Annotated in this window: 99 protein-coding genes (1 of these 99 running past the window's edge); 42 read left to right on the top strand and 57 right to left on the bottom strand. The window is 52.6% G+C overall.

The genetic code is table 11. The annotated features are described in order from the left end of the window. Window positions 1–668: 668 nt before the first annotated feature. Window positions 669–1,577 carry a DUF3667 domain-containing protein gene (locus H8K43_RS14920; protein ID WP_186904572.1) on the top strand — a complete coding sequence of 303 codons (909 nt, stop codon included), beginning with the start codon at window positions 669–671 and terminating at the stop codon, window positions 1,575–1,577. A gap of 101 nt (window positions 1,578–1,678) precedes the next feature. On the opposite strand, the gene H8K43_RS14925 is transcribed toward H8K43_RS14920, so the two are convergent. Together H8K43_RS14925 and H8K43_RS14930 are read right to left on the bottom strand one after the other, a co-directional pair. Next, a complete protein-coding gene (locus H8K43_RS14925; RefSeq protein WP_186904573.1) occupies window positions 1,679–2,056 on the bottom strand; it encodes a TraR/DksA family transcriptional regulator in 378 nt (125 codons plus the stop codon). Between the two features lie 73 nt (window positions 2,057–2,129). Then, window positions 2,130–3,386: a sensor domain-containing diguanylate cyclase gene (locus H8K43_RS14930; protein WP_186904574.1), complete on the bottom strand. Its 1,257-nt coding sequence runs from the start codon at window positions 3,384–3,386 to the stop codon at window positions 2,130–2,132. 279 nt (window positions 3,387–3,665) lie between these two features. Between H8K43_RS14930 and H8K43_RS14935 the strand changes: the two genes are divergently transcribed. After that, on the top strand, window positions 3,666–5,339 hold the full coding sequence (locus tag H8K43_RS14935; protein ID WP_186904575.1) for an alkaline phosphatase family protein: 1,674 nt from the start codon (window positions 3,666–3,668) through the stop codon (window positions 5,337–5,339). A 169-nt stretch (window positions 5,340–5,508) separates the two neighbouring features. Here H8K43_RS14935 and H8K43_RS14940 read toward each other — a convergent pair whose 3' ends face one another. The 3 genes from H8K43_RS14940 to H8K43_RS14950 all read right to left on the bottom strand — a co-directional run bounded on the left by H8K43_RS14940 (window position 5,509) and on the right by H8K43_RS14950 (window position 11,709). Further along, window positions 5,509–7,065 carry a POT-type proton-dependent oligopeptide transporter gene (locus H8K43_RS14940; protein ID WP_186904576.1) on the bottom strand — a complete coding sequence of 519 codons (1,557 nt, stop codon included), beginning with the start codon at window positions 7,063–7,065 and terminating at the stop codon, window positions 5,509–5,511. Between the two features lie 258 nt (window positions 7,066–7,323). Further along, on the bottom strand, window positions 7,324–10,512 hold the full coding sequence (locus H8K43_RS14945; RefSeq protein ID WP_186904577.1) for an efflux RND transporter permease subunit: 3,189 nt from the start codon (window positions 10,510–10,512) through the stop codon (window positions 7,324–7,326). Window positions 10,513–10,515: 3 nt separating this feature from the next. Further along, window positions 10,516–11,709, bottom strand: a complete 1,194-nt coding sequence (locus H8K43_RS14950) for an efflux RND transporter periplasmic adaptor subunit (RefSeq protein WP_230404008.1) — start codon at window positions 11,707–11,709, stop codon at window positions 10,516–10,518. Between the two features lie 334 nt (window positions 11,710–12,043). On the opposite strand from H8K43_RS14950, the gene H8K43_RS14955 reads away from it, so the two are divergent. From H8K43_RS14955 to H8K43_RS14965, 3 genes are all read left to right on the top strand, one after another. After that, entirely contained in the window at window positions 12,044–12,649 is a 606-nt protein-coding gene (locus H8K43_RS14955; RefSeq protein ID WP_186904578.1) for a dienelactone hydrolase family protein, read from the top strand. Window positions 12,650–13,000: 351 nt separating this feature from the next. Continuing rightward, complete coding sequence (locus H8K43_RS14960) at window positions 13,001–14,032, top strand: Glu/Leu/Phe/Val family dehydrogenase (protein WP_186904579.1); 1,032 nt, start codon at window positions 13,001–13,003, stop codon at window positions 14,030–14,032. Between the two features lie 257 nt (window positions 14,033–14,289). After that, a complete protein-coding gene (locus H8K43_RS14965) occupies window positions 14,290–14,811 on the top strand; it encodes a GNAT family N-acetyltransferase (protein ID WP_186904580.1) in 522 nt (173 codons plus the stop codon). Between the two features lies 1 nt (window position 14,812). Here the strand turns inward: H8K43_RS14965 and H8K43_RS14970 are convergent, their stop codons facing one another. From H8K43_RS14970 to H8K43_RS14995, 6 genes are all read right to left on the bottom strand, one after another. Next, on the bottom strand, window positions 14,813–15,445 hold the full coding sequence (locus tag H8K43_RS14970) for a YkgJ family cysteine cluster protein (protein WP_186904581.1): 633 nt from the start codon (window positions 15,443–15,445) through the stop codon (window positions 14,813–14,815). Window positions 15,446–15,516: 71 nt separating this feature from the next. Continuing rightward, window positions 15,517–18,723, bottom strand: a complete 3,207-nt coding sequence (locus H8K43_RS14975) for an alpha/beta hydrolase family protein (RefSeq protein WP_186904582.1) — start codon at window positions 18,721–18,723, stop codon at window positions 15,517–15,519. Between the two features lie 54 nt (window positions 18,724–18,777). Then, window positions 18,778–19,548, bottom strand: coding sequence for a hypothetical protein (locus H8K43_RS14980; RefSeq protein WP_230404010.1), 771 nt, complete (start codon window positions 19,546–19,548; stop codon window positions 18,778–18,780). Between the two features lie 49 nt (window positions 19,549–19,597). Then, the gene (locus H8K43_RS14985) at window positions 19,598–20,233 is read right to left on the bottom strand and encodes a 3'-5' exonuclease (RefSeq protein WP_186904583.1); all 636 of its coding nucleotides are present in this window, start codon (window positions 20,231–20,233) and stop codon (window positions 19,598–19,600) included. A 91-nt stretch (window positions 20,234–20,324) separates the two neighbouring features. Then, complete coding sequence (locus H8K43_RS14990; protein WP_186904584.1) at window positions 20,325–20,582, bottom strand: hypothetical protein; 258 nt, start codon at window positions 20,580–20,582, stop codon at window positions 20,325–20,327. Further along, complete coding sequence (locus H8K43_RS14995; protein ID WP_186904585.1) at window positions 20,575–23,064, bottom strand: putative bifunctional diguanylate cyclase/phosphodiesterase; 2,490 nt, start codon at window positions 23,062–23,064, stop codon at window positions 20,575–20,577. The genes H8K43_RS14990 and H8K43_RS14995 overlap by 8 nt, the downstream gene beginning before the upstream one ends. 442 nt (window positions 23,065–23,506) lie before the next feature. Here H8K43_RS14995 and glyQ point away from each other — a divergent pair, with 442 nt between their 5' ends. The 7 genes from glyQ to H8K43_RS15030 all read left to right on the top strand — a co-directional run bounded on the left by glyQ (window position 23,507) and on the right by H8K43_RS15030 (window position 30,482). Further along, on the top strand, window positions 23,507–24,481 hold the full coding sequence (gene glyQ / locus H8K43_RS15000) for a glycine--tRNA ligase subunit alpha (protein ID WP_186904586.1): 975 nt from the start codon (window positions 23,507–23,509) through the stop codon (window positions 24,479–24,481). Window positions 24,482–24,516: 35 nt separating this feature from the next. Then, complete coding sequence (glyS, locus tag H8K43_RS15005) at window positions 24,517–26,601, top strand: glycine--tRNA ligase subunit beta (RefSeq protein ID WP_186904587.1); 2,085 nt, start codon at window positions 24,517–24,519, stop codon at window positions 26,599–26,601. A gap of 22 nt (window positions 26,602–26,623) precedes the next feature. Continuing rightward, window positions 26,624–27,184 (top strand): D-glycero-beta-D-manno-heptose 1,7-bisphosphate 7-phosphatase, encoded by a 561-nt coding sequence (gene gmhB / locus H8K43_RS15010; protein ID WP_186904588.1) that lies wholly within the window; start codon window positions 26,624–26,626, stop codon window positions 27,182–27,184. Between the two features lie 25 nt (window positions 27,185–27,209). Further along, window positions 27,210–27,947 (top strand): lysophospholipid acyltransferase family protein, encoded by a 738-nt coding sequence (locus H8K43_RS15015; protein ID WP_186904589.1) that lies wholly within the window; start codon window positions 27,210–27,212, stop codon window positions 27,945–27,947. A 162-nt stretch (window positions 27,948–28,109) separates the two neighbouring features. Beyond that, complete coding sequence (locus H8K43_RS15020; protein WP_186904590.1) at window positions 28,110–28,991, top strand: M48 family metallopeptidase; 882 nt, start codon at window positions 28,110–28,112, stop codon at window positions 28,989–28,991. Window positions 28,992–29,061: 70 nt separating this feature from the next. Continuing rightward, a complete protein-coding gene (gene gloA, locus H8K43_RS15025) occupies window positions 29,062–29,460 on the top strand; it encodes a lactoylglutathione lyase (RefSeq protein WP_186904591.1) in 399 nt (132 codons plus the stop codon). Between the two features lie 413 nt (window positions 29,461–29,873). Then, window positions 29,874–30,482, top strand: a complete 609-nt coding sequence (locus H8K43_RS15030; RefSeq protein ID WP_186904592.1) for a hypothetical protein — start codon at window positions 29,874–29,876, stop codon at window positions 30,480–30,482. Window positions 30,483–30,624: 142 nt separating this feature from the next. Here H8K43_RS15030 and H8K43_RS15035 read toward each other — a convergent pair whose 3' ends face one another. From H8K43_RS15035 to H8K43_RS15090, 12 genes are all read right to left on the bottom strand, one after another. Beyond that, on the bottom strand, window positions 30,625–31,155 hold the full coding sequence (locus tag H8K43_RS15035) for a DUF2846 domain-containing protein (RefSeq protein WP_186904593.1): 531 nt from the start codon (window positions 31,153–31,155) through the stop codon (window positions 30,625–30,627). Between the two features lies 1 nt (window position 31,156). Further along, the gene (locus tag H8K43_RS15040) at window positions 31,157–34,240 is read right to left on the bottom strand and encodes an efflux RND transporter permease subunit (RefSeq protein ID WP_186904594.1); all 3,084 of its coding nucleotides are present in this window, start codon (window positions 34,238–34,240) and stop codon (window positions 31,157–31,159) included. Beyond that, on the bottom strand, window positions 34,230–35,378 hold the full coding sequence (locus H8K43_RS15045; protein ID WP_186904595.1) for an efflux RND transporter periplasmic adaptor subunit: 1,149 nt from the start codon (window positions 35,376–35,378) through the stop codon (window positions 34,230–34,232). Before H8K43_RS15045 ends, H8K43_RS15040 begins: the two co-directional genes overlap by 11 nt. Further along, entirely contained in the window at window positions 35,375–36,757 is a 1,383-nt protein-coding gene (locus H8K43_RS15050) for a TolC family protein (protein WP_186904596.1), read from the bottom strand. Before H8K43_RS15050 ends, H8K43_RS15045 begins: the two co-directional genes overlap by 4 nt. A gap of 97 nt (window positions 36,758–36,854) precedes the next feature. Continuing rightward, window positions 36,855–38,255, bottom strand: a complete 1,401-nt coding sequence (locus H8K43_RS15055) for a sensor histidine kinase (protein WP_186882389.1) — start codon at window positions 38,253–38,255, stop codon at window positions 36,855–36,857. Then, window positions 38,255–38,926: a response regulator transcription factor gene (locus tag H8K43_RS15060; protein WP_186882390.1), complete on the bottom strand. Its 672-nt coding sequence runs from the start codon at window positions 38,924–38,926 to the stop codon at window positions 38,255–38,257. The genes H8K43_RS15055 and H8K43_RS15060 overlap by 1 nt, the downstream gene beginning before the upstream one ends. 184 nt (window positions 38,927–39,110) lie before the next feature. Continuing rightward, a complete protein-coding gene (locus H8K43_RS15065) occupies window positions 39,111–39,827 on the bottom strand; it encodes an MgtC/SapB family protein (RefSeq protein ID WP_186904597.1) in 717 nt (238 codons plus the stop codon). Window positions 39,828–41,387: 1,560 nt separating this feature from the next. Next, on the bottom strand, window positions 41,388–43,034 hold the full coding sequence (pgi, locus tag H8K43_RS15070) for a glucose-6-phosphate isomerase (RefSeq protein ID WP_186904598.1): 1,647 nt from the start codon (window positions 43,032–43,034) through the stop codon (window positions 41,388–41,390). A 23-nt stretch (window positions 43,035–43,057) separates the two neighbouring features. Then, entirely contained in the window at window positions 43,058–43,852 is a 795-nt protein-coding gene (gene rsmA, locus H8K43_RS15075; RefSeq protein ID WP_186904599.1) for a 16S rRNA (adenine(1518)-N(6)/adenine(1519)-N(6))-dimethyltransferase RsmA, read from the bottom strand. Beyond that, window positions 43,849–44,892, bottom strand: coding sequence for a 4-hydroxythreonine-4-phosphate dehydrogenase PdxA (pdxA, locus tag H8K43_RS15080; protein WP_186904600.1), 1,044 nt, complete (start codon window positions 44,890–44,892; stop codon window positions 43,849–43,851). The genes rsmA and pdxA overlap by 4 nt, the downstream gene beginning before the upstream one ends. Then, window positions 44,892–46,250 (bottom strand): peptidylprolyl isomerase, encoded by a 1,359-nt coding sequence (locus tag H8K43_RS15085; protein ID WP_230404012.1) that lies wholly within the window; start codon window positions 46,248–46,250, stop codon window positions 44,892–44,894. Before H8K43_RS15085 ends, pdxA begins: the two co-directional genes overlap by 1 nt. A 158-nt stretch (window positions 46,251–46,408) precedes the next feature. After that, on the bottom strand, window positions 46,409–48,715 hold the full coding sequence (locus tag H8K43_RS15090; protein ID WP_186904602.1) for an LPS-assembly protein LptD: 2,307 nt from the start codon (window positions 48,713–48,715) through the stop codon (window positions 46,409–46,411). Between the two features lie 147 nt (window positions 48,716–48,862). Here H8K43_RS15090 and H8K43_RS15095 point away from each other — a divergent pair, with 147 nt between their 5' ends. The 8 genes from H8K43_RS15095 to H8K43_RS15130 all read left to right on the top strand — a co-directional run bounded on the left by H8K43_RS15095 (window position 48,863) and on the right by H8K43_RS15130 (window position 56,518). Further along, the gene (locus H8K43_RS15095) at window positions 48,863–49,915 is read left to right on the top strand and encodes an aminoglycoside phosphotransferase family protein (RefSeq protein ID WP_186904603.1); all 1,053 of its coding nucleotides are present in this window, start codon (window positions 48,863–48,865) and stop codon (window positions 49,913–49,915) included. A gap of 10 nt (window positions 49,916–49,925) precedes the next feature. Beyond that, window positions 49,926–50,648 carry an N-acetylmuramate alpha-1-phosphate uridylyltransferase MurU gene (gene murU, locus H8K43_RS15100; RefSeq protein WP_186904604.1) on the top strand — a complete coding sequence of 241 codons (723 nt, stop codon included), beginning with the start codon at window positions 49,926–49,928 and terminating at the stop codon, window positions 50,646–50,648. Then, complete coding sequence (locus H8K43_RS15105) at window positions 50,645–52,009, top strand: aminopeptidase P N-terminal domain-containing protein (RefSeq protein WP_186904605.1); 1,365 nt, start codon at window positions 50,645–50,647, stop codon at window positions 52,007–52,009. The genes murU and H8K43_RS15105 overlap by 4 nt, the downstream gene beginning before the upstream one ends. Before the next feature lie 8 nt (window positions 52,010–52,017). Then, window positions 52,018–53,196, top strand: coding sequence for an FAD-dependent monooxygenase (locus tag H8K43_RS15110; protein WP_186904606.1), 1,179 nt, complete (start codon window positions 52,018–52,020; stop codon window positions 53,194–53,196). 74 nt (window positions 53,197–53,270) lie between these two features. Continuing rightward, entirely contained in the window at window positions 53,271–53,483 is a 213-nt protein-coding gene (locus tag H8K43_RS15115) for a hypothetical protein (RefSeq protein ID WP_186904607.1), read from the top strand. A gap of 135 nt (window positions 53,484–53,618) precedes the next feature. Then, window positions 53,619–54,308 (top strand): DNA alkylation repair protein, encoded by a 690-nt coding sequence (locus tag H8K43_RS15120; protein ID WP_186904608.1) that lies wholly within the window; start codon window positions 53,619–53,621, stop codon window positions 54,306–54,308. Window positions 54,309–54,439: 131 nt separating this feature from the next. Next, window positions 54,440–55,222, top strand: a complete 783-nt coding sequence (locus H8K43_RS15125) for a substrate-binding periplasmic protein (protein ID WP_186904609.1) — start codon at window positions 54,440–54,442, stop codon at window positions 55,220–55,222. Window positions 55,223–55,414: 192 nt separating this feature from the next. After that, window positions 55,415–56,518: a metallophosphoesterase gene (locus H8K43_RS15130; protein ID WP_186904610.1), complete on the top strand. Its 1,104-nt coding sequence runs from the start codon at window positions 55,415–55,417 to the stop codon at window positions 56,516–56,518. Between the two features lie 21 nt (window positions 56,519–56,539). Here H8K43_RS15130 and H8K43_RS15135 read toward each other — a convergent pair whose 3' ends face one another. The 10 genes from H8K43_RS15135 to mpl all read right to left on the bottom strand — a co-directional run bounded on the left by H8K43_RS15135 (window position 56,540) and on the right by mpl (window position 65,825). Beyond that, window positions 56,540–56,932, bottom strand: a complete 393-nt coding sequence (locus tag H8K43_RS15135) for a VOC family protein (protein ID WP_186904611.1) — start codon at window positions 56,930–56,932, stop codon at window positions 56,540–56,542. Continuing rightward, window positions 56,932–57,906 (bottom strand): magnesium/cobalt transporter CorA, encoded by a 975-nt coding sequence (corA, locus tag H8K43_RS15140; RefSeq protein WP_162020791.1) that lies wholly within the window; start codon window positions 57,904–57,906, stop codon window positions 56,932–56,934. Before corA ends, H8K43_RS15135 begins: the two co-directional genes overlap by 1 nt. Window positions 57,907–58,044: 138 nt before the next feature. Beyond that, window positions 58,045–58,515 carry a hypothetical protein gene (locus H8K43_RS15145; RefSeq protein WP_186904612.1) on the bottom strand — a complete coding sequence of 157 codons (471 nt, stop codon included), beginning with the start codon at window positions 58,513–58,515 and terminating at the stop codon, window positions 58,045–58,047. After that, window positions 58,512–59,207, bottom strand: coding sequence for a monofunctional biosynthetic peptidoglycan transglycosylase (gene mtgA / locus H8K43_RS15150; RefSeq protein ID WP_162020789.1), 696 nt, complete (start codon window positions 59,205–59,207; stop codon window positions 58,512–58,514). The genes H8K43_RS15145 and mtgA overlap by 4 nt, the downstream gene beginning before the upstream one ends. Continuing rightward, entirely contained in the window at window positions 59,204–60,082 is an 879-nt protein-coding gene (gene aroE, locus H8K43_RS15155; protein ID WP_230404013.1) for a shikimate dehydrogenase, read from the bottom strand. The genes mtgA and aroE overlap by 4 nt, the downstream gene beginning before the upstream one ends. Then, on the bottom strand, window positions 60,082–60,984 hold the full coding sequence (locus H8K43_RS15160; protein ID WP_186904613.1) for a TonB family protein: 903 nt from the start codon (window positions 60,982–60,984) through the stop codon (window positions 60,082–60,084). Before H8K43_RS15160 ends, aroE begins: the two co-directional genes overlap by 1 nt. 17 nt (window positions 60,985–61,001) lie before the next feature. After that, window positions 61,002–63,113 carry a ribonuclease catalytic domain-containing protein gene (locus H8K43_RS15165; RefSeq protein WP_186904614.1) on the bottom strand — a complete coding sequence of 704 codons (2,112 nt, stop codon included), beginning with the start codon at window positions 63,111–63,113 and terminating at the stop codon, window positions 61,002–61,004. Between the two features lie 141 nt (window positions 63,114–63,254). Beyond that, complete coding sequence (locus H8K43_RS15170) at window positions 63,255–63,884, bottom strand: chorismate--pyruvate lyase family protein (protein ID WP_230404014.1); 630 nt, start codon at window positions 63,882–63,884, stop codon at window positions 63,255–63,257. After that, the gene (locus H8K43_RS15175) at window positions 63,868–64,443 is read right to left on the bottom strand and encodes a YqiA/YcfP family alpha/beta fold hydrolase (RefSeq protein ID WP_186904615.1); all 576 of its coding nucleotides are present in this window, start codon (window positions 64,441–64,443) and stop codon (window positions 63,868–63,870) included. The genes H8K43_RS15170 and H8K43_RS15175 overlap by 17 nt, the downstream gene beginning before the upstream one ends. After that, window positions 64,440–65,825: a UDP-N-acetylmuramate:L-alanyl-gamma-D-glutamyl-meso-diaminopimelate ligase gene (gene mpl, locus H8K43_RS15180; RefSeq protein WP_186904616.1), complete on the bottom strand. Its 1,386-nt coding sequence runs from the start codon at window positions 65,823–65,825 to the stop codon at window positions 64,440–64,442. Before mpl ends, H8K43_RS15175 begins: the two co-directional genes overlap by 4 nt. A gap of 168 nt (window positions 65,826–65,993) precedes the next feature. Here mpl and H8K43_RS15185 point away from each other — a divergent pair, with 168 nt between their 5' ends. Then, window positions 65,994–66,590, top strand: a complete 597-nt coding sequence (locus H8K43_RS15185; protein ID WP_186904617.1) for a hypothetical protein — start codon at window positions 65,994–65,996, stop codon at window positions 66,588–66,590. 68 nt (window positions 66,591–66,658) lie between these two features. On the opposite strand, the gene H8K43_RS15190 is transcribed toward H8K43_RS15185, so the two are convergent. Beyond that, window positions 66,659–67,708, bottom strand: coding sequence for a M48 family metallopeptidase (locus tag H8K43_RS15190; RefSeq protein WP_186904618.1), 1,050 nt, complete (start codon window positions 67,706–67,708; stop codon window positions 66,659–66,661). Window positions 67,709–67,718: 10 nt separating this feature from the next. Then, window positions 67,719–68,903 carry a YjgN family protein gene (locus tag H8K43_RS15195; RefSeq protein ID WP_186904619.1) on the bottom strand — a complete coding sequence of 395 codons (1,185 nt, stop codon included), beginning with the start codon at window positions 68,901–68,903 and terminating at the stop codon, window positions 67,719–67,721. Window positions 68,904–69,221: 318 nt separating this feature from the next. On the opposite strand from H8K43_RS15195, the gene H8K43_RS15200 reads away from it, so the two are divergent. The 6 genes from H8K43_RS15200 to H8K43_RS15225 all read left to right on the top strand — a co-directional run bounded on the left by H8K43_RS15200 (window position 69,222) and on the right by H8K43_RS15225 (window position 74,934). Next, entirely contained in the window at window positions 69,222–69,767 is a 546-nt protein-coding gene (locus tag H8K43_RS15200) for a TlpA disulfide reductase family protein (protein WP_186904620.1), read from the top strand. Window positions 69,768–69,839: 72 nt separating this feature from the next. Then, window positions 69,840–70,277, top strand: a complete 438-nt coding sequence (aroQ, locus tag H8K43_RS15205) for a type II 3-dehydroquinate dehydratase (protein WP_186904621.1) — start codon at window positions 69,840–69,842, stop codon at window positions 70,275–70,277. A gap of 144 nt (window positions 70,278–70,421) precedes the next feature. Continuing rightward, complete coding sequence (gene accB / locus H8K43_RS15210; protein ID WP_186904622.1) at window positions 70,422–70,880, top strand: acetyl-CoA carboxylase biotin carboxyl carrier protein; 459 nt, start codon at window positions 70,422–70,424, stop codon at window positions 70,878–70,880. 61 nt (window positions 70,881–70,941) lie between these two features. Further along, window positions 70,942–72,309 carry an acetyl-CoA carboxylase biotin carboxylase subunit gene (accC, locus tag H8K43_RS15215; RefSeq protein ID WP_162020779.1) on the top strand — a complete coding sequence of 456 codons (1,368 nt, stop codon included), beginning with the start codon at window positions 70,942–70,944 and terminating at the stop codon, window positions 72,307–72,309. A gap of 225 nt (window positions 72,310–72,534) precedes the next feature. Next, window positions 72,535–73,446, top strand: a complete 912-nt coding sequence (prmA, locus tag H8K43_RS15220; RefSeq protein ID WP_186904623.1) for a 50S ribosomal protein L11 methyltransferase — start codon at window positions 72,535–72,537, stop codon at window positions 73,444–73,446. A gap of 3 nt (window positions 73,447–73,449) precedes the next feature. Then, window positions 73,450–74,934 (top strand): DUF3426 domain-containing protein, encoded by a 1,485-nt coding sequence (locus H8K43_RS15225; protein WP_186904624.1) that lies wholly within the window; start codon window positions 73,450–73,452, stop codon window positions 74,932–74,934. A gap of 148 nt (window positions 74,935–75,082) precedes the next feature. Here H8K43_RS15225 and H8K43_RS15230 read toward each other — a convergent pair whose 3' ends face one another. Together H8K43_RS15230 and H8K43_RS15235 are read right to left on the bottom strand one after the other, a co-directional pair. Continuing rightward, window positions 75,083–75,997: a pseudouridine-5'-phosphate glycosidase gene (locus H8K43_RS15230; protein ID WP_186904625.1), complete on the bottom strand. Its 915-nt coding sequence runs from the start codon at window positions 75,995–75,997 to the stop codon at window positions 75,083–75,085. Continuing rightward, window positions 75,990–77,111 carry a carbohydrate kinase gene (locus H8K43_RS15235; RefSeq protein WP_186904626.1) on the bottom strand — a complete coding sequence of 374 codons (1,122 nt, stop codon included), beginning with the start codon at window positions 77,109–77,111 and terminating at the stop codon, window positions 75,990–75,992. Before H8K43_RS15235 ends, H8K43_RS15230 begins: the two co-directional genes overlap by 8 nt. 672 nt (window positions 77,112–77,783) lie before the next feature. On the opposite strand from H8K43_RS15235, the gene rbsK reads away from it, so the two are divergent. The 8 genes from rbsK to H8K43_RS15275 all read left to right on the top strand — a co-directional run bounded on the left by rbsK (window position 77,784) and on the right by H8K43_RS15275 (window position 86,234). Beyond that, a complete protein-coding gene (rbsK, locus tag H8K43_RS15240) occupies window positions 77,784–78,710 on the top strand; it encodes a ribokinase (protein WP_186904627.1) in 927 nt (308 codons plus the stop codon). A 154-nt stretch (window positions 78,711–78,864) separates the two neighbouring features. Next, on the top strand, window positions 78,865–79,860 hold the full coding sequence (locus H8K43_RS15245) for a BMP family lipoprotein (RefSeq protein WP_186904628.1): 996 nt from the start codon (window positions 78,865–78,867) through the stop codon (window positions 79,858–79,860). Between the two features lie 108 nt (window positions 79,861–79,968). Next, window positions 79,969–81,498, top strand: coding sequence for an ABC transporter ATP-binding protein (locus H8K43_RS15250; RefSeq protein ID WP_186904629.1), 1,530 nt, complete (start codon window positions 79,969–79,971; stop codon window positions 81,496–81,498). Window positions 81,499–81,557: 59 nt separating this feature from the next. Beyond that, window positions 81,558–82,640, top strand: coding sequence for an ABC transporter permease (locus H8K43_RS15255; RefSeq protein ID WP_186904630.1), 1,083 nt, complete (start codon window positions 81,558–81,560; stop codon window positions 82,638–82,640). A 6-nt stretch (window positions 82,641–82,646) separates the two neighbouring features. Then, entirely contained in the window at window positions 82,647–83,618 is a 972-nt protein-coding gene (locus H8K43_RS15260) for an ABC transporter permease (protein WP_186880335.1), read from the top strand. Window positions 83,619–83,793: 175 nt separating this feature from the next. Continuing rightward, the gene (locus H8K43_RS15265; protein WP_186904631.1) at window positions 83,794–84,783 is read left to right on the top strand and encodes a nucleoside hydrolase; all 990 of its coding nucleotides are present in this window, start codon (window positions 83,794–83,796) and stop codon (window positions 84,781–84,783) included. 16 nt (window positions 84,784–84,799) lie between these two features. Then, window positions 84,800–85,642: an isopenicillin N synthase family oxygenase gene (locus H8K43_RS15270; RefSeq protein ID WP_186904632.1), complete on the top strand. Its 843-nt coding sequence runs from the start codon at window positions 84,800–84,802 to the stop codon at window positions 85,640–85,642. Between the two features lie 109 nt (window positions 85,643–85,751). Continuing rightward, on the top strand, window positions 85,752–86,234 hold the full coding sequence (locus tag H8K43_RS15275) for a cytidine deaminase (RefSeq protein WP_186904766.1): 483 nt from the start codon (window positions 85,752–85,754) through the stop codon (window positions 86,232–86,234). A 47-nt stretch (window positions 86,235–86,281) separates the two neighbouring features. Here the strand turns inward: H8K43_RS15275 and H8K43_RS15280 are convergent, their stop codons facing one another. The 3 genes from H8K43_RS15280 to H8K43_RS15290 are packed head-to-tail and all read right to left on the bottom strand — an operon-like array spanning window position 86,282 to window position 87,441. Then, the gene (locus tag H8K43_RS15280) at window positions 86,282–86,716 is read right to left on the bottom strand and encodes a hypothetical protein (protein WP_186904633.1); all 435 of its coding nucleotides are present in this window, start codon (window positions 86,714–86,716) and stop codon (window positions 86,282–86,284) included. 26 nt (window positions 86,717–86,742) lie between these two features. Then, window positions 86,743–86,973: a hypothetical protein gene (locus H8K43_RS15285; RefSeq protein WP_186904634.1), complete on the bottom strand. Its 231-nt coding sequence runs from the start codon at window positions 86,971–86,973 to the stop codon at window positions 86,743–86,745. 51 nt (window positions 86,974–87,024) lie between these two features. Continuing rightward, complete coding sequence (locus tag H8K43_RS15290) at window positions 87,025–87,441, bottom strand: hypothetical protein (protein WP_186904635.1); 417 nt, start codon at window positions 87,439–87,441, stop codon at window positions 87,025–87,027. Between the two features lie 164 nt (window positions 87,442–87,605). Here H8K43_RS15290 and H8K43_RS15295 point away from each other — a divergent pair, with 164 nt between their 5' ends. Further along, window positions 87,606–88,526 carry a dienelactone hydrolase family protein gene (locus H8K43_RS15295; protein WP_186904636.1) on the top strand — a complete coding sequence of 307 codons (921 nt, stop codon included), beginning with the start codon at window positions 87,606–87,608 and terminating at the stop codon, window positions 88,524–88,526. A 209-nt stretch (window positions 88,527–88,735) separates the two neighbouring features. Beyond that, on the top strand, window positions 88,736–89,461 hold the full coding sequence (locus H8K43_RS15300; RefSeq protein WP_329604535.1) for a ZIP family metal transporter: 726 nt from the start codon (window positions 88,736–88,738) through the stop codon (window positions 89,459–89,461). Window positions 89,462–89,546: 85 nt separating this feature from the next. On the opposite strand, the gene H8K43_RS15305 is transcribed toward H8K43_RS15300, so the two are convergent. The 3 genes from H8K43_RS15305 to H8K43_RS15315 form a co-directional block, all read right to left on the bottom strand. Then, complete coding sequence (locus tag H8K43_RS15305; RefSeq protein WP_186904768.1) at window positions 89,547–90,401, bottom strand: sulfurtransferase; 855 nt, start codon at window positions 90,399–90,401, stop codon at window positions 89,547–89,549. 54 nt (window positions 90,402–90,455) lie between these two features. After that, window positions 90,456–91,364 (bottom strand): DMT family transporter, encoded by a 909-nt coding sequence (locus tag H8K43_RS15310; protein WP_186904637.1) that lies wholly within the window; start codon window positions 91,362–91,364, stop codon window positions 90,456–90,458. 177 nt (window positions 91,365–91,541) lie between these two features. Next, a complete protein-coding gene (locus H8K43_RS15315; RefSeq protein ID WP_186904638.1) occupies window positions 91,542–92,642 on the bottom strand; it encodes an aromatic ring-hydroxylating oxygenase subunit alpha in 1,101 nt (366 codons plus the stop codon). A 614-nt stretch (window positions 92,643–93,256) separates the two neighbouring features. Here H8K43_RS15315 and H8K43_RS15320 point away from each other — a divergent pair. Then, window positions 93,257–94,189, top strand: a complete 933-nt coding sequence (locus H8K43_RS15320) for a lipase family alpha/beta hydrolase (protein ID WP_186904639.1) — start codon at window positions 93,257–93,259, stop codon at window positions 94,187–94,189. Between the two features lie 28 nt (window positions 94,190–94,217). Beyond that, window positions 94,218–95,168 carry a lipase secretion chaperone gene (locus tag H8K43_RS15325; protein WP_186904640.1) on the top strand — a complete coding sequence of 317 codons (951 nt, stop codon included), beginning with the start codon at window positions 94,218–94,220 and terminating at the stop codon, window positions 95,166–95,168. Between the two features lie 83 nt (window positions 95,169–95,251). On the opposite strand, the gene H8K43_RS15330 is transcribed toward H8K43_RS15325, so the two are convergent. After that, complete coding sequence (locus H8K43_RS15330) at window positions 95,252–97,495, bottom strand: DUF1631 family protein (RefSeq protein WP_186904641.1); 2,244 nt, start codon at window positions 97,493–97,495, stop codon at window positions 95,252–95,254. Between the two features lie 410 nt (window positions 97,496–97,905). Here H8K43_RS15330 and H8K43_RS15335 point away from each other — a divergent pair, with 410 nt between their 5' ends. The 3 genes from H8K43_RS15335 to dxs are packed head-to-tail and all read left to right on the top strand — an operon-like array spanning window position 97,906 to window position 100,932. Beyond that, the gene (locus H8K43_RS15335; RefSeq protein WP_186904642.1) at window positions 97,906–98,172 is read left to right on the top strand and encodes an exodeoxyribonuclease VII small subunit; all 267 of its coding nucleotides are present in this window, start codon (window positions 97,906–97,908) and stop codon (window positions 98,170–98,172) included. Then, window positions 98,169–99,056, top strand: a complete 888-nt coding sequence (locus tag H8K43_RS15340; RefSeq protein WP_186904643.1) for a polyprenyl synthetase family protein — start codon at window positions 98,169–98,171, stop codon at window positions 99,054–99,056. The genes H8K43_RS15335 and H8K43_RS15340 overlap by 4 nt, the downstream gene beginning before the upstream one ends. Before the next feature lie 13 nt (window positions 99,057–99,069). After that, window positions 99,070–100,932, top strand: coding sequence for a 1-deoxy-D-xylulose-5-phosphate synthase (gene dxs, locus H8K43_RS15345; protein ID WP_186904644.1), 1,863 nt, complete (start codon window positions 99,070–99,072; stop codon window positions 100,930–100,932). A 124-nt stretch (window positions 100,933–101,056) separates the two neighbouring features. Here the strand turns inward: dxs and lpxC are convergent, their stop codons facing one another. The 13 genes from lpxC to H8K43_RS15410 all read right to left on the bottom strand — a co-directional run. Further along, a complete protein-coding gene (gene lpxC / locus H8K43_RS15350) occupies window positions 101,057–101,992 on the bottom strand; it encodes a UDP-3-O-acyl-N-acetylglucosamine deacetylase (protein WP_186904769.1) in 936 nt (311 codons plus the stop codon). 178 nt (window positions 101,993–102,170) lie between these two features. After that, window positions 102,171–102,677 (bottom strand): peroxiredoxin, encoded by a 507-nt coding sequence (locus tag H8K43_RS15355; protein ID WP_186904645.1) that lies wholly within the window; start codon window positions 102,675–102,677, stop codon window positions 102,171–102,173. Between the two features lie 199 nt (window positions 102,678–102,876). Further along, window positions 102,877–104,076 carry a cell division protein FtsZ gene (ftsZ, locus tag H8K43_RS15360; RefSeq protein ID WP_186904770.1) on the bottom strand — a complete coding sequence of 400 codons (1,200 nt, stop codon included), beginning with the start codon at window positions 104,074–104,076 and terminating at the stop codon, window positions 102,877–102,879. Window positions 104,077–104,198: 122 nt separating this feature from the next. Further along, the gene (ftsA, locus tag H8K43_RS15365) at window positions 104,199–105,431 is read right to left on the bottom strand and encodes a cell division protein FtsA (protein ID WP_186904646.1); all 1,233 of its coding nucleotides are present in this window, start codon (window positions 105,429–105,431) and stop codon (window positions 104,199–104,201) included. Beyond that, window positions 105,428–106,210 (bottom strand): cell division protein FtsQ/DivIB, encoded by a 783-nt coding sequence (locus H8K43_RS15370; protein WP_186904647.1) that lies wholly within the window; start codon window positions 106,208–106,210, stop codon window positions 105,428–105,430. Before H8K43_RS15370 ends, ftsA begins: the two co-directional genes overlap by 4 nt. Window positions 106,211–106,239: 29 nt before the next feature. Continuing rightward, the gene (locus tag H8K43_RS15375) at window positions 106,240–107,199 is read right to left on the bottom strand and encodes a D-alanine--D-alanine ligase (RefSeq protein WP_230404015.1); all 960 of its coding nucleotides are present in this window, start codon (window positions 107,197–107,199) and stop codon (window positions 106,240–106,242) included. 72 nt (window positions 107,200–107,271) lie between these two features. Continuing rightward, entirely contained in the window at window positions 107,272–108,657 is a 1,386-nt protein-coding gene (murC, locus tag H8K43_RS15380) for a UDP-N-acetylmuramate--L-alanine ligase (protein ID WP_162020747.1), read from the bottom strand. Further along, the gene (gene murG, locus H8K43_RS15385) at window positions 108,654–109,760 is read right to left on the bottom strand and encodes an undecaprenyldiphospho-muramoylpentapeptide beta-N-acetylglucosaminyltransferase (protein ID WP_230404016.1); all 1,107 of its coding nucleotides are present in this window, start codon (window positions 109,758–109,760) and stop codon (window positions 108,654–108,656) included. Before murG ends, murC begins: the two co-directional genes overlap by 4 nt. After that, complete coding sequence (ftsW, locus tag H8K43_RS15390) at window positions 109,757–110,890, bottom strand: putative lipid II flippase FtsW (RefSeq protein ID WP_230404043.1); 1,134 nt, start codon at window positions 110,888–110,890, stop codon at window positions 109,757–109,759. Before ftsW ends, murG begins: the two co-directional genes overlap by 4 nt. Before the next feature lie 83 nt (window positions 110,891–110,973). Beyond that, a complete protein-coding gene (gene murD, locus H8K43_RS15395) occupies window positions 110,974–112,476 on the bottom strand; it encodes a UDP-N-acetylmuramoyl-L-alanine--D-glutamate ligase (protein ID WP_186904649.1) in 1,503 nt (500 codons plus the stop codon). 64 nt (window positions 112,477–112,540) lie between these two features. After that, window positions 112,541–113,710, bottom strand: a complete 1,170-nt coding sequence (gene mraY / locus H8K43_RS15400) for a phospho-N-acetylmuramoyl-pentapeptide-transferase (RefSeq protein ID WP_186904650.1) — start codon at window positions 113,708–113,710, stop codon at window positions 112,541–112,543. Window positions 113,711–113,728: 18 nt separating this feature from the next. Further along, the gene (locus tag H8K43_RS15405) at window positions 113,729–115,123 is read right to left on the bottom strand and encodes a UDP-N-acetylmuramoyl-tripeptide--D-alanyl-D-alanine ligase (protein WP_186904651.1); all 1,395 of its coding nucleotides are present in this window, start codon (window positions 115,121–115,123) and stop codon (window positions 113,729–113,731) included. Continuing rightward, window positions 115,123–115,343 carry the final stretch of a UDP-N-acetylmuramoyl-L-alanyl-D-glutamate--2,6-diaminopimelate ligase gene (locus H8K43_RS15410; protein ID WP_186904652.1) on the bottom strand. Its footprint extends 1,300 nt past the window's final position, so only the last 221 of its 1,521 coding nucleotides appear in the window; its start codon lies beyond the right edge, outside the window; it ends in the stop codon at window positions 115,123–115,125. The genes H8K43_RS15405 and H8K43_RS15410 overlap by 1 nt, the downstream gene beginning before the upstream one ends.

The raw sequence follows: 115,343 nt of genomic DNA on the forward strand, positions 1-115,343 counted from the left end.
CGTTCAATCTGAGCCAGGATCAAACTCTTCAGTTTAATCTCTGTTTAAAGACATTTCTGTCTGTCGCTCACTCAAAATACTGACAGTTCGATTCTCTGAATTGTTACCAACTCTGAAAATCGTCTTGCTTTATTTCTTGTGAAGCATTTGATATTTTTTAAGCTTGCCGCCCGGTTTAAAAACCAAGCGGTGCGCTTTCATCAAGTGCTCACATTTATTGACTGTTAATTGTTAAAGATCACAGAATATTGAATTCTTTTCCCGCTTACCTTGCGGCGTTTGCTTCGAATCGTTTTGTTCGTCAGCAGCAGAGAAACGAGATTATGAAGCTTAGCCCGCTTTGTGTCAACACCCTTCGATGATTTATGCGATTACCTGTGGTTTTTCAAGGAAATTCATCTGCACTTAGCTGAAAGATTGAGGATGCAGATTGCTTGATGCAAAATCACTATTATTCAAATCAGGAATTCAGCATGACCCCGGAAACAACCCCAGATACAGATATTGCTGCGGCAGCGACCATCGCTTCAGGCCTTTCCCTAGATAAGCAGGCGGAAGCTGAGCATGGCAATTGCGCCAATTGCCACCAGCCTGTGATAGGTGCTTACTGCCATCACTGTGGACAATCCACCCATATCCATCGTTCGCTGCTACATATGGCAGAAGAATTGCTGCATGGCTTATTCCATTTTGAAACCAAGGCCTGGCGCACCATTCCGGCACTGATCATTCACCCCGGAAGACTAACCCGCGACTATATAGAGGGGAAAAGGACGCGCTTTGTGTCGCCGCTGGCCCTGTATTTATTTTTGCTGTTCCTGATGTTTTTCATTTTCTCTTTAAACAGTGCTGGCCTGGGTGGATTTGAAGTCAAAGAAGACAGCAAGCCAATGTCGGCAGAGCAAAAAGCCTCTATTCAAAAGGAAATCGCCGAATTACGCCAAAAAGAGAAGCAGCTCAAAGCTGACAGTGAAGGAGCAAAGGAATTAAAAAAAGACATTATTGAGCTTGAAAAAAGCTTAGCCACTGTCCCGGCAAGCCAAGCCAAGGCGACGGCAAAACAAATCAACGAAAAGCAGGAAAAAGATCAATCTGCGGCTGAAGGCTTAAAAGATCTGGCGATCGAACTGGAAAAAAGCACAGAAAAAAACACCCCGCCCTGGCTGACCAGCCGACTGCGCCATGCATCTGACAATCCTGAACTGGTCATTTATAAAATGAAAAGTGGCGCATCCAAGTTTGCACTGCTATTGCCGCCTTTAGCCTTGCCTTTTTTGTGGCTGATGTTTGTTTTTCGCAAAAAATTTGTGATGTTTGATCACGCCGTCTTTTCTTTGTATTCGCTGTGCTTTATGGTTTGCCTGATGATAGTCTGTTCGTTGCTAAGCGCAATCAATTTAAGCGGTCTGGCAATCACTCTGCTCATTTGCGTTCCACCTGCCCATATGTATGCACAAGTAAAAGGCACTTATCAGCTTACCCATATTGAAACCATCTGGCGGGTTATTTTACTGATTGTTGTCGCCGTGATTTCTATCGGGGTCTACGTCCTGTCTTTACTGGCAGCCAGCATGTAAGATCTCAAGCGAGGTTCTGTTAAAAATAGACAGGAAGTATGGTGACAAAAAAGGCTTGCTGACATCTATATCCAGCAAGCCTTTTTAAATGCATCGATGCACTACATACTGGAATGCGTATGTAAATGCAGTCGCTTCTCATCAGCTTCTAAGGCACCTTGACAATGAATGCAACGCTCAGCAGTTGGTTCAGCCTCAAGGCGGGCGAAGGGAATAGCAGCGCCACACTCCTTGCAAACATCGGCAATATTTTCGCTGAGTCTGGCCTGAGCGCGCTGCAAGGCCTCCCATTCCGCATGCTGGTGCAAATACTGCGACATCGCTTCATGATTCAGTGTATCGCCTGTTGCGCTGTCGCCAGCTTCAGCAGCAAGGCTGTGGGTCGCCGGGTTATGTTGGCGTAAGTCTTGCTGAATACGCAACTTTAAAGCGTCCAGTTTCTGTTTCAGGCTCTCGATTTGGGAACTGCTCAGACTCATTTTATCTCCGGATTGAAGTGATATGAGTCAGATTACTCCGCTACCCCCTGATGACTTTGATGCAGCGCAATACCTATGCGGGCAAAATTTCTACTCTGCTTTGATTACGGCCAGAGTGTTTAGCCTGATACAAAGCTTTATCAGCGCGCTCAAGCAAACGTTCCAGTTGCTGGTCTTGCGGATGGTTAGAAGCGATGCCGAGACTGACGGTCACACCAAACTGGGCGCCATCATTATCAAAAAAGCGCAATTCTTCAACACGCTTGCGGATACGCTCAGCGACAATCATCGCTTGCTGATCTGTAGTCTGTTGCAACAAGACGCAAAACTCTTCCCCGCCAAGGCGACCAAACAAATCAATCTCTCTGAGTTCAATCTTGACGGCTTCTGCAAATCTGACCAAGACCTGATCACCCACCAAATGTCCATGCGCATCGTTGATGGTCTTAAACAAGTCCAGATCCAGCATTAACAAGCTCACACGCGTGTTGTAACGCTGCGCGCTTTTAAACACATGTTCGGTATGTTCAAGAAAAGCACGCCGGTTTTCTATGTTCGTCAACGCGTCAGTCGTCGCCAGACGCTTGAGCTCCAGCTCCATCGCATTACGTTGCGTGACATCACGGAACACGCCTTCTATACCTGCAAAATTGCCCTGTTCGTCCTGCAGCGCCTGACTATTGAGAGAAATATCGATCACACGTCCGGATTTACAGCGCATTTTTCCAGGAAAATCCGTCACTCGCCCCTTGGACAAGATAGCCTGACGGTAGGACTCGCTCTCTTCCACATCCAGATAAAAAGACTTCGCGTCTTTACCTTCCACTTCTTCGGGTTCATAACCCAGCATATTAACCACTGAGGGGCTGATTTTTCTGATATATCCGGCAGCATCGGTGCGGTAATACACGTCCTGCATATTTTCAAACAAACGGCGGAAATCCAGCTCACTTTGCCGCAAATGCGCATCCATTTCATCATGCTCAGTCATGTCAAGTGCACTGATGAGTACCGCATCCTGTTGCTGGTATTGAATGGAACGGCTCGCCACCAGCAAAATACGGAAATGGTTTCTCAGCGTGCGGATACGCATTTTTGCAGCTGGATTTTCCCAACTGCCACCATCTTTCTGAATTCTGACCTGTGAACGGGTCTGATCCAGGGTATGTACCAGATCTGCAATTTTCTGCCCCTGCAATTGCGACAACTCCTCGGCCTCCAGCAAGCGTAATGCTGCCGGATTAGCATCAACCAATACGCCGTTGAGCGCGATAAAGACCGCGTTGGGAAGAACGTCAATCAGGGAAATGGAAGAATGTAAGGAATTCAAAAAGAGACCTTTGGAAAGTGAAGTGCATCAGGACAGCTTTTATTTTACTCTGCGATCTGATAAAAGCACGCACAAAATTACTGTGCAACATGAATTTCTATAAGGCAATATCAATCATAAACCTTTTTCAAGACACCTGATCGCAAGCACATCATAAGCATGAAATAATAGCTGGATAAACTAGGTATGTAGCCAAGGCTATCGCACTCAGTGCATGATAGTCCGCTCCGCCAACAACGGATTAATTCTGCTTCCCCCATCAACCAGGATACTATTTCCATGAAATTGCAACTTACCCCATCCGCCAACTTGCTGCGACGTTTGCTCATCACCAGCCTGCTCAGCACACCTGTTATCGCCCTCGCTGCACAAGCTGGCGAAAAACCGGCACAACCGAAACTGATGGTCGTACTGGTAGTGGATGGCCTGCCGCAAGAGCAGGTTGTGCGTTACCGCGAACAATTTGCCGCTAACGGTGGTTTCCGCCGCCTGCTAGACAAAGGTGCCTGGTTCAGCAACGCGCACCAGGCCCATGGTGTAACGCTGACTGCAGTTGGCCACACTGCGATCCTGACTGGCGCCTATCCATATCAGCACGGCATTATCGCTAACGAATGGACCGATCGTAAAACACTGGAACAGATGTATTGCACTCAAGATAATGCATATAGCTATATCGGAGAAGAAACCAAGGCAGGTGCAGGCACTTCCCCAGCCAATCTGAAAGTCAGCACAGTTGGTGACGAACTCAAGTACGCGACTGGCAATCAGGCCAAAGTCATTACCGTGTCCGGCAAAGACCGTGGAGCAATTCTCTTAGGCGGCAAAGCAGGCACCGCCTATATGTACATGAGCAAATCTGGTCACTTCGCGAGCAGCACTTACTACATGCAAAGTCATCCGGCCTGGGTGCAGCAATATCACCAGGGCAATCCACAAGATCGCTTCTACGGCCAGGAGTGGAAACCTCTGCTGGCTGATAAGGCATATATCAATGATGCCAGCGATGATCTGGTTGCCGATCCCAAAGAACGTTTCCCTTACCAATATGTGAGCAAGTCCGGTAAACCGGATGCCGAGTATTACAACAAGCTGCTCACCGGCCCGTTTGTCGATGAAATGACACTGGACTTCGCACGTGCCGCAATTGAGGGTGAAAATCTGGGTAAAAATCCAGCAGGCGTGACTGATGTACTGGGCGTGAGCCTTTCCAGCCACGACTATGTGAATCATGCGTATGGCCCGGAAAGCCGCATGTCACATGATCATTTGCAGCGACTGGACAGACTGCTGGGTAACTTCTTCAGCTATCTCGATAAACGTGTCGGCCTGGATAACACCATCGTCGTACTGACCGCTGACCATGGTTTCCCGAATGTGCCTGAGTTTTCACAATCCATCAAACGTGAAGCGCAACGCATCAACAGCAAAGACATGATGGCAGCCTTGAATAAAGCACTCAGTGCCAAATTCGGCAGCGAACAACTGGCTGAAAAATGGTCCAGCCCGACTATTTTGCTCAATACTAAGCTGATCGCTGAAAAGAATTTGAAGCAAAGTGAAATCGAAGCAGCGGCAGCAGAATTTTTGCTTGGCTATTCGGGTATCGCCAATGTCTACACCCGTCACCAGCTGGAGCAAGGCATGGTACCGGACACACGTCAGGCAAAACTGATACAGCGCGCCTGGAACCGTCAATTATCCGGCGACTTGTTATTAGTCACTCAGCCTTACACCTACTTCAGCTACGGTGCCAAAGGGACTTCACATGGTTCTCCGTATAGCTATGATACCAATGTGCCATTGATGATCATGGGTAAGCCATGGTTCCGCGCTGGTCACTACAGTCAATATGCAGAAGTCGTTGATATCGCACCTACGTTGTCTCATCTCTTACGCATACGTCCACCATCCGGTGCGGAAGGCCGCGTGCTGAGCGAAATTATGCATTGATACGATACGGTGCAATCGTGATGTGATGAAGCTGAGTCGCACGTATCACCAGGCTTTGCCCTGAATACACTGCAAAAAAAAACCGCATGTTCAACACATGCGGTTTTTTTTTATTGCAGCCTGCCAGCAATCAGCAGATACAGAATCAGTATCAGTATCAGAATCAGAATCAAGACTTACGATAATTATTCAGCATCTGGTAACTACGTGCATACAGTGCAAATAACAAGGCAGCGACCAGCGCAAAACCGGCGAAGAAGAACATTTGGAAAGCCGTCACGCTGATACCGGTCGTTTTTATGTACTCAGTCACAGCCGGGCTTTTCACGCTGGAATTGGCCAGCAACACCCACAAGTTACCGATAGTCACAGACAGATTCCAGAAGCTCATGATCACGCCCTTCATCGCCAGTGGTGCCTGACTGTAAGCGAATTCCAGACCAGTCGCAGATACCAGCACTTCACCAAAAGTCAGCAAAGCATACGGCAGGATTTGCCAGGTAATCGACAAGGCATCACCACCATCCATCGCGAGCTGCATAAATCCAACCACGATCCAGGCCAGACCGGAAAAGGCGATGCCCAAACCCATACGGCGCAAGGCCGTCAGCTCTACACCCATGCGTTTGAGCATAGGATACAGAACCAGATTATTAAACGGGATCAGCAACATCACCAGCATAGGGTTCAATGCCTGCATCTGAGCCGCCTGAAACCATTCCGGCTTAGTCATATCGTTGGCCTGCAAGACCCAGGTCGATGCTTTTTGATCGAACAGTGACCAGAAAGGCGTGACCAGCGCGAAGACAACCAAGACGCGCAGCACAGCACGCACACCATCCACAGCTTCATCCGGATGCACGCCGCGTGCACGCTCTAATTGCAGCCACGCACCCATACCACCAAAACCCAGGACCAGCACCAGTGCCAGACAGAACGCTGCCACCACACCGACACTTGGGATCAGGGTTAAGGACGCAAGCGCCAGCAAACCGCCCAATACCGCAATGAAATAACCAGTGCGGCCCTGACCTGGCTGATGTGCATTCAGCGCAGTTTTCACCACGTTCAGGAAAGAGTGAGGATTGTTTGGGAATGGCGGCACATGGACATATTTAGTGCGGCCCGACCAGAAAATCACGGTCGCAATAAACATCAGGATACCCGGAATACCGAAGGCGACACTTGGACCGTATTGTTTCAGGAAAATAGGCATCAGCAGCGATGCAAAGAAGGAACCAAAGTTAATGATCCAATAAAAACCATCAAATACTTTCTGGGCCAGACTGCGGTTACTCTGATCAAACTGATCACCGACAAACGAGGTGACCAGCGGCTTAATCCCGCCAGAACCCAGCGCAATCAGGAATAAGCCGGTATAAAAGCCTTCCTTATTATTTTCAAACACAGCCAGGCAGGCATGGCCAGCGCAGTACACCAGGCTGAGCCAGAACACCGTATTGTATTTACCAAAGAAACGGTCAGCCAGCCAGCCACCGAGCAAAGGGAAGAAGTAAACGCCGATCACGAAGGTATGGAATACCTCTTTTGCCATGCCAGCGCGCATGCTTTCCGGCATAGATAACAGCAGACTGGTAATCAGGAACGGGGTCAGGATATTACGCATGCCATAAAAGCTGAAGCGTTCACATCCTTCGTTTGCGATGATGTAGGGGATCTGCCCTGGCATCTTCGGCTTATCCAATTGAGCAGTTTGCTGCGTCATCGGTTTCTCCAATTCAGTTATTGTAAGTTGTGGTAAATCATGTCAGTGCATGATGAGCGCAGCCCTTATTGCAAGCTGCGCTAAGCCCAGACACAAGCACATCCGGTCAGGCATAGCGCAGTGAGGACGGCTACCCAATCCGCTATAAAACAGTGCGCGCAGTATCCCGATTTGCCCCCGTCAAGTCAAGCAAGAAGCACTTGCGCAGCGCATCATTGCTGATCAGTTGCGCAACAGGCCTTAACGGCCTTAACGGCGTTAACGGCGCTGGCGCATCCAGCGCAGCGGCCACATCAGCATACGGAACACGAAGCGCACTAACAGTAAAGTCAGCAGGGCTTCGACGAACGTCATCACGAAGGCGACGAAAGTATTCCAGCGTTGATCACGTCGTAAAAACTTGGCGATCATGCTGTCGCGCTTGATTTCTATACTGTCATAGAAAGTCGGCACCACCAGCAAAGTCAGCAAGGTCGAGGTAATCGTACCGCCAATAATCGCAATGGCCAGCGGGCGATAGAATTCGCCGCCCTCACCCAGACCTATCGCGACCGGCAGCATACCGGCGATCAGCGCAAAGGTCGTCATCAGGATAGGACGCAGACGTTTACGCCCGGCTGTCATCAGCGCTTCTTCGCGCTCTAAGCCTTCGCGCTCCAGTTCGCGTGCACAATCAAGTAAGAGAATCGCATTTTTTGCGACCAGTCCCATCAGCATAATAATGCCGATAAAACTCATCAGATTCAGCGTTCCCTTAGTCATCAACAGCGCCAGCACCACACCGATCAGACTTAAAGGCAGCGACAACATCACCGCAATCGGCGCCGTGAATGAGCCAAACTGCATCACCAGTATCAGGTACATCAGGCCTATACCCATGACCAGTGCAATCGCCATTTCGCTGAACAATTCTTTTTGCGAGCGCGCCGCACCACCCAGTTCCAGCGCATAACCAGATGGGAAATTCATCGCCTTGGCGATCTTCAATGCATCTGCAGTCACCTCACCCGGCGAACGACCCTGCGCATTCGCAGAAACCGAAATCATGCGCTTGCCATCAAAATGCTGAATCTTGGCCGGACCTTTCGCCATGCTGATTTTAGCGATCTGTTCGAGCGGAACCATCTTGTCGCTGCCACTCACCGCGATAGGCAGGCGTTCAATATTCTCCAGATTAATTCGGTCAGCCGGATGTAGCCTGACCGCCACATCACGTGCCTCGCCGGTAGGATCGACCCAGTCACCGACCTCTACACCTGCGAAGGCAACCCGCAGAGCCTGCGCCGCATCGTTGACCGAAATACCCAGCGAATTCGCCAGGCCGCGATCCATCTCTATCTGCAGCTCATCCTTAGGCTCCTGCTCAGACAGGCCAACATCCACCGCCCCCTCTACCTTACGCAGCTTATCCATGAATTCATTGGCAATCGCCAGCAATTTGCGCGCATCCGGGCCAGAGAACTGGATCTGCACTGGCTTACCACCGCCATTGTTCAGATCGTCCTGCACCACATATTCGGCACCGACCAGACTGCCGACCAGGCCGCGTAACTCGACCGCGATTTGCGCCGCAGAGCGCTGACGCTCGGTACTCTTGCCGATATCCACATACACGCGGCCACCTGTTGCATTCACATTGCTGTTGGTGGCCTTGGTTTCCTTGATGGTGCGCGCGAGCTCGGCCGCCTTCTCTACTTTCAAGCGAGCATAATCCAGACTGGCGCTGGAAGGCGTCCTGACTTCAACAAAAATCGTACCATTATCGGCAGAAGGTAAAAAGCTGGAGCCACCAAACTTCGCATGCAGGCCTAGCGCCAGCACAAACGACATGGCAGCGATCACTGCCATTGAAGTACGGTGATGCAAAGCCCAGGCAATCACATTGCCGTAACGGTCAGACTGATGATCAAACCAGGCATTGAATTTCGCCAGCAGCAGACTCAGACCAGTCTTAGGCTGCTCATGATGGCCAGGCGGATCACCCCAGTAAGCCGACAGCATAGGGTCGAGTGTGAACGAGATAAACAGACTCACCAGCACAGAACTGGCGACAGTCAGCGCAAACGGACGGAACCATTCACCGGATACCCCGGGCATAAACGCGACCGGAATAAAAACCGCAATAATCGAAAACGTGGTGGCGGCCACTGCCAGCCCGATTTCCTTGGTACCGTTGCTGGCAGCCGTGCGTCGGTCTTCACCCATCTCCATATGGCGCACGATGTTTTCACGTACCACAATCGCATCATCAATCAAAACCCCGATCGCAAGCGATAAGCCCAGCAAGGTCATAAAGTTGAGGGTAAAACCGCACAGCCAGATGGCGATAAAGGCAGCGATCACCGAGGTCGGTAAACTAAGTGCAGTAATCAGCGTAGAGCGCCATGAATTAAGGAAGACATAGACCACAAAAATGGTCAGAACCGCGCCGAAAATCAGAGATTCGATCACATTATTCAGACTGCTTTCGGCATCCTTACCACCATCCTGCGTGACTTCCAGGCGCGTGCCTGCAGGCAGCGTCTTATTAATTTCAGCCACCAATTGGCGCACTCTGGCAGCGACCGACACGGTACTCGCATCACGCGAACGGGTAATTGAGATACCCACATTCGGATTACCATTGCGTACACTGAAACCGCTGATCTCGGCAAAACCATCCGCGATGTCAGCCACTTGCGCCAGGCGCACGACTTCCGTACCACGGCGCTTAATCACGATAGACTGAAATTCCTGCGGCGACTCAATGCGGCCGATCAGACGGATACTCTGTTCTTTCAAATCACCTTTGACCTTGCCTACCGGCGCAGTGGTGTTCTGATTTTTAAGCGCCGTCACAACTTCAGCCACCGAGACATTGTATTCACGTAGCTTCTGCGCATGTAGCAAGACACTCAGTTCTCGCTTAAGAGAACCATTCACCGACACGGTGGCAACACCATCAATGCCACGGAATTTATCCGAAAATTCATCCTCAGCCTTGCGTGAAATTTCGGCATGACTCAAGGTGGTCGATGACAAAGCCAGCTGCATGATGGGCTGAGCCGATGGATCTATGCGCTGCAAGACCGGTTCACGCATTTCTACCGGCAGCTTATAGCGCACCGCCGCGATAGAATTCCTGACCTCGTCCGAGGCTTCTATCATGTTCTTATTAAAATTAAAGAAGATGACGATGCTGGCATTGCCCTCTGCTGCCGTGGAAGTCAGTCTGTCTACACCTGAAATACTTTGCAGGGATTTCTCTATGCGGTTGATAATCTCGCGCTCTACGGTTTCCGGCGACGCGCCCGGATAGGGAACGCTGACCACCAACACCGGTTGCTCAACATCGGGAATCTGATTGACTTTGAGTTTTTTCAAAGCCAGCAGCCCCAGCGCCATCAAGGCGATGATGATGACTATCATCGCGATGGGGCGCTTAATACTGAAATCGGATAAGAACATGGCTTATTTCCCCGCAGCGGAAGAAGCAGCGACTGGCGCACTGACAGCTTTAGGTGGCATGGCCGATGCCACCAGTTGCGCCTTTTGTCCATCCTTCAGGGTGGATAAAGGATTGCGTATCACCTGATCGCCATTGTTGAGTCCGGCACGGACCGCAAAATCACCACGGCGCTGGTCGCGCTCACCGAGCTGTATCGCGACTTTGGACAAAATGCCGTCTTTCACGCGCCAGACGTAAGCCTTATCACCATCGCGCACCACAGCAGAGTTTTCCACCATCAGTGTTTCTGAGGTACTTGCCTCTATCATGCCTTCCGCATATAAACCGGCGACTCTGGGTTGATTGGCATCGGCAAACGCAATCAAGACTTCGACCTGACGGGTCGTGGCATTCGCAGCCGGGTCCACCCGTTTGACCTTACCTGCAAAATTCTGACCGGCATAACCATTGATGCGGAAGCTCACATTCTGGCCCACACGCACCGCGGTCACCTTATCGGCGGAAATCAGACCATCAAAACGCATACTGGCCGGGTCTATCACTTTCAGTAACTCTTTACCCAATTGCGCCGTGTCACCCGGGGAGACTTTACGTTCACTGACGACGCCATCGAACGGTGCACGTACTTCGGTGCGGGTAATCTGCTGCCTGGCCTGCGCAGTCCGTGCTTTGGCGGCGACCAGATCGCTCTGGCTGTTATTGCGCCGGATTTCTGCATCTTCCAGTTGTTGGGTCGACGCCATGCCAGAAGCACGCAGGGTTTTTAAGCGCTGGAACTGGCGCTCGGCCTGCTCAAACGACTGACTGGAAGCACGTTCCGCTTCCTGCGCAGAATGCAGGCTGTCGCGAATGGCGGTGTCGTCCAGCCTGACCAGTAAGTCACCACGCTTGACCGCTTCCCCGTTTTCTTTCAGTACCTGCAAAACGACCGAGGAAATTTCAGAGCGTAAATCCGCCTTACGTTCTGGCTGTATTGAGCCAGTCACCACTGGCCCCGAGCTCAGTGCGCTGCTCTGTACCAAAGTTAAGTCCTCACGTGTCACCATGAGGGCTTTGTCCAGGCTGGCAGGCACAGAAGCGGAAGCGGACGCAGAACCAGCCGCGCTGGCCTTGCCGGATTCGTCCTCTTTTTTAAGCTTACTGCAGCCTGTAAGCGCGAGCATTGCGCACAATACGATCAGACCAGGACGCGACATGGTGTATCTCCGGATAACAATTATTATAATGAAGGCCGCTTAGATGATGCGGCAGATAAAAAGTTTCAGCTCCAGGCGCTATATATATACGCTGTATATAAGCTGCATATATGCTGTATACACACCATGAAAGCCGGGCAGCGCTAAAATACATGAACATACGTGAACAGCGGTATGCCTTAAGTCTTGCAAACGAAGCATGTTAGCAGACAAAGTTCACTGTGTAGACGACAAAAGTGAGGTGTGCGGCTATGCGTTCACACACTGCGGCATCCTTGCAAAAATACGCCAAGTCCGGTAGTCTGCGCCCTCCCTGCTTTTGATGGTCTGTTCTGTGTCTGTTTCTGCTGTAGCTCACGCCCCTGTTGTCCTGATTGCCACCGATGTCTTTGGTCACACTGCCGCCGTCGATGGTCTGGTGCGCCAGTTGGCTCAGCCAGCACTCATCGTTTCCCCGTTTGACGACAGCAGCCGCCATTTCGTATCTGAGCAGGAAGCCTATCAAGCCTTTCTGGCCGAAGGTGGCATTGCGCGTTTCGCCGACAAGCTGGCAGCAGCACAACTGGCACATACAGCCAGCCTGCGCTACGCGATCGGCTTCAGCGCAGGCGCCAGTGCACTCTGGGTCAATTCAGAGCACAGCATGATGTCTGGCCTGCGGCAAATGGTATTGTTTTATGGCTCGCGCATACGCGAATACCGCCAACTGCAGCCACTGTGTCCGGTCAGGCTGATTTTCGCCGAACAGGAAGCGGCATTCGCGCCAGCTGAATTAGTGCAGGATTTACAAAAGCGCGGCCATCAGGCCGAGCTGCTAAAAGGCAGCAAACATGGCTTCATGAACGTGTATTCACGCGGTTCCTGTGTTAAAAGCCAGACCCGCTTTGGCGATGAGCTCTACCACATGATGCAGGATGCCGGCATTGCTGATGCGGCCTGAGCACTGAATTTAGCGCCCGGCAAGCTGATGCCAATCCACACTAAGGGCTGTCCCGAATTGCCTTCCCCCCTTGCCTTCCCCTATACTCTGCCCCGCGTGACACAATCACCGCCCAGTGCCTGAATCTGCCGCAACCAGCAGCCACAGGCCGTTTTTCTATCTGCAATACTTTCGGTAGCCCTTTTATTGGGACATTTATCAAGACATTGACCCGCACATGGATGAGCACAGATAAAGCTTCGTCGCTGCAGGAACAATGTCGTTAAATTCCTATTTATTAACTTTTTTGCGGGATGATGAGTCTGCCCTATCCGGCACTGTGATTCAGTCAAACCGCGCGGAGCCATAAGCATGACCGCTTTTGTATTTAACGAAATTAATTTTGACCACCACGAACAAGTCGTTTTTGCCTCAGAAGAAAAATCCGGCCTGAAAGCCATTATCGCCGTACACAATACCAACCTGGGCCCGGCCATGGGCGGTTGCCGTATGTGGAATTACGCCAGCGAAGCCGATGCGGTACGCGATGTACTGCGTCTGTCGCGCGGCATGACTTATAAAAACGCAGTGGCTGGCCTGCCTATCGGTGGCGGCAAAAGTGTCATCATCGGGAATCCAAAAACAGATAAAACCCCTGCGCTGTTTGAAGCGCTGGGCGAAGCCCTGGAACGCCTGGGCGGCCGTTATGTAACGGCAGAAGATGTCGGCACCAGCCCGGCCGATATGGCCTATGTAGCAGGCAAAACAAAATACGTTGCAGGTCTGGGTGACCGTGGCGATCCGTCTCCATTTACCGCACTGGGTTGCTTCGTCGGTGCCCAGGCAGCCGTCAAACATCAGTTAGGCCGCGATGATATGGAAGGCCTGGTGGTTGCATTGCAGGGTCTGGGTCACGTTGGCTTCGACTATGCGCGCCGCCTGAAAGAAGCCGGTGCCAAGCTGATCGTGTCCGACATCGACGAAGGCGCGCTCAAACGTGCTAAAGATGAGCTGGGTGCAGAAGTCGTCGGCACTGATGCGATTTATGATGTTGCGGCAGACATCTATGCGCCATGCGCACTCGGTGCTACCGTCAATCCTGACACTCTGAAACGCCTGAAAGCGAAAATCATCGCCGGTGCAGCGAACAACCAGCTGTCCACGCCAGAAATGGGTATCGCCTGCCGCAATCAGGGCATCCTGTATGCACCGGATTTCGTGATCAACGCCGGTGGCATCATCAAGGTCTGCTACGAATACCTGAACACACCGGAAGACGGCATGGATGCACATGTACGCCGTATCGGTGAAACCCTGGCTGAAGTCTTTGCGCGCGCTGATGCAGAAGGCTTGCCGACCAGTGTGATCGCGGATCGCGTTGCTGAAGCGAAGTTCAAACGCTAAATATAAGTTGTAAGACTGGCTGAAATTTCAGCCTTCAACGCAGGCTGAAAATAGCTACCTATCACGGGTAGCTATTTTTTTGCCCGCTTGTTTTGCATTATTTTCAGATCGGGGCTTACGCAAAATTGTCCCAGCAAGGCATGGCGACGCAGACAGTACAACTGGTACGACAAAGAGCCATAACGCCGCCGGGGTGGTTTTGCGTAAGTCCTACAGGTAAAATTGAAAGCCAAATTGACACATAAGACTAAGCACCCATGACCCTACTGCATACCGCCAGACTCAGGCTGGAACCGATGAACGATAGCCATCTGGATGGCTTGTTTGCGATGAACAGCGATGCGGAAGTGATGCGCTATATCACGGGCAAACCGGATACCCTTGCCGATACCCAAAACATGATCGATCTGGTTAAAGCACGTTGGGAACAATTTGGTTTTTCCTGGTGGAGTTTTTTTGAGATTGAAACCGACACCCTCATCGGTGCCGGCTGCATACAACATCTGGGGCGTGATCCGGCCAATTCTTTGGAAACCGGCTGGCGTCTGCGGCGTGACCGCTGGGGCCGTGGTTATGCCTCAGAAGCAGCGCAGGCAATGGCTGCATTTGCCTTCGATACCCTGCACAGCCCGGATCTGGTGGCGGTATGCGATCCGGATAATCATGCGTCGTCCCATGTCATGAAAAAACTCGGCATGCAATATCGTGGGCTGGAACACTGGTACAACCGTGATATGGCGGTGTATGCGATGCAGGCAGCGGATTTTCAGCGGCGCTGATTTAAGCCTGTTGTTCGCTCTGTTGACGCGCCAGCGCGTCCAGCACCTGTAACAAAGCTTGTGGCAAGGGCTGACGTTGCTGAGTTTGAAATTCATCCAAAGCGCGCGTCACACCTTCTATCCAGGCTTCAGATTTCAACACACGCTCCAACTGCTGAGGAATATGCGCGGCCTGACTGGCACAGGCAGCCAGGTCCAGCGAATGCGCTTTGCGACACACCGCAGGGCGGTAAGCATAGATGCTGCAATGCTGATCCTGTAATAAGGGGCAGGGCTTACGCTGACCGCTCGCATGAGCATCAACATACGCATCGACATAGGCCTGGCAGGCCACACGCAAAGCCGCGATATCACGCCGTTCAGCGATCCACTGATACACAATAAAACTGGCTTCAGCACTATTCACTTCCACCGTCAGATGATGGCAGCAATGACTGCAGCCTGCAGCACAGGCAACTGCAGCTGTGGTCACAGACTGACTGGCGATCAGATCCAGCGCACCATGTAAGCGCGGAATCACATGCAAAGGCCAGACCGGATGCTGTTTGCTGTTTTCCAGCAGGGTCTGATTGTCTTGCTTAACGCGCTCTATCGCCGATAAAAAAGCCTGTTGTTCTTGCTGGCTCAGTGCCATATTGACTCCGTAAAAAAACCCACCGGCTTGCGGTGGGTTTGTCGTACTCTTGTAATCTCTGCCATGAGTATTTAGTTTGCGACGGCTGCCGCGCTCGTATTTTCTTCCACCTTCGCTGGCTGAACGGCCTTCGCTTCTTTACCTTTACTGTCAGCAGGTTTAAACAAAGGCGTCACATCACGCTTGCCACGTTCGAGATAAGGAATTGGTTTTTCCATCCAGCCCGGACGCCCAGCACCGAGCAGGAAATGATCGAAGAACTCAGCCATATGGACCGTGTAATGCTTCACGTTTTCGCGGTCACGCAGACCATGCTTTTCGCCATTATAGTTAAACCAGTAAGCTTCTTTACCCAGGCGACGCAAGGCAGTGAAGAATTCTATCGCCTGATACCATGGTACCGCATCATCTTCATCATTATGCTTGGTCAGATAAGGTGTTTTCACTTTATCGATCTGGAACAAAGGCGAGTTCTCGATATACTCGGCGGTTTTATTCCACGGTGTCCCACCCATACGGCTTTGCCCGGTTTCGTACTGGAAGGCACGGCTGACACCAGCGCCCCAGCGAATACCGCCATAGCCACTGGTCATATTCGCCATCGATGCACCGGCCTCAGCCGCTGCAAACATATTGGTTCTGGTGATCAGATAATTGATCTGATATGCCCCCCAGCTATGGCCCTGAATACCAACCCGTTTGGCATCGACAAAACCCATGCCCACCACTTTGTTGACCGCACCGGTCACGGCTTGCAAAGCACTGCGGCCAGGATGGCCCGTGGTATAGGTGATGTCCGGACGCAGCACGATATAGCCATTGCTCAGATAACGGGTGACATTGATGTTCTGGCTAGGCGCAGGGACTGTATGACGATGCAGATTGTCGGTCATCTTTTCATAGATGTAGACCATCATCGGATACTTTTTAGCAGGATCAAAGTTTTCCGGTTTAGCCAGCAAGGCCTTGAGTTTTCTGCCGTCTGTCGTGCTGTATTCAATAATTTCCTGCGTGCCCCAGTTGTATTGCGCTTGCTGAGGATTAGCCTGACTGATTTTCTGTGGCGTATTCAGTTTCACATCACTGGCCCACACATCCGGGAATTCCGTGAAGCTTTGACGGGTAAATAACACCGTATCGGCTTTCTTCGCCTTGATCACACCGCCATACAATTTGTCGCCAAACACCAGTTGCTGTGGTTGCGCGCCGTTCGCTGGCATTTGGTAAAAGCCGCTAGCACGTGTGTTTTCATTCAAGGCTGACAGCATCCAGTCGCCCTGCGCCAGCGGCTTGCTCTCCGCGACCGGCGTTGGCTCTTCCATGACTTCAGGACGGGTATTCTCAAGGTTGATATAGCGCAGCTGTAACTGATGCGCACGACCGTAGCCCTGACTCAGATTGCGGCTGGCCAGCGTGGCCGGTGTGACTTCCCATAAATCGAACTGATCGTACAGCACCACGCTGCGATCACCCTCAGTCCAGCCCGCATAGCCATACGGTGAGCGTGGTTGCGGCGTATCATGCTCATGATCTTCAAAGCGGGCTTTGATTTTTCCAGTCAGGTTGACCTGCTTGCCATCCGCAGTCGACCAGGCTTGCCAGCTATAGTTTTTTGCATCAAAACCTAATACGTATTTACCGGCAGGTGACATGCCCGCGACAAAGCGCTGCTTCTGCGCTAACAGACGCGACTGCCCGGTTTTCAAATCAATCGCATACACATCGCGGTAAGAACCGTCCCAGGACAGCAGCATTTTGTATGGCACATCACTGCTACCCATCGCAAAGTCAGGATTATCATTGACGGACACCGCAGGAATCTGCACGCTGCCTAACTGCACAAAGCGCTGATCCGCCAGATGTATCACTGCCTTGTAATTTTTTTGCTTATCTTTTTCGGCGCGGACTTTCTGTACCGATTGCAGCTCAGGATCTTTCCAATGCCACAAATCGACTTTCACCGGTTCCGGCGCATCCTTGGGTTCTGCTTTCTGGATTTCTGCGGTACCCAAGAATAAGCGTTGTCCATCCTTGCTAAAGCCCAGCTCACCGAATTCACTGACACCCCACTTTTCCGGCATACCGGGTGTCGCAGCACTGGCCAGCAAGGTGGCATTGCGCTCTGCATTTTTCCAGTAATACAGCTGATACACCGCTGGATCTTCTTTCTCAGCAGCGGCGTCAGCAGCAGGTGCTTTCTTCGGTTTTTTCTCTTCCTCAGCGCGGCGCTTGGCCAGATCATCGCGATTACTCAGGAAAGCCAGTTGTTTACCGTCTTCATCAAAGCGCAGGTGCTTGATACTGCCTGTGCCAGAGAAAATCTGTAACTGTTGCTGATCAGCCGGAGTGAACAGGTAAACGCCTTCTTTGGCCGCCAGTTCAGCGACTTCTTTTGCACTTTCCTTAGTCGCCTCTTTATTTACTTCTTTATTTGCGTCTTTAGCCTGCTCTTTGCTGTCTTTACTGTCCTTGCTGTCTTTCAAAGCGGGTTTCAGCGTATAGGCCAGGGCGCTACCATTTTTCGCCCATAACATCTCGCCCACATCTTTCAGACTGATGCGCTGGCTGTTGGCGACATCGATTAACAGCAACTCGGACCCACTCTCTTTTTTCTTGGCAGCAGCACCCGGCGCACCGGCAGCGGCGGCTCTGGCGACCTGATCCGCTTCATCCAGGTCTTTCTTATTTTCTGCGCTGTCTTTTTTCGCGTCTTTCTTAGCTTCCGGCACAGCTTCCATCAGCACGGCCAGCCAGCCACCGCCCTCTTCCGACCATGCATACTGCTTGACGCGCTCGATCAGCTCTATTTTGCCGCTTTGCAGATCGATGATGCCCAGACCGGACTTCGGTGCATCTTCCGGTTTTTTCTTTTCTTTTTTAGCCTTCTCCTGCTCAGCACGGGTAGGACGCACCGCGAATGCCGCAAATTTTCCATCTGCGCTGAACAGCGGAGCAGCACCACGTGGCGAACGGAATTCACGACCGTCTTTGAGATGGCGGAACACCACTTCTCCATCACCCTCCTGGGCTGTCAGTGCATAGGCTGCCCATAAACCGTCACGGCTCAGCGTGCTTCCCTGTATGTTGCGCCAGTTGGCATAGACATCATGGGTAATGACTTTTTTGGCACTGACCGGTATTGGTGCCGCCAGTGCGGCTTCTGTTGCCAGACTGGCTGCATGGGAGGCAGGTGACCAGGTTCCGGATAAGACGCCTAACATCAGTGCGGCAGCACATACGGGACGCCAGGCAGGCAAGCGGTAGGAAAACTTAGACATAATATAAACTCAAAGGCTGAGGGATAAACAAAGAGTGCACCGCACTCACATGATTCAGGACAAGATATTCAGCGTGGTGACCGTACGCATTTCTGAGCGTTCGCCGGTACCGGAGCTCATATTTTTTCTTTCTTTTTTCTGTACCAGCAAACGGTCGCCGGTCACGGTATAGACCAGGTTGTCTTCATCGCGAATTTCAAAGCTGACGACGACAAAGGCACGGCCGGATATCTGCTGACTGGAACGGCTGGCCAGGGGCGTACCTTCTGCATCGACCCACACATCAAAACTACCTTCATACTTTTTGATGTATTTCTTTTCTTTTTCACTCAGCCTGTCGATGGATAATTCAAAATTTAACAGACGTGCCGGCTTGCCGTTATAGTTATCTGCTTTCTCACCTTTGAACTGGGCTCTTTCCAGTTTACGCAACAAGGCTGCTGCATAATTCACGACCGGTCGCAACTCAGACGGACTCAATTCTTTGATGCTGGACAGCGCCGGGGTTTTCGCTTTCGGATCTTTCTCTTTCGCACGTTCTTCAGCTTCCAGTTTACTCAACAAATCTTTAGAGAACACCAGTTGCAAGCCACGACTGCCGTCTTCCAGCTGTATGCTGGCCTGGCCTGAAATTTCCTCCAGATCCTTACCTTCACCAATGCGGTTATTGATGCGGGTTTCAACTTGTGCTTTGACTGGCGCACTGCCATGCAGGCGACTGAGCGCCGTTTTGAGGTCAGTCAGCCCATCGGCGTGGGCCGACAGCGCGCAGCTGGTGAAGACGATTGCAGCGGAAATCTGGTGTAAGGCAAGAGGCAGACGCATAGACTTTCCTTTTCAAAGAATTGTTGTGACCGGCAACGGTGACAGAAGTTCAGGCTGCCAGTGCTTTTGTTTTGAGCTCACGCCAATGCAGATACACCAGCAAAGCGACATGCGCATCATTGGCTGCATAAAAGATTTGCTTCTCGCTTAAAGGATGTTGGGCCCAGTTCGAGGTGGAAGTTTTTTTGGACTTACTCATCTGCATGCCAAAATACTTGGCGACCGCAGCCTTAACGCCCATATCACGCTGCTTGCTTTCGCGCATCACGCGTGCCAGGTCCAGCACATTGGCCGTCACAATACCGAATTTACTTTTCAAATGGCGCAAGTCGTCGACCAGGCCGAAACCGACTTTTTGTATCGCAGGCTGTTCCAGCAGCTGGCGGATGACCACGATAGCCTCGGCCTGCAATGCGGTAGTCAGCGGAAATAAGAAGGCCTGGCTCTCTGTAGCGAGTTGCACCAGATGCGGCCCCTCACTTTTCTGGCCCTTTTGAAACACAGGTTTGGTCTCAGTATCGAAGCCAAGTATGCTGGCGCTCTGCAATTGTGTGTATGCATATTGCAAGCTTACGGCATCTTCTACCATACAGATTTGCTGGCGCTTCAGCCCGGGATAGGCGGGCAACGCAGATTCAGGCTCCGGCTGCGCTTCATCTTGTTCTTGTTGTGGTTCTTGATTCATTAATCTGTTTCTTTATACTTAACTGGAGTTGCGCTGCGCTGGCTTGGCTCAAGCATAGCGACTGTTGCGCAAGGGTGCGCATTAATGTCCATTAATGCTCACTATCGGCCTCATCCTTATTTTCTGTAGTATCTTTATCTATGCGACGTCTGGCCGGCGCAGCGGACGGCTGTAAACTGACCAGCACCACATTATCCTGCCCGGTACTGAGCGCCACAATTTCGTCTTCACCGGTCTGGAAATGATACAGGGTGGCAGTACCTACCGCAGCAGAACTCAGCAATTTGGCTTCAACCAGCAATTGTGCCAGCTCAGCGCGCTGTCCGGCATGCCATCTGAGCTTAGTCATGTTTTAGCACCTTTTGCTTCACCTGAAACTGAGCGAAACTCTGCGCATCCATAGGACGCGCAAAATAATACCCTTGTACCTGACTGCAGCGCATCTCGCGCAATAACTGGATTTGCTCCAGACGCTCTACCCCTTCCGCGACCACATTTAATCCCAGACTCAGGCCCATGGCAATCACAGCGCTGGCAATCGCCGCATCATCAGGATCAGTATGAATATCGTTGACAAAGGATTTATCAATCTTTAGTTCATCGATAGGAAAGCGACGCAGATAAGATAAGCTCGAATAGCCGGTACCGAAATCATCCAGTGAAATCGACAAACCCAGCTTTTTCAAAGAGCGCAAGGTAGTCAGTGTGCTGTCCACGTCCTGCATCACCATGCTCTCCGTCAGCTCCAGCGTGATATAGGCAGGATTCGCACCGGTGGCCGCAATAATCGCAGCGATCCGGCCAGCCAGGTCGTCCTGTCTGAACTGGCGTGAAGACATGTTGACTGCCACCTTTAAGTCACCCAGCCCCTGCTCACGCCAACGTACTTGCTGGCGACAGGCTTCGGCCAGCACCCATTCGCCCAGCGGCAGTATCAGGCCGGTTTCTTCCGCCAGAGGAATAAATTCCACCGGATGCACCATGCCTATCTGTGGATGATTCCAGCGTACCAGCGCCTCGGCGCCGACGATAGTCTGTTGATCAAGATCGATTTTCGGCTGGTAATGCAGCAGAAATTCGTTACGCTCCAGACCGCGCCGCAAAGCACTTTCCATATTCAGGCGGCTGATCGCATTCAAGCCCATTTCCGGCACAAACTGGCGCATGCTGTTACGCCCATGTTCCTTCACGCGGTACATCGCGATATCGGCATAACGCAGCAAAATTTCGCCATGATCGCCATCACGCGGATACACCGAAATCCCGATGCTGGCGGTCACAAATACATCCACCGCCTGAATCTGGATAGGACGGGACAAGGCTTGCAGAATTTTATCGGCAACGGTATCGGCATCACTGCTGTCGGGCAAATCAGTCAGCACAACCACGAACTCATCCCCGCCCAGACGTGCAACCGTATCCGTGTCACGCACACATTGCCGTAGCCTGTGAGCCACCTGCTTGAGCATTTCATCACCGGCCCCATGACCTGAGCCATCATTGATCAGTTTAAAGTGGTCAAGATCGAGCAGCAGCACCCCGACGTGCAAATCCTGACGCTTTGCCCAGGCAATTGCCTGGGTGATGCGGTCATTGAGCAAATTACGATTGGCCAGCCCGGTCAGGCTGTCATGATTCGCCTGATATTCCAGTTCTCTCTGATAATTGACGCGTTCACTGACGTCATTAATCACGCTGACAAAATGGGTGGTGTTTGCGCCTCGTGCATCTTTGACTGGCGAGATATGCAATTCATTCCAGAACTGAGTGCCATCTTTACGGTAATTGCGCAACAAAGCCCGGCCCTCGCGCTTTTCGCGCAAGGCGGTACGAATTTCTTCCAGATCCGGCTGCTGCAAATCGTCGCGTACCAGAAAGCGCCCTTCGCGCCCGATCACCTCGTCTGCGCAATAGCCGGTAATCCGTTCAAAAGCGGGATTGACATAGACGATGGAGTGATCATTGGCATCGCTGCGCGTAATCATGATGCCGTTACTGCTGGAAACCAGTGCCTGTTCGCGCAGCAGCAAAGCCTGCTCCACTTCTTTCAGCTGAAACTGGGATGCGCTCAAATCCTGACGGATCGCGACCAGATGGGTAATCCTGCCATCCACGTCGGCGAGCGGGCTCACCACCTGTTTTTCCCAGTAACGCTGACCGTCACGGGTGCGGCTCAGAATATCGCCATGCCAGTGCTGCCCCAGCGTCAGCGCCTGGAATTCAGCCTGTAGACGCTGATCGGTACCATCCCCGCTATTCCACAACACAGGAATCCCCAGTAACTCCTCGAAGCGATAAGCCGTTCTTTGCAGATAAGCCTGATTACAATACTCCAGCTTGCCTGCGCGATCTGTGATGAGTACAGAGAGCGGGCTTTGTGCAATCGCCAGCGCCAGCAATTCCAGGTTATCCTGCAAATTCTGATGTTCGTGCGTGGTCAGCACTGCATCGACTGCGCGCCCGAGTTCCTGAGAAATACGGGTCAACAGCTGTCCGGTTTCAGCTTCATCCCACAGGCTTGCAGGTCCGCATACTTCCAGCAACACATCGCAACCGGTGCGTGTCAGCGTTCTGCGCTGCACAGGCTGATCCACGCTGTCCGCATCAGCACCAGCTGCAAAATGCAGCGTCAACTGCTCGCTGTTCAGCGTCAGCGCGCAACGCTGATAGCCGGCACGGGTGACCATGATGCGGCAAAACACCTGCAGCATCTGCTCTATGCTGTCGGGGTACCACAAACAATGCGTGAGTTCGCCCAGCAGGCGATACCAGGCTTCGAGACGCTGTGATTCTGCGTCCAGCACATCCTCGACCGGTGCGCTTATTTTCATATTTGGCAAGTCTCCTCTCAGCCAACTTCATCGACAGGTCAAGCAGACATCCCTCCCCCTGCTGGCAGCGGATGCTGAAGGCGACTGAGGCTGCGCTTGCGAGCGGGTGCATCTGCCTTAACGCAAGCAATAACTGCCTGTTGTGTCTGTCCTGTTTGCTATTATTTTTTTAAAAATCAGGTCGCCGCTGCCTATGAAATCTGGCGATGATGATGTGCGTGCGCCGGCCAAATTTATACCCTGTAACAAGTGTTACCGCAATAGAAACATTGCATCAGGAACGGTCTGAGCGCAAATAACTTGTTGCGCAGCGCAGCAAGAGCGCCATATCAACAGCGCCAGCAGCTGTCTTATCAGTAAGAAGCATGATTTCTAGGTTAAAATCTAAGGTTTGGCAAACCATTTTCTCCACTCCATCCGGAGTCACAAGGCAGATAGCACGATGCTCACATTTCAACAAATCATCCTGACATTACAAGATTACTGGGGCAAGCAGGGTTGCGCCCTGTTGCAACCTTACGATATGGAAGTGGGCGCCGGGACTTCGCACACCGGTACTTTCCTGCGCGCCATCGGCCCGGAACCCTGGCGCGCCGCCTATGTACAGCCATCACGCCGCCCTAAAGACGGCCGTTATGGCGAAAACCCTAACCGTCTGCAACACTATTATCAGTATCAGGTTGTGCTGAAACCGGCACCGGAAAATATTCTGGATCTTTACCTGGGTTCGCTTAAGGCGCTGGGTCTGGACCTGCAGCAAAACGATATCCGTTTTGTTGAAGATGACTGGGAAAATCCTACCCTGGGTGCCTGGGGTCTGGGCTGGGAAGTCTGGCTCAATGGCATGGAAGTCACGCAATTCACCTATTTCCAGCAAGTCGGCGGTCTGGATTGCAAGCCAATTCTGGGCGAAATCACGTATGGCATAGAACGTCTGGCCATGTATCTGCAAGGCGTAGAAAACGTGTATGACCTGGTCTGGACAGAACGCGAAGAAAACGGCAAAACCGTACGCCTGTCCTACGGCGATGTATTCCATCAGAATGAAGTCGAACAATCGACCTTTAATTTTGAATATTCAAACACTGATTTCCTGTTCTCGCTGTTTAACAACTACGAAGCAGAAGCCAAGCGCCTGCTGGAGGTCACAGAAAAATCACTGGCCCTGCCTGCTTACGAAATGATTTTGAAAGCAGCCCACACCTTCAATCTGCTGGATGCACGCGGCGCAATTTCGGTCACTGAGCGCGCAGCCTACATAGGCCGCATCCGCAATCTGTCGCGCGCGGTAGCCGCTGCGTATTACGCTTCGCGTGAAGCGCTGGGCTTCCCTATGTGTGCTGCTGACGATATCCATAAGCCAGCGCCGTCGGTCAACTCCGCAGCCGCCGCAGCCACGACAACAGACGCTGCCTGAGTCAGCAGCCGGACAGAATGGACAGGAATTTCTATATGAACCAAACTTTATTAGTCGAATTATTTACTGAAGAACTGCCGCCGAAAGCGCTGGCAAAACTGGGCGAAGCCTTTGCCGCCGGTATCGTTGCCGGCCTGCAGTCGCGCGATTTTTTAGAGGCCACTTCGGTCGCTACGTCGTATGCCTCACCACGCCGTCTGGCAGTCAGCATCACCCAGGTGCGTGCGACCTCACCCGACAAACAAATGCGTGACAAAGTGCTGCCGGTCTCAGTCGCACTCGATGCCAATGGCAATCCAACTGCACCGCTGGCGAAAAAACTGGCTGCGATGGGTTTTGCCGATGTGCAGCTGAGCCAGCTGGAGCGTGCGCAAGATGGTAAGGCCGAGAGCTTTTTCTACAGCTATACCAGCGCTGGTTCTGCACTGGCACCGGCACTGCAAAGTGCACTGGAAGAATCCATCAGCAAACTGCCGATTCCTAAGGTCATGAGCTACCAGCGCCCCGATGGCAGCACCGTGCATTTTGTGCGTCCTGTGCATCAGCTGATCGCGCTGCATGGTGACAGCGTAGTGCCTCTGAGCTTGCTGGGTCTGCACAGCGACCGTCTGACTGGCGGCCACCGCTTCCTGTCTCAGGGTCAGGTCAGTATTGCGCACGCCGATGACTATGCCAGCACCTTGCAGCAAGAAGGAAAAGTCCTGGCGCATGTGGCACAGCGTAAAGAACAGATACGTCAGGCCCTGCTCGCTAAAGCAGGTGCTGACCTGGTGCTGATGCCTGATTCTTTGCTGGATGAAGTCACTGCGCTGGTCGAATGGCCAGTGGTGTACGAATGCCATTTTGAGCAGGAATTTTTGGCCGTACCGCAGGAATGCCTGATCCTGACGATGCAGACCAATCAAAAGTATTTTGCGCTGACCGATGCACAAGGCAAGCTGCGCTCGCGCTTCCTGATCGTGTCCAACGTGGAAACCAGCGATCCGCAACATATCATCCAGGGTAATGAACGCGTGGTCCGTCCACGTCTGGCGGATGCGAAGTTCTTCTTCGAGCAGGATAAAAAGAAAAGCCTGGAATCACGTCTGCCGCTGCTGGCCAACGTGGTCTACCACAACAAACTGGGCACCCAGGCAGAGCGCACCCAGCGCGTGAAAACGCTGGCCGGTCAGATTGCAGGCATGCTGCAAGCAGATGTGGCACTGGCAGAACGCGCTGCACTGCTGGCGAAAACCGATCTGCTGACCGATATGGTGGGCGAATTCCCTGAGCTGCAAGGCATCATGGGCACTTACTATGCGCTGCATGACGGTGAGCATGCTGAAGTCGCTGCGGCCGCTTCAGAGCACTATCAGCCACGCTTTGCGGGTGATGCACTGCCGGCCAGTGCAACTGGTACCGCAGTGGCACTGGCAGACAAGCTGGAAACTCTGGTCGGTATCTGGGGCATAGGCCTGCAACCTACCGGCGACCGTGATCCTTTCGCGCTGCGCCGTCATGCACTCGGCGTATTGCGTATGCTGGTGGAAAAGCAGCTGCCACTCTCGCTGAGCAGCCTGTTAGCCAACACCGTCGCGCTGTTCAGCGGCAATGCGCAGTTCAAGGACCCAAGCGCTGAAGTACTGAGCTTCCTGTACGACCGTCTGCGTGGTCAGTTGCGTGAACGCAGCTTCAGCCAGCATGAAGTGGAAGCTGTGGTCGCACAACAACCGGATACGCTAGACACCCTGGTCGCACGTCTGCAGGCAGTACAGGCCTTTGCTGCGCTGCCTGAATCAGCTTCACTGGCTGCTGCTAACAAGCGTATCACCAATATCCTCAAAAAAGCGGAAGTCAAACCAGGCACAGTCAATCCTGCCTTGTTGCAGGAAGCCGCTGAACAGGCGCTGGCCAAAGCGATGGATGACGTCAGACCGCAAGTCGATGCAGCTTTCAGCCAGGGTGATTACACCGGTGCGCTGAAAACCCTGGCAGCTTTGCGTGCCGAAGTCGACAGCTTCTTCAATGATGTGATGGTGAATGCGGACGACCTGGCATTGCGTAATAACCGTCTGGCTCTGCTGTCTGCATTGCATGGCATGCTGAATCAGGTCGCCGATATTTCTAAACTGGCCGCCTGATATGCCAGAAAAAGGACAGCCTATGAAACTCATCATTCTGGACCGCGATGGTGTCATCAACCACGACTCCGATGCTTTCATCAAATCCCCGGATGAATGGGTGCCTATCCCCGGCTCGCTGCAAGCCATCGCCCGCCTCAATCAGGCGGGTTATCAGGTGGTGGTTGCCACCAACCAGTCAGGGATAGGTCGTAAGCTGTTCGATATGGCGACCCTGAATGCGATACATCAGAAAATGCATCAGATGGCGCAGCAAGTCGGCGCCACCATCGATGCGATTTTCTTTTGTCCGCATATGGCCGACGATAACTGCGACTGCCGCAAACCTAAGCCTGGCATGCTGCATGAAATCGCACGCCGCTATGACATCAGCCTCAAAGGTGTGCACAGCGTGGGCGATTCGCTGCGTGACTTGCAATCCGGCTTTGTGGTCGGATGCCTGCCACACCTGGTGCTGACCGGCAAAGGCCAGAAAACGCTGGACAAAGGCGGACTTCCACCCGGTACCCGCATTTATCCGGATCTGGCGACGATGGTCGATCAGCTACTGGATGCACCAACAGAACAACAACACGCGAACTGAGTACAGATTCGCTACTGGAGAAGACATGTTTCGTTTTACCTGCTTTATCCGTTCGCTGATTTTCATGATCGTGATGGTCGTGGCGACAGTGATCTGGGCCCCCATCAGTATGCTGTTTGCTTTTTTGCCGTATAACCAGCGTTACTATGTGACCTCACGCTGGAACGTGTTCATCATCTGGGCTGCCAAAGTCATCTGTGGCATCCATTATGAACGCCGTGGCTGGGAAAATTTTCCGGATGAACCGGCCATCCTGCTGGCGAAACATCAGTCTGCCTGGGAAACCATCTTCCTGTTGATGGCAACCCCGCGTCCGCTGGTGTTTGTATTCAAAAAAGAAATCACTTATATCCCGTTTTTTGGCTGGGCGATTTCTTTGTTGCGCATGATACCGATAGACCGCAGTAAGGGAAAAGATGCGTTTGCCCAAGTGGTCACACATGGTAAAAAACGCCTCGCAGACGGGCAATGGATCATCATGTTCCCTGAAGGTACGCGCATTGCTGTCGGCAAAAAAGGCACTTACAAAGGCGGTGGCGCGCGTCTTGCGGTAGAGACTAATACACAGGTCGTTCCTATCGCGCTGAACTCCGGTGAGTGCTGGCCGAAAAATTCTTTCATCAAAAAGCCCGGTACTGTCACCGTTTCTGTAGGAAAGCCGATTTCGTCTGAAGGAAAAACAGCGCCTGAGCTGATGCTGGAAGTGGAACAATGGATAGAAGCTGAAATGCGGGTGATTTCACCGCGAGTCTACCAGGAATAAGTCTGCCCTCATGCCCTGTGATCAGGGCATTTTTTTTGCATAAACCAGGTCTGCTGTGCGAAGTTTTGCGACTTGGTATACATTGCTGTCCTGAACCAGTCGCTGTGCCAGTTTCTACCACTCTCTATGTCATCTTTCTCTTCGCTAGGAAAAGCTATACAAATGGCCTTGCAGCTGGATTTATTCAGCGAAATTTTGCCGTCTGGCGCAGATAAACCCGGCTTGCAGCCATCGGCAACACCCGCCGCCTTGCCTAATCCTCTGGCAGAGCTGAGTCCAGCGGCCGCGACACCGTCAGCCAGCGATACGGCTTCGGGCAATAAACTGCGAAAAATGGTGCTGGCGGACTGCACCATACACTATGAATTACTGCGTTCAAAACGGCGCAGCATAGGCTTTTTGATTCATGACGGTGGCCTACGTGTGACCGCGCCACGCTGGGTCACTATCAGCGACATTGAGCACGCCATCAGTGAGAAGCAAGGCTGGATACAACGCAAGCTCAGTGAGCGGCGCGAACGGGTTGCCAGACGCCTGGAACCCGCCATGCAATGGCAGGATGGCGCACAATTTCCGTTTCTGGGCCAGACCCTGACTTTACGTATTTCACCCGGTTCACTCAGCGGTACTTTCCTCGACCGGGCAGCAGCAGAATTGCATATCCATGTGCCGGCGGATGCCGCTGAACAGCAAATCAGAGACCGGGTACAAGGCTGGCTGCAACAGGAGGCGAAGCGGCTGTTTCAAGAGCGCCTGCCCGTATTTGCCGAGAAGCTGGGCGTGCAGTATCGCAGCATGTCACTGTCGGCCGCACAGACGCGCTGGGGCTCCTGTACCTCCGATGGCAAAATCCGGCTTAACTGGCGACTGATCCATTTTTCGCCCATGATCGTCGATTACGTGATTGCGCATGAACTGGCTCATTTACGTGAAATGAACCATAGTCCGCGCTTCTGGGCGACCGTGCAAAGCGTGTTCCCGGAAATGGAACAGGCCAGACATCAGTTAAAGCAGCAATCCACTGCCGATTTACCGGCATTCTGAGCAGCCTGAGTACTCATGCATAGTCAGGCTGACGCTGATATAAACACTCTCATCAACTAAAGGAAAAATAATGCGAATTCTGCACACCATGCTGCGCGTAGGCAATCTTCAGCGCTCTATCGATTTTTACACTCAGGTATTGGGCATGCGCCTGCTGCGCCAGTCAGACAATCCTGAATACCAATACACGCTGGCTTTTCTGGGCTACGGTGCCAACCCGGAGCATGCGGAGCTGGAGCTGACTTACAACTATGGCGTGGATAGCTATGACATGGGCACAGCTTATGGTCATATCGCGATTGCGGTACCTGACGCCTATGCAGCCTGCGAGGCAGTACGTCAAAAAGGCGGAAATGTCACACGCGAAGCTGGACCAGTGAAAGGCGGCAAAACGGTGATCGCTTTTGTACAAGACCCGGATGGCTATAAAGTGGAACTGATACAGCGCGACAGCGAAGTCACGCTGTAAGTATTCCCGACAATTAAAGTCGTAAACTCAAGGTTCTATTTGACGCGGCTTGTAGGCTGGGCAAATTTTTCTACTTCGAATTAAAGTCGTAAACTCGTATGCAATTTCATATATAAATTACATTATTTCGTCAATTAAAGTCGTAAACTAATTTATTACCTTTTTAAGTAAGCTGGTTTAACAGCTTCAAGAATGAGCGTTATCATGGAACTCGATATCCAACCCATGATGCAATGAAGGCAGTGAGTTTTGATATATAACGTGATTTGGGTGTCGGAGTTCTTTCAAATTAAGGTTTAGCTTTTAGACTTGGGGACTCGTTGTAAAACATCGTCGAATTCGATATTTAGGTCTTTTGCATTGAAGTCTTTAGAGTATAAACAGAGCATACAGATTCAAAAGATGCTGGTAATTTGTGTTTTTCACATAGGTCTTTTCAGGAGTTTTTAGTTGCAGAACACTTAACTGGGACGGAGGCACTAAGCATTAGTCATGAAAAACGATCCGAAACGATTGATGAGGCGGTTAGCCAGTTCATATTATATGGGCAAAATCCAAAGGTAATTGATACTTGGTTTGAGTCCTTGCCTGGCAATGGAAAAAGGTTGTCGTCTACATATATAAATCTCTTTTGCTCCCGAAAAGAGATTTATAAAATTTTAGAGAGACGAATCGCCGATGATGTACGATATCAAGATCAGATTAGCGTAATTACAGTAGAGGAAGTTGGAATTCTAGGTAATCTAGCTCTAAGCAAAATGCTCTCAAGTCCAAGCCGACTAAAAGTTGTCCAATTTTTGAGAAGGCTTTTAGTGACGGGGGATAAACCGACTGCTGCTCTTGCTTTTCATTACATATTGAGAATAAAAAAAACAAAAAAAGATTGGATAAATATTCTCGAGCAAGTACTTCAGGAACGAATAAAGTTCCAAGAGAAAGTAGCACGTAAGAATGATCGTGTTGCACATAGAATTGTGTTGGGGGACGACGCTATCCTAAAAAAAATCGTTTGTGATATTTAATAATAATTAACTCATTCAGATTTAAGTACAAAATCATCAGATCAATTGCAAATAATGTATTCGGACACATTTTCGATATTTGCATAAGAAGGTGAGAAAATATTTAAACTATCAATTCGCAGACCCGAATTGAGAAAAAACTCTAATCTCGACCACTATGTTTAACGAGACGCAACTTCGTTATTTCTGTTTTTGCATTTATATCCTGTGTTAGTTCCAGTCTCTCGCTATTTCGCCAAAAAAAGAACTCAAGCTGCAAATCAAGGAAATAGGTATGCCCTTCTTCAGTATTGATATCAATAACTGCGTTTTCCTTAGTTTTGATATGAACGCTGTGCTTGCCTGGTAAAACTTCGACAACAAAATACGTGTTTACGCCTAATGTAGCGACCTCTACGTCATCTAAAAATACCTCACTCTTACTTCTCGGGCGAACCGTTGTAGATCGATAAATATAAATTTTTGCATATCCTTTATTAGGAGCTTCGAATTTCTTTTCATCTTCATCGCGGCTGGTAGAGTCCAAATCAACAGCAACGCAATTACGCCACCTACCCATCGTACGACATGGTACTGTTTCCGAATCCACAGTTGCAGCTTCTGCAGTTTGAATCCCAAAAAACAAATATCCTGCAAATAAAATGCTTAAATATTTTTGAGCAGCCCTATTCATATTATTCCTCTTTTGCTTTTTCTTTAAAATAGGTATAGCTGAGCGGCAGCAACAGCAAAGTAAAAAACGTCGCCGATACAATTCCACCGACAATGACCACCGCAAACGGGCGCTGTGTTTCAGAGCCTATGCCATGCGAGAGTGCCGCTGGCAATAAGCCTAGTCCAGCCATCAGTGCTGTCATCAATATGGGTCTCAACCGCGTCACAGCCCCTTCAATTTCACTGGCAAAATCTGAGGCTTTGCTTCTTTCAAATTCCAAAATTTGTTCCAGCATAATTACGCCGTTTTGCACAGAAATACCGGCTACCGCGATAAAACCAACCGCTGCAGATACTGAAAAATGCAAGCCTGCCAGTGCCAGACCAACCACGCCGCCTATCATCGTAAATGGCACCATGACCAGAATAAGCAAGGCCATCCTGACCGATCTGAATGCCCAAAACAGCAGTGCAAAAATCAGGAAAATAGTGATAGGGATAATGATTTCCAATCGTTTCACTGCCCTTTGCTGGTTTTCAAATTGCCCACCCCAGGTGATGTAATAACCCGCTGGCAAGTTGACCTGCGCCGCTACCTTTTGCTGTGCCTCGGCGACAAAACTGCCCTGATCGCGCCCCAGCAAATTGGCCTTCACCGAAGCATTGCGGCCACCTGCCTCACGACTGATACGACCCGCTCCCTGCCGAATTTCTATCGTTGCCAGATCAGCCAGGTTCATCGTACCCAAGCCGTTCGGTAAGCTAATTTGCAAGCTGCCGATACGGTCTATCGAATCGCGGTAGCCCTCTTTCAGACGCAAGGTCACATCGAAGCGCTGGTCACCTTCATAGAAAGTCGATACCGGACTATTGGATAAGGCGGATTTAATCGTGTTATTGACATCAGAGACATTGATACCAAGCCGTGCAATTTTCTGACGATCTATCACGATATTGAGTTCAGTCTGGCCGCCAATTTTGACGCTCTCGACGTCAGCCGAACCCTGGATGCTCTTCAAAATCGCCGCGATCTGCTCACTTTTCTGGGTCAGAATATCAAGATCCGGGCCAAAGATTTTGACCGCTATTTCACCTTTCACGCCAGACAAAGACTCCTCTACACTGTCCTGTATCACTTGCGAGAAATTGGAAGGTACGCCAGGCAGCGCTGCGATTTTCGCACTCATATTTTCGATCAGGCTCTCTTTGTCCGCAAACTTCCATTGATCATGCGGCTTCAGATCGGCCAGAATTTCCATATTATTCGGCCCTTTCGGATCGGTACCGTCGTCCGGTCGCCCCACATGCGACACTACACTGTTGACTTCCGGATAGCTAAGCAAAATCGCACGTACCTGACGCTCCACTTCTTTCGTTTTTTCCAACGCAGTTGAAGGTGGCAGGCTGATCGTGAGCCAGATATTCCCCTCATCCAGTTTTGGCAAAAATTCGCTACCCAGTCGTGGTGCCAGCACCAAAGTCAACGCCAGCACACAGGACGAAACGACCATCACCAGCTGTCTTTTATCAGTGGCCCGGTGCAGAATTTCCCGATATTTTTTTTGCAGCCTGTCCATCCAGTGACTATGACGCTCTGCCAGACTGTGTCGCTTCATCGTCAGCGTCAGCAAAGTCGGTATTAAGGTCATGGTCAATATCAAGGCACCCAGCATCGCAAAACTGAGTGTGAGTGCAACTGGCGAAAAGATTTTTCCCTCTACACGTTGGAAGGTAAAAATCGGGATAAATGCCAGAATGATGATGGCCTTCGCAAACAAAATAGGGTGCCCCATTTCGACCACGGTATCTTTTAAGACGTGCTTACGCCACAGGAACAGACTTTCGTGGCCCTCGTGCTGTTTCAGTGCCAGCCTGACCATCAGTGCCTCAACCAATACCACTGCGCTGTCGATGATGATGCCGAAATCTACCGCACCAAGCGAAATCAGATTCGCCGGAATACCACGGATGTCGAGCATAATGAACGCACACATCAGCGACAGAGGAATCACTGTCACAACGATCAGGGCAGCGCGCCAGTTATTCAAAAACAGGATCAGAATGGTGGTGACCAACACCGCACCGACGATGAGGTTCTCCACTACGGTCATCACCGTGTGTTGCAACAACTCAGTACGGTCATAGATTTTGCGCAGCTTGACGCCCTGAGGTAATTTCGCATTGACTACCTCGATCCGTTTTTTTAATTCCTCAATAATCTTTGCGGCGTTCCCGCCTTTGCTCATCTGTACGATACCAAGCACATAGCTGTCGCCCTGGTTATACGCCACGATGCCAGAACGCGGACGGTTACTGATCTCTACATCCGCAACATCTGAAACCAATACAGTCTTACCATTTTTAGAACTGACGATGACACGGCCGATATCGTCTTTGCTGTTGAATAATCCTATACCTCTGACGACCAGCGCCTCATCACCACGTTTAATGGTACCGCCACCGACATTCGAATTATTATTAGCGAGTGCCTGATTCACCTGATCCAGTGTCACTGCATAGCGCTTGAGCAGATTTGGATCGACCTGCACTTGATACTCTTTAATTGTGCCGCCAAAACTCACCACGTCGGCGACACCGCTCACGATGCGCAACTCAGGACGTATCACCCAATCCTGTAAAGCACGGATATCATTTTCAGACATACCGGCCGGCGCTTCGATAATGTAGCGGTAGATTTCACCGACTGCCGTCGTTAACGGCGCGATACTTGCCTGCACCCCTGCCGGCAGAGATACGCCTTGCAATTTTTCCATCACCTGCTGGCGTGCAAAATAGTCGTCGGTACCGTCTTTAAATGTCAAGGTCACGACCGACAATCCGGTAATGGATACAGAACGTACCTGCGTCTGTCCGGGTACACCGCTCATTTCGCGCTCTATCGGTAAGGTCACAGAACGTTCCACTTCTTCTGCCGCCTGTCCGGGAAATTGCGTAACAATCTGTACCTGGACATCCTGCACATCCGGGAAAGCTTCTATCGGCAAATTCGTGAGGGACCGGTAACCAAAGATGATCAATGCCAGTGTCAGTACCAGCACAAACACGCGCTGGGTTAACACAAAATCGACAAATTTATTGAGCATGAGCAGACACCTCCGCATTCAGCAATAAGGCGCCTTCCGTGACGATACGTAAGCCCGTCAAAGGCGCAGCGTCTGCATAGCTGTAGCTCACGCCTTTACGGACGACAGTGACGCGTTTTTTCTCAAACTCACCGTCCTTCTTTTCTATGTAGACGTAGCTGTACATACCCTCCGATACCAGGCTTGTATTCGGTATTTTGGCGACTTTCTGTTCGCTTTCAGATAAGAAGGCAACACGCGCAAACATTTCCGGGCGCAGCTTATTTTCTTTGTTATCGATCACTCCACGCACCTGAATGCGACGGGTATTCGGATCCAGCGCCAGCCCGATGCGATCCACAGTCGCTTCAAACAGCTGATCCGGATAGGCATCCAGTTCCACGGTCATTTTCTGTCCCGCTTTGACAGATTGCAGATATTTTTCCGGTACATCAATCAGCACCCACAGACGCCGTAAGTCAGAAATGACGAATAAAGGCAAAGGCGCGTCCGGGCGTACTTCCGTGCCGGGATTAATTTGCTTATCGGTGATGACACCAGCTATCGGTGCCCGCAACGCAAATTGTCCCTTTTCATTTCCAACCGAATTCAGATTCCGCATGCGCAGGCTGCTGCGTTGGGTCTCAGCCTGAGCCTGTCTGAAATCTGCTTCCGCATTTTCCATGTCCTTACGTGCCAGCACCTCGTGCTCAAACAACAGCTTGCTACGCTCAAAACTAAGTTTTTTTCTTTGTTCATCCGCTTTAGCCTTGCTCCAGTCAGCTTCTGCGGTGGCCAGATCGGGTGAATCGATCTCAGCCAGCGCACGGTTTTTTACAACGCTGTCACCCACCTCGACCGCGGAGGACAACACCCGCCCCAAGACTGGCGAGCTGACTCTGGCAGTTACTGTTTCATCATAGGCAAGCTTGGCATTCATCGCGTCGGCCAGCGGCATACTGACTATGTCCACAGCTGCGACTTTAATAGAAGATAATTGTGGTGCGTTCTTGAGATAGCTGATACGTCCGGTCTCCGGCTTCGGTGCCGGTTCATCCTTCTTTTTTTCGGTGGAACCAACTGCGCCTACGTAAAAAAAGGTGATGGCGGAGAGCGCAGCAATGCCTGCGCTGATAAGGATTTTTTTCTTGTTCATCATGGTGTAGTCACTTCCTGAATACTGATACGTAAGGCGCTGAGTGCTTTGGCATAGTCAGCCTGAGCATTGATGGCATCCAATTCTGTGGTGCGGTAAATGCGTCTGGCATCCAGCAAATCGGTGACACCGATGGCACCATTTTTAAATGCAAATTCAGCAGCACTGGCTGACTGTCTTGCTGCCTGCAATAATTCCTGTTGAAAGCGCTGTACTTTTTCCTGCGCCGAACGCGCCGACTCTTGTATGTTCAACAGCTCAAATCTGGCGTTTTCTTTGGTCTTTTCGAGTATCTCGCGCGCGCTGTCTACATTCTTTTCAGCCAGACTGATCTCGCCCTGATAGGCATAACGTGCAAATAAAGGTATCTGTACCGATATGCCAAAGCTGTTACCTGAGCCCAGTGTATTTGTCGGACTGACCGGATAATGCTCGAACTGCAGACCGACTGACACATCTCTGGTTTTCGCGGCCAACGCGAGCTGGCGCGCCGATAATGCGGCATCAAGCCTGGCCTGAGCAGACTTCACATCTGCCCTTTGCGCAATCAAAGGACGAATGTCCGCGTAGAGCAATTGCGCATCAGCAGCAGCTATGTCTGCCCAAGCATCTGTCGCCCTCAGGTCAGATGGGGCTGACTGCGCGCTGAGTAAGCTCAGCAAGCTGCTCTGCGCCTGAAATAAGTCATTCGCAGCCTGGCGTGCATCGTTCTCAGCGCGCATTGCGTCTACCTTGACCCTGGCTGCATCTGCACCCGCAATGTCACCGGTTTTTTTTCGCAAATCCGCCGTGCTTAACGTCGTTCTGAAAATGGATCTGAGCTCGTTTGCAATGCTGAACTTGCCTTGTGCCGCCATCAAATCGAAATAGGCGAAGCTGGTCGCCAGATGGAGTTGCCGGAGCTGCCCTTCGTTATCGAATTTTGCGGAAGTTTCCAGGTGCGTGGCGCTCTGCAAGCGCAGATCCCGTTTGCCACCGCGTTCTATCAACTGGTCGATACGGAAAGTGGTATCGACTGTTTTATCACGCAATGTCCCTGCTCCGATACCGAGCTTAGGATTCATACCCGCAGTCTGTATGGTGAGCGTAGGATTGGGTGCAGCACCCGCGATGATTTTTGCAGCAGCAGCGCTGTCGATTGCAATCTGGCTCAGTTTAAGATCCCGATTTGCAGCCAGCGCGATTTTCAGCGCCTGTGCCAGACTGAGTTGTGATAGCACGGTATCCGGTTTTGCGTTGATATCAGACGCGGTCAAGGGTGCAGCTATGTCGGTGATGACCGCGGCATACGCAGCAGGCATGGTCAGCACAGAGGAAAGCAGCAACGTTGGATACAATAATAAGGTGCTGTGCGGCCTGAGCCGCTGAGGGATAGTTGTCATAGGTCCAGCCATTGAGCATCAATTAACCTACTCAGTGTGCAGGACTTAGCTGTCAGTTACGTGACAGCCAGCTGACAAAATGCTGACAAACGCAAATTTATTGCGGCTGAAGCGGAGGAAATAAGAGTGTGAAAACCGTCCCCCCATGCGCCGCATCATTGACTTCTATGCTGGCGTCATGATCTTTCGCAATATCGGAAACGATGGACAAGCCCAGGCCATTTCCATTAGAGCGCTGTGTACCGGTGGCTGGAAGGGATTCGGTGATTCTGTATCTGCGTTGAAAAATCAGTTCGCGTTCCGCTTTAGGAATACCGGGCCCACTATCCTCCACTGAGAAAATGCCGCTGTGACCTTGCTGTTCATAACACCTGACCGTGACTACGCCATGTTGCGGTGTATAGGCGATGGCGTTGTCGATGATGTTCTCTATCAAATCACGCAATAAGAAAGCGTCGCCGGAGATAGTTACTGGCTGCAAATCGAAACCCAGATCTATATTTTTTCTGTCAGCAGTAATGATCAATGCATGAATACTGTCAGCAATGATTTTATCGAGTCTGACCGGCGCCAGGCGCTTGCGCTCAAAGGTATTTGGCTCAGCACGGGCTAAGGCTAACAGCTGGTTGATCTGCCGTATCATGCGCTCAGCAGAAATCATCATTAGTTCTGTTGAGCGCGCAGTCTCAGAATCAGCGCGGTACCGACCCTGCATCCATTCTATCTGCGCTTTCATGCCCGCCAGCGGGGTGCGCAACTGATGAGCGATATTGGCTAAAAATTCTTGTTGCTCTGATGCGCCAGTCTCAATTTTGCGCAGCAAGCGGTTAATCGCGTTGATCACAGCCGCCAGTTCCAATGCATTCTGGTCTTCCTGAATTGGCGACAACTCATCATAACTGCGTCTGTTGAGATCCTGCTGCAGAATTTTCAAGGGCGCCAGTCCGCGTGTAACCGCCAGCCACACCACGGCAACCAGACACAAAGTCAGTGCACTTTCTAATAGCAATAGCGCGATCAGGATATGAGATTGAATCGCATTCCGTTTGCTCAGGGTCTCGGCAACATTAATAATGACGGGCTCACCATCCACCATAAACCGTATACTGACGATGCGTATCTCCTCACCACGCATACGCCCATGAGAAAAAACAGGCTCATCCAGTTTAGATGGCGTACCGGTCACAGGAAAATCTTTGTCTCCGGCCAGCGTGTGACCATCGAGTTTGCGAATGGCAAAATAGACGATATTAAAGTGATCGACTCGTAATACCTGTTCGACTGGCAAAGGCAGATCGACATCCACCTGATCTGAGATTTTTTTTAATCGCGTACTCAGCGCCCAGCCTGTATCTGCCAGGCTTTGATCAAAGGCAGTTTGCGCCGGCGTCCAGGCCAGCCAGTAGACCAAACCTGCACCGACTGTATTGACCAGCAATAATGGAGCGATCAGCCAGATCAGTAAGCTTTTGCGTATGCTCAGGCGGCGTGATGGCATCAAAGCTCCTTTTCTTCTTCGAGCATATAACCAAAACCACGGATAGTCCTGATCGTGATTTTTGCATTATTCAGCTTGAGTCTGAGTCGCGACACATAGACTTCAATCGCGTTAAGCGTAATGTCTTCACCATACGGCAGGATGGCATCGATAATTTGCTGTTTGGAGACGACCTGCGATTCATGCTGCAACAGATAAGCCAGAATATTCCATTCCCGCACCGACAAGTCGACCACATTGTCACGGATAGAGACGCGCTTAGTCTGCGGGTCCATCAGCAAATGTCCCAGCCTCACTTCATTGGAGCGCGGGGCACTGCGCCTGACCAGTGCCTTCAGGCGTGCCACCAGCTCCAGCGTGGAGAATGGCTTGACCAGATAGTCATCGGCCCCCAGTTCAAAACCACGTACCCGGTCAGAAATCCCGTCTCTTGCAGTGAGCAGCAACACCGGAATCTGATTGTGATTGCCACGCAGACGACGCAGTATCTCCAGCCCCTCAATATCAGGTAAGCCTATATCCAGCACTATCGCTGAAAAGTGTTGACGTGGTATCAGATATTCCGCATCGTTTCCTGTATGTGCAACATCCACCAGCATACCCTGCCCGCGCAGCATCTGAGACACGCCCTCAGCCAGAACTTTATCGTCTTCTACTAGCAGTATGTGCATATTGAATTTTGAGATTGAAGATACTGATTAAGAATAAGAGCGAAGCTTATCAGTCCACAGCCTGCTTTGTCATCGCAGCATCTGCATGAACGACGATGCCAAGCAGAATGGAGCTTCATAGCTGCGTGCACAGAGCCTGACATTTCTCGCTCTGCCTTACTCTATTCGCTGCTGGCTAGGTACATCACTCCATCGTACTTGGACTCCAGAAGGCCTGCTTCACTTCAGGCCGGTCCGCCATTTTACTGAGTATCTGATCTAACTCTTCTGAATTGACTGAGGTGGAGGTCAGGATGGCTTCAATTTCAATATCATCATTGCCAAAGGCATGCACTTCCAGATCTCGGATAGGATAATTCGCCAGTTCCAGCTCCTTGGAGAGCATCGCCAGCACCAGTTTCTGAAACGGTTTAGCTGCAATCACGTAGACGGTATTAGTGACCTCCACATCCTCACCTTCGATAGGACGACGGTTAATCCGGTTGACGATAGGCCTGAGTAAGGTATTGGCCGCGAGCACAAAGAAAGTCGCGGCAAACGCTTCCAATATCAGGTCGGCGCCGGCAGCAGCACCAACCGCAGCGGAGCCCCATAGTGTCGCTGCCGTATTTAAACCGCGCACATTTCCGTCTTCACGCATAATCGCCCCAGCTCCCAGGAATCCTATGCCGGAAACCACATAGGCGATGACATGCACCGCACCTGCATGACCTTCTAAGCGGTTAGCCATGTCAACAAAAACGGCAGCACCTACCGCGACCAGCACATTGGTACGCAAGCCGGCAGTACGTTGCCGGTATTGGCGCTCATATCCAATCAGCCCGCCAAGCACAAACGCTGCCCCCAGGCTGATCAGCGTATCTAAAAAAGAATGAAAATTGATGTTTTGAATTGCTTCCATCTTTAGCTCCCTGATCAGTGAAACCCACATCGAAATTTTCGCAACAGAATATGACTATTCCGATGTAATTGAACACAACAAATATACCTCGCCTTTAGTATGCGGCAGATAATTACTATTTCCGGCTTTCGATCCTTCGCTAGCTGTAGAAACAGTTCTCAGCTTTCTCTTATAAGCGAACAGGCTGCAATAGCGCCCATAATAGAAAAATGTAAAGCGATACTTTGGTGCTTACTTGCGTGAGTTCAGACAGAAACGAAGAAGTGCGTCTTACTGACGTGCAAGTGAATCTGTTATTTTCGAAAAATCAGGATGCATCACCATCACATGATGATGAACACTGTTGATTCAGAGTGCAGGCCCTCGATACGATAAACAGCACAGACGACAGGTAGCAGACAAGGTCAGCTGACACGTGCCATGTAATAAACGAGGAAGGTTAGCCGAGAGTCGTTGGTGACCACAGCCAGTCTCATAGCTGTGGCAGGCAGCTAACTGCGGAGCTTATGCGAAGATGGTTGGGGTAAAACCCCAAGTTAGCAAGTAAAGACTGCAACTGTCCAAAATCATAGCTCCTTTTTTTCGATGAGCGGATTGTATTTTTGATTTTGCAGCCATGTCAAGAACAAGATTGCTTATGCGGTGAAGCTTTGATTTTTTATCTTTATCAGATCAGACCCGGCATCTACATCTGGACTTTCCGTCTGAAATATATTGCTCGCATATCAGGCTGTACAAGGCGCTATAACCATAAACACACAAACTGAAAATCAGACGGGACCGCTCCAATTGAACGATATTTTCATCCAAAGTGAACGCAAACGTAAACAGGCTTAGATGCAAAAATGCCCAAGCCTGATATTACAGGTTTGGGCATTTTCTTGAAGATTTTTAGTTTACGACTTTAATAACCAGTTTACGACTTTAATAGCCAGTTTACGACTTTAATTGTCGGGAACAGTAAGCAAGGTCAGGGCTGAAACGATTTCCAAGGCCCAGCAGGCTGGCTGAATGGCGGCTTGCTGGCTACCTGACAGGCAAGTTCAGCCCCTATGCGATGTATCATTGTTCGTCAGATTTGTTTTTTTTGACTGGCGCGTGGGTGACGTTATTCATCGCTTTCACCAGAAAGATGATCCCTAAAATAAAGACTAGAATTAAACCGGTAAAAATACCTGTCCACATGACGGCTATCCTGATGAAAAATGGTCAGGAACTACGCAAAATCCGTGAAAAGGATGGCATCTCAACTTATCAGAACGCCTTGCTACAACGCGTTTTGTCGGTAACATGTTTGCGTAATTCCCGATAGAAACTACTATTGCCCCAAAGCATATCGCAGATCAGATTCAGCCCAAATTGAATGACAAGTTTTTTTACATTATTTAACGGAATTTAAGCTTTTTGGAAAAATAGCAGTCACAAATGATGCTTTAAATCAACATTATTTATGGCAGTGTGGTGACATTGAGATGTTGCACGCCAGGTCTGAACGGGCCCGCAACGGGCGCCGCAGTTGTGCGCGATGGCACTTGCCACACTCAGCAAGTGCCGCATGCTTTAAACGTGACCGTGTCGGCGGAAATACGCAATCAGTCCACTGGTCGACGCATCCAGTTGCGCATCGAAAGCCTGATCACCGAGTATCGCGGGCAACAAACGATTTGCCAGTTGCTTGCCTAATTCCACACCCCATTGATCAAAGGAGTTGATACTCCAGATCACCCCCTGCACAAACACTTTGTGCTCGTACAAAGCGATCAGCATACCAAGCTGGAACGGATCCAGGCTAGGCATCAGAATCGTGGTCGATGGCTGATTACCGGCGAACACCTTGTGCGGTAACAGACGTGCCAGCTGCGCCTCAGACAAACCGGCCTGGCTCAGTTCTTCACGTGCCTGCTGCTCAGTTTTACCAAATGCCAGCGCCGCACTCTGGGCCAGGCAATTTGCCAACAGCGGTGCCTGATGTCCAGGCAAAGGATGATCGCTGGAAGCGGCCACCACAAAATCGCATGGAATCAGCCAGCCGCCCTGATGCAGCAACTGGAAGAAAGCATGCTGACCATTGACACCGATTTCACCCCAGACGATAGGGTTGGCACGGCAGCTCAACGGCTCGCCATCGCGGCTTACGGTTTTACCATTCGACTCCATTTCCAGCTGTTGCAGGAAGGCCGGCAAATGCCGTATCGATTCGTTATAAGGCAGAATCGCTGTGGTTTCTGCCCCCAGGAAATTGGTGTTCCAGATGGAGATCAGCGCCATCAGCACTGGCAGATTTTTTTCCAGCGGCGCCTCACGGAAATGGCTATCCATGGTTTGCGCACCTTGCAGCATGCGCTCGAAACCATTCATACCGATCGATAAGGCCACCGACAAACCGACGGCAGACCACAGGGAATAGCGTCCACCTACCCAATCCCAGATCTGCAGAATATTTTCGTCAGGAATACCGAATTCATGCGCTTTGGCCGGACTGGAAGTCACGGCGATAAAGTGCTTCGCAATCGCCCATTCTTCCATCGCAGCTGCCATCAGCCAGGTTCTGGCGGTCTGTGCATTGATGCTGGTTTCCTGCGTGGTGAAAGTCTTGGATGCCACGATGAACAGCGTCGTGCGCGGGTCCAGCTTTTCCAGCAAAGGTGCCAGGTGGGCACTGTCCAGATTCGAGACATAGAAAAAATTCAGATTCGGATGCTGATAGGCCGACAGCGCGCGGCTGGCCAGCTTAGGCCCCAGATCGGAACCACCGATACCGATATTCACCACATTCTGAATCGCATCGCCTTTAAAGCCACGCCATAAGCCACTACGCACACGTTCGACAATGTCACGCATTTGCTTGCGCACCGCGCGCACCTGTGGCATCACATCCAGCTCTGCACTCGGGAAAGGGCTGAACTCCATGTGGCGCAAGGCGGTGTGTAATACGGCACGGTCTTCGCTGAAGTTAATCTTTTCACCCGCAAACATGCGGTCACGCCATTCCTCGACGTTCGCCAGACGTGCAAGAGACAGTAAATGCCTAACCGCTTCAGCATCCACCCTTTGCTTGGAATAATCAATCAGCAAGCCATCGAGCTCTGCTGAGAAACGCTGAAATCGCTGCGCATCATTGGCAAACAAGTCACGTAAATGGGTGTGCTCCAGCCTTTGCTGATCCTGTAACAAAGCCTGCCATTCAGGGGTCTGGGTAATGTTCATCGTTGCGATAACATGAATAAGGTTCAGTCTTGGCTGTCTGCATGACGAGCGCTGTACAGACGTGTCAGCGCAATGTACTGCTCCAGCCCTATGGTTTCCGGACGTGCCTGCGGATCGACGCCAGCTTCCAGCAATTCAGCTTCAGTGAACATGCCAGCCAGACAGTTACGGATGACTTTGCGGCGCTGTGAAAAAGCCTTGGTCACCACCGCTTCTAAATCAGCCTGACGGCAATCGAGCATATCGCGCTTAGGTATCATACGCACGATGGCCGAATCGACTTTGGGTGGCGGATCAAATGCATCGGGCGGTACGACAAATAATAATTCCATGTGGTAGCGCCACTGCAGCATGACTGACAAGCGGCCATATGCCTTGCTGCCAGGTTCAGCCACCATGCGCTCCACAACTTCTTTTTGCAGCATGAAATGCTGATCCGACACCACGTCCGCCAATTCGGCCAGATGGAACAGCAAGGGACTGGAAATGTTATACGGTAAATTACCAACCACGCGCAGCTTTTTCCCTTCCGGCACAGGAATAGTACGGAAATCGAATTTCAGTGCATCGCCTTCATGGATAGTCAGTTTTTCTGCCGGAAAAGTCTTCTTAAGACGCACCACCAGATCGCGGTCCAGTTCCACCACATGCATATGTGGCAGGCCTTCGAGTAAGAGGCTGGTCATCGCGGCCAGACCGGGACCAATCTCGACCATGGTGTCGGCCGGACGTGGATCGATGGCGCGGATAATCTGACTCAGTACCAGCTGATCCGTGAGGAAGTTCTGGCCAAATCGTTTGCGGGGTATGTGTTTCATGATTTAAGTGTGTGAGTTGCCATGGCGGCGGCGCTGCGGATGGCCACCACCATGCTGCGGATATCGGCCAGGCCGGTACCCTGAATTGCGAGGTCGAGTGCGGTGCCATGATCGACCGAAGTCCTTATCAGTGGCAGACCGAGCGTGATATTCACACCCAGGCCAAAACTCGCATGCTTCAGTACGGCCAGTCCCTGGTCATGGTACATGGCCAGCACACAGTCAGCCTGCGCCAGATACTTTTGCTGGAAAAGGGTGTCAGCCGGATAAGGTCCTTCAACCGAAATACCCATTGCGCGCACTCGCTGCAGCACAGGGATAATCACATCGATTTCTTCACGCCCCAGATAACCGTTTTCACCCGCATGCGGATTGAGTCCGGTCACCAGTATGCGCGGTGTGGCAATACCAAATTTTTGTTTCAGATCGCTGTCTATGATTTGCACGGTGCGCAGCAGCGCATCGGCCTGTATCGCGTCAGGCACCTGTCTGAGCGGTAAATGGGTGGTCGCCAGCGCCACCCGCAAAGGCTGCGGCAGATGGGCATTCGCATCCGACGCCAGCATCATCACGACTTGCGCCGTGCCAGTTTTTTCAGCCAGATATTCGGTATGTCCGCTGAACTGTACACCTGCATCATTGATGGTGCTTTTTTGCAGCGGCGCCGTGGTCATGGCATCAGCCCAGCCCTGTTGTACACATTCGATTGCGACATCCAGCGTCTGCAGCACTGGCCTGCCATTGCGCGGATCAGGCTGACCTGCTTTGACGTGCGCATTGAGCGGACAATCGATCAGGGTCAGCCGGTCCGGTGGACAGCCTGGCATACCCGCGTAACGCAGCGCTTCCAGGGAAATGCCCATGAAGCGTATATCAGGATTAATTTCATTGGCGATCATCGCCAGATAAGCGGCATCACCAATCAGGACGGAACGCACTTCGTGCCGCAATTCCCAGGCGGCACGCAAAGAGATTTCCGGCCCTATTCCTGCCGGTTCACCTACCGTCAGGGCTATGACCGGCAATCTGGATTCAGGCATTATTTTTCTTCCGTACGGAGTTCAACATAGGTGCGGTCGCGCAATTCGCGTAACCAATCCTGCAAGGCTTCATCCGATTTACGTTCACGCAGTGCCTCACGTGCTGCCATGCGTTTGCGGTCTTTCGACTGGTCTTCAGATTTACGCTCTGTGACTTCGATCAGATGCAGACCAAACTGGGATTGAATCACATCGCTGACCTGACCGATGGCCAGTTTCGCGATCACCTCATCGAAAGCAGCTACATCACCGGGATTGATCCAGCCTATATCACCGCCTTTTGAGGCCGTGCTGTCGGCTGAATAGCTTTTGGCTGCTTCTTCAAAACTGATTTCTTTGGCTGCGATCTTACGCTTCAGGTCGCTCAGTTTCTGGCGTACTTCAGCTTCCGGTACGATCTGGCTAGGCTTCATCAAAATATGACGGACCCGGTTTTGCTGAACAATTTCAGTGCCTGCTTTAGGATCATTCCCGGCACGTTTGCCAACCAGCTTCAGGATGTGGAAGCCATTCGCACTGCGGATAATGCCGGAAAATTCGCCGGTCTTTATCTGAGCAACTGCATCCAGGAATAATTGTGGAATACGTTCCTGTTCGCGCCAGCCGATTTCCCCGCCTTTCAAGGCTTCCGCGCTGTCGGAATAGGTCACGGCCATCTTGGCGAAATCTGCGCCGCCACGTAATTTTTCCAGCACTTCTTCAGCACGGTTACGACGCAGCGTAATTTGTTCTGCACTGGCATTTTCAGGGATACGCACCAGAATATGGGCCAGATTGACTTCCTGCTTACCGGCTTTGGCACTGGCTTCAGCGGCCAGGAAATTGTCGATCTCGGTTTCAGTGATAATGATTTTGCTGTCGACTTCACGATCGCGTATGCGCTGCATCATGATGTCATCACGCATCTCTTCACGGAAACGCGCGAACGGGGTGCCTTCACGTTCGATCTGATTGCGCATTTCCTGCAAACTCATTTTGTTTTGCTCTGCCATACGCTGCAAAGTGCGGTCCAGCATCAGATCATCGGCACGCATACCGTTTTCTTTCGCCAGTTGCAGCTGGGCGCGGTCCAGGATCATGCGCTCCAACAATTGCTTTTGCAGTTCTTCACGAGAAGGCAGAGCCGTACCCTGTGCCTTGAGGCGTTTTTCAACCACGTTGATACGCTCTTCAAGTTCCTGACGGGTAATAATTTCATCATTAACAACAGCAATAATGCTATTCACCGCACGTGGCTTGCTGCTGACGACAGGAAGCGTGGTCGTGGATTTCAGTTGCGTTGTTTGCGCCCAGGCGCCCGGATTCGCCAACAAACCGGTAGACACTGCCAGTAAAGTAACAAGAGTACGTTGTTTCATGTGCAATAGTTGTCGCATAAAAAGTTAAAACCTGGTTAAGCTTTGCTTAGAACTGAGCATCGCCAATGGCGCAAAAGCTGCAATATACACGTTAGCAAGCATTTCACAAACTAGGCAGCCGGAAAGGCGGCTGAATCTGACTCCCGCCCGCAGACAAATCAGCGATCGCTATTCGGCTGATAGCCGTAAATATTTCGCTTCAAGGCTTCCAGCGGATTGCCACCTACACCCAGCCTGGCCAGTCCGCTTAATTCCAGCTGTATCGAAAATCCGGTATTACTGGTCGTACTGTTGACCGCAAAACGCTGCGCCACAAAGCGCAACGACCAGCAATCTGCTTTGTATTCAAATCCTGCCAGCCCATCCACCACCCGTTTATCCATCAGCGAGTAATTGCCACGACCAACTGCGTACCAGCGCTGAGCGACTGGCCATTGTCCTGAGATATCTACCTGCTCCAGGCTGTCGCGCTGGAAGCGATACGATACATTCAGCACTTTTTTCGCTTCCGGCTGCCAGCGTATGCCATAGTTAGACTGCACAGACTGGCGCGTGCCGGCACTGATCTGAAACCCCAGATCGCCGGACAATTGCTCCGACCATTTACCACTGGCGGCCAACAACAAATCTGAGCGGCTAGGGCTGACTGTATTATCCAGCCTGACCTTCTGTGTATTAAAGTAAAAACGCTGTCCCATCGCGAGCTTCAGGCGTTCGCTGCCATCCTGCTCCAGATAACGCGATACCAGTGCCGCTGTGATCTGATTGGAGTCACCTATCCTATCCTGACCTACAAAACGGTTTTCACTGAAAATCTGGGCAAAGTTAAAATCAGCCAGACCACTGTCAAAATTCGGCAATTTGGACTGATCGCGGTAAGGCGTGTTCACGTAAAACAAACGCGGTTCCAGAGTTTGGGTAAAGTCACGTCCCAGCAGATTGGTTTGCCGCTCGAAGACTAAACCACTATCCACCGAGAACGTCGGCACAATTCTATGCGAATCTTGCTCTTGTCCGGGGTTAGGATTCACCAAATGATAATTGGTCGCATGCAGCGATACTTTAGGTGTCACAAAATATCCGGAACTGATCAATGGTGCCGATACCTGGAAGGTATTTGCGAAGCGGTCACCACGAACCAAACTAGGATGCCAGAAACGGGTAAGGCTGGAATCCATCATGAAATCCAGTCCCATCACATCATATTTTTCTGCATGAAACTGCAGCTGCGGCAAACGGTCATAGGGACGACCAATCGGTACCGCAGCCGTTGTATCCTGCAATACCTGATAATTGGTGGCCCTTAGTCCCAGATTCCAGAACGAACCGTAATAAATCAGACTGGTTTCACGCGATAGCAAGCGCTGCGCCGTCTTGGCAATCGAGGTGGAGAAATCGGCCGGGTAATCATCATCAGATGCGACATTGATATTCCAGGCCAGACGCAGACCCGGCATCAAATCCTGCTCATGCACCGAGGTTACCGCATAGCGATTGGTATGGGTAATGCGATCGCTGGGTAAATCCTCGACCGTGGTTTCGCCCTTGTATATACCGCCAGGGAAAGTCTCGCCCATGTAACGCGCTTCTGCACCGAGCTGTATGCCACGACGGCTGACCATTTTAGGATACAGGGTCAGATCGCGGTTAGGCGCGATGTTCCAGTAATATGGCAGCGCAAACTCGACCCCACCCTTGCTGGTGGTACCCACCGTCGGCGGCAAGAAGCCCGAATGGCGGGCGCCGGACAAAGGGAAAGTCATCGAAGGTGTAGCCAGAATCGGGATATTTTTGAAGTAGAGCACCGACTTACCGGCGACGCCGGTATCGAGCCCGGTATCCAGACTCAAGGTATTGGCTTTCAGATACCAGTCAGGGTTGAGGCCTTCGCAGGTACTATACGTCCCTTCATGAATCAGGGAGCGCTCATCATCAAGTAAATCTATGCGCCTGGCGTGACCCTGCGCATTGCTGCGCAATAGTTTGTACACAGGATTGTCGATACGTCCGGCACCGGAATCGAGCTGCAAGGTGGCATTATCACCATAATAGCAGTCGCCATTTTTCTCTACCCGTACATTACCGCTGGCCTCCACTTCATCTTCCAGAAAGCGGTAGCTGGCTTTATCCGATCTCAGATTCAGCGCCCCCTTATTCACGTCGACATCATGTTCGAAATGGATAAAACGGTCTGAACGGCCCCAGAATTTATACGACTTGACGATGACAGGCGCATCTTTGTCATCCACCGGCTTTGTTTCTGGCTTTGCTTCAGGTTTTTTTTCATCCTTCCTGACTTCCGCATTTTTCTTTTTATTGCGGGCCAGTTCTTCCTCAAAACTGCTGCTGGTCACAGCCTGAGCCCTGGCTTCAGAAAAGAAGGCAGGCAGCAGTACCGACACGACAATCGCGGGGATAGTAGGAAACAACAGCGGTGAGTGAGATAATACGGGTTTCCTGCGCATGTATTCAGTATGTAGTAAGCGTTTTGGCAAGTAGGCTGGCTGGTATCCTGCAAACTGGCCGCCAGAAATCAGCCGCCTATTATAGGTGAAATGCTGCTGAACCGATCTGAAGCTTGTGTACAAACCTATTCAATTATTCATTTAGCCATGTCCTCTCACGTTCCCAGCACGCCGTCCACAGTCGCACCGGACAAAGAACAACGCCGCATCGCCCTGCAACAATGGCTGAGCAGCCTCAGCGATCAGGCCCTGCTGACTGACACCCTGCGTGCGGCCTCGTCCGACGCGAGTTTCCGTTCGTTTTACCGCTTAGATACTGCCGATGGCAAAACCCGTATCGCGATGGATGCGCCGCCTGCGACAGAAAATTCTGCTGCGTTCATTCGTATGGCCGGCTTGCTCAAGTCCATGAATCTGTCGGTGCCGGAAGTATTAGCCCATGATCTGGAACAGGGCTTCCTGCTGGTCAGCGATCTGGGTCAGCATACCTATGCCCATATCCTGAATCATGACACTGCGTTCAAACTGTATATGGACGCAATTGATGCGCTGGTACTGATGCAGGCACAAAGCCAGCCGGACGTATTGCCGGAATATGACCGCGCTTTCTTAGAGCGCGAACTGCAGATTTTCAACGAATGGTATATAGGCAAACACCTGGGCGCGACGCTCAGCGAAGATCAGCAAAAAACCCTGCGTGGCGTATTCGATCATCTGCTGGCCAGCGCGCTGGCTCAGTCTCAGGTATTTGTACACCGCGATTTCCATTCACGTAATCTGATGTGGATGGATCAGGGCAATCCTGGCATCGTCGATTTCCAGGATGCGGTATACGGGCCTATCACCTATGATCTGGTGTCGCTGCTGCGTGATGCCTATGTACAGTGGGATGAAGAAATGGTGCTGGACTGGGCTATCCGTTATTGGGAAAAAGCGCGCCGCGCCGGTCTGTCGGTACCACCGGATATCGACCAGTTCTATCGCGATTTTGAATGGATGGGCTTGCAGCGCCATCTGAAAATCCTGGGCATTTTCGCGCGTCTGTCGCACCGGGATGGCAAGCATCAGTTCCTCAATGACATCCCGACCGTGATGGACTATGTGCGTAAAACTGCTCATCGTTACAAAGAATTAGTCCCCCTGCTGCGTCTGCTGGATCAGTTAGAAAACACAGCGCCACAAGTTGGCTATACCTTCTGAGGCCAGTACGATGAAAGCGATGTTACTGGCGGCTGGCCGTGGCGAGCGCATGCGACCACTGACTGACAGCTGCCCCAAACCTTTACTGAAAGTGCGTGGACGTCCGCTGATCGTCTGGCACATCCTGAATCTGGTCAAAGCAGGCATTACCGAGATCGTGATTAACCATGCGCATCTGGGGCAGATGATCGTGGATGCGCTCGGTGATGGCAGCCAGTTCGGCGCCAGCATACAGTACTCTGCGGAAGAGCAGGCATTAGAAACTGCGGGCGGTATCGCCAAGGCACTGCCCTTACTCGGTGATGCGCCATTTGTGGTGGTCTCGGCCGATATTTACATCCCGCACTTCAACTTCAAAGAATGTCTGAATACGCTGGAAGAAAATGATCCCTGGGGGAATCCGCATCCGCCTGAGCAGCGCGATATCGCCTGGCTCTATATGGTAAAAAATCCCAGCTTCCATCCACAAGGTGATTTTGCGCTGACCCTGATGGGGCTCGCAAATGAAGGTGAACCAAGGCTTACCTTCGCCAATATCGGTGTCTATCGTCCCGAAATGTTCGCCACTATCAAAGCTGGTGAGTATGCCAAGCTGGGACCGCTGCTGCGCGACTACATTGATGCCGGGCGCGTTGGTGGCGAACTGTATCGCGGTGACTGGCACAATGTAGGCACGCCTGAGCAATTGCAAGCCCTGAACGCGCCTCTGCAATTCACACAAGGTAAAGCATGAGCACTTCCTCCCTGAGTCTGGCCTGCAAGACAAGGCGGCAACAGCTGATGCAGCAGATGCAGGCGCAGGGCGGCGGTGTGGCCGTGATTCCGACTGCGCAGGAAATGACGCGGAACAACGACAATCATTTCCCATTTCGGCACGATAGTTATTTTTACTACCTGACTGGTTTTTGCGAGCCGGAAGCCGTGCTGGTGCTGATCGCGACTGCTGAGAGAGAGGAGTCCATCCTGTTTTGCCGCGAAAAAAACTTAGAGCATGAAATCTGGGATGGCTACCGATATGGCCCGGAAGCTGCGCGTCAGCATTGCCTGGTCGATGCGGCCTATCCGGTGAGCGAACTGGCAGTCAGGCTGGAAGATGTCCTGGCCGGTGCTGCCACGCTGTACACCAGCCCCTTATTCGATCATCGTCTGACACCGCAAATTCAGCAGGCGCTGGCAGGCATTGCCGCCAAAAGCCGCACGGGTATTCAGTCTCCGGCCGGTTGGATGGATGTCTGCCGCCTGGTAGATGAAATGCGCCTGCTCAAAGACGAGCAGGAAATCGCCTGTATGCAGGAAGCTGCGCGCATCTCAGGACTGGCGCACCGCGCCGCGATGCGTGCTGCGCGTCCCGGTCTGCATGAATATGCGCTGGAGGCAGAATTACTGTATTGCTTCCGCCGCCATGGCGCTCAGGCTCCCGCCTATTCGTCCATCGTCGCCAGCGGTGCCAATGCCTGCACCCTGCACTATCAGAGTAATCAGGCCAGGATCAATGATGGCGAGCTGATATTGATTGATGCTGGCTGTGAATTTGACAGCTATGCCTCGGATATCACACGCACTTTCCCGGCCAATGGCCGCTTCAGCCCGGCCCAGAAAACCCTGTATCAAATCGTACTGGCGGCGCAGCAGGCAGCACTGGCTTGTGCCCAGCCCGGCGCAGGCTATATGGATGGGCATCATGCAGCGGTCAGGGTACTCACAGACGGTATGCTCGACACTGGCCTGCTAAACCGCCAGCAAGTTGGTACTGTAGACGATGCGATAGCGAGTCAGGCTTACCGCCAGTTTTACATGCATGGCACTGGCCACTGGCTGGGTCTGGATGTGCATGATGTCGGCGATTACCGCACGCCGCACACCAGCGGCGATGCAAGCACAGCACGCCCTTACCGGGCGCTGCAGCCCGGCATGGTGATTACCATAGAGCCCGGCTTATATGTGCGTCCGGCTGCTGGCGTTCCTGAGCAATACTGGAATACCGGCATACGGATAGAGGACGATATACTGATTACCGCCAGCGGACATCAGAATCTGAGTCAGGACACCCCGAAAACCATAGATGAAATCGAAGCCTGGATGCGCGGCGACTGAGATACAACATGACTACCATCATCAATGATGCAGACATTGCGATTTGTGGTGCCGGCCCGGCCGGGCAGGCACTGGCTTTACTGCTGGTACAGCAAGGCATACCGGCAGCAAGAATCGCTCTGTTTGACGGAAAAACTGCGACCGAAGCCGAACAGGATGCGCGCTCAATTGCGCTGTCTTACGGCAGCCAGCAAATCCTGCAACAGGCAGGTTGCTGGCCACTGCCTGCGACTGCGATTCAGGACATTCATGTCTCGCGGCGCGGTCATTTTGGACGCACCCTGATCCAGGCTGCGGATTATCAGTTGCCGGCACTCGGTTATGTCGCGCGTTATGGTGACATCGTGGCACCGATGCAAACTGCACTCGCACGCTCGGGTGTGCAAATGCATAGACCCTGCCAGGTCACAGCGATAGAAGAATTCACTGATCATGTCAGGCTGACGGTGCAGACTGGGACTAAGACTGGGACTGAACTGCAGCGCCAGTTTTCTGCGCAAGTGGTGGTGCAGGCTGAAGGCGGCACCTTTTCCGACCAGAGCCAGCGCCAGCAAAGCCGCGACTATCAACAGACTGCCATCATCGCCCATGTCTGTTTTGATGAGGCGATTGCGCACCGCGCGTTTGAACGCTTCACCGAAGAAGGTCCGCTCGCCCTGCTGCCGCAAGAAGATGGCTATGCGCTGGTCTGGTGTGTACGGCCAGAACATGCGGTGCAGCTGATGGCACTGGATGAAGCCGCATTCCGGCAAAGGCTGCAAAGCGCATTCGGACAACGTATGGGGCAACTGACACGCATCAGTAAGCGTGTCAGCTATCCGCTCGGTCTGAATGCCCAGGCCCAGGCCAGCGCGCGCGTGGTCAGCATAGGCAATGCCGCACAAACGCTGCATCCGGTCGCTGGACAAGGATTAAATCTGGGGCTGCGCGACAGCATGGTGCTGGCGAAATGCCTGAGCCGTGAACTGGCGATGCCGGAAGCCGCATTGCAGCAGTTTTTACGCGAACGGCAGACCGACCGCAGTCTGACGATAGGTCTGACGGATACACTGGCCCGCATTTTCGCGAGTTCCCCCGATGGCAGCTTGCGGCAGAGCCTGCTGGGCTTGTCACTCGGTGGTCTGGATTTATTCCGCCCGGCCCGGCATTTGATTGCCGAACATATGCTGTATGGCTGGCGCGCCTGATCACCTTTACACACGCAGAATTAACCTATTTTTTTCGCAGGCTTGCCCTGCATTTTTTAAGCGAAGGATCTACCATGAAATTACGCACCAAACGCCGCCTGATGAACTATGGCCGTCTGTATAACCATCAACTCGCCAGTGTGCTGGAAGCCGCATTTGAAGAATTCCGCGCCAGCTTCGTGCAGGAAGGTGAATCCATCGCTGAATCGGCAGAGGCAATCGAACACCTGAGCGCGAGCTACCGTCATTTCAAAAAATTCTCGCTGCGTTTTGCGATCGTACGCTGATCAGTCGGCCTGAGTAAATCGACATAGTTTGCATTTCCCCGCCTCAGCTGCGTTGTAGCTGCGTGGGGATGCAGACATAAGCGCGTAAGCTCCACAGCGCCTCATCTGCTCAGGCTTTCCTGCCTGCTGAACTCTATGCATATCCTGATCGCCCAGCTGGATGCGGCATTAAGACCGGCCGCTGATCTGCAGCGTGCAGAAAAAATGTCTGCTTATATGCAGCATCAGCTATGCTTTTTAGGCATCCAGACTCCTGCGCGGCGCGCCCTGTCGACGCCCTTACTGCGCCCCTATTACCGTGCTGATTTCGCCGAAATTCAAGACCTGGCGCTACAGCTATGGGCACAACGCGAACGTGAATTCCACTATTGTGCAATCGACCTGCTGGGCAAAGCCAGACGCTATCTGCCCGCCTCCGCCCTCACTTTCCTGCTCGAACTCGCACAACAGCATGCGTGGTGGGACAGTGTCGATGGCCTGGCCGATGTGGCCGGTGACCTGATCCGTCTGCAAAGACAAGAACAGCCACAAGTGCTGAGCCAGATAGAAAAGGCGCTACAGCATCCCTCATTCTGGATCAGACGTATCGCGATGCTGCATCAATGCGGCTGGCGCGCAGAGACCGATAGCGAACGTCTGTTCCGTTTTGCGCTGATGCTGGCACCTGAGCAGGAATTTTTTATCCGCAAGGCTATCGGCTGGGCCTTGCGTGACTATGCGCGTCATGCACCGCAACAGGTCACTCAATTTCTTAATCTGCATGGCACACAACTCTCTTCGTTGAGCCGGCGCGAAGCCGCGAAACATCTGCCAGACATCATCTGAGGTCTGATGTTAGGGTCTTAAGTTTTACAAAGTGTTAAACCTACATAAAGATAGCTGCGCTTTCGGTCATTTGTCCTTACGATGTGTCAGTTCCCTGACTACAATAAGTTACCGCTCCGAAAAGCCCTGGTATGCGCCGCTCAGACTATTTATCCACTGTATTGCTTTGCTGTGCCGCGCCAGCGATGGCTGCACCGGTCAGCTTATGCTATGAGGACAGCTCAGTCTATCCGTGGATCACAGGCACTGGTCAGGGTCTGGCAATCTTGCAAATGCAATTGGTCGCGAAAGAAACCGGTATCGAGTTTGAATTGATACGCCTGCCCTGGAAGCGCTGTCTGCTCGAAGTTGAAGCCGGGCGCATCCATGCTGCGATTGCCGCCAGCTACAACAAAGAACGCGCAACCTGGGGAGTCTATCCGCGCACACCAGACGGTAAGCTGCAGCGCGATTACCGTATGCACACGGACAGTTTTTATGTGTATCGCCATGCTGATAGCCCGATACGCTGGCAAGCCAAGGGGTTCCAACACCTGGGGAATGAAGCTGTAGGCGCACAACTGGGCTATAGTGTAGGCAAGGATCTGGAAGAAGCAGGCTATCGCGTCAAATATCACCCCGCCTCCAGCGATCTGCTCAGCTACCTGGAAAACCGCGTACTGCAAGTCATCGTGCTACAGGACCACGAAGCAAAGCGCCAGCTCAGCCACCGTCCTTCGCTCAGAGATATCGTCATCAGAGAAGCGCAGCCAGTCAAGGTCGCAGATCAATACCTGTTATTTAACACTGCGTTTTATAAGGCCAATAAAGCACAAGTCCAGATGATCTGGCAAAGCATAGAAAAAATACGTAAGAGCAAACTCTATCTGGATGAGGAACGCGAGATGCTGGGTACTGGTACAGGCGACAAATAAAGCCTGCAGTCTGCAGTATGCTTTTGCGCAAACTCTGCACTGCCGGAACGGGCTGATACACAGTAAGATACTGGCTTCAACCCTAAACTGCCACCCGCGCCAGCTATGTTGTCTTCCTTTTTCTCCTCATCACCCCGCTCACCCCAAATACAATTTCCGATTTTTTCTGAATGCCGCAGCGGAGTTACCGTTGTGCTGTGCACATTGCTGTTCAGCCTGGCACTGACACTGGCCCCGCTCAGTATTCAGGCGCAAATACCAACGCCGGTCAACGATGGCCCTCATGTATTCTTCAGCAGCAACAGCGCGCAACTGCAGGCCAGCTGGGTCTGTAACGATCAGCGTCAGGATCAATTGCTCGCGACGATCAGCGCAAGCATAGCGCCGCTGTGCGGCTATCCGTATACGATACAACTGCGTGCGCAGGCTGCTGCCGCACCGGTCGCAGCCAGATTTGAAGCGAAAAAAATCGCGGCTTTCAGTGATATCCATGGCCAGTTTGATCTGATGCTGAACCTGCTCAAAGCGAACCAAATCGTTGATGCACAGGGTAAGTGGCAATACGGCAGCGGCCATCTGGTCATCGCTGGCGATGTATTTGACCGTGGTCCCAAGGTGACTGAAGCGCTGTGGTTGTTGTATATGCTGGAAGCGCAGGCCGAAGCGGCGGGTGGCAAAGTACATTATCTGTTAGGTAATCACGAAGCGATCAGCCTCGCTAATGACTTGCGTTATCTGCATCCTAAATACCGCGTCGTTGCTGACAAACTCAATACGACTTACCCACGTCTGTTTAGTCAGGAAACCGTATTGGGACGCTGGCTGCGCAGCAAACCGGTCATCATCCGCATCAACGACAGCCTGTTCATGCACGGCGGCCTGCATCCGGATTATGCGCAGCTGAAACTCAGTCTGGCTGAAGTCAATGCACAGTTTCATGCTGGTCTGGGTTTACCCAAGGCCAGCTTCAAAGAAAACAATGTGCTCTCCTTCCTGTATGGCAGCACCGGCCCGCTGTGGTATCGGGGCTATCTGAAAGCACCACAGCTACAGAGTGAAGCGCTGGATCAGTTACTGCAAACGCTGCAAGTACAACATATCGTGGTTGGCCATACCACCATGAACGGTGTCTATGCGCATTGGCAAGGACGGGTGTATTCCATCGACTCAGATATTAAATCCGGTCAGCGTGGCGAAATGCTGTTTTGGGAAAACGGCTTATGGACTAAGGCCGGACTGGATGGCAAGCGGGTGCCGGTTCCCAGTCCGGAGTCAGCGCAAAGCACGACAGAATAAGGGGGGCGGCGTGGAGTGGCGTCAGGCAGTAAAATTAAGCTCTATGCCATTGCCGGCAGGATCATGAAAAAATATCTGACGCTGCAAAGCAAAGCCTGCTGAGGCCGGGACTTCCGATAAGCGATAAGGAATCCCATCCTGCTGCAGGCCTTGCAGCATCTGCTCAAAGCCGGTACAGGCGAAAGCCAGATGATCAAAAGTGGTCTTCACTCCGGTCTGTGCAGACTCGCCGGCACGATTTTCTGAGATATGCAGCACCGCCTGTTCACCCGCATACAGCCAGTAACCAAAACTGCTTAAGGCCGCACGCGGACCATCGACCAGTCCTACATAGCGAATATAAAAATCACGCAGCTGAGCCATTCCGGCACGGTCGGTGCGCAGGTTGGCGTGATCGAGTCCGGTCGCGGCCATTATTTCAACCAGCCACGACGGCGGAAATACCAGAATGGCGTGATGGCCGATGCGATCATCAGCATCAGTGCGAACGGATAGCCGAGTTCCCATTCCAGCTCGGGGAACCAGCCTTTAAAGTTCATCCCGTAGATACTTGCAATCAGGGTAGGCGGCAGGAAGGCCACGCTCGCAACCGAGAAGATTTTAATGATCTTATTCTGGTTAATATTAATAAAACCAACCGTCGCATCCATCAGGAAGTTGATTTTATCGAACAGAAATGAGGTGTGGCCATCGAGCGATTCGATATCACGCAAAATCTGTCTGGCTTCTTCAAACTGATCCGCATTCAGCAAACGGCCACGCATCAGAAAGCTCACTGCGCGTCGGGTGTCCATCATATTGCGACGGATACGGCCATTCAAATCTTCTTCCTGGGCGATTGCATTCAAAGCGGCGGCAGCATCCTGATCGCTGAATTCTTTTTGCAATACAGCGCGGCTGACTTCTTCCAGTTGTTGATAAATGCCTTCCAGCGCATCCGCCGAATATTCAGCGTCGGTCGCATACAAATCCAATAAGACATCTTTGTAGTCGCCTATCGAACCCGGACGGGAACGCGCGCGCATGCGCACCAAGCGGAATACCGGCAAGTCGGTATTGTGTACGGAGAACAGAATATCGCGCGCCAGGATGAAGGCCACAGTTACAGTGCGGGCTGGCTCATCATCCTCATCTTCATCGATCAGAAAATCGGTGCGCAGATGCAGATCACCATTGTCCGCTTCGTAATAACGGGCCGAGGCTTCGATATCCTTGACCTCATCCTCACCTGGCAAAGTCACGCCATAGATGCTCTTGACCCACTCACGCTCTTCCTCGGTAGGGTCAGTCAGATCAACCCAGATCGGCAAAGTGTTTTCGAGATCTGCGCGGTTTTCGATATTGATCTGGCTCAGCCGGCCATTGTGTAAAACAAAGACATTAATCATGAGGTGATTCCGGAAAAAGCGTGACAAACGGTTGGGCTGGATTGTAAACCTGTTTGAGGTCAGCGCGACCAGCGGCGCAGGACTTTTTTACATATATCCTGACGACGCTGGCCCGGACTACACCATCCATGCACGACTTTATTTGGATGCCTTCTCTATGGCTTTTTCTATCATCTTGATACGTGCATCCTGCTCAGGTGAGCTGGCTGATGCCGCATCTGCAGCTGGCTTAGGTTTCTGGAAGCCCTGGGTATCCTGCAGTTTGAGGGTAGTAGCGGTCGCATTATTATGGCAATCAGTGTCGGAGTACACGGTTTTGCCATTGATAACACAGCGTTTGACACCGGACTCAACCGTCACCGGAGCCGGCATATTTTCAGCGCCAGGCGCACTGCCAGTGGCCGGTGCAGACGAATCCGGTATACCGCTCGCATTCTTTAATTCTTTGCCGATCACATTGGCTGATTTACCCCAGCGTGCCCAGACTTCCTGCATAGGCAAATGTCCATAGCGTATGGTGTATAAAAATCCCATCGCAACCAGGCCCAGTATCATAAATAAAACCGATACGGCGACCAGACTCATTCCTCGTTGTTTGTGTAAATTCATGGTAGTTCTGCGCTATTCATGCGTTTCATGATCAGCTCGCTGCGCCTTTGCAGATAGCCTGATCCCTGATTTTTATCAAAATAGCGTGGTTTCGGTAACATCACTGCCAGTCTGGCCGCTTGTGCCGGACCCAGCGTCGCGGCACTGCTGCCGTAATAATGCCTGGCTGCGGCTTCAGCACCGAACACACCCACGCCCCATTCCACCACGTTCAGATAAATTTCCAAAATACGTTGTTTATCCATACAGGTTTCAAGCATGTATGTTATGACAAGTTCTTGTCCTTTGCGCAAATAACTACGCTGTCCGGATAAAAATAAATTCTTAGCGAGCTGCTGGGTAATGGTGGAACCACCGGAAACGACCTTGCCTTTCTTTTGATTTTTTTCGTAGGCTTTCTGCATCGCCTCCCAATCCACCCCGTCATGATCGACAAAGCTGTCGTCTTCCGACGCGATCACTGCGCGCTTCAGGTGATTCGAGATTTTGTTATACGGCACCCATTGATGCTGTAATTTCGCATCAGGTTTTTTTTCCTGTAATACGCTGAGCTGCTGGCGCATGAAACTGGTTGAAGATGGATTAAACTGAGTCCACCACAGTATCTGCAGCAAAAAATAAAGCTGCAACAAGAGCACCAGCAACAACGGCACACCGACCAGCCAGAACAATAAGCGCCGCAGCATCTTCACCTACCCTCCGCCGCTTGCATTTCCATCCTAAGCTCATGTAGTACCGGCCCGGTCGCTGGCTGTACGCCGCGCCACAGGGCGTATGCAGCAGCAGCCTGCTCCACCAGCATACCCAGACCATCGCGACACTGCGCAGCATGCTGTGCTGCGACCTGCAAAAAGGCGGTAGGTGTAGCGCCGTACATCATGTCATACGCCAGCGGCCGTGCCTGCCACACATAGTCTGGTAGCGGCGGTACCGCATCCTGCAGACTGGCAGAAGTCGCATTGATAATCACGTCAAACGCGCAATCTGCCGGAACCGTTTCGAAAGTACAGGCTGCGACGACAAGATCAGGGAATTCAGCCCGTGCCGCCTGCGCCAGCTGTTGCGCTTTACTCAGTGTGCGGTTGGCGATGATTAACTGCGCAGGCTGCTGCTCCAGCAAAGGCAGTAAAGCACCTCTGGCTGCACCACCCGCACCTAGCAGCAGTATGCGCTTTGCTTGCAAAGGGATACCGGCATTGCGCACGATGTCGTTCACTAAACCAAGGCCATCGGTGTTATCGCCGATGATGTCTGCACCATCAAACATCAGGGTATTCACCGCACCGGCCGCCTGCGCACGCGCTGTCAGCCGGGTTGAATAGGCAAATGCTTCCAGCTTAAAAGGCACGGTCACATTCGCTCCACGCCCACCGGCAGCGCGGAAGGCCTCAGCGGTGGCGACAAAGCCATCCAATGGTGCCAACAGGGTGGAGTAATTCAGCCTCTGCGCCGTCTCAGCCGCAAAGCGCGCATGAATGCGTGGCGACTTACTGTGGGCTATCGGATTCCCTATCACTACATACTGATCCGGCTGGTTTGGGATATCTGTCTGCATAGAGCCTGACATCAGTTTTTCCCTCCGCGCAAATCGGTTTCCAATTGCTGATCGCGGGTGAAACGGAAGCGTGAAATCACGACCCACAAATCATCTTTGTCGCCGGATCGCATATTCTGCGGGAACTTACCAAAAGGTGCGGCATTGCGCACGATGCGCAAAGCGGCTTTATCAAGTGCCTTATTGCCGGACGATTTTTCTATGCGTGGCCCACCCTCTTTTTCATAGATGCTGCCATCCTGAAAAATCGGGATATAAATCACCAGTTCCCCGTACAGTTTTTTCCCATCTTTTTGTGGAAAATTCAGCGTGCCAAAATCCTCTATGCGCTTTTGCAACTGCTTGTAGTAAATCGCATAGCCGACCCGCTGGGTACTTGGGGTGATAAAGGTTTTACGCGGACGACGGTTCTGGTCTTCTATGGTCTGATTGATTTCAGCCGCCATCCGCGCCAGCGCCTTAGTCGTTTCCAGGTCTTCGGCACCGGCATTCGGCGCACGCTTATCATCGAGCTTACGTTTATCCTGCGCCGGCAACAGGAAATCGGTATTTTTTCTGACCTGATCCAGCAGGTGCTTTTGCTGTTGTTCGATTTCTTCGATACGCTTGGTAGTGGCAATCAGATGATCGCCATTTTCACTGCGCTGCATATCGGGCAAGGGCGACTTGCTGCGTCCTGCATCATGCATGCCACCGCCATCCAGATCGGCCTGTGCCAATGCCTCTGCCTTGACGGGTTTTTTGTCGTGTTTGGCATTCACCAATATCACTTCCAAGCCCGGATCAGTGGCTGGCGACGACACGGCCGGTGGATTGACGAAATGCATAAAGGCGAGCGGGATCACATGCGCCAGTACCGATACGGTAAGCGCTGCACCAAGTACGAGATTTTCAAAGCCTGGTCGGTTAGACATACTGCGGGTCTCTGTCATCAAGGGTTAGCTGTTGTTTCATTACTGTCTGGCGCGGATGGCGTTTCAGCTTCGGGCAACGCTGCTACAGCCGCTGCAGCGTCATCCGTCAACAGGGTAGCTGCTGGCGTTTGCTCCTCCGTCACATCCAACGCATCCGCCGTCTCCAGCGCGGCTTCGTTATCGTCTTCGAGTTCTTCTTCGCCGATATCAGTCACGACATTCAAGACTTCCAGCAAGCGTGCTTCTACGGTCAAATCGACTTCATCCCAGCGCAGGATATCAAGTCTGACCTGCGCACCACGGGCTGTTTGCGGCATGCCTGGCAAGCGTATCACGAGCGGAATATCAACCAGACGCAAGACTTCATCTTTCAACACCACCGCATCGACCTGACGTGCATTTTCCTGCTGCAGCCAGCGCAGGCACCAGTAACGTTCCATATTGCTCTGGAAGTCGGCATAGGCGGAGTAAGCTGCATCAAATCCGGACACGATTGCAAACAGATCCGCATCTTTCGGTTTAAATGCTGCCACCAGCGGCGCGGTGATTCCATGCTGAACGCAGGCGATAATCTGCCATTGATTGACCAGATCGGTATAGCGACGCAGAGGCGACGTGCTCCACGCATATTGATCTACACCCAGGCCCTGATGAGGCGCAGCATGCGTCAGCATACGGACTTGCATACGCGCAGCCCAGCCACCCGGGCCACGGCCACCAGCCACGCCTTGTGCACGGTAAATGCCAGGGATGCCATGATCAGCCATCAGCTTGCCCCAGGTGCTGTTGGCGAAGATCATCAGCTCAGCCACCATCTTATCGAGCGGCGCACCACGCTTACGGCGCACGATGCTGACCACATCATCTTCGACATAGAAATTAAAATCGACACGGTTATTTTGTTCCGGCTTCATACCGAAACTTTCACGCTTCGCCATACGGCCCTGCTCCAGCGCCAGCGCCCATTGCCAGATGCGGGCGATTTCGGCTTTGTGCGGATAATCACCGGCGTCATTAGCCAGGTTTTCTTCCGTGACCAGCGCATCCAGATCATTGTGGCGCAGATTGGAAGCCATAGTGATCGCTTCCACTTTGGTCTCGGTACTGAGCACACTCCAGTCCGCTGTATTCAAGGTCGCATACAGCGATAAAGCCGGACGGCTTTGCCCGGCGCCCAGCGTGAATACATCCACTAACTCATCCGGCAGCATGGTGATTTTATCGCCGGGCATATACACGGTAGACATGCGGCTGCGCGCGAGCTGATCAATCGCATCATTTCTTTGTATCGACAATCCCGGCGCCGCGATATGAATACCGACGCGTATCTGCCCATCACCTAATTCCGCGACTGAGAAAGCATCATCAATTTCCGTGGTGGTCACGTCATCAATCGAAAACGCCTGCACATCTGCGACCGGCAGATCGGCCGCCAGCGCAGGTAAAGGCAGTGAAGGAAATCCTGTGCCTTTAGGGAAATGCTCATAATGAAACTTCGCCAGATGCAGATGCTTGGGACTGCTGATCCCGCCCGCAGCCAGCATCAGACGTGCGGCGCTGGTCTGCAAGGCGTCGCAGGCTTCCACCAGTGCCTTGTATTCGATACTGTTTTTATCCGGTTTGAACAACAATTGCAGTGCCAGCGGGCGCATCGCTTCCGGCAACAGCTGCTGCATCAGCTGTTCAACATAGCCCGCCTGTATCAGCAATTGCTGCTTCTTTTTTTCTATCCCGGCCAGCGCTGCTTTGAGCGCAGTCTCGGGCGCTGCCTTGTAACGGCCACGGCCTTTTTTATAGAAATAGACCGGTGCATTATGCAGCGCAAAAATCAATCCGGCCGCTTCCACAGGCTGTGCAGCCTGGCCGAAATATTCCGCGCCCAGTTCAGCAAAACCAAACTCTTCCTGACCTGCGACTTCCCACAAAAAAGGCAAGTCAATTTCAGCTGCCGCCGCTTTAGCCTGTTCGATCAGGCTGACCGGATCGGGCGCTGTGAACTGCAGCAGCACATCTTTGGCTTTGACCTTAGCACGCTTACCGCTGGCCAGTTCAACCTGATAGGCTTCCCCTGCCTGCGATAACACGCTGCCTGCTTTAAAGTCGCCTGACTCTTCAAAAAATACATTCATTACAGTTTTTCTTTTCTCTACGGACGGATGCAAAGGCGGCGGGTTTCAGACCAGCACACGCTGCGCTATCTATCCTTGCTATGATGCCGGCAAACTGATGTGTGCGCGTCCAGCGACGCGCCTCAGCTCCAGTCTGCCAGCTTAATTCTTGTTTAGCCCGGCTGCCAATGGCGCATCCGGTAAATTTCTGCTGGCTGGTAAAAATACTTCTGTCACTAATAAACAGGCACCGCGTCGCCAGAACAATGAACGCCGGGCCGGCAGCCAGCTGATGCCACGCAATTCAGGCAAGGTCTGCACGATGCGCTGCATCAGCGGATGACTGGCATGCAGGCGCGCATAGCTGAGCTCGCCACGCCGCACGCCAGGATCATTGAACAAAGTGCTGCCCAGCGACTTTTCACCCAAAGCATGAAACAAGGGCCATTCATTGGCAGTGGCGCTCAGCGGCACCACGGTATGCCCATAAATCACCGGCGTTTCGTCACAGCGCAGTATCACCTCGCGCTCATGCACCATCTGCGCGCGCGCAAGGCCGATAGCAGCATACTCATCGGCCAGACAGCGTGCTTTGTGTTGCGACAAGCGCTGCACCCGGAAGCGCTGACACCGCGCAACCAGTCTCGCCGTCAGCGAGTCACGGTTACTCAGCCAGGTCTGCATCTGACGGCTGACCTGCACGGCATTCACATGCGTGCTCCAGCCTGCCGGTTTGCAGTGATAACTTTGCTGCCGTATTGCACTCTCCATGCGCTTAAGCACTCCGGCCATCGCAGTAATCCAGCACCAGATCCAGATGATCAGCAAATTCGGCGATGCCGTGATCACTGCCCTCGATAATGAGTTGTCGGGCACCCGCATAAAAACTGATCATTTCACGGTAATCCAGCACTTCATCACCGGTCGCTGCCATCAGAAAATAGCGTTCAGGCCGGGTAATGCCGCTAATGGCCAGCGCACGCAGCTGATCCACGTATTCCGCCTTAAATTCAAACACCTGATCGCTGTGATAATACGTCGTCACACCCACATAGGATTCCAGCTCGCGCGGCGGCTTCACCGCCGGATTGACCACCACAGCGCGACAGCCATACTGTTCCGCCAGCCAGGTCGCATAAAAGCCGCCCAGCGATGAGCCGATTATCGTCAGTTGTTCCGGTGGGGTATCTGCAATGATGGCCTGCGCCTGTGCTATCGCCTCTGCCGGTGACGGCGACAAAGCGGGACTATGGAATTCTGCACTGCGGCCAAGCTGATCCATATGGGCCTGCATCACCCTGGCCTTAAAGGAACTGGGTGAAGAACGAAAGCCGTGCAGGTACAGTATCATGCCTGCTCCGCTGGCAAGGCTGTGAGCGCATCGAGCAGCTTCTGATGGATGCCGCCAAAGCCGCCATTACTCATCACCAGTACCGTATCACCGGGACGGGCTGCCGCCACGATGGCATCGACCAAAGCCGGTATCTGCTGAAACGCAGCTGCCTTGTCACCCAAAGGAGCGAGTGCTTCGGCCAGGTCCCAGCCCAAAGCATCCTTGCCTTCCTGGGCACCATAACCAAACACCAGATCGGCCTGCGCCAGCGCTTCCGGCAAGGCCTGTTTCATGGTGCCCAGCTTCATGGTGTTGGAACGCGGTTCCAGCACAGCCAGTATGCGCTGCGCACCGACTTTGCGACGCAAACCTGCTACCGTGGTGCTGATCGCGGTCGGATGGTGGGCAAAATCATCAATCACAGTGACACCCTGCACCACGCCACGCACTTCCATACGGCGTTTCACATTCACGAATTGCGACAGTGCTTCTATCGCCAGTGCCGGCGGCACGCCCACATGGCGTGCAGCAGCAATCGCAGCCAAGGCATTCTGACGGTTATGTTCACCATTCAGCGCCCATTGCACGCGACCTTGTAATTGCTGCTCAAAATACACATCGAAATCTTCACCCTGTTGCAGCTCCAGACGCCAGCTTTGCTGCTGTCCGAAACTCTCCTGTTCGCTCCAGCAGCCGCGCTGCATCACATTGCCGAGAGCTGCACTATCGCCATTGAAGATCACACGGCCCACACCCGGCACGGTACGCACCAGATGATGGAACTGGGTTTCTATCGCTTTCAGATCAGGGAAAATATCGGCGTGATCGTATTCCAGATTGTTCAGGATCGCCGTTTTGGCATGGTAATGCACAAATTTACTGCGTTTATCGAAGAAGGCAGTATCGTATTCATCCGCTTCGATCACAAAAAAATCAGAAGCATGATTGCCCTGTAGGCGCGCTGAAATACCGAAATTCATCGGCACCCCGCCGATCAGAAAGCCTGGCGCATAAGCTGCATACTCAAGTATCCAGGCCAGCATGGCCGACGTCGTGGTTTTACCATGGGTCCCCGCAACAGCCAGCACCCACTTATGGCGCAGGATATGCTCCCCCATCCATTGCGGACCAGAGACATAAGGCAGGCCACGGTTCAGGATCTCTTCCATCAGCGGATTACCGCGCGAAACCACATTGCCGATCACATACAGATCCGGCTCTAAGGCGATCTGCTCTGCGCCGAAGCCCTGGGTCAGGGTAATGCCCTGCGCTTCCAGCTGGGTGCTCATGGGCGGGTAGACATTGGCATCGCAGCCCGTCACGGTATGCCCGGCTTCCTTCGCTAACACCGCCAGTCCACCCATGAAGGTACCGCAGATACCTAAAATATGAATATGCATAATGCCTCTAAATTTCAGAATCCCGCAATTCTACCCGACATCAGCATGGATACCCTATGGGGAAATCGGTGGAAAACGACAGAAATGCGGCGTCGGCAGCCCCTTACGGCGATACGCGGGTAACAGTGGTGACTGGCGAGGCTGACGGGCTTGGGCTATCATGCCCGCATGATGATACACACACCGAATGAAGCCGAAGCACTGCGTGCCGAAATCGCGGCGCTGGCAGCCCGCATGATTGCTGAGGATGGCGCGGATTACGCCTCAGCCAAGAAGAAGGCTGCCAAACAATTGCTGGGCAATCAGCGCATCAAAGGTGATGTACTTCCTGACAATGCGCAGATAGAACAGGAAGTGCGTGAATACAATGCGCTGTTCTTTGGCGACACCCAGCCGCAACGCTTGCAGCATTTACGCCTACTGGCGCTGGAAATCATGGAGCAGCTGGAGCAATTTCAGCCCTATCTGGTCGGCGCCGTACTGAATGGCACCGCCGGTCAGCATTCTGATATTTATCTGCATCTGTACACCGATAATGCCAAGGAAGTCGCGATTTTCCTGCTGAATAAAGATGTGCAGTTTGAGGTATCGGAAAGCTATAACGCACGTAATGAGAGCATAGAGACGCTCAGTTTCCTGTACAGGAATGAAGGCGTGCATCTGATCCTGCACGAACAGGATGGCTTACGCAGCGGGCAAACCCGCAGCAATGAACGTGCGAATCTGTCAGCACTGCGCCAATTGATTGCTACGCCCACGGAATAAGCTGGCAGCCTGTCAGCCTGATCAGCCAGCGTCGGTATTGTATGAGGCTGGCTGTTCAAGTTTTTACGCTATTTAGCTGCTGCGGCGCGCGCACGCTCTATGCGCAGCTTGGGATTCGGATGCGAACTCACATAATCCAGGCTCTCGCGTAACCATGTGGGTAACTTATCGACATTCTTTTCACTCTCTTTGGTCAACTTAACGAATGCTTCGGCAAAGCGCCCGGGTGATATCCCTAATGCCTGCATTCGCGCAAACGCATAGGCATCCGCCTCCGCCTCTGTATCGCGCGAATAATCCATTTTGATCAAGAGGCCGGGCGCGACCGTCATTACCACACTGAAATCACCGAACAGCGTGGCCATCATTACCGTCACCATGGAGTCACTGATCAGCCCACGCATGGGATGGCGATACTGAATATGGCCGACTTCATGCGCGATGATGGCAGCGACTTGCTCCTCTGCCTCAAGGTCGAGCAAATCGTCTTTCTCCGCTTTCAAAAGAGTAATCAACTCATCCGTCACCACGATCGTACCGCCAGGCAGAGCAAAGGCATTCGCACCAATCTTCTCAGCGGATCTGACTTCCAGATGTATAGGAAACAGCGCATTGGCTGGCTTGATACGTTTCAGGATTTTTTCGGCTTGCGAAATTTGCGCATCGCTGAGCTTACTTGGTTTGAAAATCTGCTCATCTAATAACACCATCACCTTGCCGCCAAATTCACGCTCAGTGATGACTGGCACCCAGTTCACAGCCCGATCCGCAATCGCCGGGATCAGCCAACGATACGCACTGAACAACATAGCTGCCATCACGATAATCGCCAGCAGTGCCAACATCCATTTGGCTTGCCAGCGCTCGACCAGACCGGGCTGGTAAGCCATCATCTGGCGCAGCGCCTGCTTATCAGATGCCGCCTGTACTTCGGCATGCGATCCATCCGGGAAGCGCAACAATCCTGGCGCTGCAAGAAATAACTCGTCCAGCTGGGTTTGTGCTTTGTTATAGCGCTGCGTCCAGGCTTCACCACTCAACTCCAGGACATCACCGTGATCCTGCAGCTGTGCAGAACGATGCTGTGCGTGAAGACCATCAAAATACAATACTTGCATCACATCACCCTCACCAGGAAAGATCAAAGCCGAACATATCTGCCGACGCGTCTGAGGTCGCAGCGCTCCCCTGAGCGTCTGCAGCAGCACCCGCAGCATCAAAACTGGCAACCGTCAGTTGCATATGCTCAAGCCGGAAGCGATAAGCTGCGACTACCGCAAACGGGCGATAAAGCCCCAGACTCAACATAGTAAGGAAGAAGTTTTTTGTTTGCAGTTTGACATATTTTTGCATAGAGAGCGCCGACCTGATTTGTATCCCAGGTAAGCTAGTTGCATTCCAAATCAGATTCCACAGGTTTGTTTGCAAAGCCGGTCCCAGTATCAGATATATAACATAAGCGAATATTATGCTTCCGACAAACCCCAATATACCTCCCCAAACTTTACCGATAACAAACGCAAATATTGCGGCCAGCAAGCCGCCAAGAAACGTGGCAAGCAGGATCACTAAACCAGCAGCGACAAAAGGCCACACAAAGTTACCCCGCCCCAAAGTCGTGGCAGAGCGCAAACGTCCATAAGCAAAATTCCCATTCTGATAGCGCTTCATGCCCGCATATAGCCAGGGCCAGCTCAAATACGGCAGGAAAGCATACAAAAGCCAGGTGGTACGGCGCGGATACAGCACAGTCACCAGACCCGGCAACAGGAACACCACCACCACTGGGAGATACACCAGGTAAGCACGCATGCGGCTGCCGTGAAATTGAAAGCGAATGCCACGGTAGCTGGTATTTTGTAAGCGAAAACGTAAGGCCCCTCTGAGCATCAGCGGTAGCATAAATAGCAAAGCCACGGCGATCACGATTGCACTCATTTTAGACAAGCCATACACATAGTGATAAAAAAACAAAAATATCACGCTGATGATACGGCCACGCAAAATCACCTCGGGACGGCCATGGAAATTAAAAACCGCCCCGGCATACACCGTATTCTGGTCAAAGTACTTGAGCCGCCTGACCTTGGCCCAGGCCGAATACACCCCCAGCGTGAGCAGGCTCAGACACAGGTTAACGATCCAGATACGGAAATACTCTTTGCCACTCCCGGTAAAATAAATGCGGTCGTCGACAGACGGAGCCTGCGCTGTGTCCGTCGAGGTGATGGACGGACTGGATGGCATGGCATCCTGACTTTCTGTGGCCGGTGCGCTCAACTGGTCCACGGGTACTGCATGACTACTTAACATAAGACTTCCCAAATCAGTGACGACATCAAGGCGGACGATAAAGCGATTGCAAATAAGCGATTGCAACATATTCAAGGCTTCAGCATGGCAACACTCCCGGCACGGTGAAGGACTTACAACGCCTGCACAACCAGAAGCCATGACCTGATCTATGCTGCTTTGAATTAATTACATTACTATTTTTACATACAATTTACACAAATACCACTTATGAGGCGGCGCACAATCAGACTGACTGAACACGCGCTAAGGCAAACTGAGCTAAGATGCCTGCCAGTCATAAACTCAGCAATTCAGTCACACAGAGAGTAAGCGATCATGATCAATAAAAAATTCCTGTCCTTCGCCGTCCTGATCGGTGCCGTCTGCGCCGGTCTCGGCATTTATGCTGGCAATGTCCATTCCACGCCGGACACACCGCAATCGGGTGCAGTCAAACAATTGATGAGTAAATCCCTGCCTGACGCCAGTGGTAAACCCCACGCGCTGGCGCAATACAGCAATCAACTGTTGATCGTGAATTTTTGGGCGACCTGGTGTAAACCTTGCGTCCAAGAAATGCCAGAATTATCTGAATTGCAAAATGAACTCAAATCTAAAAAGGTGCAGATACTGGGTCTGGGCATAGACAGTCCGTCCAATATCACCGAATTTACGCAGAAGTATCCTGTCAGCTACCCCATATTTGTCGCGGGTCTGGACGGTAGTGAGCTATCACGTCAACTCGGCAATCAGGCTGGCGGTCTGCCGTTTACTGTGATGCTGGATGCACAGGGTAAGCTGGTCAAAACCTATCTGGGACGCTTGAAAATGCAGGAATTAAAAGCAGATATCGCCAAATATTCTGCGGAAAAATCAAAGTAAGTCGTTTTTTTCTTGCCAATCTGCGGTTATTAACGGCAAAATGCGGCCATCTTCGTCAAACTGAATGCGACTATGGCAAGCAAACTGCTGCTGCTGAATGGCCCCAATCTGAATTTGCTTGGCACCCGTGAACCCGCAACCTACGGTTCCACCACCCTCGCTGAAGTGGAAGCTGCCGCCATCGCGCAAGCGCGGGCGGCGGGTGCAGAACTGGTCTGCTTCCAAAGCAATCATGAAGGCGCACTGATCGATCGTATTCATGCTGCGCGTGCGGAACAAATTGACGCCATTGTGGTCAATCCCGGTGGGCTCACGCATACCAGCGTGGCACTGCGGGATGCATTGGCTGGTGTGGCGATTCCTTTTATTGAGCTGCACATCTCTAATGTGCATCAGCGCGAAAGCTTCCGGCATCACTCATTTTTATCCGCCATCGCTCAAGGTGTAATTTGTGGCCTGGGCACAGACGGCTACCGGTTAGCGATTGATTTTTTCCTCAAAAAGCGCTAACTTCCACCATCTCCGCGCTAACTTAGCTTAAATTTAAATAAAATAGTTTACAATTTGCTGCGCGGAAGCATTGCAGAAACCGAGTAAACACTCTATATTGCGCGCTTACTTTTTTCAGAACTACTTTTTTCAAGGGGATTCCACATGGATTTAAGAAAACTCAAGACCCTGATCGACCTCGTAGCAGAATCGGATATCGCAGAACTCGAAGTAACGGAAGGTGAAGGCAAAGTCCGTATCGTTAAGTCCTCCGCCATGCCCCAGAATCAAGTTGTGATGATGCAGCCGCAGGCGCAACAAGCCGCACCGCTGGCAGCAGCACCCGTAGCGAGTGCAGCACCAGTGGCAGCAGCGCCTGCAGTACCTGAGGGTCTGATCGTGAAATCACCGATGGTCGGTACTTTCTACCGTTCTTCCGCTCCAGGCGCAGCGCCATTTGCGGATATCGGCAAGAGCGTCGCTAAAGGCGATACCCTGTGCATCATCGAAGCGATGAAGCTGTTGAATGAAATTGAAAGCGATTACGAAGGCACGATTAAGCAAATCCTGGTAGAGAATGGTCAGCCAGTCGAGTTCGGCCAACCACTGTTTGTGATTGGCTAATCCTGGCCGGGATGCCTGACAGGCACCGCAGCTGCAACCATTGCTACAGCAAAGTTAAATCATGTTTGAAAAAATTCTTATCGCCAATCGTGGTGAAATCGCATTGCGTATCCAGCGTGCGTGCCGCGAAATGGGCATTAAAACCGTGGTTGTGCATTCTGAAGCCGACCGCGAAGCCAAGTATGTGAAACTGGCGGATGAATCCGTCTGTATCGGCCCGGCACCTTCCAATCTGAGCTATCTGAGCATGCCAGCCATCATCAGCGCGGCAGAAGTGACCGATGCCCAGGCTATCCACCCAGGCTATGGCTTCCTGTCTGAAAACGCTGATTTCGCAGAACGCGTAGAACAATCCGGCTTTGTTTTCATCGGCCCACGCGCCGAATCCATCCGTATGATGGGCGACAAAGTCTCAGCCAAGCACGCCATGATAGAAGCTGGTGTGCCTTGCGTACCCGGCTCAGAAGGCGCACTGCCGGATGATCCTAAGGTGATCGTCCAGACTGCACGTAAAGTCGGCTATCCGGTCATTATCAAAGCTGCAGGTGGTGGTGGCGGTCGCGGTATGCGCGTGGTTCATACTGAAGCCGCACTGCTCAATGCAGTCACCATGACCAAGACTGAAGCCGGAGCCGCCTTCGGCAATCCTGAAGTCTATATGGAAAAATTCCTGGAAAATCCACGTCACGTGGAAATCCAGATTCTGGCCGACCAGCATGGCAATGCAGTCTGGCTCGGTGAACGCGACTGCTCTATGCAGCGCCGCCATCAAAAAGTCATCGAAGAAGCACCGGCACCCGGCATTCCGCGCGAGCTGATCGCCAAAGTCGGTGAGCGCTGTGCGGCTGCCTGCCGCAAGATAGGCTACCGTGGCGCGGGTACCTTTGAATTCCTGTATGAAAACGGCGAATTCTATTTCATCGAAATGAACACCCGTGTGCAGGTTGAACATCCGGTCACAGAAATGATTACCGGCATCGATATCGTGCAGGAACAAATCCGTATCGCTTTCAACGAAAAGCTGCGCTTTACGCAAGACCAGGTACAGTTCCGTGGTCACGCGATCGAGTGCCGTATCAATGCTGAAGATCCGTTCAAGTTCATCCCTTCACCAGGCCGTATCACTTCCTGGCATACACCGGGCGGCCCTGGCATTCGTGTTGACTCACATGCTTATGCAGGGTATTTTGTACCGCCTAACTATGATTCCATGATAGGTAAGGTGATTGCTTACGGTGAAACCCGTGATCAGGCTATCCGTCGCATGCAGATCGCGTTGTCAGAGATGGTGGTGGAAGGCATACAAACCAACATCCCTTTACATCGTGAACTGATGATCGATGCGCGCTTTATCGAAGGTGGCACCAATATTCACTACCTGGAACATAAACTGGCAGGCATGCCCGTGCTGGATAAGAAGGTCAAGTAATCAGTAAAAAATCAGTAAAACAGACTGCGCCGCATCCTGATTAGCGCAAACTGAAATTGACAGAAGTGTACAGAGGCTGGCAACAGCCTCTGTGCGTTACAACAGACTAAAACTAAGAAAACAGAGTTTAGGCAAAACCGCTCCGGCGACAGCCCAACTGCCAAACGGAAAGCACGGCTGTCACACCGGAACAATTTTGCGTAAGTTCTGAGAAAGAAACAAATTATGGGTTGGATAGAAATCGTCATCGAAGTGGCGCGTGAGCATGCAGAGTCTTTATCGGATGCCTTGATGGAAACCGGTGCTTTATCGGTGTCTGTCGAAGATGCAGATGAAGGTACCGAAGCAGAAAAACCGCTGTTCGGTGAGCCTGGCATGGAGCCGGATGAAGCGGCCTGGGATCGCAGCCGTGTGGTTGCACTCGCCGATGTCGATATCGATCACGCCGCACTGGTGGCAGAAGCAGCAGCCAGTATCGGCCTGACAGTCACGCCATCCTACACGACGCGCAGCGTTGAAGAGCAGGACTGGGTACGTCTGACCCAATCTCAATTCGCACCTATCCATATCGGCAAAAACATTTGGGTCGTGCCTAGCTGGCATGATGCGCCGGATGCGAATGCACTGGTACTCGAACTCGATCCTGGCCTCGCATTTGGCACTGGCAGCCATCCAACCACCCGTCTTTGCATGGAGTGGCTGGAAGCACATGCGCCACAAGGCTTATCGGTACTGGATTACGGCTGCGGTTCCGGCATTCTGGCCATGGTTGCTAAAAAACTCGGCGCAGCGAAAGTTATCGGTGTCGATATTGATCCGCAAGCGATAGAATCAGCAGGCTTTAATGCTGAACGCAATCATTGCGAAATCGAATACGCGCTGCCAGAACCTTTTTCTGTCGCCTATCCCGAATCTGAAAAATTCAATGTGGTCGTCGCCAATATCTTGTCCAGCCCCTTAAAGCTGATGGCGCCTATGCTGGCCGGACGCGTTGCGCCAGGCGGTGCACTGATACTGTCAGGCGTATTGGCACGTCAGGCGGAAGAAGTGGCGGCCGCTTATGCCCCGTTCATCCAGCTCAGCGTATGGGCAGAACATGAAGGCTGGGTTGCCCTGGCCGGTCATTTACCCGCTTAAGCCATGGCACTTGCCACCCGTTGCCCCCATTGCCAGACGACCTTCCGGGTCGCGAATGACCAGTTAAAGCTACATGCCGGACTGGTCCGTTGTGGTGCCTGTCATCAGGCCTTCAATGGGGTGGAACACCTGGTGGCACCGGATGCCGTCAAAGCGGCTCCCGCCAGCCCGTCTGCACAAACGGCTCAGTCGGACAACCAGCCGCTGGCGCAGACACCTGCCGCAGAAACATTCGCTGCCCACACTGCCGTCGCAAACGAAGTGCAGAACGAGAGCGATAACAATGCCGCAGATGTGGAATTGAGTGCCATGCTGGCAGCAGCGACACAGGATGCAGCAGACAGCCATATCAGCACTACCGCACCTGCAAGCACAGAAACTCAGACTGCAAGCCCGCAGGTCTGGAGCCATGCCAGCCGTGCTGAAGCTGATGTTGAGGCTGAAGCTGATGCGGAAGAGTCCGACGAATTCGCACTGGCGCTGCGTGAGCAACAAGAACTGGAACGACTGCAGCTACAGGCCGAATCCGCAATCCAGACAGCCGAACCGCAAGTCAGCCGGGCGACACCTGTGAATACGGACGCGCCAGCCGTCAGTGCAGCGGCGATAGACTTCGATCTGGGTGATGGCATGGACAGCATGCTGCCGGACAGCCTGAGTTCAGAAGCCAGCATCGCCTCCGGTATAGAGTTGGAAACCCGCGCCGCACTCGCGAGTGAGCCGGAAATTGACTGGTCGGTCGCAGAAAATGGCAATGAGGCCGACTTACTATCTGTCCCCGCGCAGCAGGATACCTTGCAGGCCGACCCTTTGCTGGCAGATCACCCTATTGCTGACTTCCCGCTGTCGGATGCAGAAATGCATGCGCTGGCAGCGACAGACTTATCCGTATCACTCGCAGAAACAAACGAACTGAATGCGGACAGCGCAGCCGTGTCGCAAGCCGAAGCGGCAACTGAAGACAAGCCGGAATTTGTATTACAGGCAGAGCGCGCCCAAAAGCGCAAAAAAATGCTGACCATCGTGTATGCACTGCTATCGCTCATCCTGCTTCCAGCGCTGTTGGCACAAGTGGTCTACCTCAATCGCAACAGCATTGCCGCGATGTATCCGGATACCAAGCCGGGTTTGCAAAAAGCCTGCGCCCTGCTGGCTTGTCAGATCAGCCTGCCTGCCAAAATTGATCAGATCACGATAGAAGCGAATGAACTGATTTCTCAAGACAGTGAAAAAAATACCTTCCAGCTCACATTGCAATTACAAAACCACAGCGCCATGCCGCTCGCCTGGCCCCACGTGGAATTGACACTGAATGACGCCAAAGATAAGACGGTGATCAGAAAAAGTTTCAGCCCCAAAGAATATCTGAGCGAAGCAGGCGAAGAAGCCAAAGGCTTCACGCCCAATTCAGATAAAAACATCAAAATTTATTTTGAACTGCCTAAGCTCAAAGCCTCAGGCTATCACGTAGGTGCCTTTTATCCCTGATGCATACCTGATGCATACCTGATGCAAAGCGCATTTAGCTTGCGCCAGAACGCATCAGCTGCTGCGAAGGGCAAGGCCTGCGCACAATCCGGCCTCCCCTTTCTCTCTGCCCCTGTGCCTGGTACTGCCAGCCACCGGGGATCCATCCTTATATGCCTTGTTTCAATGCCAGTGCGAGCTGTGCACCGCATACTGCATTATTTTTCACCAGCGCGATATTCGTCACCAGACTGCGCCCAGCCGTCAGCTCCTTGATGCGAGCCAGCAGGAATGGGGTCACTGCTTTACCGCCTATGCCCTGTTGCGCCGCTTCATCCAGCGCCTGACGCGTGATCGCCTCGATTTCAGCTTCAGGCATGGCATCCGCTTCGGGCACCGGATTCGCGATCACGACACCACCCTCTAAGCCCAGTGCCCATTTGGTATTCAGGAAGGCTGCCTGCTGCTGCGCCGTATCTAAACGGAAGTCAGCACGGAAGCCACTGTCACGTGTGAAGAAGGCTGGGAAGGCTTCCTGTCCGACACTGACGACAGGAACGCCGTGGGTTTCCAGATATTCCAGTGTGAGTCCCAGATCCAGTATCGATTTTGCGCCGGCACATACAACCGCTACTGAAGTCTGCGCCAGTTCCTGCAAATCGGCAGAAATATCAAAACTGGTTTCGGCGCCGCGATGTACGCCGCCTATGCCGCCAGTGACGAATACCTTGATACCTGCGAGTTCGGCACAGATCATAGTTGCTGCCACCGTGGTCGCACCCAGCTTACCGGTGGACAGCACATAGGGCAAATCACGGCGGCTGACCTTGATCGCATCACGCGACTGGCCCAGCAATTCCAGTTCCGCATCGGACAGGCCAATATGGATTTTGCCGTTCATGATCGCTATCGTAGCGGGCACGGCACCATGATCACGAATGATTTGCTCCACTTCTTTGGCGGTCTGTACATTCTGCGGGTAAGGCATACCGTGAGAAATAATAGTCGATTCCAGTGCGACCACTGGTTTGCCAGCCTCGCGTGCGGCCTGAACTTCTGCTGAAAATACCAGGTAATTATGCATAGCTTTCCTCTTGAAAAATGTTAGGCTGCAGTTGCTCGGACACGGTCCGGCCACTCTGCAAAGTCAGTGCCGCCAGTCGCTGTCCGCGCTGGCAAGCGAGTTCTAATTGTGTAGCTTGCTGTAATAAGGAATAGCAAACGCCAGCGCTGAAGGCATCGCCAGCACCGGTCACATCCACTACCTCACACTGCGGCGCAGGTATCGCCGTCAGCAAATCGGTATCAGGACGGGTGCACAAGACCCCTGCGCTACCCATGGTCACGATCACATCCTGCACGCCTTGTACCCGCAGCGTAGCAACTGCTTGCTGTATCGCGACCTGATCCGGCAAAGCCTGTCCGGCGCGCTGCTCGAGTTCACCATGATTCAAAATCAACAGACGCAAACCATGCAATTGCGCGGGCAGGCGCTGCATTTTCGGTTGTGAGACCGCGATAAGCACCAGCGGAATATGTTGCTGCTGCTGTTGCTGCTGTTGCTGCGCATCCTGCAATAATAAACTCAGGCTGTCGGCTGGCAGATTCAGGTCAGCAATCACCATGGCAGCTGCGCTGCGCTGACGCTGGCGTGAGCGCAGAAAATGCGGGTCCAGCCGCTCGCACACATCCATTTGTGCCAGTGCCAGCACCATCTCGCCTTGCGGATCCAGCACCGCCGTGTAACTACCGCTGCTGACGCCAGCCAGGGTCTGACAAGCACTGGTATCTATACCTTGTTCAGCGCTATAGCCGAGTATGGCCTGACCGGCAGTATCATCACCGACTATGCTCATTAACTGCACACGTTGGCCACAACGTGCGAGGTTTTCCGCCACATTGCGCGCCACGCCGCCAAAGCTTTCATATTGGCTTACCGGATTCGAGGTGCCCATTTGTACATCGTTCAGGGTACGCAACTTACGATCCAGATTGGCACCGCCTATGCACACGACTGGCCTGCTGTCTGGCAAGACATAGGCACGGCCCAGTATTTTGCCTTCTCGTATCAGTGCGGCCACATAGCCAGCCACTGCCGAACGTGACAATTGCAACTGATCGGCCAGCTCTTGCTGAGTGACCGCAGGGTTGGCCTGTATCAGCCGCAGTAAATGCTCTTTTCTGGACAAGCTGTTCATTTCAGGGATCACATTAACTTTCTAAGGAGGCAAGCTGCCGGCATGGTATGAACAGAACAGTAAACGCTGTATTCAGGCTATCTGTGCGGAGAAACTATGCAAAAAAAATTTCGGCAATAATAACATCAGACAATCAAACATTTGTTTAAAATTTCAAACAATTGTTTATCCAAATCCATCTTGACTAATCTGCAGTTGAAGCCAGTTTGCCGGCTTGCGCATCCCGCCGCAGGCAAATAGGGAAAAGCAGAATTCCCCGCCATCGCACGTTGTCAAACAAGCGCATATTAAGATGATTTTTCATGTGTTCTTTTCCATTTTCTGGCCACTTTCCGGTCCGTTCTTATGCTGATGATCAAACCTTATTTGACAGCGAGACTCAAGCCCTCCACAATCTCGCTCGCTGCAAAAAAAATGCCGACTAGAGCATCTATTCCAAGTGTGTTTTACCGAATGCTGAACTGCCTGAATCTCCGGTCAATATTGCGCTGACGGAAACGACAATTCAGCGTATTGAGGACAAGATCCGCCTAGGGTGGCAGCCGCTGGCTATTGCACAAAAAATCACCAGAAAACGCGAATCCGCTTGACTAGGCGTTTCGCCCATAGTTAAATACGAAATCGTTTGCGCAAACGATTGCGCAACCCTATTTATTTGAGAAAAACAGCATCATGAAGCCACAGATATGCGTTGTCGGCAGCGTTAATATGGATTTGGTCTTCCGCACACCGCGTATGCCTGCGGTGGGCGAGACTTTGCATGGACACGAATTCCGTCAGATACCCGGCGGCAAAGGCGCGAATCAGGCAGTTGCTGCAGCCCGTCAGGGAGCAGATGTACGCTTTATCGGCGCAGTCGGCGATGATGGCTTCGGCGATTTTTCTCAGCAATCCCTGTCCGCTGACGGCATCAGCCTGACGCATCTGAGCCGCATTCCAGGCGTTGCCACAGGCGTGGCCGGTATTTTGGTAGAAGACAATGGCAGCAACAGCATCGTGCTGGCAGCTGGCGCCAATGCCTCCCTGACCCCGGCCCATATAGATACGGCAGCGGCAGATATCCGCTCTGCGCAAATCCTGCTGTGTCAGTTAGAAACACCACTGAACACCGTGACCCAGGCAATCGCTACCGCGCGCGCCGCTGGTGTCAAGGTCATCCTCAATCCGGCGCCGGCACAGGATCTGAGCCCGGAACTGCTGGCTCAGGTCGATTATCTGATCCTGAATGAAACAGAAGCCGGTCAGCTGAGCCGCATCGCTGTGACTGACAATGCCAGTGCTCAGGCCGCCTCTGAAAAGCTGCTGTCTATGGGTGTCGGCCAGGTATTGCTGACCATGGGCGGCCACGGTGCGCAAATCACGCAAGCTGGTCTGAGCCAGTTCATTCCGGCGATCCGGGTGGATGTGGTCGACACAACAGCGGCTGGTGACACCTTCGTTGGTGCGTTCGCAGTCGGCATCGCCAATGGCTTATCGCTGCTGGAAGCCAGTCAGGAAGCGCAATATACTGCGGCACTGACCGTGACTAAACTGGGTGCGCAGACTTCCATACCACAAAGGGCAGAAGTATTGGCCTTCATGGCAGCCCGTAAAGCATAAGTGACAGATTACATCCCCGGATACAGCGCGGGATTTGATAAAATTTTTATTCCATGGTGAGCCAAAGGTGTTCGCCATGTTAGGCTGGTGAAGATCTGACTATCGTTAAGCGTCTGCATCCCTCACACTACGACATCTGAATAAGGAAGCTCTCATGAAACTCAAACCTTTCTGCCTGACTCTGGCTGCTCTGTTCACTGCAGCCAGCGCCCATGCTGCAGACCCTAAGTTTGCGGTGATTTACGATGCAGGCGGCAAATTTGATAAGTCCTTCAACCAGTCGGCTTCCGAAGGCGCAGAACGCTTCAAAAAAGAAACCAAGATCGGCTTCATGGAAGTACAGGTCGCGAGCGATACCCAGACTGAACAGGTATTACGCAATCTGGCGCGCAAAAAAGTCGACCTGATCGCAGCGATCGGCTTTGCCCAGGCGCAGGCAGTACAGAATATCGCCAAAGAATTCCCTGCAACCAAATTCGTTTTGATCGACGGCATCGCCAAAGGTGACAACGTGAGCTCGGTACTGTTCAAGGAACAGGAAGGCTCGTATCTGGTTGGCGTGGCAGCAGCACTGGCCAGCAAATCGAAAAAGGTCGGCTTTATCGGTGGTATGGACATCCCGCTGATCCGCAATTTCTCTTGCGGTTATGCGCAGGGTGCCAAAGCGACTGACGGCAAAATTGAAATTCTGCAAAACATGGTAGGCACCACCACTGCGGCCTGGAATGATCCGGCCAAAGGCGGCGAGCTGGCGCGCGCTCAGTTTGAACGCGGTGTAGACGTGATTTTTGCCGCAGCCGGTGGCAGTGGCATGGGTACGCTGCAAGCAGTCAAAGAAAAAGGTAAGCTCGGCATCGGTGTGGATTCCAATCAAAACTACATGCATCCGGGCAGTATGCTGACCTCCATGGTCAAACGCGTTGATCAGGCGATTTATGACAGCTTCATGCAAATGAAGAATGGTGACTGGAAAGGCGGCACCGTCTACAAAGGCCTGAAAGAAGGCGGCGTGGATTGGGCGCTCGATAAAGATAACCGCAGTGTCATCAGCGCCGAGATGGAAAAACGCATCAACGCCGCTAAACAAGACATCATTAATGGCAAAGTGAAAGTCGTCGACTTCCGCGATGCCAATAAGTGCCCGGTCTGACCCATACAGTAATTCAGCGGGGCGCAGTAAAATGCGCCCTGATTCATTACTCAGTTTCATAGTCCCGATCCATTTCACCAGTTCCGCCGAACCTAACATCCCGAACGTATGCAGCCAGCTGTCGAATTTCAACACATCTCCAAACGCTTTGGCGCAGTACAAGCCAATCGCGATGTGAGCTTCTCCATTGCGCAAGGATCCATCCACGGTATCATCGGCGAAAATGGTGCAGGTAAGTCCACCCTGATGAGTATCCTGTACGGTTACTACCGTGCCGATGGTGGCAAATTGCTCATCAATGGCCAGCAGCAGGATATCCGTAACAGCCATGAGGCAATCGGCCTCGGCATAGGCATGGTGCATCAGCACTTTATGCTGGTCGATAACATGACCGTGCTCGACAATGTAATGCTGGGCGGCGAAGGTGGCTTCCGTCTGCAAAAAAACCGCAAACAGGTTGAGCAGCAATTGCGTGAAATCTGCCAGCGCTATTCACTCGACGTTGATCCGCTCGATAAGATAGAGGATTTATCCGTCGGTGTGCAGCAAAGGGTGGAAATCCTGAAACAAATTTACCGCAGCGCGAACATCCTGATTCTGGATGAGCCGACTGCGGTATTGACGGTACAGGAAACAGCTTCCCTGTTCGAAGTATTACGCCTGTTCAAAGAACAAGGTAAAACCATTATCCTGATTACCCACAAGCTGCAGGAAATCCTGGATATCACGGATGAAGTCACCGTGATGCGTGCCGGTACGGTAGTGGGTGCGGTACAAACAGCAGCAACCAACAAAGAACAACTGGCTGAGCTGATGGTGGGCCGCCCTATCGAGACCCAGCTGCCGCGCGCGCCATATGTGCCGGGCGCGACGGTGCTCGATGTGAAAGGCCTCAACCTGATCAATGCCCAGCAAGTCAGTCTGCTGAAAGACATCAATTTCCAAATCCGCGCCGGTGAAATCGTCGCCATCGCCGGCGTATCCGGCAATGGTCAGAGCGAATTACTCGAAATTCTGAGCGGTATGCGTCTGCCTACGACGGGTGACATCAGCATGCAAGGTAAGACTTTGCCGTATGCCGGACGCAAGGATGCCGATGGCCTGCCAGCCACTTTCCGTGAACTCGGTATCGCCCATGTGCCGGAAGACCGCTTGCGTGACGCTGTGGTCAAAAACTTCTCAGTCATGATGAACAGCTTCCTCGGTTACCAGAAAAAACTGGGCAAAAGTTTAGGCTGGCTGGATTACAAATCGATTCTGAAAAACTGCCAGAATTTGCTGGCACAGTTTGATGTACGCCCGTCCGATCCGCATTTGCGTATCGCATTGCTGTCCGGCGGTAATCAGCAAAAAGTCGTGATGGCACGCGAAATGGCGGCCAATCCGCAACTGATCTTAGTCGGCCAGCCTACCCGTGGCGTCGATATCGGCACCATAGAAAGCCTGCATGCACGCCTGCTCGCGATGCGCGATGCCGGCGTTGCGATTTTGCTGGTCTCGGTAGAGCTGGAAGAAGTACGCGCGCTGGCTGACCGCATCCTGGTGATGTCAGGCGGTTGCATTACCGGCGAACTGAAAGTAGAAGAATTTGATGCTACCCGCATCGGCCTGTTAATGGGTGGCTTACACAAACACTGATGCGGCTGTCCTACCCGGACAGTCAAGCGTCACCAGAGTAATTCTTTAAGACGATACGTATGAACCAAACCGATCTGCCTCGCTGGGCCACTGCCTTTGCCCTGCCCCTGTTGAATCTGCTGTCAGCCTTGCTGGTGGCCGCAGGCGTGATTTATCTGCTGGGTGAAAGTCCGCTGGAATCTCTGGGCATCCTGCTCAACGCGGCTGTATTTAATCCTGAAGGTCTGGGCTACACCTTGTTCTATGCGGCGACCTTTATCTTCACCGGTTTATCGGTGTCGATTGCGATGCAGGCTGGCTTGTTTAATATCGGCAGTGAAGGTCAGATGTATATCGGTGGTCTGGGACTGACGCTGGTGGTGCTGGCACTCGATGCGAGTCTGCCGGGCTGGGCGCTGATCCCGCTGGCCATGCTGGGCAGCGCGGTATTCGGAGCGGCCTGGGCTTTTCTGCCTGGTTATCTGCAAGCTAAACGCGGCAGCCACGTGGTGGTCACGACCATCATGTTCAACTTTATCGCTGCCAGCCTGATGAATTATGTGATCGTGAGCTTCCTGATCCCGGCTGGTGAACAAAATACTGCCAGCCGCGTGTTTGCAGAAAGCGCATGGCTGCCTAAGCTCAATGGCATTTTGCCGATACTGGGCGAAACACCGCTCAACATCAGCTTTATCCTGGCGCTGCTGGCACTGGTGATTTACGGTCTGGCTGTATGGCGCACCACCTGGGGCTATCAGTTGCGCGCCACCGGACTGAATCAGCATGCAGCGCACTATGCCGGTATTTCTATCAGCAAAACCATCATCGTCACTATGATGATTTCCGGTGCACTGGCGGGTCTGGGCGCGGTCAACTCGGTGCTGGGTTCCACCCACTATCTGAACCTGAACTTCCCGGCCGGTGCCGGTTTTATCGGTATTGCGATTGCACTCATGGGGCGTCAGCATCCGCTTGGCATCCTGTTATCCGCCATCCTGTTTGGTGCACTGATCCAGGGTGGCTTCGATCTGTCGCTGGAAAAACCGAATATTCCGCCTGAAACCTTTATCTTTATCCAGGGCCTGATTATCCTGTTCTGTGGCGCCATGGAAAACCTGTATGCACCGGCTTTATCTGCCCTGCTCAAACGTAAGCCATCCTGAGGAAAAATGATGTTTGATGATTTTCAATTTTCCAGCATTCTGGTTTCTACCATCCGTAATGCCCCGGTTCTGATTTTTGCCGCCATGGCGGGTCTGTTTGCAGAACGCAGCGGCGTGGTTGATCTGGCGCTGGAAGGCAAGATGCTGGCCTCAGCCTTTGTCTCAGCCGCAGTCGCCTATGTGACGCAAAATCCATGGCTGGGCATCCTGGCCGGGGTAGGCGTGTCAGTCGCGATCGCGCTGTTGCAAGGCTTTGTCAGCATTACCCAAAAAGGTAATCAGCTGGTGGCCGGGATCGCGATCAATATCGCGCTCAGTGGTCTGACCTTTGTGCTGGCCCAGTTCTTCTTCATGCAAGGTGGCCGTACTCCGGATCTGGGTGCAGCGCGCCTGTTTGACATCGTGCTGCCAGGTTCGGAAGCACTGGCCTCGATACCGCTGCTGGGCTGGATCTACACCCGTCTGATCGGCGGTCACAGTGCGCTGGTGTATCTGGCATTTGCACTGATACCGCTGGTACACTGGGTGCTGTACCACACCCGCTTTGGTCTGCGCCTGCGCGCGGTCGGTGAAAATCCGCATGCAGCAGATGCGGCAGGTGTCAATGTCGAACGCACCCGCTTTATGGCGATGCTGTGTGCCGGTTTGCTATGCTCATTCTCGGGCGCTTATCTGTCCATCGTACAAAGCGGCTTTTTCCTGCGCGATATGTCGGCCGGTAATGGTTATCTGGCGCTGACCGCACTGGTGTTCGGTAACTGGCGTCCGCTGCAAACGGCGCTGGGTTGCCTGATGTTTGGTTTTTTCACTGCTCTGCAAGTCCAGATCGAAGGGGTGGTCTTCCCTGGCTTAGGAAAAGTGCCGGGATCATTGATACAGATGATTCCTTATGTAGTAACCGTCGTCGTTCTTGCAGGCCTGATGGCGAAATCCGTCGCGCCTAAGGCGATAGGCGTGCCGTTTGTAAAGTCAAGATAAAAGACTATAAAACCTGCCGGCAAACTGCATGGGGCTGACCCGTGCTGGCTGCCGGTGATTTATTTTTTAAATCGACAACGTTAACGGCCTCCTTGAACCAGGTCAAACACAACAAATCGCTTCATGTCTGGGTTCTGTCCAATGGCCAGCTGAAGCTATTTCCTGGAGTATTTTCATGCAAGCAAAACATAAAGTCATATTCGATACGGACCCTGGTGTAGATGACGCAATGGCGCTGTATTTCGCGCTGGCCCATCCTGATATCGACGTGGTCGGTATCACGACTACCTTCGGCAATGTCTATGTCGAACAGGCGACCATCAATGCACTGTACCTGACCCGTATTGCAGGCCGCGCTATCCCGGTCGCGCAAGGCGTCAATGTGCCATTCGCAAAAGCTGCCGGCACGCCGCCCGACTTCATACACGGCGCAGACGGCCTCGGCAATCTGCCATCCCGTATCGAAGTCGGTGGTAAAGCTGAAGTAGAAAGCGGCGCTGAATTCATCGTCAAGATGGCACGTCAGCATCCGGGCGAAATCACGCTGGTCGCAGTCGGTCCGCTGGGCAATCTGGGTCTGGCACTGAAAATGGAACCACAACTGCCTAAGCTGCTGAAAAAAGTCGTGCTGATGGCGGGTGCGGTTGATGAGCCGGGCAATGTATCACCAGTCGCAGAAGCCAATGTCTGGAATGATCCGGACGCAGCAGATCTGGTCTTCACCGCAGGCTGGGATCTGACCATGGTCGGTCTGGACGTTACCCACCGTGTAGTCTTGCCATCGAGCTTCTTTGCGCGTCTGGCAGAACAACATAAACACGTAGCGATGGATACCCTGTCGCATGCTGTGAATTTCTACGCAAACTTCTACCAAAGCATACGCCCTGACCTCGGTCACGCTTGCTACGGTCATGACGTGCTGGCCTTTGTCTGGCTGGTGGCACCGGAAATCTTTGAAACCCAGAGCGGTCGTGTGCGCGTTGCCAAAGAAGGCATAGGCAATGGTCAGACCATGATGGCGAAACTCGCTATCCCTTACCCGCAAGCAGGCTGGGAAGTCAGCAAACCGGAAACCCGCGTCTGCATGAAAGTAGATGCCGATGCCTGCGCTAAGCTGATCGACCAGACCCTGTCCGGCGACTGGCTGCAACCAGCTCTGGCGTAATCGGGAGGGGAAAGATATGTTGATACAACCTGTTGACTACCGTGATCCGGATGCCGCGAAAAAATTCACCGAAAGCCTGCACCAGACCGGCTTTGGCGTATTGACCAATCATCCTTTATCGCAAACCCTGCTTAACACCATTTATCAGGAATGGTACGAGTTCTTCCAGACTGATGCGAAGCACAAGTACAACTACGATACTGAAAAAATGGATGGCTATTTTTCGCCTAAAGTCTCCGAGACCGCCAAAGGCTTTGCCAAACGCGATCTGAAAGAGTTCTACCATGTGTACCCTTGGGGCCGGGTGCCGTCGGAAGTATCGAACGCGGCACGCGAGTACTACGAACAAGGCAATCAGCTGGCGACAGAGCTGCTGCAATGGGTGGAAGACCATACCCCGGCAGACATCAAGGCCAAGTACTCCATGCCTTTGTCGGACATGATCACCGACAGTGACATGACCCTGCTGCGCGTATTGCACTATCCACCGCTGAATGGCGATGAAGAACCGGATGCAGTCCGTGCTGCGGCCCATGGCGACATCAACCTGCTGACCGTTTTGCCGGCAGCGACCCAGGCTGGCCTGCAGGTGCTGGGCAAAGACGATGCCTGGCATGATGTGCCATGCGACTTCGGTATGCTGATCGTCAACATCGGTGACATGCTCGATGAAGCCTCACAAGGCTATTACCCGTCGACCATCCACCGCGTGCTGAATCCGACTGGTGAAGAAGCGAAGAAATCCCGTATTTCGCTGCCACTGTTCCTGCATCCGCGTCCTGACGTCGTGCTGTCTGAACGTCACACGTCCGGCAGCTATCTGCAGGAACGTTTGCGTGAACTGGGCGTGAAAAAATAAGCAGAGACCCAGGCAGAATGCGGCTGCTGGCAGCTTTTCGGGCTGGCAGCCTTATTCTGTGCGGACTTCTGTTTGCAGCAAATAAGCAGTAAGTAAGCAGCAAAGAATTCTGAAGGCATGCGAGGCATGCCTTTTTTTTCCTCAACATGAAACACTGACAGACGAGTCAAAGACTGGTACGGAGAACTTCGATATGCAAGACCAGGAATTAATCGCCCTGGCCAATCAGGCCAGAGAAAAAGCCTATGCGCCGTACTCGCGCTTTTTGGTGGGTGCGGCCTTGCTGACCAAAGATGGCAAAGTTTTTCAGGGCTGTAATGTAGAAAACGCGTCCTATGGCCTGTGCAATTGTGCCGAACGCACCGCCTTGTTTTCAGCCATTGCAGCGGGCTACCGTCCACGTGAATTCGCAAAAATCGCCGTCACCGGCAATACCGAAGCCCCGATCGCCCCTTGCGGCGCCTGCCGTCAGGTGCTGCTGGAACTCGGCGGCCCTGAGCTGGAAATCATCCTGACCAATCTCAAAGGCGACATCAAAACCACCACCGCCGGTGCGCAATTACCGGACGCCTTCTATCTGCAACCGGATTAAGCTGGGCGGCCTGGCGCCGCCACTGTTCAAAAAAGACCGAGGCTGTTTCAGCGAGCATCCGTTCGCAATGCACGACGAATACGGATGCCGTCTACACACTCGCGGGCATGATAGATTGCCATCAGAGCCAGGAAACCAGCCGGAAATAATCCATAGACCAGGCTGATATCAACGGTGAGTACAGCCATCACCACCATGACGGTCGCCGCGATGCCTGCGCCAACGAAACCCGGCGCGAACAATTCCCCAGTTCGCAGATTGCGCCAGCCGCATAAAGTTTGCCAGTCATCGGCTTTTCCTAGTACAGCAAGCACCGTGTCACCGGATTCGAGTTCAGGCCAGCCTGGCACTTCGACACCACAATGATGCGAAAATATCGTCTCAAATCCGAATAAAGTATGACGCGCCTTGCCTCGCATAGCTGGCATACGTACCACATCAAATACACGCGTAAAGCGTACCTGAACAAGATGCAGTGTCATGATGGCGGGTTAGTTGACAATAGCTCTCAGGACCGATCCAAACGCGGAAACAGCTTCACCAGGAGTAAAGGCAAAAACAAGACTAGCAAGCGCTGAAAGCCCGGGACGGCTGCGATAAACATGATGCTGAGTGACAGCGCAGCGCCGCCCTGCATAGGTGCTGCACCATCGCGTATCAGCCAGTAGCACAACATACTCAGTGCCAGGCCAAGTACCCCAGTCGTGATCTGAAAAGAACGTCTTAGTTCGATTGGCATGATGTAGTCCTTTCTCCAATTTTTTCAAATTAATTCCAGCCCCGCAAGAGCTCAATCGTCAGCCTTTTCCCCAGCAAGCTCGGCATCATGCAGCCGCAATAACTCAATAGCGATATCCAGTTTACGTTGCACTCCGATAAGGGCGACGAAATTCGCAGCCGCTACACTCCCTATCATCAATATCAGCATTTTCATGCCTGAAGGCGTTGAGAACTCCGGCAGTAAGCTTATCCCTACGCCTAATAAGGGCACACACAATATGTTGAATAAGTTGCTCCATGTTCCAGCCGCCTGCAAACTATGAGTCAGTATCTGTTTGCGTCTGCTTTTGCGTACCACTTTGCCCAATAGTTGGTCGATATCGTCGTCTGTCAGTGGCGGTTTAATCTGTTCGGTGTGCATGATCAATACGGGTGCAGGATTGAGGCCGGCAGTGCCGGGCGAGCGTTCGCCAATATACGCCCGCAAACAAAAATTTGCAATTTGCTCATTTTATTGAACCTACTTGCTGACTGCACTGCCAGTAAATCCAAAAACCGCTAATATGCAGCCTGATACTGCGCGGCCTGAATCGCAGAGTGCGGTATCGCTGTAAGCACGCCTCTATTTCAGCCACCATCCAGGAGACTCGCATGCATAATCAGAATGACAGAGCAGAATTTAACAGCCTGACCGGCGCCAGCCTAGACAGCACGGGCACGCAGAACAAAGCAAGCAGCCAGCAAGACAGTAATCGACGCCAGTTTTTGCAAAGCGCGCTGGGCGTGGGCTTTGCGGCAGCGGCCTTACCGGTCTGTGCCCAGACCATGCTGCGTACACCGACTACTGGCCTGAGTGAGCAAAGACTGCAGATAGAAGTCGATGGCCAGGCAGTGCCTGTGTATAGCGTGCGGCCTGAGGGCAAACAAAATCTGCCTGTGATTTTGGTGGTATCAGAAATCTTTGGTGTACATGAACATATCGCGGATGTGGCGCGCCGGTTTGCCCAACTCGGCTATCTGGCACTGGCACCGGACCTGTTCGTGCGTCAGGGTGATGCGAGCAAATATGCGAGCGTGGCAGAGCTGATCAAAGAAGTGATCGCCAAAGTCCCCGATGCGCAGGTGATGCGCGATCTGGATGCAGTACTGGCCTGGGCCGATACACATGGTGGCGATCTGAAGCGGGTTGGTATCACCGGTTTTTGCTGGGGTGGCCGCATCACCTGGATGTATGCTGCACATAATCCAGCCATTAAAGCCGGGGTGGCCTGGTATGGCCGTCTGGTGGGTGAGGCGAACGCGCTGTCACCGCAGCATCCGGTTGATATTGCTGCCGCGCTCAAGGTGCCGGTACTGGGTTTGTATGGCGCCAAAGATACCGGCATCAGCCTGGACTCCATCGCCAAAATGGAAGCAGCGCTAGCCAAAGGCAGCAGCCATTCTCTATTCAAAGTGTATGAGAACTCCGGCCATGCCTTCCATGCCGATTACCGTCCCAGCTATGTGGAAGCTGATGCCAAAGATGGCTGGAAAGCTTGCGTGGCCTGGTTAAAGGCGAACGGTGCTGGCTAAACCGGATTGCCGCATTCTGTGAGCCGCTGCGTGCAGCTGCCTGCATGCGGACAGGCTGATGCAGACCGGCTCCGGCCAGTCTGCATCAGCCTTTGATTTGCTTAATTCGCCAGTCTGTGCTTTAATTTGCAACCTGGTTGCAAATTCCCCCGAGGTTCAAAATTCACTCCACCCTGTTATCCATCCTCTTCACCACAGCTTTAGCAGGGGTGCTGAGCATATCTGCCGCTGCGATTTTCTCGTTCTCCCTGTTGTCGAAAATGGTGGAAAAACTGGTCAGCCTGTCGGTCGGTATTATGCTGTCCACCTCTTTGCTGCATGCGCTGCCGGAAGCCTTCGAATCCAAGGCTGATCCACGCACGCTGTTCGCCTGTCTGCTGGCCGGTTTGCTGGCGTTTTTCCTGCTGGAGAAGGCGGCCATTTTGCGCCACTCGCATCATCATGAAGGCGATGGCCACCATCACGAACATGGACATGACGCGCATGAAGCAGGCAAATCCGGCTGGATGATTTTGGTCGGCAATGGGATGCATAACTTCACCGACGGCATCCTGATTGCGGCAGCTTTTCTGGCTAATCCTGAACTCGGTATCGTGACTGCATTCGCGATTATCGCGCATGAAATTCCGCAGGAAATCGGCGACTTTATCGTCTTGTTGAATGCAGGTTTCAGTCGCACCCGCGCCTATCTGTACAATTTGATGACCAGCATGATGGGCGTAGTCGGTGGTGTATCGGGTTATTTTTTACTGGAGCAGGCGGCCGACTTGCTGCCCTATGTACTGGTACTGGCTTCTTCAGGATTTATTTATATCGCCGTCAGCGACCTGATGCCGCAAATGCAGCGCCGCGCCACACTCAAAGAAACCGTGCCACAAGTCTTGCTGGTCACGCTGGGCATCGTGCTGGTTTTGCTGGTGACTGGTCATCATTGACGCCAGACTGTGACTCAACAGCTCCCCACAAAAAAAGCACTGTGTCTCAACAGTGCTTTTTTTCGTACACAGACTACATGCAGTATTAGCGCTCAACCGGACGCGCAGGATCAGCGCACCATTCGCTCCAGGAACCAGGATACAAAGCCGCGCCGTGCAGGCCAGCGACTTCCAGTGCCAGCAGATTATGGCAGGCCGTCACGCCAGAGCCGCATTGCATGATGGCGCGGGCCGGATCACTGATCAGTTGTGCCCATTCCTGGCTTAATTGTGCTGCAGGTTTAAAGCTGCCGTCGGCTTGCAGATTATCTTTGAAGAAGCGGTTTTTGGCACCAGGAATATGGCCACCTACCGGGTCCATGGTTTCATTTTCACCGCGGAAGCGATCCGGCGCACGCGCATCGATCACGATGCGTTCTGCACTCTCCAGATTGGCTACCACCTGCGCCACGCTGACCTGGGTGACCAGACTGGGCTGTACATGGATATTGCCCGCCGCACGGCTAACTTGCTCAGTGCTAAGTGCATAACCCGCCGCCTGCCAGGCCGGTATACCACCATCCAGCACGGCGACTGCAGCATGGCCTATCCAGCGCAGCATCCACCACAGACGCGCCGCAAACATGCCGCCATGGGCATCTACCGCGACCACTTGAGTATCCGCGTTGACGCCCAGCTGACGCAGGCTGGCGGCAAAGTCTTCTGCGTCCGGTAAAGGATGACGGCCACGGAATACGCCATCAGCGCCGGTTTTAGCGGCCGACAACACCTGATCAAGATGCACAAACTGCGCACCGGGCAAATGTCCGGCTGCAAATGCGCGGGTGCCGGCATCGGTATCAGTCAAGTCATGGCGGCAATCTAAAATCACGGTATGTCCCTGTGCTGTAGAAGCAGTCAGCGCGGCCAGTTGGTCGGCACGGATTAAGCTGGTGTACATCATTTCCCCTCAGATGAAGAATCAAGACAGGATGCAAACGAGTGGCATGCTGGCCTACTCAGTCGCAATCGGATCAGGCGCTACTTTAGCAGGACTATTGCGTGCATTGTAAAAACTGGCCAGACAGCCGCTGCACAGTATCACGACGATACCGGCCCAGCTGAGCCAGGACAGGCTGTCATGCCAGATCAGTACATCCCAGATACTGGAAAAGACGATGCCCAGATACTGCAGATTCGCAGTCAGCAAGGTATTACCAAGCCGATAGGCGCGTGTCATCGCCATTTGTGCCAGTGCCGCCGTAATGCCGATGGCCAGCAGCAGCAAAGCGCCCTGGCCCGTATGTGCATGCCAGCCAGCACCGCCAGCCAGTGCGCTCAGGCTCACACCCAGAAAACCGGCGACCGCACAGGTCAGCGAAAAATAAAACACCACGCGGTATTCCGGCTCACCGGCCACGCCCATTTGCCTGACTTGCAGATAGGCCAGAGCTGCCAGCATGCCGGATACCAGCGCAATCACGCCACCCAGCCACTGATCGGCATGTATCGTTGGTCTGAGCAGCAAAATGACACCACCAAAACCCAGCAGTATCGCCGCCACCAGACGCCAGTCCAGCTGCTGTTCACGCAAGCGCCAGGCACGCAAAAACAAAAAGGCAGCGATCCAGACTGCAGACATGTAATTCAGAGTGACCGCCATCGCCAGCGGCAAGCGGCCTATCGCGTAAAACCACATCCACAGCGCTGCCACACCGACCAGACCACGCCATAAATGACTGCCCGGCATGGCCGTACGCAAAGTGCCACGCTGAACACGGACCAGGGCCAACAGCAGCAGGCTGCCGATCAGACCACGATAAGACACGATTTCTGCGGTCGCATAATGATCAGAAGCGAGTTTGACGCAGACGCCCATCAGTGAGAACAACAGACTGGCGACCAGCATCCATAAAGATTGCATTTCTTTTTCTCCGCTTACCTAGGGCGAGCTGCGCTTCACCGAGGCATAAAACAAATTCAGGCAAAATGATCGCGACAGGCAGTCGCCACAAACGTTTGCTTCAGGATGAAAAAGAGGCGCATAGCAAATGCCAGCGCCTCTTCAATTTTTGATCGCATACGACAGTACAATGCGGAATCAGAATGTCATGTTACGACGATACCATTCATGGAAATGCTGCATGCCATCTTCCATCGGTGACTGATACGGTCCGACTTCATTTTCTCCGCGTTCCAGCAGTATCTTACGACCGGCATCCATGCGCATACCGATTTCATCGTCTTCTACGCAAGTCTCCATATACGCAGCGCGTTCTGCTGCGATGAAATCGCGTTCGAACAAGACGATTTCCTCAGGATAGTAAAACTCCACCACATTGCGGGTTTTACCTGTTGCAGTTGGCCACAGCGTGGAAACCACCAGCACATGCGGATACCATTCGACCATGATATTCGGATACAGCGTGAGCCAGATCGCGCCGTACTTCGGTGCTTCACCATTACGGAATTTCAGCAATTGCTCTTGCCACTGGCGATATACCGGTGAGCCAGATTTGAGCAAGCCACTGTTCACGCCCACAGTTTGTACACTGTAGTCTTCGCCGAATTCCCAGCGTAAATCATCGCAAGAGACAAAACTGCCGAGGCCGGGATGGAAAGGCTCGACGTGATAATCTTCCAGATAGACCTCGATAAAGGTTTTCCAGTTGTAATCACATTCATGCACTTCCACGTGATCCAGCATATAGCCGCTGAAATCGAGATCCTTGGTCACACTCAGTTGCGCCATGCGCTCCATCACGTTGTAACCATTTTGCTCGAACAGCAAACCATTCCAGTTCTGCAATGGTGTGCGTTTCAGATTCATACAAGGCGTATCTGAAAAGTGCGGCGCACCGATCAGCTCACCTTTGAGATCATAGGTCCAGCGGTGTAAAGGACAGACGATATTATTCGTATTGCCGCGCCCATTGAACATCAATGCCTGGCGGTGACGGCAGACATTCGACATCAACTCTATGCCCTGTGCATTACGCACCAGCATGCGGCCTTCATTTTCAGACTGTAAAGTAGCAAAGTCACCTACGTTAGGAACCATCAGTTCGTGGCCCACGTAGCGAGGACCTGCCTGGAACAAATCCTTGATTTCACGCTGCAAAAGCGTCTCATCAAAATAGACGTGTACCGGAAGTTGCGCGTCAGAACGCGCTAATGTAGACAAAGAAGCCAGATCGGACATCCCCACCCCCCAAATTAATTTGCACCAACCTAAGAGAGAAAGAATCCACAAAAACCTGTTTCCGACTGGTTTGCTGCCAGAGCGGAAGTTCAAACGATCAAACGACTTGAAGAGGAAATTTTGGACAGAACTCACAATTATACCTGAATCTTGCAACTTTGCCCCGCTCTGCTGAAATTTCCCGAGCAAAATCAACTTCTTAGCATAAACAGGCCAGCGCGCTGCACAGCGCCATAAACAACATCGCTTGCGTTTTAGATAAAAACATCTAAATCTTTCACTACCAGAAAATGAAGTCCGTCCCGGCCTGCCAGTCTTCTCAGTTTTGTCATAGACAAATGCAGCGGCATACGCCGTGCAACAGGTACTGCCGTTGCAGACTAAGCTGAACCTGAACGCGGTGCACGATGTCTGTTTGCACACTTTTTATGTTGCATCGCAGCTTGTCGCTTGCGTGTTGCAAACTTAGTCTGCATACACGTTGGTCTTACCGCAGTTAGTCTGAGCGCCCGCAGAGGCAAGCATACCAACGTTGCCTGGTTTCATAGGAGTCTGCTTTTGAATTCAATCAGGGCTGGCTTTGCTACAGCCCCACAACTTTTGAAAGAGTCAACATGAACAACACACTGATGAAGAAAATGCTCGCTTTCTTTCTCGCGTTGTCTGTATTACCGCTACAGACATGGGCTGCAGGTTATACGGAAACAAAATTTCCTATCGTGCTGGTGCACGGCCTGTTCGGATTTGACAAGATCGGTCCCGTCGATTACTGGTACGGCATCCCATCTGCCTTGAAAGCAGACGGCGCTAAAGTCTATGTCACGCAGGTGGCTGCCGCTAACAGCACCGAAGTACGTGGCGAACAATTACTGACCCAAGTTAAGCAAATCCTGGCCGTCACCGGTGCCAGCAAAGTCAATCTGATCGGACACAGTCATGGTGGCCCGACCATACGCTATGTGGCTTCGGTACGTCCTGATCTGGTCGCTTCCGTCACCTCAGTCGGCGGCGTCAACCGTGGCTCTAAAGTGGCCGACGTGCTGCTCGGCATCGCGCCGGATGGCAGCCTGCCAAATGCCGTGCTGGTGTCGGTCGCAAATGGGCTGGGAACACTGATCAGCTTCATTTCTGGCAAACCCGGCGTACCTCAGGATGCGCTGGCAGCAGCCAAATCCCTGAGCACGGCTGGCTCACTGCAATTCAACAACCGCCATCCGGCCGGGGTGCCAACCAGCGCCTGCGGCGAGGGCGCTTATTCCGTGAATGGCGTAGCGTATTACTCCTGGAGCGGTGCGCAAGCGATGACCAATCTGTTCGATGTTTCAGATCCGGCACTGGCCCTGACTTCACTCGCGTTCGCTGGCGCCAAGAACGACGGACTGGTCGCCAGCTGCTCAACACATTTAGGCAAGGTGATCCGTGACGACTACGCGATGAACCATCTGGATGAAGTCAATCAGGCAATCGGGCTGGTGAATATTTTTGAAACCAATCCGGTCACAATTTATCGTCAACATGCAAACCGCCTGAAAAACAGCGGCCTCTAGGCTAAACCACTCTGACGGAGCCGGCAGCATGAAAACTCTTAACTGGACACTCGGTTTAGCGGCGATCGGTTTCGCCGCTTTTTTCATTTTTGGGAACACTAAGCTCACTGAGCCGCCGGACAGGGCTCAGCTAACTGCGCCAGATCCGCACTTGTCTTTTGTACGCTCCATGGAGGGCACACAGACCGATGGCAAGCTCGAAGAAGCGCAAGGCGAGCTGGTGGTCAATGCCGAATTACGTTTAATGTTCGATTATTATCTGGCGGCGACCGGAGAAAAATCACTGGCTGAAATCCGCAAGGAAATCGAAAAAGTGCTGGATCAGCGTTTGCGTCCACATGCTGCGGCACAAGCCAGGCAGCTGCTGGCACGCTATCTGCAATATAAAACGGCCTTATTCGACAGTGAAAAACAGTTGGGACAGCAGGTTCAGTCTGCCACCATGATGGCGACCGCCATGCGTGCACGCTGGCAGGCGATGCAAAATCTGCGACTGCAGTATTTCAGCGCCAAAGAAAGTCAGGCGATGTTTGGCTACGATGATGCGTATGATCTGGATGCAATTGCGCGGCTGGAGATTGCGAATAACCGCGCACTGACTGAAGCCGAAAAGCAGGCGCGTTTGCGCACGCTGGATGAGAACTTACCAGCGGACCTGAAAGAAGCGAAAAACGCACCATTACAAGTGATACGACTGGAAGAACAGGTAAACACCATGCGTAATCAGGGTGCCAGTGAAGATGATGTGTATCGTATGCGTGCCGCCGCCATCAGCCCGGAAGCGGCAAACCGGCTGGCACAAGTGGACAGAGAAGAGGCAGACTGGAAATTACGGATACAACGTTATCTTAATGAGCGCCGCAGTTTGCTCAACATGGGGCTGAATGAAATACAGCGATCGCAATCAATACAGGAGTTAAGGAATCGTTATTTCAGTACGCAGGAACAAATGCGGCTGCCGGCGTATGAAGAGCAATAAGTCACAAGAATCAGGCATAAACCAGACAACATACGTCCGTAGCTGACTCTTCATTGACACGTAGCAGCTCAGAAGCAGGCGTTTCAGCTGAGGGGGACGGATACCTGGCGATCAGTATCGTTTACCGCTACGTCCGGTCCGGCTGAAGGCGTGACATCGTCAGGATGCAAGCTGCCCAGGGCTTCTATCAAGGCGCGGTCTACCACTTTATCGAGTTCCAGCAAGCGGGCTTTCTGATCGCGGAAAGCCTGCTGCAGCTGTTTGACCGGTATAGAAAAACTCTGCTCTTTCTGACTGGACGTGAAAATAAACAAGCTGCGCATAGGACTGACCCAGGCCAGCCTGACCTTGACCGGCTCAGCATCTGGCTTCTGCAACTCCAGCCAGACACCGCGCTCCAGACTTTCAACCAGCTGCATGGCCGGATCGTCGTCCGCTGCGGCTTGTTGCTCGGCCTGTTGCTGCGCTTTCTTCTCCGCCTCGGCACGTATTTCCAGTCTGCGCTCAGCGGCATGCTGCGCCGCTTCGACCGCAATTTCTAATTGCTTATCGGGTGACAGTTCCAGCGGTGCGCGCACGATGGAAGCATGGCATTCAGCCAGTTCAGCAAAAAAGCGTACGCGGTCAGCGTCTTCCCATTTAATCAGGCTCAGCCATTTATTCAGACGCGCCAGGATAGCTGGCAAGCGGTTGAGCAACTCTTGCCTGTCTTGCAGTGTGATCTTAGGTTTGACACTCCAGATCAGATCGTCCATGGTACGGATCGCATCTTCCACAGCCTGGGGCTTTTCTTCTTTCACGCTGTAAGCCAAGGTCAGCACCTTGGTCCAGCGATTTTCCAGGAAGGTTTCAACAAAAGCGACCACTTCGCCAGTACCGACGCGTACCGCGACGGTTTGCGTCGCAGTCATGCTGGCCTGCTTGATTTTCTCTTTGCGCAGCGCAGTTTGTATCGGTGCCTGCAGCGCCTGGACACTGGCCTGCTCTTCTTTCGCAATGAAAGCTTCCAGATCATTCACGACTTCTTCGAACAACGCTACTTCCTGATCGAATTCATCACTGACGCGCTGCACATTGCGCTGCATAGTCTGGAACAGGGGATCTTGCTGTGCCTGTTGAGGATTGACTGCAGGACTGTAGCGCGACAGCAGGTCAATCAGACGTCTTGCCGGATGATGCTCGTTAAAGAAAAATTCTTTGTCGATCATCGCCGCTTTCAGCACCGGGATCTGCAGAACGGAAATCAGTTCTTTCACCTGGGCCGGAATGGCCTGATTACGGAAAACATTGTCGAACACCTGAGACAGCAAATCCAGCGTCTGTTTTTCCACGCCGGTCGCAAACATTTCCGGCGCCTGTTCACGCATCTGCGACAAACGCAGTACGTCTTTGGCTTCCGACATCAGCTGACGGAATTGCAGGCTTTTCTGGAAGTCAGATAACTGCTGCAATGAGCTTCCTGACATAGCGGCACCAGCCGGGCCACCGCCCGTCAGTCCGTGATGCCCCACCGCAGTCTGAGCGGCATGCTGCGCACCACCTTGTGAAAAGTAATGGCGTAATTTTTCTTCAGTGGTGCTGGCTGCACCCAGCTCATTGTGTTCTTCCAGCTTTTTCTGACGCTGGCGACGGATGCGATACGATTCCTGTAAATCCGGTAACACCCCTTTCGTGACCAGTGCCTGATTTAATTCCGCCAGTATCGGTTCCAGATCGAACAGGATATCGGGACGCAACAAAGACAGTACCAGTTCGTGCGTACCGGTTTCAGGATCGAACTGACACCAGGCCTGATGCAGGGTAGTCAGCAATAACTCTGGCCGGAAGGGGTTTTGCGCTATGCTTAAGGCTTCTTTTTGCATCAGGTGCGCGATGCGCATGTTCAGTGCTGTGTACTGTTCCGCGTTATCAAGCTCTATGCTGCGGCTGGCGCGGCTCAGCGCCAGTTTTTTATCCATCTCTTCGTAAGACACCAGACTCAGATCGGGCTCCATCATGAGCTTCTTTTCTGGTTGTGCCACACGCTGTGGCGATAACAGCTGGTCGATATCTGCGCGCAGGGCTTTCTCTATATCAGCTGCAACCAGATAATAAAAAGCATAGGCATTTTTCTTCAGCAGCTGTCCGGCATGAAAACTGAGGTTGGCTTCGCGCGAATCCTGGCTGGTTTCAGACAAAGCCAGGAATGCGGTCGACAAGCGCATCGACATTGCCTCAATTTGCGCTCCCACCAAATGCGACGCAATCGGAATCAAAGCGCGCAGCAGCTCACCGGCAGGCGCGTTGACGCCCACTGACTGACCGGTATGCTTATGCTGAGTAGGCATGTTTAGGGATGCAAATTGAAGTAAGTATGTTGTCTGCCTTATCCAGCCTGAATGAGGGGTGTTACCTGGATAAGAAAAAATTTGACACTAGAGGTGACACACCATGTATTTTTGATAAAATTTCATGGATAATGTGTTCTATCACGCCTGTATCTCACCGAATCTCACCGAACTATATACACATAATTTCCACATGGAAATGTTTGAAACGCAATTCTGCGTCTTTTTTCAGTGTAATTCGGTTTTCCCCAACAGTAGCATTTCCGATTTGAAACTGCAGTTTCAAATTGTAAGCAAATGCACTTTGAATTTGCATGGTTTTCATGCTGAGTACAGCCGCTTTGCTCTAAAATAGAAGGTTCATTAAATTTTGTGTCACAAGACGCCGTTTTCAACATCTTCACCATCCTATGCCCAAGAAAAATCCAGACTCTCACATCTCTGCTGCCAGTCAGCCAGCCAGCTTTGAAGCGGCGATGGCGGAACTGAGTCAGCTGGTTCAGCAGATGGAAAGCGGCAATCTGCCGCTGGAGGCCTCTGTGACTGCGTATCAACGTGGTTCGGAATTGATACAGTTCTGCGCCAGCCAGCTTGAGAAAGTTGAACAACAGGTCAAAGTACTGGAGGCGGGCGTACTAAAACCTTTTAATGTCGATCACGACGAGGAACTTGCATGAGCCAGGATTTCCAGACTTGGATGAAACTTACCCAGCAAACTTGCGAGCAAGCTTTAGAAGAACTGATCCCTGACACGGACACCACACCACGGGAATTGCACGAAGCCATGCGCTATACCGCGCTGGATGGTGGCAAGCGGGTGCGGCCTTTGCTGGTGTACGCAGCGGGTCAACTGTTTGATGCGCCAGCCGAATTGCTCAAACGTGCGGCAGCGGCGGTAGAAATGATACATGTCTATTCGCTGGTACACGATGATATGCCATGCATGGATGATGATGATCTGCGCCGTGGCAAACCGACTGTACACATCCGTTACAACGAAGCGACCGCCTTGCTGGTCGGTGACGCACTGCAGGCTCAGGCATTTATCACCTTGTCTGAAGGACCAGGCGATGCTTCCGCCAAACTGGCCATGGTCAAAGTGCTGGCACAGGCTTCCGGTTCGCTGGGCATGTGCGGTGGTCAGGCCATCGATCTGGCCAGCGTAGGACTTGCACTCAACCGCGAACAACTCGAGCAAATGCACAGACTGAAGACTGGCGCCCTGTTACGCGCATCGGTCATGCTGGGCGCGATCTGCGGCAAGTTGCCGGATGCGACAGAAACGGAAGCACTGCATGCGTATGCAGGCGCCATCGGTCTCGCATTTCAGGTAGTGGACGATATTCTGGATGCGACTGCGGACTCAGCCACCCTGGGTAAAACCGCAGGAAAAGACGCGGCCGATAACAAGCCGACTTATGTCAGCCTGCTTGGTCTGGACGCCTCACGTCAACTGGCCAGCCAGCTGTGCCGGGATGCCCATGAGGCACTGTTGCCCTTTGGTGAGAAGGCACAATACTTGCATGATCTGGCCGATCTGATCGTACAAAGACAAGCATAAACCGCGACCTATTATGACTAGCTTATTACAACAAATTCAATCTCCGGCGGATCTGCGCCAAGTTCCGCGTCACCAGCTCAATCCCTTAGCGGATGAACTGCGCCAGCATGTGCTGGAATCGGTATCGAAAACCGGCGGACATTTATCGTCCAATCTGGGTACGGTAGAACTGACTATCGCTTTGCATTATGTGTTCAATACGCCGGAAGACAGGCTGGTGTGGGACGTGGGTCACCAGACCTATCCGCATAAAATTCTGACTGGCCGTCGCGACCAGATGCCTACACTGCGTCAATACGGTGGCATCTCCGGTTTCCCGCGCCGCGATGAAAGCGAATACGACACCTTCGGCACGGCCCACTCTTCCACTTCGATCTCCGCCGCGCTGGGTATGGCGCTGGCAGCGCGCACCAAGGGTGAAAGCCGCCATTCAGTCGCAATTATCGGCGATGGTTCCATGACAGCCGGTATGGCTTTCGAAGCACTGAATAATGCAGGTGTGTATGACGACATTAACCTGCTGGTGATACTGAACGATAATGACATGTCGATCTCACCACCGGTAGGCGCACTGAACCGCTATCTGGCGCGTTTGATGTCGGGTAAATTTTATGCAGCAGCGCGTAATGTCGGCAAATCGGTATTGCCTTCACCTATGCTGGAACTGGCTAAAAAGTTTGAAGAACACGCTAAAGGCATGCTGGTCCCTGCGACCATGTTTGAAGAGTTTGGCTTCAACTACATAGGCCCTATCGACGGCCATGATCTGGATTCCCTGATCCCTACCCTGCAAAACATCAAACACCTGAAGGGCCCGCAATTCCTGCATGTGGTCACCAAAAAAGGTAATGGTTACAAGCTGGCGGAGGCGGATCCTGTGTTGTATCACGGCCCGGGCAAATTCAATCCGGCGGAAGGCATTAAGCCATCCACCACGACCAAACAAACTTATACCCAGGTATTCGGACAATGGCTGTGCGATATGGCTGCCGCTGATAAGAAGCTGGTGGGTATTACACCGGCCATGCGTGAAGGTTCAGGCATGGTGGAATTTGAAAAGCAATTCCCTAAGCGCTATTACGACGTCGGTATCGCAGAACAGCATTCCGTCACGTTTGCGGCAGGTCTGGCTTGCGAAGGCCTGAAGCCGGTCGTTGCGATTTACTCGACCTTCCTGCAACGTGCCTACGACCAGTTAATTCATGACGTGGCCTTGCAAAATCTGGATGTGACATTCGCGCTGGACCGCGCCGGACTGGTGGGTGCGGATGGCGCCACCCATGCCGGTAATTACGATATGGCCTATCTGCGCTGCATCCCGAATATGGTGGTGATGGCAGCCTCAGATGAAAATGAATGCCGTCAAATGCTAAGCACAGGCTATCACTATCCTGGTCCTGCAGCAGTGCGTTATCCGCGCGGTGCCGGCATAGGCGCGCAAGTCACAGCAGATTTGCAAACGCTGGAAATCGGTAAAGGCGAAATTAAACGCGAAGGCAAAGAAATCGCGATACTCGCATTCGGCTCCATGGTGCATCCTGCGCTGCAAGCGGGTCTGGCCCTGGATGCCAGCGTTGCCAATATGCGCTTCATCAAACCCTTGGATGTGGACTTAGTGCGCAAACTGGCGCAACAGCACAAAGCCCTGGTCTGCGTAGAAGAAGGCTGTACCATGGGCGGTGCCGGTTCTGCAGTCGCCGAAGCACTGGCTGCAGAGGGTATCTCTGTTCCTTTGCTGATCCTGGGATTGCCAGACAAGTTCATTGATCACGGTGATCACGCGCTGCTGCTGTCTCAATGCGGACTGGACGCCAAAGGGATAGAGAATTCTATACGTCAGCGTTTTCCGGAACTCACACTCAGCAACACAAAGTAAATCCGGCGACGGACTGGTCGACTGGTGATACAAACAAAAACGGCAATCTGAAGATTGCCGTTTTTTTATATGCTGAAACGCGGTGCTTGTACGCTAATACCTGTGCGCTAGTCGCTGTGTACGGTCAGGCGGCCACCCATTCACGCTGACTTTGTTCTGCATAGGTGATGGGCGCGTTTTTTTCATCATCAAAACTGACGATTTCATACGCATCCGGTTGTGATAACAGTACACGCAATAACTGGTTATTCAAGCCATGACCAGATTTATGGGCGGTATAGCTGGCCAGTAATGGATGCCCGATCAGGTATAAGTCACCGATCGCATCCAGAATTTTATGGCGTACAAACTCATCATCGAAACGCAATCCATCGGCATTCAGGATGCGGTACTCATCCATCACGATCGCATTTTCCATCGAACCGCCACGCGCCAGTCCTATGCCACGCAGCATTTCCACGTCCTGCATAAAGCCAAACGTACGGGCCCTTGCCACATCTTTCACGAACGAGACTTTTTCAAAATCGACCACGGCAGTCTGCACCGTACCGTCTACTGCCGGATGATTGAACTCGATAAAAAAGTGCAATTTAAAGCCATCAAACGGTTCCAGACGCGCCCACTTTTCACTGGCACCTGAGCCTTCACGAATTTCGACCGGTTTCAATACACGGATAAATTTTTTGGCAGCATCCTGCTGCTGCAATCCGGCTTGCTGCAATAAATACACGAAAGACGAGGCGGAACCATCCATGATGGGGATTTCTTCTGCACTCACATCGATATATAAATTGTCCACACCCAGACCGGCACACGCAGACAGCAGATGTTCGACCGTAGAGACGCGCTGTCCGTTATTGGTCAGCGTGGAAGCCATACGGGTATCGCCGACTGTGGTCGCGGATGCAGGAAACACCAGCGGTGGCTGTAAGTCAGTACGGGTGAAGACGATGCCGGTATTGACAGGCGCGGGACGCAGCACCAGTTCGACCTTGGTACCGGAATGCAGGCCGACACCGACGGTTCTGACAGTTTGTTGGATAGTGGTTTGCTTTAACATATGCGTATTATAGCGATTCACGACAATTCATATCGTCAGCGATGAAAAAGCACTAAATTATTCACAGTAATGTGGTGTGGGCCGGACACTGTCCGTCAGGCTTGCGCAACGTCACTGGGTGTTTTTGATAAAAAAATGCCAGGCGCAGACCTGGCATTTTTATCACGAGTGCAAACGATCAGCCTAACTGAGCCAGCAGTGTTTCTGCATTCGATACTTCAAACTTACCACCAGCTTCTACGTTGAGCTGAGTGACCACGCCATCCACGGCGAGCAGCGAGTAACGCTGGGAACGGGTGCCCATGCCAAACTGGCTGAAGTCTGCATCCAGACCCAGTGCCTTGGAAAAAGCCGCATTACCGTCTGCCATCATGCGAATAACGCCAGTCGCTTTTTGATCGCGGCCCCAGGCACCCATCACGAAGGCATCATTGACGGACACACACCAGATTTCATCCACGCCCTTAGCTTTCAATGCAGCAGCATGTTCGATATAGCCAGGCACATGTTTTGCCGAGCAGGTTGGTGTGTAGGCACCAGGCAGACCAAAGATCGCGATGGTTTTACCTTTGACCAGATCAGCTACCTGGAAAGTGTTAGGACCCAGTGTGCAGCCCTCGCCTTCCACTTCTATGAATTCCGCCAGACTTGCTGCTGGGAGTTGATCGCCGATCTTAATCGTCATGATGTTTCCTTTCAAAATAGGTAAGTTGACACGTGTTGATCCACATCAGAAAAACCGCATTTTTCTGATCAGGCTGAAGTATGCATCAAGGCGCAAAGTTTTGCTGGCCTGCGTTTTTCGTGCGAAACGTAAAGATAAAAAAACCTCGCCGCAGCGAGGTTTTTTCAGACATATCAGCAGCGCTGATTAGTCAGCATTATCAGTCAGCCTGTTTGCGCAGGAAAGCTGGAATGTCATAGGTTTCCATGCCATTTTTTTCCAGAGCGCGTACTGTATCTGATGCAGATTCACGACGCCATACCGCTGGTTTGCTGAGTCCGTCAAACGCAGGCACTGCATTCACCATACCGTTGGAAACAGTGGTCGTTGTCATTGCTGCAGCCGACATTACTGTTTCGTTATTGGTACCGGTACGCAGCACCGGAGTTTGTACCAGCTGGATATTTTTCTTACCACGCCCTAGGCCAGTTGCAACCACAGTCACACGGATATCATCACCCATGGTGTCGTCGTAGGCGATACCCTGAGCAATCGAGGCGTCCGGAGCTGCAAACGCGCGCACAGCAGCCATGACTTCCTTGATCTCTTTACCTTTCAGACCACGGCTGGCAGTGACGTTGACCAGTACACCGCGTGCGCCGGACAGATCAATACCATCGAGCAAAGGAGAAGCAACTGCCTGTTCTGCAGCGATACGGGCACGATCAACGCCGGAGGCTGTTGCGGTACCCATCATTGCTTTGCCCTGCTCACCCATAATGGTTTTGACGTCGTTGAAATCGACATTAATGTGACCTGGTACATTAATGATTTCAGCGATACCGGCAACCGCATTATTGAGCACATCGTCAGCATGTTGCAGCCATTCGATCATGCTGTCGTCTTCATAAATCTCTTCGAGCTTCTCGTTGAGAATAATGATGAGCGAATCTACATGCTGGGTCAGTGCATCCAGACCTTCGTCAGCGATGTCCATGCACTTCTTACCTTCGTAAGAGAATGGCTTGGACACAACCGCAACGGTCAGTGCACCTAATTCTTTGGCGACTTGTGCCACCACAGGAGCAGCACCGGTACCGGTACCGCCGCCCATACCGGCAGCAATGAACACCATGTGTGCGCCACGCAGTGCATCTTCGATGCGCGCGCGCGATTCTTCCGCCAGCTGACGACCGACTTCCGGTTTCATACCAGCGCCCAGACCGGTATCACCGATCTGTATCACATTGTGTGCTTTCGATGCGAGCAAAGCCTGCGCATCTGTATTTGCAGCGATAAACTCAACGCCGGACACACCTTTGTTGATCATATGCTGAACCGCATTACCGCCTGCACCACCCACGCCGACAACCTTAATTACGGTGCCTTGTGTGGCGTTATCAACCATATCGAACTCCATCATGACTCCTCCAGGTAGGCAGTTATCAGTCGCTAATGATCACGGATGAGACGACTAGCGACTAATAACTGTATATCAGACCATTATAAAATGACTACACCAAATGTGGTACAAAAAGCTGCTTAAAAATTCCCCAAAAACCACTCTTTCATGCGCTGCCACACCGCTTTAGCAGAACCTTCCTGCCGTATCACGAGATGACCGCGCAAATACTGCTTCTTCGCTTCCAACAACAACCCTAAAACTGTCGCATAACGCGGGCTGCGCACCACATCTGCCAGCTGTCCGCTGTAGGCTGGCATACCCAGCCGGGTCGGCTTCAGGAAGATGTCTTCCGCCATCTCCACCATACCCGGCATCAATGCCGATCCACCGGTAAGCACGATGCCCGATGACAGCACATCTTCGTAACCCGATTCACGCACCACCTGATGTACCAGTGCGAATAATTCTTCGACACGTGGCTCGATCACAGCCGCTAATGCCTGACGTGATAAAGAACGTGGGCCGCGATCACCCAGACCCGGTACATCCAGCGTATCCGAAGGATCAGCCAGCACCTGTTTGGCGACGCCAAAACGAACTTTGATTTCTTCCGCCTCTGAAGTCGGTGTGCGCAGCGCCATCGCAATATCATTGGTGATCTGATCACCGGCGATAGGAATCACCGCAGTGTGACGTATTGCACCTTCACTGAATACCGCAACATCCGTGGTGCCGCCACCGATATCGATCAGCACCACACCCAGTTCTTTTTCATCGCGCGTCAGTACGGCTTCGGCCGATGCCATCGGCTGTAAAATCAGATCCGAGACTTCGAGGCCACAACGGCGTACGCACTTCACAATATTCTGTACCGCCGACACCGCACCGGTCACGATGTGCACTTTGACTTCGAGGCGGATACCGCTCATACCGATAGGCTCACGCACGTCATCCTGACTATCGACGATGAATTCCTGCGGCAGGGTATGCAGTAATTGCTGATCGGTCGGGATGTTGACGGCCTTGGCCGTTTCTATCACACGCGACACGTCAGCTGCGGTGACTTCCTTATCCTTAATCGCCACCATACCGCTGGAATTGAAGCTACGGATATGGCTGCCGGCGATACCGGTATAGACGCGACTGATTTTGCAGTCCGCCATCAGCTCCGCTTCTTCCAGCGCGCGCTGTATCGATTCAACGGTCGCCTCGATATTGACCACGACACCTTTTTTCAGGCCTTTCGATTCATGCTGGCCCAGGCCGATGACTTCATGACGGCCGTCAGTCATCACCTCGGCAACCACGGCCACGATCTTGGATGTCCCGATATCGAGACCAACGATCAGATTTTTAGCGTCTTTTGTCATGTCTTTCCACTTGCTTTTATTTGTTTTTTTGAACCCACAGCGCTATGACTGGACTTTAAAGCCAGACCATTCGGGTAACGCATATCCACACTCTCTATACTATCTTGCAGACTGGCGATTAACTGTGGGTAAACCGTCATAAGGCGATCAACCCGGTTTTTCAGTGTTTCGCTATCCTGCACCCGGCCCAGTTCCACATTCATGCCATTATTGAGTTTCACACTCCAGGCATAGCGTCCCGAGTAATTCACGCCATCGGGTTCCAGACCAATTTTCTGAAACCAGCTTTTAAACTGCATATACTGCGACAGCACTTCTTTTTCACTGCCATCCGGCCCGGCAAAAGCGATCAGATCGGCGTCTTCTTCTGCTTCCGCCAGATTCGCGGTGAACACATCGCCTTTGACCGACAACAGCTTACCCTGATCACCCCAGGTACCCAGCGCAACATGCTCATCCAGCGAAATCACCAGCCGGTTCGGCCATTCTCGCTGTACCGATGCTTTCCTGACCCAGGGTACGCTTTCAAACGCAGCGCGAACAGAATCCAGGTTCGCAGTAAAAAAATTACCGCGTATCTTAGGAATCGCATTATTGCGTATCGTGAGTGTATTCACGTGGCGCAGGCTTGCATGATTGACGCCTTCCACTTTGATCGTGGCCAGCGTAAACATGGGCCTGTGAATCACCCACCATACACCCGAGGCGATCAGCGCGAGCAATACCAGGCCAAACAAGGCATTGGCGGTATTGTTCATCAGTCTGACGTCATGCCACATAAAATTTACACTCCGCTCCGCATGTCTGCTCAGGACTTCTCACCCGAAATTTTCAGGCGTGCTGTCTTCAATATCTCTACACATAAATCTTCATAACTCATACCCACTGCCTTGGCCGCCATAGGCACCAGTGAATGTCCGGTCATACCAGGTGAAGTATTGATCTCCAGCAGGAAGGGACGCTGATCCGATTCGCGCACCAGCACATCGATACGTGCCCAGCCTTCACAATCGAGGGCACGATAGGCGTCCACTGCCATTTTCTGGATAGTCGCACTCAGTTCTGCATTCAACGGTGCCGGGCACAAATACTTGGTATCGTCAGTGAAGTATTTGTTTTGGTAATCGTAATTGCCTTCCGGCGCCACGATCTCAATAATGGGCAAGGCATAGGCTTGTTCACCACGGCCCAGGATAGCGACCGTGAATTCACGACCTTCAATAAACTCTTCTGCCAGCACCACCTCATCAAATTGCGCGGCGAGAGTATAAGCCTGTTGTATGTCAGCAGTATGATTGACTTTGGTAATACCTATGGTCGACCCTTCATGCGGCGGCTTCAGTATCATAGGCAAGCCCAGATTCTGACCTAAAGCCTGCAAATCGGACTGTCCATTCAGTACCGCATAGCCCGGCGTGCTGATACCGTGGGTTTGCCAGATACGCTTGGTGAAAATTTTATCCATCCCTATCGCGCAGGCCATCACACCGCTGCCAGTGTAAGGAATATTGCATTGTTCGAGCACGCCCTGCAGGCTGCCGTCTTCGCCATAGCGGCCATGCAGCGCGATGAAAACGCGGTCAAATTTTTCCGCCTGCAGTTCAGCCACGCTGCGTTCAGCCGGATCAAACGGATGCGCATCCACACCCTTGCTGCGCAAAGCAGCTAATACGCCGTTACCGGACATCAGCGAGACTTCACGCTCAGCAGAACGACCGCCGAACAGCACGCCTACTTTACCCAGGGATTGCATATCAAAATCACTCATTTTCGTATCTCGGTTTTCAGTATTCTGTTTTCTATTATCAGTTTTCAGATTTCAGTCTTCGCCTGACTATCTTTACTGATTGTGCGCTAATTTTCCCGGTATGCCACTGATCGATCCGGCACCCATCACGATCAGCACATCACCGTCCTGCAAAACATGCAGCAAGCCATCCGGCATATCCTGGATAGACTCAATAAACACAGGCTCGACCTTACCCATGACACGCAAAGCGCGTGTCAGTGCACGACCGTCCGCGGCCTGAATCGGCGTTTCACCGGCCGCATACACCTCGGCCAGCACCACCGCATCGGCAGTGGAAATCACACGCACGAAGTCTTCAAACAAATCACGGGTCCGGGTGTAACGGTGGGGCTGAAACGCCAGTACCAGACGGCGATCCGGATAAGCACCGCGCGCCGCAGCCAGCGTTGCCGCCATTTCCACCGGATGATGTCCATAATCATCGACCAGCGCAAAACTGCCACCCTTCGCCAGCGGAATTTCGCCATAGCGGGTAAAGCGGCGGCCTACACCATTAAATTCACTCAGGGCTTTCTGGGTCGCACTGTCTTCCACGCCGACTTCACGCGCAATCGCAATGGCGGCGCAGGCATTCTGCACATTGTGCATACCAGGCTGATTCAGACTGACCTGCATATCAGCATAGCCTTGCTGGACCACAGTGAAATGCATCTTTCCACCACCCGCATGCGCATCGACCGCACGCACATCAGCCTCTTCATGAAAACCATAGCTGACGATGGGCTTGGAAATCTGCGGCATGATTTCACGCACATTGGCATCATCCAGGCACAACACAGCCACACCGTAGAAAGGCAGACGCTGGGTGAATTCCACAAAAGCCTGTTTCAAACGGCCAAAGTCATGGCCATAGGTTTCCATGTGATCCGCATCGATATTGGTGATCACTTCTATCACTGGCAGCAGATTGAGGAAAGACGCATCCGATTCATCGGCTTCCGCCACGATGAAATCACCGCTGCCGAGTTTGGCATTCGCACCGGCGCTGTTCAGGCGGCCGCCAATCACAAAGGTAGGATCTAAACCACCTTGTGCCAGCACGCTGGCAACCAGACTGGTGGTGGTGGTTTTGCCATGGGTACCGGCAATCGCAATACCGCTTTTCAAACGCATCAGTTCTGCCAGCATCATGGCGCGTGGCACGATAGGAATGTGACGCGCACGCGCAGCAAGCACTTCCGGATTATCGGCTTTGACGGCAGTTGATGTGACGATCGCATCGGCACCGGCAATGTGTTCTTCAGCATGTCCCAGTTTCACGTCAGCACCCAGTTCTGCCAGCCTTTGCGAGGCGGCATTGGTGCTGAGGTCGGAGCCGGAAATGGTATATCCAAGATTCAGTAAAACCTCGGCGATACCGCTCATACCGGAGCCGCCAATACCGACAAAATGAATATGTTTGACTTTGTGTTTCATGCTAATGCTTCCAAAATAGTGGCGATCTGCTGCGTCGCCGCGCGTTGTCCCAGTTGATGCGCTGTCTCTGCCATACGCTGGCAATCAGCACGACTCAGGGCGGACAACTGTGTTGCCAAAGCTTCGGGAGTAAGCCCGCTCTGGCTGATAAAAATTGCGGCCTGCTGCTGCGCCATCCATTCCGCATTCTGCTTCTGATGCGAAGTACTGGATGCCATGAAGGGCACCAGAATACTCGCGACACCTGCGGCTGTTAATTCAGACACGGTAATCGCACCGGCACGGCAAATCACCAGATCGGCATCGGCATAACGGCGCGGCATATCATCGATAAAATCGAGCACCTCGGCTTCAACCCCGGCTTGCTGATAATTCGCACGCAAAGCGGCAATATGCTGTTTGCCGGATTGATGTGTCACGACCGGACGCTGTTCCGGTGCCAGCAATGCCAAGGCTTCAGGCAGGGTTTCATTGAGCACTTTTGCACCCAGACTGCCACCCACGATCAGGATGCGCAATGGTCCCTGACGCTGCGCATAACGCTGCGCCGGTGCCGGCAGTTCGCAAATCTCACGCCGGATAGGATTGCCGGTCAGGCGCAACTTTCCATTCATCTGTGAGCCGCCAGACATTCCCGCTGCCGGTAAGCCAAACAGTAAATGCTGTGCCAATGGCTGCAGCACTTTATTCGACAACAGCAAAGCGGCATCCGCATTCATCAGTACCAGCGGCACACCACGGCAGGCAGCCATCACGCCGCCAGGGACGGTCACATAACCGCCCATGCCTAACACCACATCCGGTTTGCGCTGGCCGATCAGGCGATAGCAAGCGATGAAACTGCTGATCAGTTTCCAGGCACCGGTCAGGCTGTGACGCAGGCCTTTACCGCGCAAGCCACGGAAATCCAACGTATCCATAGCGATGCCGTGTTGCGGCACAATCTGATTTTCCATACCGGCTTGTGTGCCCAGCCAGCTGACCTGCCAGCCGCGCTCACGCATCATGTCGGCAATCGCCAGCCCAGGAAAAATATGACCGCCAGTACCGGCCGCCATAATCATCAGTGTTTTCTGAGTGCTGCCCGCGTTGCGCTTGATCATAAGCGGCCTCCGCGCATCAGTACCCGGTTCTCAAAATCTACCCGTAACAAAATCGCCAGTCCTACACAGTTAATCATCACACCTGAACCACCATAACTCATTAACGGCAAGGTCAGTCCTTTGGTTGGCAGCAAGCCCAGGTTCACACCCATATTAATAAAGGTCTGCACGCCTATCCATAAACCTATGCCCTTGGCAGTCAGGCCAGCAAACGTCTGATCCAGCGCGATCGCCTGACGGCCGATTTCAAATGCGCGTTTAACCAAAAAATAAAACAGCAGGATCACGGCAGTCACACCGAAAAATCCTAATTCTTCACCGATCACGGCCAGCAGGAAATCAGTATGTGCTTCCGGCAGATAGTGCAGCTTCTCTACACTGGCACCGAGGCCGACACCAAAAATCTCACCACGACCAAACGCGATCAGGGAATGCGTGAGCTGATACGCCTTACCCAGTGCATGATCTTCCTGGAAAGGATTCAGGTAAGCAAAAATCCGCTCCCTGCGCCACGGCGACAACACAATCACCATGGTGAAAATACCGACCAGCGTTGCTGCGATACCGCCAAACCAGATACCGTTAATACCACCCAGGAATAAGATACCCATCGCGATACAAACGATCACCCCAAACGCACCCAGGTCCGGCTCCAGCAATAATAGTAAGCCGACTACCGTTACCGCCGCCATCATGGGCAGAAAACCCTTGGTCAGCTTATGCATGTATTCCTGTTTTCTGACCGTGTAATCCGCTGCATACAAAACCATGAACATTTTCATGAATTCAGACGGCTGCAGGTTGATCACCTTCAGAGAAATCCAGCGCTTCGCACCATTGACGCCCTTACCCAGACCCGGCACCAGCACGATGACCAGCAAAATCAGGGTAGCGACAAACAAATACGGTGCCAGCTTTTGCCAGGTGGCGACCGGAATCCGGAAGGCAAATGCAGCAGCCACCATAGAAATCAAAATAAACATCCCTTGCCGCAGCAGGAAATGATTGTTCTTATAGTTCGCGTATTTCGGCGAATCCGGTAAAGCGACAGAAGCGGAATACACCATCACCATGCCGAATAACATCAGTATCATGGTGACCCACACCAGCAGCTCATCGTAGTTCATCATTTTGGAGCGATGCACCAGCTGCGTCTCCGGCCCCGGGGCCGAAAACGGGAGTAATTTCTGCAATGGAAGCAATAACTGCTTCATCAGCAGACCTCCCCGCGTTCCAGCGCGATCTCACGCACACTGGCAATAAATACTTCGGCACGGTGCGCATAATTGCGGAACATATCGAGACTGGCGCATGCCGGCGATAACAACACGATGTCGCCTTCCTGCGCCAGCGCTGCGGCCGCTGCTGTCGCGGCTTCCAGTGTGGCGTGGTCTTGCAGCTCAACGCCGCTCTCTGCCAATACCTGACGCAGCACGTCTTTGTCTTTACCGATCAGCAGTACTGCTTTGGTATAGCGGCTGACCGGATCGCTTAAAGGAGAAAAGTCCTGGCCCTTGCCATCACCACCGGCAATCAGCACGATGCGTCTGGCACCCGCGCCTAATTGCTGGCCCAGTCCGGTTAAGGCGGCGACAGTAGCGCCAACATTGGTGCCCTTGCTATCATCGACATAATCGACGCCAGCCACAGTCGCGACGCTCTCTACCCGGTGTGGCTCACCTTTGTATTCACGCAGCGCATGCAGCAAAGGCGCCAGTGGCAAACCTATGCCACGGCATAGTGCCAGTGCGGCCAGCGCATTGCTGGCATTATGCTGGCCACGAATCTGCAAGGCATCCACCGGCATTAAGCGCGTCAAAATCACAGGGATTTCTTCTGCCTCTTTTTTCTTGCGACGGCTGCTCACGACCGGGATATCTTCAGCCGGATTAGCGGTGACCAGCCAGGTCATACCATGTTCATGCAACAGGCCCAGATCATGCAGATAATCGGGCGCGGAACAACCAAAACTCACCACTGCAGCGCCGCTCTTCGCCATGATCATGACTTGCGCATCATCGCGATTGAGTACCTGTACCGTACCTTCGCCAAATATTCTGGCCTTGTCCTGACTATAGGCAGCCAGGCTGCCATGCCAGTCCAGATGATCCTGGCTGATATTCAATACTGTCGCCACATCCGGTTTCAGGCTATACGTGCTGTGTAACTGGAAGCTGGATAATTCCAGTACCCAGACCTGCGGCAGCGTCTGCTGTTCCACACATTCGAGCAAGACATCGAGTACCGCCGGGCTGATATTGCCCGCAATCCGGGTTTGCAAGCCTGCGCGTTCGCACAGCAAACCGACCATGCTGGTCACTGTGGTTTTACCATTGGTGCCGGTGATCGCAATCACTTTGGGTTGGTACGCAGTTTGTTCACGCAAGTCCTGCAAAGCCTGAGCGAAGATTTCCATCTCGCCCCAAACCGGGATTTGGCGTTCCTGCGCCAGCGGCAGCAATGCGGCTAATTCTTTGCCGGGTGCCAGACCAGGACTGACAGCAATCAGCGTGATTCCGTCCAGCAAAGACGGCTGAAACTCGCCTGCCACAAACTCTGCTGGTGTAGCGAATTGCGCAAGCGCAGACAAACGCTCAGGCTGGCTGCGGGTATCCGCCACACGCAGGGTGGCACCGGCACGCGACAACCAGCGCGCCATTGCCAGACCGGACTCACCGAGCCCCAGAACCAGTACGTGTTGATCAGAATAATTCATACCCGGCTACATCCACTTTTTCTCAATAACGTTACAAAAAACACGAGCTGCTTTGCGTATTGGATTAACGCAATTTCAGCGACGACAAACCGATCAGCACCAACAACATGGTAATGATCCAGAAGCGCACCACTACCTGCGTTTCTTTCCAGCCTTTTTTCTCAAAATGATGATGCAGCGGCGCCATCAGGAATAAGCGGCGACCAGTGCCATAACGCTTTTTGGTGAACTTGAAATACGAAACCTGCAGGATGATGGACAGGGTTTCTGCGACAAAAATACCGCCCATGATGAACAGCACGATTTCCTGTCGGACGATCACGGCAATAGTTCCCAAGGCACCACCCAACGCCAATGCGCCGACGTCACCCATGAATACCTGGGCCGGATGGGCGTTAAACCACAGGAAGGCCAAACCCGCACCTGCCATCGCGCCACAGAAAATCAGCAATTCACCGGCACCCGGAATATAGGGGATCAACAGATATTTGGAATACACCGCGTGACCGGACAAATACGCAAACAAGCCCAGCGCCACACCGACCATGATGATAGGCATAATCGCCAGCCCATCCAGACCATCGGTGAAATTCACCGCATTCGAGGTGCCCACAATCACGCAATAGGTCAGGAAAATAAAGCCCCAGACACCGAGCGGATAACTGATCGATTTAAAGAAAGGCACGATCAGATCTGCCTTCGGTGGCAGATACATGCTGAAACCCGACTGTACCCAGGCATAAATCAAATCCAGAATTTTGGAGCCACTTGGCGCCGATACCGAAAACGCGAGGTAAAACGCAGCCGCAATACCGATCACCGATTGCCAGAAATACTTTTCACGCGAACGCATGCCTTCCGGATCTTTGTGAACTACCTTACGATAGTCATCGACCCAGCCGATCGCACCATAACCCAGTGTAACGATCAGCACGATCCAGACAAAACGGTTACTCAGATCAGCCCACAATAAAGTAGAAATCCCTATCGACAGCAAAATCAATGCACCGCCCATGGTCGGCGTACCGGATTTGACCAGATGCGTTTCCATTCCATAGGCGCGTACTGCCTGGCCAACTTTCATGCGGGTCAGCATACGTATCACCGCCGGTCCGGCAAAAATGCCGATCGACAGTGCAGTCATGGTGGCGAATACCGCGCGGAACGTGATGAATCCAAAGACGCGTAGCAATCCCAGATCTGACTTAAAATATTCTGCTAACCAAAGCAACATGCTAAAAACTTCCTATTGTTATTGTAGTGTTGATACCAATTCGGTCTGGCTCGCCAGATACTGCACGACCCTTTCCATTTTCATGAAGCGCGAGCCTTTCACCAGCACGGTGCTGTCTTTGGTGAGTGCTGCTGCCAGCGCGCTTTGCAGCGCCTCTACGCTGGCAAAATGTTGTGCACCTGTGCCATAGGCACTGACAGCATGCGCCACCAGTTCACCCAGCAAGTACAGATGGGTGATGCCGGACTCGCGTGCATAGGCACCGATTTCGGCATGGAACTGCGGTCCGTTCACACCCACCTCGCCCATATCACCGAGCACCAGCATGCGTGGTCCGGCCGACTGGCGCAGCACATCGATTGCGGCGCGCACAGAATCCGGATTGGCGTTATACGTGTCATCAATCAGCAGCGCACCATTGCTCAGGGTTTGCGCCTGCAGTCTGCCTTTCACCGGCGCAAACGCTTCCAGCCCCTGCACGATCTGCGCATCAGGAATTCCTATCGCGAGGCAGCAAGCAGCAGCAGCCAACGCATTCAGCACATTGTGTTCACCAGCCGCATGCAGACGTATGCTGAGGCTGCGGCCCTGAAAACTGGCTGTCAGCACACTACCAAATTGTTGTGGCACATAGCTGGCACTGACTTCCGCCTCAGCCTGCAAGCCAAAACGCAGGATACGGCGCTGCCCGGATTCCTTCGCATAAGCAGCCCACAAAGCGCTGTACTCATCGGCATACGGGAATACCGCTACGCCATCCTGCGGCAAGGCGCGGATGGCTGAACCATTTTCTTCTGCTACGGCCTGCACCGTTTGCATAAACTCCTGATGTTCACGCTGTGCGTTATTGACCAGCACTACGCCGGGTTGCGCCACTGAAGCCAGCAAGGCGATTTCACCCGGATGATTCATACCCATTTCTATCACCGCAGCACGATGTTGCGCAGTCAGCCCGAACAGAGTCAGCGGCACGCCGATTTCATTATTCAGATTACCGCTGGTCGACAGCCTGGCCGTTTCACCAAACGCAGTCGCCAAAATCGAGGCGATCATCTCTTTGACGGTGGTTTTACCATTACTGCCGGTCACACCGATTACAGGCAAAGTAAATTGCTGACGCCAGTAACGTCCGGTTTCTGCCAGCGCCTGTTTGGTATCCGGCACGATGATGGCAGGCAGTGCAAAATTTGCCGGTACGCGTTCGGCGATCACCGCAGCAGCACCGGAGCTGGCGACCTGTTCAAGAAAATCATGCGCATCAAAATTATCACCGCGCAGTGCCACGAACAGGTTGCCCGGCGCAATACGGCGGCTGTCGGTAGTCACGCCGCTCAGGCTGACGTCAGAAGCTAAATCTGCACTGACAGTGGCCTGGCTGAGTGCAGGCAGTAATTGCTGAAGCGTGGTTTGCATTATGAAGTCCTCTTCATGCTGGTAGCGACCGTGGCCAGCGCCAGCGAGGCGTGCTCCTGATCAGAAAATGGCCATTTTTTGCCCTGAATATCCTGATAGGTTTCATGGCCTTTACCAGCGAGCAGAATGACATCGCGGTCGCTCGCATGCTTAATCGCGTACAAAATCGCAGATGCGCGGTCTTCGATCACGTGAGCCTGACGGCGCATACCAGCCACGA

Source organism: Cognatundibacterium curvum (assembly GCF_014284235.1).
Classification (GTDB): domain Bacteria; phylum Pseudomonadota; class Gammaproteobacteria; order Burkholderiales; family Burkholderiaceae_D; genus Undibacterium; species Undibacterium curvum.

Coding starts and splice junctions, on each gene's coding strand:
- H8K43_RS14925 (WP_186904573.1), bottom strand. CDS start 2,056: ATGAGTCTGAGCAGTTCCCAAATCGAGAGCCTGAAACAGAAACTGGAC.
- H8K43_RS14935 (WP_186904575.1), top strand. CDS start 3,666: ATGAAATTGCAACTTACCCCATCCGCCAACTTGCTGCGACGTTTGCTC.
- H8K43_RS14940 (WP_186904576.1), bottom strand. CDS start 7,065: ATGACGCAGCAAACTGCTCAATTGGATAAGCCGAAGATGCCAGGGCAG.
- H8K43_RS14945 (WP_186904577.1), bottom strand. CDS start 10,512: ATGTTCTTATCCGATTTCAGTATTAAGCGCCCCATCGCGATGATAGTC.
- H8K43_RS14950 (WP_230404008.1), bottom strand. CDS start 11,709: ATGTCGCGTCCTGGTCTGATCGTATTGTGCGCAATGCTCGCGCTTACA.
- H8K43_RS14960 (WP_186904579.1), top strand. CDS start 13,001: ATGACCGCTTTTGTATTTAACGAAATTAATTTTGACCACCACGAACAA.
- H8K43_RS14965 (WP_186904580.1), top strand. CDS start 14,290: ATGACCCTACTGCATACCGCCAGACTCAGGCTGGAACCGATGAACGAT.
- H8K43_RS14970 (WP_186904581.1), bottom strand. CDS start 15,445: ATGGCACTGAGCCAGCAAGAACAACAGGCTTTTTTATCGGCGATAGAG.
- H8K43_RS14975 (WP_186904582.1), bottom strand. CDS start 18,723: ATGTCTAAGTTTTCCTACCGCTTGCCTGCCTGGCGTCCCGTATGTGCT.
- H8K43_RS14980 (WP_230404010.1), bottom strand. CDS start 19,548: ATGCGTCTGCCTCTTGCCTTACACCAGATTTCCGCTGCAATCGTCTTC.
- H8K43_RS14985 (WP_186904583.1), bottom strand. CDS start 20,233: ATGAATCAAGAACCACAACAAGAACAAGATGAAGCGCAGCCGGAGCCT.
- H8K43_RS14990 (WP_186904584.1), bottom strand. CDS start 20,582: ATGACTAAGCTCAGATGGCATGCCGGACAGCGCGCTGAGCTGGCACAA.
- H8K43_RS14995 (WP_186904585.1), bottom strand. CDS start 23,064: ATGAAAATAAGCGCACCGGTCGAGGATGTGCTGGACGCAGAATCACAG.
- glyQ (WP_186904586.1), top strand. CDS start 23,507: ATGCTCACATTTCAACAAATCATCCTGACATTACAAGATTACTGGGGC.
- glyS (WP_186904587.1), top strand. CDS start 24,517: ATGAACCAAACTTTATTAGTCGAATTATTTACTGAAGAACTGCCGCCG.
- gmhB (WP_186904588.1), top strand. CDS start 26,624: ATGAAACTCATCATTCTGGACCGCGATGGTGTCATCAACCACGACTCC.
- H8K43_RS15015 (WP_186904589.1), top strand. CDS start 27,210: ATGTTTCGTTTTACCTGCTTTATCCGTTCGCTGATTTTCATGATCGTG.
- H8K43_RS15020 (WP_186904590.1), top strand. CDS start 28,110: ATGGCCTTGCAGCTGGATTTATTCAGCGAAATTTTGCCGTCTGGCGCA.
- gloA (WP_186904591.1), top strand. CDS start 29,062: ATGCGAATTCTGCACACCATGCTGCGCGTAGGCAATCTTCAGCGCTCT.
- H8K43_RS15035 (WP_186904593.1), bottom strand. CDS start 31,155: ATGAATAGGGCTGCTCAAAAATATTTAAGCATTTTATTTGCAGGATAT.
- H8K43_RS15040 (WP_186904594.1), bottom strand. CDS start 34,240: ATGCTCAATAAATTTGTCGATTTTGTGTTAACCCAGCGCGTGTTTGTG.
- H8K43_RS15045 (WP_186904595.1), bottom strand. CDS start 35,378: ATGATGAACAAGAAAAAAATCCTTATCAGCGCAGGCATTGCTGCGCTC.
- H8K43_RS15050 (WP_186904596.1), bottom strand. CDS start 36,757: ATGACAACTATCCCTCAGCGGCTCAGGCCGCACAGCACCTTATTATTG.
- H8K43_RS15055 (WP_186882389.1), bottom strand. CDS start 38,255: ATGCCATCACGCCGCCTGAGCATACGCAAAAGCTTACTGATCTGGCTG.
- H8K43_RS15060 (WP_186882390.1), bottom strand. CDS start 38,926: ATGCACATACTGCTAGTAGAAGACGATAAAGTTCTGGCTGAGGGCGTG.
- H8K43_RS15065 (WP_186904597.1), bottom strand. CDS start 39,827: ATGGAAGCAATTCAAAACATCAATTTTCATTCTTTTTTAGATACGCTG.
- pgi (WP_186904598.1), bottom strand. CDS start 43,034: ATGAACATTACCCAGACCCCTGAATGGCAGGCTTTGTTACAGGATCAG.
- rsmA (WP_186904599.1), bottom strand. CDS start 43,852: ATGAAACACATACCCCGCAAACGATTTGGCCAGAACTTCCTCACGGAT.
- pdxA (WP_186904600.1), bottom strand. CDS start 44,892: ATGCCTGAATCCAGATTGCCGGTCATAGCCCTGACGGTAGGTGAACCG.
- H8K43_RS15085 (WP_230404012.1), bottom strand. CDS start 46,250: ATGAAACAACGTACTCTTGTTACTTTACTGGCAGTGTCTACCGGTTTG.
- H8K43_RS15090 (WP_186904602.1), bottom strand. CDS start 48,715: ATGCGCAGGAAACCCGTATTATCTCACTCACCGCTGTTGTTTCCTACT.
- H8K43_RS15095 (WP_186904603.1), top strand. CDS start 48,863: ATGTCCTCTCACGTTCCCAGCACGCCGTCCACAGTCGCACCGGACAAA.
- murU (WP_186904604.1), top strand. CDS start 49,926: ATGAAAGCGATGTTACTGGCGGCTGGCCGTGGCGAGCGCATGCGACCA.
- H8K43_RS15105 (WP_186904605.1), top strand. CDS start 50,645: ATGAGCACTTCCTCCCTGAGTCTGGCCTGCAAGACAAGGCGGCAACAG.
- H8K43_RS15110 (WP_186904606.1), top strand. CDS start 52,018: ATGACTACCATCATCAATGATGCAGACATTGCGATTTGTGGTGCCGGC.
- H8K43_RS15115 (WP_186904607.1), top strand. CDS start 53,271: ATGAAATTACGCACCAAACGCCGCCTGATGAACTATGGCCGTCTGTAT.
- H8K43_RS15120 (WP_186904608.1), top strand. CDS start 53,619: ATGCATATCCTGATCGCCCAGCTGGATGCGGCATTAAGACCGGCCGCT.
- H8K43_RS15125 (WP_186904609.1), top strand. CDS start 54,440: ATGCGCCGCTCAGACTATTTATCCACTGTATTGCTTTGCTGTGCCGCG.
- H8K43_RS15135 (WP_186904611.1), bottom strand. CDS start 56,932: ATGGCCGCGACCGGACTCGATCACGCCAACCTGCGCACCGACCGTGCC.
- corA (WP_162020791.1), bottom strand. CDS start 57,906: ATGATTAATGTCTTTGTTTTACACAATGGCCGGCTGAGCCAGATCAAT.
- H8K43_RS15145 (WP_186904612.1), bottom strand. CDS start 58,515: ATGAATTTACACAAACAACGAGGAATGAGTCTGGTCGCCGTATCGGTT.
- aroE (WP_230404013.1), bottom strand. CDS start 60,082: ATGTCAGGCTCTATGCAGACAGATATCCCAAACCAGCCGGATCAGTAT.
- H8K43_RS15160 (WP_186904613.1), bottom strand. CDS start 60,984: ATGTCTAACCGACCAGGCTTTGAAAATCTCGTACTTGGTGCAGCGCTT.
- H8K43_RS15165 (WP_186904614.1), bottom strand. CDS start 63,113: ATGAATGTATTTTTTGAAGAGTCAGGCGACTTTAAAGCAGGCAGCGTG.
- H8K43_RS15170 (WP_230404014.1), bottom strand. CDS start 63,884: ATGGCCGGAGTGCTTAAGCGCATGGAGAGTGCAATACGGCAGCAAAGT.
- H8K43_RS15175 (WP_186904615.1), bottom strand. CDS start 64,443: ATGATACTGTACCTGCACGGCTTTCGTTCTTCACCCAGTTCCTTTAAG.
- mpl (WP_186904616.1), bottom strand. CDS start 65,825: ATGCATATTCATATTTTAGGTATCTGCGGTACCTTCATGGGTGGACTG.
- H8K43_RS15185 (WP_186904617.1), top strand. CDS start 65,994: ATGATGATACACACACCGAATGAAGCCGAAGCACTGCGTGCCGAAATC.
- H8K43_RS15190 (WP_186904618.1), bottom strand. CDS start 67,708: ATGCAAGTATTGTATTTTGATGGTCTTCACGCACAGCATCGTTCTGCA.
- H8K43_RS15195 (WP_186904619.1), bottom strand. CDS start 68,903: ATGTTAAGTAGTCATGCAGTACCCGTGGACCAGTTGAGCGCACCGGCC.
- H8K43_RS15200 (WP_186904620.1), top strand. CDS start 69,222: ATGATCAATAAAAAATTCCTGTCCTTCGCCGTCCTGATCGGTGCCGTC.
- aroQ (WP_186904621.1), top strand. CDS start 69,840: ATGGCAAGCAAACTGCTGCTGCTGAATGGCCCCAATCTGAATTTGCTT.
- accB (WP_186904622.1), top strand. CDS start 70,422: ATGGATTTAAGAAAACTCAAGACCCTGATCGACCTCGTAGCAGAATCG.
- accC (WP_162020779.1), top strand. CDS start 70,942: ATGTTTGAAAAAATTCTTATCGCCAATCGTGGTGAAATCGCATTGCGT.
- prmA (WP_186904623.1), top strand. CDS start 72,535: ATGGGTTGGATAGAAATCGTCATCGAAGTGGCGCGTGAGCATGCAGAG.
- H8K43_RS15225 (WP_186904624.1), top strand. CDS start 73,450: ATGGCACTTGCCACCCGTTGCCCCCATTGCCAGACGACCTTCCGGGTC.
- H8K43_RS15230 (WP_186904625.1), bottom strand. CDS start 75,997: ATGCATAATTACCTGGTATTTTCAGCAGAAGTTCAGGCCGCACGCGAG.
- H8K43_RS15235 (WP_186904626.1), bottom strand. CDS start 77,111: ATGAACAGCTTGTCCAGAAAAGAGCATTTACTGCGGCTGATACAGGCC.
- rbsK (WP_186904627.1), top strand. CDS start 77,784: ATGAAGCCACAGATATGCGTTGTCGGCAGCGTTAATATGGATTTGGTC.
- H8K43_RS15245 (WP_186904628.1), top strand. CDS start 78,865: ATGAAACTCAAACCTTTCTGCCTGACTCTGGCTGCTCTGTTCACTGCA.
- H8K43_RS15250 (WP_186904629.1), top strand. CDS start 79,969: ATGCAGCCAGCTGTCGAATTTCAACACATCTCCAAACGCTTTGGCGCA.
- H8K43_RS15255 (WP_186904630.1), top strand. CDS start 81,558: ATGAACCAAACCGATCTGCCTCGCTGGGCCACTGCCTTTGCCCTGCCC.
- H8K43_RS15260 (WP_186880335.1), top strand. CDS start 82,647: ATGATGTTTGATGATTTTCAATTTTCCAGCATTCTGGTTTCTACCATC.
- H8K43_RS15265 (WP_186904631.1), top strand. CDS start 83,794: ATGCAAGCAAAACATAAAGTCATATTCGATACGGACCCTGGTGTAGAT.
- H8K43_RS15270 (WP_186904632.1), top strand. CDS start 84,800: ATGTTGATACAACCTGTTGACTACCGTGATCCGGATGCCGCGAAAAAA.
- H8K43_RS15280 (WP_186904633.1), bottom strand. CDS start 86,716: ATGACACTGCATCTTGTTCAGGTACGCTTTACGCGTGTATTTGATGTG.
- H8K43_RS15285 (WP_186904634.1), bottom strand. CDS start 86,973: ATGCCAATCGAACTAAGACGTTCTTTTCAGATCACGACTGGGGTACTT.
- H8K43_RS15295 (WP_186904636.1), top strand. CDS start 87,606: ATGCATAATCAGAATGACAGAGCAGAATTTAACAGCCTGACCGGCGCC.
- H8K43_RS15305 (WP_186904768.1), bottom strand. CDS start 90,401: ATGTACACCAGCTTAATCCGTGCCGACCAACTGGCCGCGCTGACTGCT.
- H8K43_RS15310 (WP_186904637.1), bottom strand. CDS start 91,364: ATGCAATCTTTATGGATGCTGGTCGCCAGTCTGTTGTTCTCACTGATG.
- H8K43_RS15315 (WP_186904638.1), bottom strand. CDS start 92,642: ATGTCCGATCTGGCTTCTTTGTCTACATTAGCGCGTTCTGACGCGCAA.
- H8K43_RS15320 (WP_186904639.1), top strand. CDS start 93,257: ATGAACAACACACTGATGAAGAAAATGCTCGCTTTCTTTCTCGCGTTG.
- H8K43_RS15325 (WP_186904640.1), top strand. CDS start 94,218: ATGAAAACTCTTAACTGGACACTCGGTTTAGCGGCGATCGGTTTCGCC.
- H8K43_RS15330 (WP_186904641.1), bottom strand. CDS start 97,495: ATGCCTACTCAGCATAAGCATACCGGTCAGTCAGTGGGCGTCAACGCG.
- H8K43_RS15335 (WP_186904642.1), top strand. CDS start 97,906: ATGCCCAAGAAAAATCCAGACTCTCACATCTCTGCTGCCAGTCAGCCA.
- H8K43_RS15340 (WP_186904643.1), top strand. CDS start 98,169: ATGAGCCAGGATTTCCAGACTTGGATGAAACTTACCCAGCAAACTTGC.
- dxs (WP_186904644.1), top strand. CDS start 99,070: ATGACTAGCTTATTACAACAAATTCAATCTCCGGCGGATCTGCGCCAA.
- lpxC (WP_186904769.1), bottom strand. CDS start 101,992: ATGTTAAAGCAAACCACTATCCAACAAACTGTCAGAACCGTCGGTGTC.
- H8K43_RS15355 (WP_186904645.1), bottom strand. CDS start 102,677: ATGACGATTAAGATCGGCGATCAACTCCCAGCAGCAAGTCTGGCGGAA.
- ftsZ (WP_186904770.1), bottom strand. CDS start 104,076: ATGGAGTTCGATATGGTTGATAACGCCACACAAGGCACCGTAATTAAG.
- ftsA (WP_186904646.1), bottom strand. CDS start 105,431: ATGACAAAAGACGCTAAAAATCTGATCGTTGGTCTCGATATCGGGACA.
- H8K43_RS15370 (WP_186904647.1), bottom strand. CDS start 106,210: ATGTGGCATGACGTCAGACTGATGAACAATACCGCCAATGCCTTGTTT.
- H8K43_RS15375 (WP_230404015.1), bottom strand. CDS start 107,199: ATGAGTGATTTTGATATGCAATCCCTGGGTAAAGTAGGCGTGCTGTTC.
- murC (WP_162020747.1), bottom strand. CDS start 108,657: ATGAAACACAAAGTCAAACATATTCATTTTGTCGGTATTGGCGGCTCC.
- murG (WP_230404016.1), bottom strand. CDS start 109,760: ATGATCAAGCGCAACGCGGGCAGCACTCAGAAAACACTGATGATTATG.
- ftsW (WP_230404043.1), bottom strand. CDS start 110,890: ATGATGAACTACGATGAGCTGCTGGTGTGGGTCACCATGATACTGATG.
- murD (WP_186904649.1), bottom strand. CDS start 112,476: ATGAATTATTCTGATCAACACGTACTGGTTCTGGGGCTCGGTGAGTCC.
- mraY (WP_186904650.1), bottom strand. CDS start 113,710: ATGTTGCTTTGGTTAGCAGAATATTTTAAGTCAGATCTGGGATTGCTA.
- H8K43_RS15405 (WP_186904651.1), bottom strand. CDS start 115,123: ATGCAAACCACGCTTCAGCAATTACTGCCTGCACTCAGCCAGGCCACT.